The 115,343-nt window shown below is 38.1% G+C and carries 100 protein-coding genes and 1 pseudogene (2 of these 101 only partly in view); 25 read left to right on the top strand and 76 right to left on the bottom strand.

The genetic code is table 11. The annotated features are described in order from the left end of the window. Positions 1-126, bottom strand: partial view of an MATE family efflux transporter gene (locus PQ456_RS11865; RefSeq protein WP_273612466.1) — the start only. Its footprint begins 1,227 nt before the window's first position; only the first 126 of its 1,353 coding nucleotides appear in the window; the start codon lies at positions 124-126; its stop codon lies off the left edge, out of view. Between the two features lie 364 nt (positions 127-490). After that, a complete protein-coding gene (locus tag PQ456_RS11870; protein ID WP_273612467.1) occupies positions 491-1,816 on the bottom strand; it encodes a hemolysin family protein in 1,326 nt (441 codons plus the stop codon). A gap of 317 nt (positions 1,817-2,133) precedes the next feature. On the opposite strand from PQ456_RS11870, the gene PQ456_RS11875 reads away from it, so the two are divergent. The 3 genes from PQ456_RS11875 to PQ456_RS11885 are packed head-to-tail and all read left to right on the top strand — an operon-like array spanning position 2,134 to position 5,348. Next, the gene (locus PQ456_RS11875; protein WP_373461965.1) at positions 2,134-3,084 is read left to right on the top strand and encodes a carbohydrate ABC transporter permease; all 951 of its coding nucleotides are present in this window, start codon (positions 2,134-2,136) and stop codon (positions 3,082-3,084) included. After that, positions 3,081-3,905 carry a carbohydrate ABC transporter permease gene (locus tag PQ456_RS11880; protein ID WP_273612469.1) on the top strand — a complete coding sequence of 275 codons (825 nt, stop codon included), beginning with the start codon at positions 3,081-3,083 and terminating at the stop codon, positions 3,903-3,905. The genes PQ456_RS11875 and PQ456_RS11880 overlap by 4 nt, the downstream gene beginning before the upstream one ends. Positions 3,906-3,959: 54 nt before the next feature. Then, entirely contained in the window at positions 3,960-5,348 is a 1,389-nt protein-coding gene (locus PQ456_RS11885; protein ID WP_273612470.1) for an ABC transporter substrate-binding protein, read from the top strand. Positions 5,349-5,489: 141 nt separating this feature from the next. Here the strand turns inward: PQ456_RS11885 and PQ456_RS11890 are convergent, their stop codons facing one another. The 3 genes from PQ456_RS11890 to PQ456_RS11900 form a co-directional block, all read right to left on the bottom strand. Continuing rightward, a complete protein-coding gene (locus PQ456_RS11890; RefSeq protein WP_273612471.1) occupies positions 5,490-5,900 on the bottom strand; it encodes a spore coat protein GerQ in 411 nt (136 codons plus the stop codon). 199 nt (positions 5,901-6,099) lie between these two features. Then, positions 6,100-7,071 carry an SDR family NAD(P)-dependent oxidoreductase gene (locus tag PQ456_RS11895; RefSeq protein ID WP_273612472.1) on the bottom strand — a complete coding sequence of 324 codons (972 nt, stop codon included), beginning with the start codon at positions 7,069-7,071 and terminating at the stop codon, positions 6,100-6,102. Between the two features lie 104 nt (positions 7,072-7,175). Then, positions 7,176-7,640, bottom strand: coding sequence for a MerR family transcriptional regulator (locus PQ456_RS11900; protein WP_273612473.1), 465 nt, complete (start codon positions 7,638-7,640; stop codon positions 7,176-7,178). A 250-nt stretch (positions 7,641-7,890) separates the two neighbouring features. On the opposite strand from PQ456_RS11900, the gene PQ456_RS11905 reads away from it, so the two are divergent. Next, complete coding sequence (locus PQ456_RS11905) at positions 7,891-9,084, top strand: LLM class flavin-dependent oxidoreductase (protein ID WP_273612474.1); 1,194 nt, start codon at positions 7,891-7,893, stop codon at positions 9,082-9,084. Between the two features lie 170 nt (positions 9,085-9,254). On the opposite strand, the gene PQ456_RS11910 is transcribed toward PQ456_RS11905, so the two are convergent. From PQ456_RS11910 to PQ456_RS11920, 3 genes are all read right to left on the bottom strand, one after another. Next, positions 9,255-10,001 (bottom strand): SDR family NAD(P)-dependent oxidoreductase, encoded by a 747-nt coding sequence (locus tag PQ456_RS11910; protein WP_273612475.1) that lies wholly within the window; start codon positions 9,999-10,001, stop codon positions 9,255-9,257. Positions 10,002-10,231: 230 nt separating this feature from the next. Continuing rightward, entirely contained in the window at positions 10,232-10,408 is a 177-nt protein-coding gene (locus PQ456_RS11915) for a hypothetical protein (RefSeq protein WP_273612476.1), read from the bottom strand. A gap of 204 nt (positions 10,409-10,612) precedes the next feature. After that, positions 10,613-11,929, bottom strand: a complete 1,317-nt coding sequence (locus PQ456_RS11920) for a WD40/YVTN/BNR-like repeat-containing protein (RefSeq protein ID WP_273612477.1) — start codon at positions 11,927-11,929, stop codon at positions 10,613-10,615. Between the two features lie 248 nt (positions 11,930-12,177). On the opposite strand from PQ456_RS11920, the gene PQ456_RS11925 reads away from it, so the two are divergent. Further along, entirely contained in the window at positions 12,178-13,113 is a 936-nt protein-coding gene (locus tag PQ456_RS11925) for an L-lactate dehydrogenase (RefSeq protein WP_273612478.1), read from the top strand. A gap of 161 nt (positions 13,114-13,274) precedes the next feature. On the opposite strand, the gene PQ456_RS11930 is transcribed toward PQ456_RS11925, so the two are convergent. The 4 genes from PQ456_RS11930 to PQ456_RS11945 form a co-directional block, all read right to left on the bottom strand. Continuing rightward, positions 13,275-14,375 carry a DUF3900 domain-containing protein gene (locus PQ456_RS11930; protein WP_273612479.1) on the bottom strand — a complete coding sequence of 367 codons (1,101 nt, stop codon included), beginning with the start codon at positions 14,373-14,375 and terminating at the stop codon, positions 13,275-13,277. Positions 14,376-14,467: 92 nt separating this feature from the next. Further along, a complete protein-coding gene (locus PQ456_RS11935; protein WP_273612480.1) occupies positions 14,468-15,448 on the bottom strand; it encodes a DMT family transporter in 981 nt (326 codons plus the stop codon). Beyond that, a complete protein-coding gene (locus tag PQ456_RS11940; protein WP_273616308.1) occupies positions 15,445-16,137 on the bottom strand; it encodes a GntR family transcriptional regulator in 693 nt (230 codons plus the stop codon). Before PQ456_RS11940 ends, PQ456_RS11935 begins: the two co-directional genes overlap by 4 nt. Before the next feature lie 151 nt (positions 16,138-16,288). Next, positions 16,289-17,695 (bottom strand): branched-chain amino acid transporter BcaP, encoded by a 1,407-nt coding sequence (locus tag PQ456_RS11945; protein ID WP_273612481.1) that lies wholly within the window; start codon positions 17,693-17,695, stop codon positions 16,289-16,291. A 281-nt stretch (positions 17,696-17,976) separates the two neighbouring features. Here PQ456_RS11945 and PQ456_RS11950 point away from each other — a divergent pair, with 281 nt between their 5' ends. Beyond that, the gene (locus PQ456_RS11950; RefSeq protein WP_273612482.1) at positions 17,977-18,954 is read left to right on the top strand and encodes an arsenic resistance protein; all 978 of its coding nucleotides are present in this window, start codon (positions 17,977-17,979) and stop codon (positions 18,952-18,954) included. Between the two features lie 122 nt (positions 18,955-19,076). Here PQ456_RS11950 and PQ456_RS11955 read toward each other — a convergent pair whose 3' ends face one another. Continuing rightward, positions 19,077-20,021 (bottom strand): tyrosine-type recombinase/integrase, encoded by a 945-nt coding sequence (locus PQ456_RS11955; RefSeq protein ID WP_273612483.1) that lies wholly within the window; start codon positions 20,019-20,021, stop codon positions 19,077-19,079. 249 nt (positions 20,022-20,270) lie between these two features. Between PQ456_RS11955 and PQ456_RS11960 the strand changes: the two genes are divergently transcribed. After that, complete coding sequence (locus PQ456_RS11960) at positions 20,271-21,224, top strand: alpha/beta hydrolase (RefSeq protein ID WP_273612484.1); 954 nt, start codon at positions 20,271-20,273, stop codon at positions 21,222-21,224. Positions 21,225-21,450: 226 nt separating this feature from the next. On the opposite strand, the gene PQ456_RS11965 is transcribed toward PQ456_RS11960, so the two are convergent. The 7 genes from PQ456_RS11965 to PQ456_RS11995 form a co-directional block, all read right to left on the bottom strand. Beyond that, a complete protein-coding gene (locus tag PQ456_RS11965; RefSeq protein WP_273612485.1) occupies positions 21,451-23,037 on the bottom strand; it encodes a hydantoinase/oxoprolinase family protein in 1,587 nt (528 codons plus the stop codon). Then, positions 23,030-24,148, bottom strand: a complete 1,119-nt coding sequence (locus PQ456_RS11970; protein WP_273612486.1) for an S-methyl thiohydantoin desulfurase family protein — start codon at positions 24,146-24,148, stop codon at positions 23,030-23,032. Before PQ456_RS11970 ends, PQ456_RS11965 begins: the two co-directional genes overlap by 8 nt. Positions 24,149-24,181: 33 nt before the next feature. Then, the gene (locus tag PQ456_RS11975) at positions 24,182-25,489 is read right to left on the bottom strand and encodes a purine-cytosine permease family protein (protein WP_273612487.1); all 1,308 of its coding nucleotides are present in this window, start codon (positions 25,487-25,489) and stop codon (positions 24,182-24,184) included. 204 nt (positions 25,490-25,693) lie between these two features. Then, positions 25,694-27,298 carry a PucR family transcriptional regulator gene (locus PQ456_RS11980; protein ID WP_273612488.1) on the bottom strand — a complete coding sequence of 535 codons (1,605 nt, stop codon included), beginning with the start codon at positions 27,296-27,298 and terminating at the stop codon, positions 25,694-25,696. Positions 27,299-27,637: 339 nt separating this feature from the next. Next, positions 27,638-27,997 carry a hypothetical protein gene (locus tag PQ456_RS11985; protein ID WP_273612489.1) on the bottom strand — a complete coding sequence of 120 codons (360 nt, stop codon included), beginning with the start codon at positions 27,995-27,997 and terminating at the stop codon, positions 27,638-27,640. Positions 27,998-28,294: 297 nt separating this feature from the next. Then, a complete protein-coding gene (locus tag PQ456_RS11990; protein ID WP_273612490.1) occupies positions 28,295-28,510 on the bottom strand; it encodes a hypothetical protein in 216 nt (71 codons plus the stop codon). A gap of 371 nt (positions 28,511-28,881) precedes the next feature. Continuing rightward, on the bottom strand, positions 28,882-29,757 hold the full coding sequence (locus PQ456_RS11995; RefSeq protein ID WP_273612491.1) for a LysR family transcriptional regulator: 876 nt from the start codon (positions 29,755-29,757) through the stop codon (positions 28,882-28,884). A 148-nt stretch (positions 29,758-29,905) separates the two neighbouring features. On the opposite strand from PQ456_RS11995, the gene PQ456_RS12000 reads away from it, so the two are divergent. Continuing rightward, positions 29,906-30,928 carry a YeiH family protein gene (locus tag PQ456_RS12000; protein ID WP_017815737.1) on the top strand — a complete coding sequence of 341 codons (1,023 nt, stop codon included), beginning with the start codon at positions 29,906-29,908 and terminating at the stop codon, positions 30,926-30,928. Between the two features lie 27 nt (positions 30,929-30,955). Beyond that, entirely contained in the window at positions 30,956-31,378 is a 423-nt protein-coding gene (locus PQ456_RS12005; protein WP_017815736.1) for a universal stress protein, read from the top strand. A 73-nt stretch (positions 31,379-31,451) separates the two neighbouring features. Here the strand turns inward: PQ456_RS12005 and PQ456_RS12010 are convergent, their stop codons facing one another. Next, the gene (locus tag PQ456_RS12010) at positions 31,452-32,021 is read right to left on the bottom strand and encodes a recombinase family protein (RefSeq protein ID WP_017815735.1); all 570 of its coding nucleotides are present in this window, start codon (positions 32,019-32,021) and stop codon (positions 31,452-31,454) included. 146 nt (positions 32,022-32,167) lie between these two features. On the opposite strand from PQ456_RS12010, the gene PQ456_RS12015 reads away from it, so the two are divergent. The 3 genes from PQ456_RS12015 to PQ456_RS12025 all read left to right on the top strand — a co-directional run bounded on the left by PQ456_RS12015 (position 32,168) and on the right by PQ456_RS12025 (position 37,877). Beyond that, positions 32,168-35,134 (top strand): Tn3 family transposase, encoded by a 2,967-nt coding sequence (locus PQ456_RS12015; RefSeq protein ID WP_273612492.1) that lies wholly within the window; start codon positions 32,168-32,170, stop codon positions 35,132-35,134. A gap of 530 nt (positions 35,135-35,664) precedes the next feature. Beyond that, the gene (locus PQ456_RS12020; RefSeq protein ID WP_273612493.1) at positions 35,665-36,630 is read left to right on the top strand and encodes an AraC family transcriptional regulator; all 966 of its coding nucleotides are present in this window, start codon (positions 35,665-35,667) and stop codon (positions 36,628-36,630) included. A gap of 344 nt (positions 36,631-36,974) precedes the next feature. After that, the gene (locus PQ456_RS12025; protein WP_273612494.1) at positions 36,975-37,877 is read left to right on the top strand and encodes an SDR family oxidoreductase; all 903 of its coding nucleotides are present in this window, start codon (positions 36,975-36,977) and stop codon (positions 37,875-37,877) included. A gap of 112 nt (positions 37,878-37,989) precedes the next feature. Here PQ456_RS12025 and PQ456_RS12030 read toward each other — a convergent pair whose 3' ends face one another. From PQ456_RS12030 to fba, 9 genes are all read right to left on the bottom strand, one after another. Beyond that, the gene (locus PQ456_RS12030; RefSeq protein ID WP_273616309.1) at positions 37,990-39,501 is read right to left on the bottom strand and encodes a right-handed parallel beta-helix repeat-containing protein; all 1,512 of its coding nucleotides are present in this window, start codon (positions 39,499-39,501) and stop codon (positions 37,990-37,992) included. Positions 39,502-39,651: 150 nt separating this feature from the next. Then, entirely contained in the window at positions 39,652-40,608 is a 957-nt protein-coding gene (locus PQ456_RS12035) for a carbohydrate kinase family protein (RefSeq protein ID WP_273612495.1), read from the bottom strand. Between the two features lie 2 nt (positions 40,609-40,610). Beyond that, positions 40,611-41,912, bottom strand: a complete 1,302-nt coding sequence (gene melA, locus PQ456_RS12040; protein ID WP_273612496.1) for an alpha-galactosidase — start codon at positions 41,910-41,912, stop codon at positions 40,611-40,613. 42 nt (positions 41,913-41,954) lie between these two features. Then, positions 41,955-42,779 carry a carbohydrate ABC transporter permease gene (locus PQ456_RS12045; RefSeq protein WP_273612497.1) on the bottom strand — a complete coding sequence of 275 codons (825 nt, stop codon included), beginning with the start codon at positions 42,777-42,779 and terminating at the stop codon, positions 41,955-41,957. 15 nt (positions 42,780-42,794) lie between these two features. After that, a complete protein-coding gene (locus tag PQ456_RS12050) occupies positions 42,795-43,733 on the bottom strand; it encodes a carbohydrate ABC transporter permease (protein ID WP_273612498.1) in 939 nt (312 codons plus the stop codon). 16 nt (positions 43,734-43,749) lie between these two features. Next, entirely contained in the window at positions 43,750-45,027 is a 1,278-nt protein-coding gene (locus PQ456_RS12055; RefSeq protein WP_273612499.1) for an ABC transporter substrate-binding protein, read from the bottom strand. Between the two features lie 146 nt (positions 45,028-45,173). Beyond that, the gene (locus PQ456_RS12060) at positions 45,174-45,953 is read right to left on the bottom strand and encodes a DeoR/GlpR family DNA-binding transcription regulator (protein WP_273612500.1); all 780 of its coding nucleotides are present in this window, start codon (positions 45,951-45,953) and stop codon (positions 45,174-45,176) included. 118 nt (positions 45,954-46,071) lie between these two features. Next, complete coding sequence (locus PQ456_RS12065) at positions 46,072-47,004, bottom strand: 1-phosphofructokinase family hexose kinase (RefSeq protein WP_273612501.1); 933 nt, start codon at positions 47,002-47,004, stop codon at positions 46,072-46,074. Further along, entirely contained in the window at positions 47,001-47,867 is an 867-nt protein-coding gene (gene fba, locus PQ456_RS12070; RefSeq protein WP_273612502.1) for a class II fructose-1,6-bisphosphate aldolase, read from the bottom strand. The genes PQ456_RS12065 and fba overlap by 4 nt, the downstream gene beginning before the upstream one ends. A gap of 281 nt (positions 47,868-48,148) precedes the next feature. Between fba and PQ456_RS12075 the strand changes: the two genes are divergently transcribed. Next, positions 48,149-49,192 (top strand): SIS domain-containing protein, encoded by a 1,044-nt coding sequence (locus PQ456_RS12075; protein ID WP_273612503.1) that lies wholly within the window; start codon positions 48,149-48,151, stop codon positions 49,190-49,192. A gap of 116 nt (positions 49,193-49,308) precedes the next feature. Here the strand turns inward: PQ456_RS12075 and PQ456_RS12080 are convergent, their stop codons facing one another. Further along, entirely contained in the window at positions 49,309-50,049 is a 741-nt protein-coding gene (locus tag PQ456_RS12080) for a sulfite exporter TauE/SafE family protein (RefSeq protein WP_273612504.1), read from the bottom strand. 372 nt (positions 50,050-50,421) lie between these two features. Between PQ456_RS12080 and PQ456_RS12085 the strand changes: the two genes are divergently transcribed. Together PQ456_RS12085 and PQ456_RS12090 are read left to right on the top strand one after the other, a co-directional pair. Further along, entirely contained in the window at positions 50,422-51,339 is a 918-nt protein-coding gene (locus tag PQ456_RS12085) for a helix-turn-helix transcriptional regulator (protein WP_273612505.1), read from the top strand. 77 nt (positions 51,340-51,416) lie between these two features. Beyond that, a complete protein-coding gene (locus PQ456_RS12090) occupies positions 51,417-51,932 on the top strand; it encodes a DinB family protein (RefSeq protein ID WP_273612506.1) in 516 nt (171 codons plus the stop codon). A 341-nt stretch (positions 51,933-52,273) separates the two neighbouring features. Here the strand turns inward: PQ456_RS12090 and PQ456_RS12095 are convergent, their stop codons facing one another. From PQ456_RS12095 to PQ456_RS12105, 3 genes are all read right to left on the bottom strand, one after another. After that, positions 52,274-53,146, bottom strand: coding sequence for an amidohydrolase family protein (locus PQ456_RS12095; RefSeq protein WP_273612507.1), 873 nt, complete (start codon positions 53,144-53,146; stop codon positions 52,274-52,276). 14 nt (positions 53,147-53,160) lie between these two features. Next, a complete protein-coding gene (locus PQ456_RS12100; RefSeq protein ID WP_273612508.1) occupies positions 53,161-56,289 on the bottom strand; it encodes a GNAT family N-acetyltransferase in 3,129 nt (1,042 codons plus the stop codon). 226 nt (positions 56,290-56,515) lie between these two features. Then, complete coding sequence (locus tag PQ456_RS12105) at positions 56,516-58,564, bottom strand: beta-galactosidase (RefSeq protein WP_273612509.1); 2,049 nt, start codon at positions 58,562-58,564, stop codon at positions 56,516-56,518. Between the two features lie 174 nt (positions 58,565-58,738). Here PQ456_RS12105 and PQ456_RS12110 point away from each other — a divergent pair, with 174 nt between their 5' ends. Continuing rightward, positions 58,739-59,584: an AraC family transcriptional regulator gene (locus PQ456_RS12110; protein ID WP_273612510.1), complete on the top strand. Its 846-nt coding sequence runs from the start codon at positions 58,739-58,741 to the stop codon at positions 59,582-59,584. 124 nt (positions 59,585-59,708) lie between these two features. Here the strand turns inward: PQ456_RS12110 and PQ456_RS12115 are convergent, their stop codons facing one another. The 13 genes from PQ456_RS12115 to PQ456_RS12175 all read right to left on the bottom strand — a co-directional run bounded on the left by PQ456_RS12115 (position 59,709) and on the right by PQ456_RS12175 (position 74,973). Next, positions 59,709-60,200 carry a hypothetical protein gene (locus tag PQ456_RS12115; RefSeq protein ID WP_273612511.1) on the bottom strand — a complete coding sequence of 164 codons (492 nt, stop codon included), beginning with the start codon at positions 60,198-60,200 and terminating at the stop codon, positions 59,709-59,711. 542 nt (positions 60,201-60,742) lie between these two features. Further along, the gene (locus PQ456_RS12120; protein ID WP_273612512.1) at positions 60,743-61,480 is read right to left on the bottom strand and encodes a hypothetical protein; all 738 of its coding nucleotides are present in this window, start codon (positions 61,478-61,480) and stop codon (positions 60,743-60,745) included. Positions 61,481-61,589: 109 nt separating this feature from the next. Then, a complete protein-coding gene (locus tag PQ456_RS12125; protein WP_273612513.1) occupies positions 61,590-64,703 on the bottom strand; it encodes an efflux RND transporter permease subunit in 3,114 nt (1,037 codons plus the stop codon). Further along, positions 64,696-66,264, bottom strand: coding sequence for an efflux RND transporter periplasmic adaptor subunit (locus tag PQ456_RS12130; protein WP_273612514.1), 1,569 nt, complete (start codon positions 66,262-66,264; stop codon positions 64,696-64,698). Before PQ456_RS12130 ends, PQ456_RS12125 begins: the two co-directional genes overlap by 8 nt. 180 nt (positions 66,265-66,444) lie before the next feature. Next, on the bottom strand, positions 66,445-67,098 hold the full coding sequence (locus tag PQ456_RS12135) for a response regulator (protein WP_273612515.1): 654 nt from the start codon (positions 67,096-67,098) through the stop codon (positions 66,445-66,447). Continuing rightward, a complete protein-coding gene (locus PQ456_RS12140) occupies positions 67,088-68,281 on the bottom strand; it encodes a sensor histidine kinase (RefSeq protein WP_273612516.1) in 1,194 nt (397 codons plus the stop codon). The genes PQ456_RS12135 and PQ456_RS12140 overlap by 11 nt, the downstream gene beginning before the upstream one ends. A gap of 106 nt (positions 68,282-68,387) precedes the next feature. Continuing rightward, entirely contained in the window at positions 68,388-69,314 is a 927-nt protein-coding gene (locus tag PQ456_RS12145; protein WP_273612517.1) for an aromatic alcohol reductase, read from the bottom strand. Positions 69,315-69,449: 135 nt separating this feature from the next. Further along, complete coding sequence (locus PQ456_RS12150) at positions 69,450-69,965, bottom strand: hypothetical protein (RefSeq protein ID WP_273612518.1); 516 nt, start codon at positions 69,963-69,965, stop codon at positions 69,450-69,452. Between the two features lie 332 nt (positions 69,966-70,297). Then, a complete protein-coding gene (locus PQ456_RS12155; protein ID WP_273612519.1) occupies positions 70,298-71,128 on the bottom strand; it encodes a S66 peptidase family protein in 831 nt (276 codons plus the stop codon). A gap of 35 nt (positions 71,129-71,163) precedes the next feature. Beyond that, complete coding sequence (locus PQ456_RS12160; RefSeq protein ID WP_273612520.1) at positions 71,164-71,667, bottom strand: GNAT family N-acetyltransferase; 504 nt, start codon at positions 71,665-71,667, stop codon at positions 71,164-71,166. After that, on the bottom strand, positions 71,664-72,008 hold the full coding sequence (locus tag PQ456_RS12165; protein ID WP_273612521.1) for a hypothetical protein: 345 nt from the start codon (positions 72,006-72,008) through the stop codon (positions 71,664-71,666). The genes PQ456_RS12160 and PQ456_RS12165 overlap by 4 nt, the downstream gene beginning before the upstream one ends. Before the next feature lie 178 nt (positions 72,009-72,186). Then, positions 72,187-73,149, bottom strand: coding sequence for an AEC family transporter (locus tag PQ456_RS12170; protein ID WP_273612522.1), 963 nt, complete (start codon positions 73,147-73,149; stop codon positions 72,187-72,189). Between the two features lie 108 nt (positions 73,150-73,257). After that, positions 73,258-74,973, bottom strand: coding sequence for an NAD-dependent malic enzyme (locus tag PQ456_RS12175; protein ID WP_273612523.1), 1,716 nt, complete (start codon positions 74,971-74,973; stop codon positions 73,258-73,260). 359 nt (positions 74,974-75,332) lie between these two features. Between PQ456_RS12175 and PQ456_RS12180 the strand changes: the two genes are divergently transcribed. Then, positions 75,333-76,211 (top strand): LysR family transcriptional regulator, encoded by an 879-nt coding sequence (locus tag PQ456_RS12180; RefSeq protein WP_273612524.1) that lies wholly within the window; start codon positions 75,333-75,335, stop codon positions 76,209-76,211. A gap of 99 nt (positions 76,212-76,310) precedes the next feature. Here PQ456_RS12180 and PQ456_RS12185 read toward each other — a convergent pair whose 3' ends face one another. After that, positions 76,311-77,231 carry an NAD(P)/FAD-dependent oxidoreductase gene (locus PQ456_RS12185; protein WP_273612525.1) on the bottom strand — a complete coding sequence of 307 codons (921 nt, stop codon included), beginning with the start codon at positions 77,229-77,231 and terminating at the stop codon, positions 76,311-76,313. A 120-nt stretch (positions 77,232-77,351) separates the two neighbouring features. Further along, complete coding sequence (locus tag PQ456_RS12190) at positions 77,352-77,480, bottom strand: hypothetical protein (protein ID WP_273612526.1); 129 nt, start codon at positions 77,478-77,480, stop codon at positions 77,352-77,354. Positions 77,481-77,983: 503 nt separating this feature from the next. On the opposite strand from PQ456_RS12190, the pseudogene PQ456_RS12195 reads away from it, so the two are divergent. Further along, positions 77,984-79,699: pseudogene (locus PQ456_RS12195) on the top strand (alpha-amylase family glycosyl hydrolase); the annotation flags it as partial. 163 nt (positions 79,700-79,862) lie between these two features. Here PQ456_RS12195 and PQ456_RS12200 read toward each other — a convergent pair. The 6 genes from PQ456_RS12200 to PQ456_RS12225 form a co-directional block, all read right to left on the bottom strand. Continuing rightward, on the bottom strand, positions 79,863-80,492 hold the full coding sequence (locus PQ456_RS12200; protein WP_273612527.1) for a flavin reductase family protein: 630 nt from the start codon (positions 80,490-80,492) through the stop codon (positions 79,863-79,865). Between the two features lie 338 nt (positions 80,493-80,830). Continuing rightward, the gene (dhaK, locus tag PQ456_RS12205; protein ID WP_273612528.1) at positions 80,831-82,570 is read right to left on the bottom strand and encodes a dihydroxyacetone kinase subunit DhaK; all 1,740 of its coding nucleotides are present in this window, start codon (positions 82,568-82,570) and stop codon (positions 80,831-80,833) included. A gap of 138 nt (positions 82,571-82,708) precedes the next feature. Next, entirely contained in the window at positions 82,709-83,488 is a 780-nt protein-coding gene (locus PQ456_RS12210) for a hypothetical protein (protein ID WP_273612529.1), read from the bottom strand. A gap of 93 nt (positions 83,489-83,581) precedes the next feature. After that, a complete protein-coding gene (locus tag PQ456_RS12215; RefSeq protein ID WP_273612530.1) occupies positions 83,582-84,109 on the bottom strand; it encodes an SMI1/KNR4 family protein in 528 nt (175 codons plus the stop codon). Between the two features lie 29 nt (positions 84,110-84,138). Then, on the bottom strand, positions 84,139-84,627 hold the full coding sequence (locus PQ456_RS12220) for a hypothetical protein (protein ID WP_273612531.1): 489 nt from the start codon (positions 84,625-84,627) through the stop codon (positions 84,139-84,141). Positions 84,628-84,658: 31 nt separating this feature from the next. Further along, complete coding sequence (locus PQ456_RS12225; protein WP_273612532.1) at positions 84,659-85,231, bottom strand: hypothetical protein; 573 nt, start codon at positions 85,229-85,231, stop codon at positions 84,659-84,661. A 206-nt stretch (positions 85,232-85,437) separates the two neighbouring features. Between PQ456_RS12225 and PQ456_RS12230 the strand changes: the two genes are divergently transcribed. Then, positions 85,438-85,914 (top strand): DUF5301 domain-containing protein, encoded by a 477-nt coding sequence (locus tag PQ456_RS12230; protein ID WP_273612533.1) that lies wholly within the window; start codon positions 85,438-85,440, stop codon positions 85,912-85,914. 76 nt (positions 85,915-85,990) lie between these two features. Here PQ456_RS12230 and PQ456_RS12235 read toward each other — a convergent pair whose 3' ends face one another. The 6 genes from PQ456_RS12235 to PQ456_RS12260 form a co-directional block, all read right to left on the bottom strand. Further along, on the bottom strand, positions 85,991-87,985 hold the full coding sequence (locus tag PQ456_RS12235) for a stalk domain-containing protein (RefSeq protein ID WP_273612534.1): 1,995 nt from the start codon (positions 87,983-87,985) through the stop codon (positions 85,991-85,993). Between the two features lie 321 nt (positions 87,986-88,306). Next, complete coding sequence (locus tag PQ456_RS12240; RefSeq protein WP_273612535.1) at positions 88,307-88,945, bottom strand: NAD(P)-dependent oxidoreductase; 639 nt, start codon at positions 88,943-88,945, stop codon at positions 88,307-88,309. 55 nt (positions 88,946-89,000) lie between these two features. Next, the gene (locus PQ456_RS12245) at positions 89,001-89,735 is read right to left on the bottom strand and encodes a DUF7832 domain-containing protein (RefSeq protein ID WP_273612536.1); all 735 of its coding nucleotides are present in this window, start codon (positions 89,733-89,735) and stop codon (positions 89,001-89,003) included. A gap of 218 nt (positions 89,736-89,953) precedes the next feature. Continuing rightward, positions 89,954-91,366, bottom strand: coding sequence for a radical SAM protein (locus PQ456_RS12250; protein WP_204823946.1), 1,413 nt, complete (start codon positions 91,364-91,366; stop codon positions 89,954-89,956). Between the two features lie 163 nt (positions 91,367-91,529). Continuing rightward, positions 91,530-92,339: a prolipoprotein diacylglyceryl transferase gene (locus PQ456_RS12255; protein ID WP_273612537.1), complete on the bottom strand. Its 810-nt coding sequence runs from the start codon at positions 92,337-92,339 to the stop codon at positions 91,530-91,532. Between the two features lie 12 nt (positions 92,340-92,351). Further along, a complete protein-coding gene (locus PQ456_RS12260; protein ID WP_273612538.1) occupies positions 92,352-92,624 on the bottom strand; it encodes a hypothetical protein in 273 nt (90 codons plus the stop codon). A gap of 221 nt (positions 92,625-92,845) precedes the next feature. Between PQ456_RS12260 and PQ456_RS12265 the strand changes: the two genes are divergently transcribed. Both PQ456_RS12265 and PQ456_RS12270 read left to right on the top strand, forming a co-directional pair. Then, positions 92,846-93,664, top strand: a complete 819-nt coding sequence (locus tag PQ456_RS12265; RefSeq protein WP_273612539.1) for an SDR family NAD(P)-dependent oxidoreductase — start codon at positions 92,846-92,848, stop codon at positions 93,662-93,664. Between the two features lie 163 nt (positions 93,665-93,827). Beyond that, positions 93,828-94,724 carry a hypothetical protein gene (locus PQ456_RS12270; RefSeq protein WP_273612540.1) on the top strand — a complete coding sequence of 299 codons (897 nt, stop codon included), beginning with the start codon at positions 93,828-93,830 and terminating at the stop codon, positions 94,722-94,724. 97 nt (positions 94,725-94,821) lie between these two features. Here the strand turns inward: PQ456_RS12270 and PQ456_RS12275 are convergent, their stop codons facing one another. The 3 genes from PQ456_RS12275 to PQ456_RS12285 all read right to left on the bottom strand — a co-directional run bounded on the left by PQ456_RS12275 (position 94,822) and on the right by PQ456_RS12285 (position 98,301). Continuing rightward, positions 94,822-95,049, bottom strand: a complete 228-nt coding sequence (locus PQ456_RS12275; RefSeq protein WP_273612541.1) for a DUF896 domain-containing protein — start codon at positions 95,047-95,049, stop codon at positions 94,822-94,824. A gap of 590 nt (positions 95,050-95,639) precedes the next feature. Further along, positions 95,640-96,851 carry an ABC transporter permease gene (locus PQ456_RS12280; RefSeq protein ID WP_273612542.1) on the bottom strand — a complete coding sequence of 404 codons (1,212 nt, stop codon included), beginning with the start codon at positions 96,849-96,851 and terminating at the stop codon, positions 95,640-95,642. Position 96,852: 1 nt separating this feature from the next. Beyond that, entirely contained in the window at positions 96,853-98,301 is a 1,449-nt protein-coding gene (locus tag PQ456_RS12285) for an HlyD family secretion protein (protein WP_273612543.1), read from the bottom strand. A 292-nt stretch (positions 98,302-98,593) separates the two neighbouring features. Here PQ456_RS12285 and PQ456_RS12290 point away from each other — a divergent pair, with 292 nt between their 5' ends. Then, positions 98,594-99,481, top strand: coding sequence for a LysR family transcriptional regulator (locus PQ456_RS12290; protein ID WP_273612544.1), 888 nt, complete (start codon positions 98,594-98,596; stop codon positions 99,479-99,481). 62 nt (positions 99,482-99,543) lie between these two features. Here PQ456_RS12290 and PQ456_RS12295 read toward each other — a convergent pair whose 3' ends face one another. Continuing rightward, complete coding sequence (locus tag PQ456_RS12295; RefSeq protein ID WP_273612545.1) at positions 99,544-100,479, bottom strand: class I SAM-dependent methyltransferase; 936 nt, start codon at positions 100,477-100,479, stop codon at positions 99,544-99,546. 110 nt (positions 100,480-100,589) lie between these two features. Next, entirely contained in the window at positions 100,590-101,147 is a 558-nt protein-coding gene (locus tag PQ456_RS12300; RefSeq protein ID WP_273612546.1) for a CGNR zinc finger domain-containing protein, read from the bottom strand. A gap of 157 nt (positions 101,148-101,304) precedes the next feature. Between PQ456_RS12300 and PQ456_RS12305 the strand changes: the two genes are divergently transcribed. Next, positions 101,305-101,796 (top strand): DinB family protein, encoded by a 492-nt coding sequence (locus PQ456_RS12305; RefSeq protein ID WP_273612547.1) that lies wholly within the window; start codon positions 101,305-101,307, stop codon positions 101,794-101,796. Positions 101,797-101,912: 116 nt separating this feature from the next. On the opposite strand, the gene PQ456_RS12310 is transcribed toward PQ456_RS12305, so the two are convergent. From PQ456_RS12310 to PQ456_RS12320, 3 genes are all read right to left on the bottom strand, one after another. Further along, positions 101,913-102,383 carry a C40 family peptidase gene (locus tag PQ456_RS12310; RefSeq protein WP_273612548.1) on the bottom strand — a complete coding sequence of 157 codons (471 nt, stop codon included), beginning with the start codon at positions 102,381-102,383 and terminating at the stop codon, positions 101,913-101,915. 313 nt (positions 102,384-102,696) lie between these two features. Beyond that, the gene (locus PQ456_RS12315; protein ID WP_273612549.1) at positions 102,697-104,925 is read right to left on the bottom strand and encodes a heavy metal translocating P-type ATPase; all 2,229 of its coding nucleotides are present in this window, start codon (positions 104,923-104,925) and stop codon (positions 102,697-102,699) included. Continuing rightward, entirely contained in the window at positions 104,915-105,304 is a 390-nt protein-coding gene (locus tag PQ456_RS12320; RefSeq protein WP_420540612.1) for an ArsR/SmtB family transcription factor, read from the bottom strand. Before PQ456_RS12320 ends, PQ456_RS12315 begins: the two co-directional genes overlap by 11 nt. Positions 105,305-105,602: 298 nt before the next feature. Between PQ456_RS12320 and PQ456_RS12325 the strand changes: the two genes are divergently transcribed. Next, a complete protein-coding gene (locus tag PQ456_RS12325) occupies positions 105,603-105,914 on the top strand; it encodes an ArsR/SmtB family transcription factor (protein WP_273616311.1) in 312 nt (103 codons plus the stop codon). Positions 105,915-106,058: 144 nt separating this feature from the next. Here the strand turns inward: PQ456_RS12325 and PQ456_RS12330 are convergent, their stop codons facing one another. Together PQ456_RS12330 and PQ456_RS12335 are read right to left on the bottom strand one after the other, a co-directional pair. Continuing rightward, positions 106,059-107,069 carry a cation diffusion facilitator family transporter gene (locus PQ456_RS12330; RefSeq protein WP_273612550.1) on the bottom strand — a complete coding sequence of 337 codons (1,011 nt, stop codon included), beginning with the start codon at positions 107,067-107,069 and terminating at the stop codon, positions 106,059-106,061. 142 nt (positions 107,070-107,211) lie between these two features. Beyond that, positions 107,212-108,078: a LysR family transcriptional regulator gene (locus PQ456_RS12335; protein ID WP_273612551.1), complete on the bottom strand. Its 867-nt coding sequence runs from the start codon at positions 108,076-108,078 to the stop codon at positions 107,212-107,214. Positions 108,079-108,248: 170 nt separating this feature from the next. Between PQ456_RS12335 and PQ456_RS12340 the strand changes: the two genes are divergently transcribed. Then, positions 108,249-108,989, top strand: a complete 741-nt coding sequence (locus PQ456_RS12340; RefSeq protein ID WP_273612552.1) for an SDR family NAD(P)-dependent oxidoreductase — start codon at positions 108,249-108,251, stop codon at positions 108,987-108,989. Positions 108,990-109,038: 49 nt separating this feature from the next. Here the strand turns inward: PQ456_RS12340 and PQ456_RS12345 are convergent, their stop codons facing one another. The 5 genes from PQ456_RS12345 to PQ456_RS12365 form a co-directional block, all read right to left on the bottom strand. After that, positions 109,039-109,905, bottom strand: coding sequence for an alpha/beta fold hydrolase (locus PQ456_RS12345; protein WP_273612553.1), 867 nt, complete (start codon positions 109,903-109,905; stop codon positions 109,039-109,041). A 204-nt stretch (positions 109,906-110,109) separates the two neighbouring features. Next, positions 110,110-111,933, bottom strand: coding sequence for a thiol reductant ABC exporter subunit CydC (gene cydC, locus PQ456_RS12350; RefSeq protein WP_273612554.1), 1,824 nt, complete (start codon positions 111,931-111,933; stop codon positions 110,110-110,112). After that, positions 111,930-113,681 carry a thiol reductant ABC exporter subunit CydD gene (gene cydD, locus PQ456_RS12355; protein ID WP_273612555.1) on the bottom strand — a complete coding sequence of 584 codons (1,752 nt, stop codon included), beginning with the start codon at positions 113,679-113,681 and terminating at the stop codon, positions 111,930-111,932. Before cydD ends, cydC begins: the two co-directional genes overlap by 4 nt. A gap of 2 nt (positions 113,682-113,683) precedes the next feature. Next, positions 113,684-114,700, bottom strand: a complete 1,017-nt coding sequence (cydB, locus tag PQ456_RS12360; RefSeq protein WP_273612556.1) for a cytochrome d ubiquinol oxidase subunit II — start codon at positions 114,698-114,700, stop codon at positions 113,684-113,686. Beyond that, on the bottom strand, positions 114,687-115,343 hold the 3' portion of the coding sequence (locus PQ456_RS12365; protein ID WP_273612557.1) for a cytochrome ubiquinol oxidase subunit I. 756 nt of this gene lie beyond the right edge of the window; only the last 657 of its 1,413 coding nucleotides appear in the window; its start codon lies beyond the right edge, outside the window; its stop codon occupies positions 114,687-114,689. The genes cydB and PQ456_RS12365 overlap by 14 nt, the downstream gene beginning before the upstream one ends.

Raw genomic sequence — 115,343 nt, forward strand, 5'->3', positions numbered from 1 at the left:
AAAATACGCATTTAAAATCGAATAGATTACACTCATCGACATTCCTAACATCATCGGCACAGCAAAATGAGCTACAGACTTTGCAATAGGCGCTTCTTCAAAGTAATACAGATTTTTGGCATCCATATCAATCACTACTTTCTTTTATTATTTATTAACAAATAGACGGTTCGCTACAACCTTATGCATAGCTCAATAGCTACAAGGCAGAAGAGAGATTATTTATCTAATTATACCTAACACCGTTAGATTATATCTTACAGTGTTAGATGATATCATCTATATCGGCATCTGTAAAGAAAAAACTTACACTGTTAGATAAAAAGAATTAAAGTATATTTTTTATCTGCAAAAACTACCTTTATAGCCTCCGAATATAAAAAAAGACATAAACGAAAATGCTCGCTTATGTCTTTGAGATGTATATGTAATAAAAGAGCAAATGACTGATCACTTCAGTCATTTGCTCTTTGTTTTACTTGCAAGATGTTCAGGCTCCTGCCTGATTATGAGTTGTTGCGAATTGCGTAATGACTAATTTCACCCTTGAAATACGCTTCTGTTCGGTCTCTTCGATCACAAACAGATGTCCTTCATGTGCCACACTTTGCCCGGTTTGCGGAGGTAAAGACTCCACTCGGGAATACAGCCAACCACCAATGGTATCGTATTCTGTCGAATCCAAATCCAATGAGAACCGTGTGTTGATCTCCTCAATTAACATCATTCCATCAATGGAGTAAGTCATATCATCAATAGGCTCTACAGCTGGACGCTCATGGTCAAATTCATCCTGAATTTCGCCGACGATTTCTTCCATAATGTCTTCAAGAGTTACTAGACCCGCTGTACCACCATATTCATCAATCAAAATTGCAATCTGTGTTTTACCACGTTGCATGAGCTTCATCAGTTCACTAATTTTGATTGATTCAGGTACAGCTATAATGGGACGGATCAATTTGGCTGAATCTACACTTTGATAACGCATCAAATCTTTAATATGCACAAATCCGACAATATGATCTTTGTCGCCATCGCATACAGGATAACGAGTACGCATTCCTTCAAAAGCCAGTTCCAAATTTTCTTCTTTGGAACCATGTAGACTCAGACAGATCATTTCTGTACGTGGGATCATGATCTCATGGGCGGTTGTATCAGCAAATTCGAATATATTATCAACCAGCGCCAGTTCGGTATTATCGATCAGTCCGCTCTTGTTGCTTTCCTTCATAAGTATACGTATTTCCTCTTCTGTGTGAGCGGAATCTTCTTCAGAGACCGGAGCAATACCAAACATTTTGAGTAAAGCGTTCGCCATGCCGTTCAACACCCAGATAAAGGGATACATGATTTTATGGAATAAGAGCATCGGTGCTGCTGTCCATAAGCTCACGACTTCCGCTTTGCGAATCGCCAGAGACTTCGGAGCAAGCTCTCCAAGTACAATATGCAATACCGTGATTACAACAAAAGCAATCACAATAGAGACAGTGTGTACAGCTACATCATTATTCCAGCCAAATGCCGTAAATATAGGTCTGATCAGGTCAGCAATTGCTGGTTCACCAATCCACCCCAATCCAAGCGATGCCAGTGTAATCCCTAACTGACAAGCAGAAAGGTAAGCATCCAGATTGTTTACGATCGTTTGCGCAAAGCGCGCTCTTTTACTACCACCATCGACTAATGTTTCTAATCGACTACTGCGAATTTTAACCATTGCGAATTCAGCCGATACAAAAAATCCATTGAGCATCACCAGAAATGCCACCAAAACTAAATTAAGTAAACTGGGTAAGGGGTCAGTCAAGTGTATATCCCGTACTGTCAAATTGATAGACAGTTACGGGTTCACCTCCTTCGTATATTTGTTTTTTGAATTTGCCGCCACATCACATGCACCGTCATTTTCCCAAGTGTCCTCACTCCCTTCTTTTAGTTATGTATGATTATACATGTTCCTTACTTTATTATATCGTCTCAAACCCTCCCGTCAAATGCTCTATTCATCCGATTACAAATCTTTTACATAGATAATCATTTCTCTTAACATCCTGTATTTATACTGAACCACGTAGCAAGATGATCAAAAAGGAAGCAAATGATGAAAGTGAGGTAAGTGTTAACTTGGATAAAACGTCAGTATTTTCAACGAAACGTTCGATTCGGAAAACTCGTTCTATCGTGCGTTATCCCCGTCAGACCCGCCGTTACAGTGAATATATACTTGCAGCTTTGTTCCTAGCTCCTTCTATATTACTGTTTGGTATATTTCTTTTTTATCCACTGATCAAATCGGTGTATCTCAGTCTTCATTCCACTACACCACGTGGAGATGTTGCCAAATTTGTAGGGTTTAAAAACTTTACAAATTTATTTACTTCCGATACATTTCTTAGCAGTTTGTGGGTAACTACTCAATTTATGTTGTTTACGGTACCGACAACATTGATCCTAGCATTGATCTTAGCTGCATTTTGTCGAAGTCGTATAAAAGGTAGTCGTATCTTCCGCTTTATTTTTGCTCTACCTCTCGCTATATCGGTAAGTACTGGTTCAGTGATCTGGATGGTTCTTTTTCATCCTACGCTTGGAACGTTAAATTATTTTCTGAGTGTTGCGGGATTACCAACGATTAACTGGTTAACCGATCCGAATTGGGCGTTGATCTCAATCTCTATAATGACGATCTGGATGAATCTAGGCTTCTTATTTATCCTTCTACTCGGTGGTATGGAAGGTGTACCTGAAGATATTTATGAAAGTGCACGTATGGACGGAGCAAGCCCTATTCGTACTTTTGTTCAGCTTACTTTACCACTCATCTCGCCTACCATTTTCTTTGCTAGTGTGACGTCGATGATTGGTGCCTTTCAGGCGTTTGGACAGATTAATATTCTAACTAAAGGTGGACCCATGAACAGTACCAACGTCATTGTCTACAATCTGTATCAAGATGCTTTTATGAATTTCCGCTTTGGGACAGGGAGTGCTCAAGCATTGGTATTATTCGTTATGATCTTGATTTTAACTCTGATTCAATTCAAATTCGGTGAAAAGAAGGTGCATTACCAATGAAACAAGGTCTAATGCGCACAGGAATGGCTTATTTCTTTATGATTGTAGCTGCGGTGCTTATTCTTTTACCTTTTTGGATTGCCGTTTCCAATTCATTTATGACTGAATCTGAATCAGCTACATATCCGCCGCGCTTTTTGCCATCAGGTATCAATATCGATAACTTTATAACGGTAATGAACAATATTCCGATTATTCGCTTTATTGTAAATAGCTTTTTGACGAGCAGTATCATTACGGTCGGAAATTTGATTACTTCCTGTATGGCTGCTTACGCATTTGCATTTCTACGATTTCCGGGTCGTAAAATTTTGTTTGGTCTATTTATGGCTACAATGATGATCCCGTGGGAAGTGACTGTAATTCCCAACTATCTGACGGTTCGTAGCTGGGGCTGGTTAGATTCCTATCAAGGATTAACGGTTCCTTTTCTAGCGACTGCTTTTGGTACATTTCTAATGCGTCAGTTCTTCCTACAATTGCCCAAAGAATTAATGGAAGCTGCTCGTATTGATGGTTGTGGTCATATTCGTATTTTTGCTTCACTGGCTGTGCCTTTATCAATGCCAGGGCTAGCTACACTGGGTATCTATTCTTTCCTAAATCATTGGAATATGTATCTGTGGCCACTACTGATTACGAATAGTGAAAGTATGCGTACAGTACAGATCGGTATTAGCATGTTGCAATTTGCCGATGTTACTGCGTGGAATGTCGTTATGGCTGGTATTGTGTTGGTGATGCTCCCTTCTCTTGTTCTTCTTGCTGTAGGTCTGGGTCGCCTTGTAGGCGGTCTAACAGCAGGTGCACTGAAGGGCTAACTCATAGATTATCTATTCAAAATTTTGTCAACCAAAAGGAGAATACGAAAAGAAATGAAAATCAATCGTTCGCGTCAAACATGGAGTTTGCTTAGTTTATGCCTATTTTTATTCCTGGCAGCTTGTGGTGGAGGTCAAAGTACAACAGGTTCTACAGCATCTACAGGTACAACTGCTGATGCAGCTAGCGAGACTTCTTCCGGTCCTGTAAAAATAGTCTGGTGGCATTCGATGAGTGGCGATTTGAATAAAGTAGTTGATGAGTTAGTTAAAAAGTTCAATGATTCTCAAAAAGATGTTCAAGTCGAAGCTATTTTCCAAGGGGATTATGATGCAAGTATCAACAAATTCAAAACATCGATGGGATCAGGTAGCGGCCCTACAATGATTCAAACGTATGATGTAGGTACACGTTATATGATCGATTCTCAAGCGATCACACCAATGCAACAATTTATCGATGCAGATAAATTTGATACTTCTCAATTCGAACCGAATATTTTGAAATATTATACATTTGATAATCAGTTGTACTCTATGCCTTTTAACACATCTAATCCGATTTTCTACTATAACAAAGATGCTTTCAAAAAAGCAGGTCTAGATCCAGAAAATCCTCCTAAAACATTAGATGAATGGGAAAAAGCAGCTAAAGCTTTAACCAAAGATGGACAAACAGGAATGTCATTGCCGATCTACGGATGGTTAATGGAGCAAATGTTTGCAAGCCAGGATGCAACATTATTAAATAATGATAATGGTCGTACAGCACTTGCAACTGAATCTCAATTAGGTACTGAGCCTGGTGTGAAATTTTTAACATGGTGGAAAAAGTTAATTGATGAGAAATATATGCTCAATCTAGGTCGTAAAACAGATGATACGAAAAAAGCATTTGCTGCGGGTCAGGTTGCCGTAACGATGGATAGTACAGCTTCTCTTCGTGGATTAATTAGCTCGACAGAAGGTAAATTTGAAGTGGGAACAGCTCCATTGCCTAAAGTATCTTCTAGTGATATCGGTAAAGGTGGCGTGGTTATCGGTGGTGCAAGTCTTTGGATTATGAATGATAAGCCCGCAGCAGAACAACAAGCGGCTTGGAAATTTATCAAGTTCTTAGCAGAACCAGAACAACAAGCTTACTGGCATGTAAATACAGGCTACTTCCCTATTACCAAAGCTGCTTATAATGAAGATTTGGTCAAAGAAAACATGAAGAAATATCCTCAATTCGAGACTGCTGTAGATCAATTGCACAATACCAAAATCGATCCAGCGACTCAAGGTGCTGTAATGGGTATTTTCACAGAAGCACGTCAATTAACAGAGACAGCGATTGAAGAAGCTCTTAACGGTTCCAAAGAACCTCAAGCTGCTCTAAGTGATGCAGCAGCGCAAATCACACAGAAATTGAAAGATTATAACGATAGCGTTAATCCTTAAATTACAGCTTGTCTGTTAACAAAGAATGATAAGTAGATATAAAGCGACAAATAGATAAAAAGCGCCAGTTCAACGGTTGGATTCAACCACTGAACTGGCGCTTCTTTTATAATAAATACAGTTTATGTTATTCAGCTACGATTACATACGTGTCGATGGTGCATGGATAGAAGGATTCTGTCCGGAAATATGGGTATACGCACCATTCGGTTCTGTAAATACGGCATAATCCAGTGAAGTCAACGGCAATACATGCCGAAGCCCTGTATTCAGATCACGGATAACAATATGATCTTCTCCAGTAGCCTCTAATAGACCTCGATAATCACTATGGATAACCTCACGACTAGGAATCATATAGAACATTCCGTTTTTACCAAGATTATTTTGTAATTTCTGATGCAATGACAAATCAGTAGTACGAGTATTTAAACGATTAGGTTCACGATAAGTTGGTAGTGTTGGATTGTTCATTTGAGTCGGAATAGGTTCCATGCCAGCAAAGCTGTGCTCAGTTCGATAAGCGACCGGACGATAAGGTTGAGTCAACATGATTACATTCCTCCCAATTTTAGAAAATTGTTAGACATGCTAACTCTTAATATTACCCTTTTATGTATAGCTCCAATCGTTTATTTCGCTTGATGGCATTATATTATGTTTGGATAGACATCGAAAAAAGGTATATCTCTGCAACCACCTCAGCGATATACCTCCTTCTATACTTCTATTATTTTTGTTTACATTTATATTATGAAATTGATGCTCCGGTTAGTTTAACCGATAAGTCCCACAGACGTTTGGCTTGTTCAGGATCAACTGCATATTCTTTGACACCGACAGAAGGTACACCTTCGACAGCTGGTTCAGCAATATCGCAATCTTCACAGTATACGCCGCCTTTGCCTTCTAACTGAGGAGAAGTCGCTGCCCATAGTTGAGTCGCCGCGCCTTGTTCTGGCGTTTTGAAAGCGGAGTTGATTGCATTTCCATCTTCATCGATCCATTTCAAAGCTACCATTTCTTCTTTAGGCAAATGACGTTGTAATGGTGTTAAGATTCCGCCTGGATGAACAGAAAAAGCACGTACTCCCTGCTCGCTACCACGTCGATCCAATTCAACTGCAAATAGTGCATTAGCTGTTTTGGCTTGTCCATAAGCTTCGAATTTCTGATAATTTCCATCGAAGTTAATATTGTCCCAACGGATTGGAGAAATATGATGTCCTGCGGATGAAGTCGCTACGACTCTTGCTCCTTCACCTGCTGTAAGTGCAGACCAGATCAAATTAATCAATGTAAAGTGTCCCAAATGATTTGTTGCAAATTGTAATTCCCATCCCGGGCCTACTCTAGTCTCGGGGCAAGCCATTACACCTGCATTTAGAATAGCTAGATCAATACTGCGTCCACTCTCAACAAGGCGACCTGCAAATGCACGTACACTCTCCAGATCAGACAGATCAAGCTCATCTACTTCTACATATTCTAATCCTTTCAAGGCTTCTCGTGCTACATCAGGGCGACGAGCGGGAACGATAACGTGAGCACCTGCTTGTACAAGCGCACGTGTTGTCTCAAGTCCCAGACCCGAATATCCACCTGTTACTAGAGCTACTTTACCTGTAAGATCGATTCCTTGTAATACCTCACTAGCTGTACTGTCATGTCCAAATCCAGAATTGATGTTGTGTTGTGGTGTTTGCGTATAAGCATGTTCCATATTATTTCTCTCCTTTTCATTGGAATACTATTACTGTACAATCTAGAGTTCACTCTAGGTCAAGCCCGATTTTTTCGAAAATATCATTTGATTCGTAACGCCTATTACTGACATAATTTATCATTGTCTGTGTTTGTAGAAGTCAAAGATTTATTTTCCCACGTCTGTTCTGGTTCATTACGATTCAAATAGTTCTCATACACATTCGTTTTAAGTGTAATGACTTCCAAGCAGTCATTTAAATGTTCCATCTGACTCACTACACGCTGTTGATGTTCTTTCAAAATATCCAAGCGTTCATGCTCATTGCCAGGGCCTGTACGTACAAGCTCAGCAAAACGACGAATCTGAGCAATCGGCATACCTGACGCACGCAGTCGTGTACAAATATATAACCATTCTACATCTACTTCACTATAACGTCTCCGTCCGCCTTCATCTCTTGCAATGCGTGTAGATAGTAATAACCCTTCTCGTTCATAAAATCGAAGAGAATGTACACTCAATCCTGAACGTTCTGCTACTTCTCCGATACTTAACTTATTTTGCTGTTGGATATCAGTACTCATCGTTAGATCTCCTTTATTATGCTATAGATAAAATGCTACTCAATTTGCCGAATACTTTGATTTCTATCTTAACGCAAGCGACACTCTTTCACCACTACACGTACATATAATATGACCCAAAATGATTTGACACACTATAACGGAAATGCTAGTATCATTTATACCAAGTATGCTTGTCGGATTAGTTTATTAATTGCCATGACAAATGATACATTTAAAATATAGATGATTTTTTAAAGGAGATATTACTATGTCAACATCTGATCATATTCAACGGGATGAAGTAGAATTTGGCTGGTTTTTACCTACAATGGGAGATGGAACACGTTTTGGACAAGAATCGGAGCGTCCTCCCACTCTTGACTATTTAACAAATGTTGCTCAGACGGCTGAAAAAGCAGGATTTGAATTTGCTTTGATTCCTACAGGTGGTGCTTGTCTGGATTCATGGGTAGTTGGATCAGCGATTATCGGTGCAACGACTACCCTCAAACCTCTTGTGGCTCTTCGCCCGGGGTTGATCGCTCCTGTATTAGCCGCACGTATGGCAGCAGGGCTAGATAACTTATCCGGTGGACGAGCACGTATTAATATCGTAACTGGCAGTTCTCCTGATGATCTAGAAGAATTAGGCGATCCACTTGCTCGTGCTCATGATGAGAAATATGCCCGTACTCGTGAATATGTGCATATTATGAAAAGTGTGTGGGAACAAGCTGCTGGTCTTTCTTCAACAGAGTTTGGCAGTAATAATCATTCTTCTGTATCCAATCACAAAGTGGATTTCAAAGGAGAATACTATGAATTAAAAGGCGGTACAAGCCGTCCGGCTACTGTTCAAAAGCCGACACTTCCGATCTACTTCGGCGGTAGTTCTGCAATGGCAAAATCTGTCGGTGCAGCATATTCAGATGTATTTCTAATGTGGGGCGAACCTCTTGAAATGATTCGAGAGCAAGTCGAAGAACTCAAGCAAGCTCAAGCAGACTATGCGCAAGAACATGGCGAAGTGCGCCCTCTTCGTATCGGTATGCGTGCTCAAGTTCTGGTTCGTGATACTGAAGAAGAAGCATGGCAAGCTGCACGTGATCTGATCAAAGATATCGATCCAGAAACGATTGAACGTGCCAAAGCTTCCTTTAGTCAGACAGGTGCTACAGGTCAGACACGTCAAAATCAGATTCGCGATGCAGCCGCTCAAAATGACTTTGTAGTTGGACCTAATCTTTGGGCAGGATTATCGAACCTTCGTTCAGGTGGAGCTTTGATGTTTGTTGGTACACCAGATCAAGTCTCAGATCGTCTGATCGAATATGCAGAGATTGGCATTACTTCTTTTATTCTATCCAGCTACCCTCATTTAGAAGAAGCACAGATTTTTGGTGAAAGCACATTGCCATTATTTAAAGAAAAATGGAGTAAGCGCCTAGTGACTTCTAATTAATAGCAAGTGATCATTCTATTGGAATTGGGCTTGAGTTATATTTGAAGCTAAATTTATATATGCTTACCAATAGATACACTACGATACAAATTCAACAGATTGCATGTATATACAAAAAAAGAGGTGCGACTATATCGCATCTCTTTTTGTTATGTGCATTATACTATGTTCTACTCTACATAGATCATTTTGCGTGTCATTCCACCATCTACAATTAATTCTGCACCTGTAATAAAAGAATTTTCTGGATCGGTCAAAAATAAACAGGTTCTTGCAACATCTTGAGGTGTACCTACACGTCCAGCAGGATGTTGCTCATGATCTTCTTTCTTCAAAGCACTATAATCGCCTGTCTCAATCCAACCAGGGCTAATCGCGTTAACAGTAATATGATCAGGGCCAAGCGATACAGACAAAGCATGCGTAATCGCTGTAATACCGCCTTTAGAAGCAGCATAAGCTTCAGAGTGAGGCTCAGACATATGAGCACGTGTTGAGGAAATATTGACGATCGAACCACCTTCATGATCACGCATCACTTTAGCGGCTTCACGTGATACCAGAAAGCATGCTCTTACATTGGTATTCATCACATCGTCCCACTCATCTAGACTTAATTCATAAGGAGATTTCCAGCGGGATACCCCGGCATTGTTGATTACTATATCTATCTGTCCGGTCGTATTTACAATTTCTTGAATCGTATCGATTACATCTTGTTCACGACGTACATCACAAGGTAGAAAATGAGCCTGTCCACCACTTTCACGAATAGTCGCGGCAGCTGAAGCACCTTCTGGCTCTAACGTATCTGTTAAAAATACGGTAGCTCCTTCTGCGGCATAACTTTCGGCTACAGCTTTACCGATTCCTTTGGCTGCACCGGTTACGATAACTGTTTTAGAAGCATATTTCATAATGTATCCCCTTTGGAGTTCGTCTATAAGTACAATGGTTCTATACTGCTTATTTCAACGATTAAGAGCATTACGAAACATACCTGTCTAGCTCATATGTAATCTGGTAGTCTAAAAATCAACAAAGGAACACACTTCTTATCCATCTGTGAAGTGTGTTCCTTTATGAAGTGCCGGTATATAATCCTTTGGAATGTCTAGTCTGACCTATAAATAGGCTTGCTGATCGATTATGCATAATATGCTTGTAAAAGCTCCTGAGTATCATCTTTAGCGGCATCCAATACACCTTGATCTGCCCAACATGCTTTGCAAGCTTCTTCTTCACGACATTCATTAGCATCTAGACAAGTGTAGCAAAGGTTCATGTAAAAGTTAGTAAGATTCTCATTAGTATTGTTTCTCATCTTAATCATCTCCTTGTTTTTTCTACATCCCAAGCATAACTGATTTAAAAGCATATTAATGTGATTTATTTCACAATCAACAAAGAATTTTAAATTATTTTTTGATGTTCTAAAAAGAAGCTATTGTGATATACAAAAGATCGATGACACAACCCCATATTGGCGTACGTCATCGATCTTTTTTACTTATCTGCTGTTATTTTTTTATAGTACATGCCATGTTTTGCCACCGTCTGTCGTCTGCATTAATAAAGAACGTCGTTCTTCATTTTTGGCAACTAATAACCAGCCTACATCCGCAGAGAAAAATTGCAATTTAACCAATTCAGGATATTTATTCAATGTGTTCTGCAATGTGTTATTGATAGGTAAAGCTTTCCACGTTTTGCCTTGATTAGCTGTACGGTACACGATGCCGTTGACTACAGACCAACCGATTTTATCATTTAAAAAAGTAGGTCCCATCGATTGATTGACTCCGGTCTGCGCTTGTAAAGCAAATGGAGCAAAGTTCCATGTCTTCCCTGCATCATGAGTAAAGTATCCGTTATAACTAGTCTGACTATCTTTCACACAACCAATATTCATCCAGCCTGCTGTTTTGCTATCACCAAAAAATTGAGGTTTGCCTGTGGTGAAAGAATGACAAGCTGGCAATTTTTTATTTTTATCAAAGTCTGGCCCTGTTTTCCAGGTTTTGCCCCCATTACTTGTAATATATAAATGAGGTGTACCATGTTGTTCCAGAGTTACAAATCCATTGTTACGATCCCGAAAAGACATTCCTACAAGCTTACCTAATTGCGGGATCGCTTGAGCGGTTGAACCTTCAGTTACAAATACGCCTGTGTTTTGCATAATTTTTTTCCATGTGTTACCACCATCGGTAGTGGTATATAATGCTTTTTCTTGCATATCTGCTGAATCTTTTGATGAATCCAAAGAAGTCATTACCCAACCATTGCTACTATCAATAAAATAAATGCCCAATACAGTAGCTTCATCATTTAATGTAGCAAAGTTCCAATTTTGCCCGCCATCGGTAGTATGTAGAATCAATGTTTCTCCTACACCTGACGCATTGCGAATCACCCAGCCGTTATTTTGATTCAGGAAAAAGATATCTTTGCCATACGTAGGTGGTTCTGAAAAAGTGACCGTTTGTGCAGGAGATACATTATCCCATGTGTCTCCACTATCCTGTGTAACATATATACGTAATTCGTTACGGGTTACACCCCACGCAAGCCCTGCACTAGCACTTAGTAGTTGAAAGTCTGTCAGTCTTGTCTGAATCTTATATCCTCTTTCAGCAGAAGATCCCCCCTGCTTCGTATCGGATGTTGCTGTATGGTTAAGGGTAAGTGTCTGCCCCTGATCTTCAGTTTGCATTTTTTTGAGTTCTTGAGTTGATGCTTTGTCTGCTGCTGGATCATAATCACTTGTAGAAGATTGACAAGCACTAAGTACAAACACAAGTGTAATCCATATGAAAAGCGCTTTGCGCATAGTTAACTTCATTCCTTCGCTCCTTCCGCACTTACATAAAGCTATCGTATTTCGATTATTCATGACCCTTATAAGAGTAAACTAAAATGAACATAGGTTGTTTACAGAAAAGTTACAAGCGATTACAGATTTCGCTGTTTTAGCAGGGTTTTCAGCGACTTTGTGCATTTGCTGATGTGTGATCCTTTTTACATTGGTCGCGCTTTCCGTTACAATAGTAGCGAATCTGTAACAAAGATCAATTAAGGAGATGATAAAAAATGACAGTATCTGAATCTGTATCCAAGCCCCACCGTGTCGTTGTTATTGGCACAGGAGCCGTAGGCTCCACAACCGCTTACACCCTTCTACTCCACAAGAGAATGTCTGAACTCGTCTTTATTGATGCGAATCACAACAAAGCTCTTGGCGAAGCACTCGATATGAACCACGGACTCCCATTTGTCGGCGGCGTCAAACTATGGGCAGGTGATTATTCGGATTGCAAAGACGCAGATATTATCATTATCGCTGCCGGTTCAAATCAACGTCCAGGCGAAACCCGGATTGATTTGTTAAATCGGAACTCAGCCATCTTCGAAGAGATTATTTCGAATATTACGAAATATAATAATAGTGGTATTCTACTGATCGCTACTAATCCAGTAGATATACTCAGTTATGTATCCTGGAAAAAAAGCGGCTGGCCATCTAATCGAGTGATTGGTTCCGGTACATTACTCGATAGCGCACGCTTCCGTTATTTAATTGGTAAAGAAAAAGGTATTGATCCTCGTAGTATTCATGCTCATATTATTGGTGAACATGGTGATTCCGAGTTGCCAGTATGGAGTCTGTCTAATATTGCAGGAGCTCCACTGGATTTTGAAGAAGACAAACAAAACGAAATTTTTGAAAATACAAAAAATGCCGCTTACGAAATTATCAATGCTAAAGGCTCTACATCGTATGCAATAGCACTCGCACTAGACCGCATTGTAGCCGCTATTTTGCAAAATGAACACGCTGTATTGAATGTATCTTCTCTGCTTGAAGATTATCATGGAATCTCTGATGTATATCTCGGTGTACCTGCTATTGTCGGTCGAGATGGTATTCAGGCAAAACTACCGATTCCTATGAATGAGCATGAAGAACAATTACTACGTGATTCTGCGAAAAAACTGAAAGATCAGATTGCACAGCTAGATATTTAAGTCGTATATAGATAACTATAGACTATCTTCTATTCATATGACAAATCTCTAATTCATCTATATCTATAGAATGACTTCTCAGTATAAAAAAAGTGGATTTAGGTGTAAAACCCTGAATCCACTTTTTTTGATTGTATACATCAAATTTCGCTGTTATCTGATCAATAAGGAATATCATCATCACGTTCAGGTGCTTCATTGGCGCGATCTACTAATCGTCTAGCGACCACTTCAAAAGGCTCCGGCTGTAACAGTTCGACCGGGGAGAATCCTTTATCAAATGTAAACGCATCGCCTTCAATCACCATTGCATAATGATCACCTAATTTGGCAATATGCAGTCGGTATCCGTAATCAGCTAGTAGTCCACGAATACTGGTATCCCCTAGCTTCATTTTGATCTCAATCTCTGGCTTGATCTCTACGATGCGCTCTGCCGCTTCGATCACATGTTGAGGTTCCCATTTTTCTTGAATATCTCGCTTTTCACTGGCTGCCCATAGTTCTAGATCATGCTCTTCTTGCTGACGTTCCAGGTTAGTCGCATCCGGCCACTTTTCTTCTACATAAGTCTGTACATAATCCATCACACGTTCATTTACAATCTCAGGAATCGATTGCTCATACGTAATATATTTCAAAAAGTCTTCAAAGTACCGCGCATGGGACGATTGATGAATTTTGAGCTCCCATTCTTCAATCATGCCTTCTTCTGGCATATGAGGGTATTGGATCGATTTCATATTCCGAGCACTGATCGCCATTTCCACTTCGCTAATCAGACTACGTTCATCAGAGATACGTGCAATCCGCTGTTCAAAATCACATTTCATTACAAAAATAAAGGGATCGTCAAAATGGGTATCCAGCTTTGCTTGTGTAATAATCAATGCTCCTCCACGTACAGAACTTGTTTCCAGATAGCTACGTACCAGATCGTCGCAAGCATTTTTGAAATCTTCTTTGTTATCAACAGCTCTAAGGCGAGTAAATAAATTGAAGTTGGGATTACTGGTCAATTCATGTCCCGGTTCTACTAAAAATGTACCTATTTTGGTAGGCGGTTGTTCTGTGCCTGGATTTTTTTCTACTTTGCGCTTAGCGGTACGAGTAAATTCAGCATGAAGAAACTTTTTGATTTCACTTTCTTCATACTCATCGTCATCTAATGTCTGATAATGTTTATAGTTTTTGTTCGTCTGCCCTTCTTTGCCTTCAACTTGCAGTACAAAAAAAGATAAAAATTGAATATCAAATCGCATAATAAACTCCTTTAATATCGCTCAATTATTCGTATAATGATCAGTGACAATAATCTGATCATGACCGAATTGTAGATTATATCCGAAAAACATTACATCACCGATTGATTAGATTTTCGCTTACGAGTGATACCTGGTTCACGAATCGATAACCATGCGTTAACGCCCATGCCACCGATCACCAGTATCAATCCTACCCACATTCCTATAGAGGATAGCATTACACCCAGAAGCAACCATTCTCCCAGTAAAGTGAATACGACTTCTAACGCTTGGGTTGCTTCTACAGTCGCTAGACGAGCAGGATGGTGTCTTACTTGATCGGTAGCCCCGAAGAACAACACGGTAGCTACAACGCCGGAGAATAGCGCTACTAGAAATGTCTGTCCTGTCTGTGCAGTAGAAGGCAGTCCCGAGTGCATATAACCAATCCAAGCCAAAATGATCCATACGGGAAGACTAGCAATACTCATTCCCAGTGTCCGCTGAAAAGCATCCAATCGTCCATCACAGACTTCCATCATTTTACGATTGCCTAACGGATAAGCAAAAGCAGCAATAGTGATAAGGACAATGCCTTGCCAGCTAGCGCCTTCTGTATGTTGTCTAATTTGCTCCCATTGCATTAATGCGATTCCTGTCAAAATAATTAACGCCGCTAACATCCCTGCTCTCGGTATCTTACCCCGTTCTTTGATCGGGCCTTCAGGTGTATACCGGATAAATAAAAATAATGGCGACATAATCATACCCGCAACAATCGTCATTTCAAAAGCCGCTGCGGTTAACCAACCTGGTGAATAGATAGCCGCCGCACATAGCGGTGCATAAAATAAACCAAAACCAATAATACTCCATATCAACCACTGGATAGGAGATTTCTTCATTTCAAGCCATAACGATTGTAGATTACCACGTAAAATAACCAGTATAGCCAGTAAAGGGATCATAAAAAAGTAACGAAGCGATGCACTCCATAACCAGCTTCCTCCACTAACCTCCATCGATCGATTCAGCACAAATGTAAAAGCAAAAAAGAATGCCGCCGCGACACCAATCAGAACAGCTTTCATCGTTCACCTTGATCGGTAGCAGATTGGGCATGATCAGCCGAAGAAGCTAACCAGTTACCCAGACTCATCCAATTCTGTTCTATTCGTTCTGCAGTTAATAGACTGTCTTTTGCTTCACAAGCTTCTATAATCAATCGATGGTCTTCGGGGGAATGCGTATGATCAATACTGCTGAATTTGGCGTATTCTAATCGTCTAATCTTTGGCATAACCCGGCTTAATGCGGCTATAATCTCGGGATTATGGGCTTGTTGTACGAATACATCATGAAATTGATCATCTGCTTGAATAGCAGCAGAAGCGTTCTGCTGTTGAAGAGCAATAATCAACTCTTGATTGAACTGTTTTAGCATATCATAATGTGAGGTATCCAAGTAAGGAATAGATAAGCGTGCCGCCAAACTATGTAATACTGCCGCCACTGTAAAAGCATGTACTGCTGATTGTTCATATAAAGGAGCAACCCGCGTAACAGCTCCTGGAAAAGACTCGATTAACCCTTCATCCTCCAATCGTTTGAGTGCTTCACGTACCGGAGTACGGCTTACCCCGAATTGCTCTGCTAATTCTGTATCGTTTAATTTCTGCTCGGGCAATAATTCTAAAGTGACAATGCCTTGTTTGAGCGTATCGTAGACTTGATCACGTAGCGTCGGTCGACTTATTTTTTGTATAAGATTATTTTTCATAAAACCAATATATTGCATATTGAATATAATCTCAATACTTTTAGCCTTATCTGTTGATCAATATCCTGCAATATAAGCAAAAAATCCTCCAAACTGCGATATCGACCACAGTTCAGAGGATTTTGTTTAGAATTACAATACTATTATAGGATTAACGATTTTTGCGGTTTGGATTCAGTAGACTATGATTACGTCCATATGCGAAGTAAATCAATAATCCAACAAACAACCAGATAAAGAATACGATCCAAGTCAATGGTGCAAGGCGAGTCATTAAGTATACACAACCTAGCGCACTAATGATTGGAATCCAAGGAACCAATGGCACGCGGAATCCTTTTTTCAGATTAGGATGATTACGACGAAGCACAATAATCCCTAGACTTACTACAGCAAAAGCAAACAATGTACCGATATTGGTCAATTCAGCTAGATCCCCCAATGGGATAAAACCAGCGAAGATAGCGATAATGATACTTGCAATCCATGTTCCTTTAGCTGGCGTCTGCCCTTTGCCACTAATTTTCGAAAAGACTGGAGACAATAGTCCATCACGAGACATCGAGTACAATAGACGACTTTGTCCATACATCATAACAAGCAATACCGTAGTGATCCCTGTAATCGCTCCGAGAGACACAATCCAAGCGAGACCATTCAAGTTCACAAATTCAAAAGCAAATGCGACAGGATCACTAACATTCAACATTTGGTAAGGTACAATCCCTGTCAAAATTAACGAAACAATAATATACAATACAGTACAGATTGCTAACGAAGCAATAATACCGATCGGTAAGTCACGTTGTGGGCGCTTAACTTCCTCTGCCGCTGTAGATACGGCATCAAATCCGATATAAGCAAAAAATACTGTTGCTGCCCCTGTGGTTACGCCTGCCATACCGAAAGGCAAGAATGGGTGCCAGTTCTCAGGTTGTACATAAAATACACCTACACCAATAAAGATCAATACAACGATCAATTTGATAGCAACCATAATTCCATTTGCACGCGCTGCTTCTTTCACTCCGCGTGTTAACAAGAATGCGATAATCAGTGTAATCGCCGAAGCAATCACATCAAAGTACGTCCCTTTTTCCGGACTAAACGCACTGGTCAGCGCATGTGGGAGTTCTAATCCAAATCCTGATAGTAGACTCTGGAAGTATCCAGACCATCCACTAGCTACCGCCGCACTCGCGAAGCCGTATTCCAGAATCAAGTCCCATCCTAGAATCCAAGCAATCACTTCGCCGAAAGCTGTATAACTGTATGTATACGCACTTCCTGAAGCCGGTACAGTTGAAGCAAATTCAGAATAACATAATGCTGCAAACGCACAGATAATACCTGCTAATAGGAAAGATAGTACCAATCCAGGACCTGCATACTTAGCAGCAGCCACCCCTGTTAATACGAAAATCCCTGTTCCAATAATAGCCCCAACTCCGAGCGTCGTTAGATCAAGAGCACCTAATACTCTTTTAAGCCCTTTTTCTTCCGATTCTGCTATAGGTTTACGTCTGAATAAAGAAGTCTGTTCTTTATTACTATTCATACACAAAATCCTTTCACTGTGAGGTATTATGACATTTTTTTATAATATTAAAGGACACCTATAAAAAACTACATAATACTACACTGTGATGCGTTGAATTAATAAATTTATTTACGAATAATCAATAAATTATGAGATAAAAGCTTTCATTGGCTCCAATTTGGTAAAAAGTTTATCCTTTTTTCATGATAAACTATGAAAAATGATCTATTGATCCATCTAACATACAAATAACATCCTCATATATCAAAGTATTGAATAGTAAAGGAGTTATGCAATCTATGATTACACGAGAACAATTGGAGCAATATCAGATTTGGATTTATATCGTTGTGTTAAGTATAGCTGCTATATTAGGATTAAGCGCTCCTACTCTAATGTCTGTATTAGATCATCAGATCTTAATTTCTATAGTAATTGCTATCTTAATGTTTGGTATGTTTACCCAAATCCCTTTTTTACAGCTAAAGCAGTCTTTTGGTAATCGACGTTTTATAATGGCTTTGTTAGTCGCTAATTATATTGCTGTACCGATTGTCGTCTGGGGATTATCTCAGTTATTACCACAGCAAGCGCCTATATTATTAGGAGTATATCTAGTGCTCCTCACGCCATGTATTGATTATGTTATTGTTTTTACGCATCTAGGACGTGGAAATGAAAAAGCAATCTTACTAGCCACCCCTATTCTTTTTATAACTCAAATGATGTTATTACCATTGTATTTGTGGCTATTTATGGGGAAGCAAGCAGCCGACATAGTGAATCCTGCTCCTTTTATTGAATCTTTTCTTATGATTATCGTATTGCCACTTATACTCGCGATTGGTATTCAACTTTTAGTCAGAAAGGTAGCTTCACGTGGTCAATGGTTAGTAGAAGGATCAGCATGGATACCTGTTCCATTTATGGCGTTCACTCTATTTATAATAGTATCGTCTCAAATAAGTAAGTTATCGATGTATGGTCATATTATTATTTATGTGATTCCGATCTATATCGCTTTTCTATGTCTGATGCCCTGGATAACAAAATGGATTGTGAGATGGTTTCAGTTAGATATTGCCTCCGGACGAGCTGTTATTTTTAGTGCAGGCACACGTAATTCTTTGGTTGTTCTTCCGCTTGCTTTATCTTTGCCGGATCAATGGAGCACTATAGTGGCTGCTATTATTGTGACCCAGACGATGGTGGAGCTGGTTGGTGAACTGATTTATATTCGTATCATTCCTCAATTGGTCTTGCGTGATAGAGCATAAAGGGATTTGGCTATCTATACGATGAATGAGAATAGTTATAATGTATGATCTTATTAGGTTGAAATATATGTACAAAAAATAAGGATAGATCGACAGTAACTGTAATCGATCTATCCTTATTTTTATTTTATTTCGAAAGGAAGCTGTACATCCAATTTGGAGATTGCTTCTTCTTTCTCTCGATTACTAACATGCGTATAAATAGTCGTCGTCTGGATCGAAGAGTGACCTAGCAATTCTTGCACAGTGCGTAAGTCGGTACCTTGACGTAACAACATAGTGGCAAAGGAATGTCGTAATTTATGACTGGAATACGGAAGCCGTTGTTCAGGTTCGATATGACTTTGAAAACGATCAAATGTATCAGTAGCGATCTGCTGAATATTGCGAATCGATAATCGTGTCCCTTTTTGCGAAATAAATAGAGCCGTCTCTCCATCTCTCCATGGGGCTAATCGTTCTTCGATTGCTTGGTTGAGGATAGTAGCTACTGCATTTGGAACAGGTAACGTACGCCATTTACGTCCTTTTCCTAATACTTGCAAAGTTCCCCGTTCAGGATTGTAATCGTTAAGATTCAGACCATGCACTTCGCCTACCCGTAAGCCCATATAAGCCATAAACAAAAAGATGGTCAAATTCCGAGTCCGATATTTCCCTTCTACGGATTGCATAAATTCAGTGATCTTGCTCTCATCCAAGTAAACCGGAGCTTTGTTATGTTCTGTTTTAGCTTTTTTGATCCCAAATGCAGGGTTATGTTCAGCCATTTCAAGTTCTATTAATGCTTTGAAAAAGCAACTGACTGCGGCATGCTTACGGTTTCTTGTAGAATCACTTACCCCACGTGTACGTGCACTACTGAGAAAAGAAAGTACATGTCTTTTTTTCATCTCATCCAGCGGTTTATTCCGAATAGCATGAGAATGGAGAAATTCGTACACATCGCTCAAATAAGACTTCTGTGTATAACGGGTGTAACCTGCATCTTTCATCCAATCGGTAAAAGCTTCAATCTCTTCATGATATATAAAATCCTCTTCTTCAGAGTCATAATAATTAGCCATCAGACCAAAGTCATCCTTTCCTATACAAGCTTGCTTTCTTCTATTATACAACAGCCTAATAACGGTGTTGCTATTTCTCTATCGGAAATAAAAATACAGAAAAGTGCAGATAATAGCGTTTGAACGTTTCAAAACGGGTAAAATAGAGTATAACTTATATAGAAACAAACAGCGTAAAATTTTATTTTGCAAAATTAATTCAGATACGATTTTAAACAAAATACTTATTTATAAAAAGGAGATTCTACGATGACCGAATTCAAAAAAGTTTATCTTGAACCTGCTGCTCAAAAATTTGCAGATGACAATTCTAAGCCTCCATTTCTACCTGACTTGGGTCCAGAAAAAGGTCGCGAAACTGTAGATGAAGTGCAATCTGGTGAAGTGTACAAACCAGAAGTAGATATTGAAGAACTGTCTATTGCAGGCGGCCCATCTGGAGAAGTATCGGTTCGTATTTTACGTCCTAAAAATGCTCCTGAAACGTTGCCTGTCTTAGTCTATATTCATGGTGCAGGTTGGGTATTCGGTAATTCTCATACTCATGATCGTCTAAGTCGTGAACTGGCAACAGGTGCTGAATTAGCTGTTGTATTCGTTAATTATAGCCTTTCTCCTGAGCATAAATACCCTACAGCGATTGAAGAAATCTATGCTGTTGTGGAATGGATTGCTAAAGAAGGTTCGACTAAAGGTCTGGATGCGTCCAAACTATATGTAGGTGGCGATAGTGTTGGTGGTAACATGACTGCGGCGATTACATTAATGTCTAAAGAGCGCAGCGGCCCTACTATCCAAAAACAATTGTTATTCTATCCGGTAACAGATGCTTCTTTTGACACTGAATCGTATCAGCAATTTGCAGAAGGTTACTTCTTGCAACGCGATGGTATGAAATGGTTCTGGGATCAATACACTACAGATCCTAACGAACGTGCTCAAATTACAGCCTCCCCTCTTCGTGCAACAACAGAACAATTGAGTGGTCTACCAGAAGCATTGGTAATCACAGGTGAAGCTGATGTACTGCGTGATGAAGGCGAAGCTTATGCTAATAAATTGCGTGAAGCTGGCGTACCTGTTACAGCTGTTCGTTTCCAGGGAATTATCCATGACTTTGTTATGCTGAATGTATTAGCAGATACTAATGCTAAAAAAGGTGCTATCAAATTAGCAACTACATTCTTGCGCGAAGGACTCTAAGACTATTCTTTTCGAAAAATATAAATAAAGAGAGACTTTCTTTTAAAAGAAAGTCTCTCTTTTCTTTGTAGAATGTGATGCAAATACATATGCTTAATATAGATAGACATTTAATGTTTAACATTGATAGTTTTAGATTATTTTCTATAGTTTACATAACAATTATTATGTTAATTAAATATAGAAATATGAATCATACTGATCCAATCTGATACGATCATTCAATTTACAAAGTGTTCATCATTTTTTTCATTTGACCTGCTGCTTTGGCTTTAATTCGTACAAACTCTGAAGTTACATACGCCATAGGTAATTCTTCCAAATCAATTAATTCCACAGTATCTGGATCAGCTCCTGCTATAATCGCTTTTTGAATAGCTTCTTGCTTGGCTTCTTCTAGCACATCTTGACGATGACGTCCTGCCATAGAAAACATTTTATCAATATCACCACTGACTTGCGCTATTGCCGCTCCAAGCGCATTGGCACAACCGGAATGTTCAGGACGAATCACTTCAGAAGCTCCATCCATTTCTCCAGGGATCAGAATAGCTCCACCACCCACTAGAACAACAGGCATATCATGCGCACTTGTTTTGATCTGGTCAACCGCGATCTGAATTTTATTATTAATGCTATCTATCGCTTGTTGCCATACTTGCTCAGGGATCTGGGCTAACCGAGTACGATCACAATCAGGATGGTCTATCTTTGCCTTTCCTGAAGCTAACAAACAATCTGTTGCAGTTAACGTATCCCCACCAAAAGCGATACTTTCACGTACAATATGATAACCCACACTATCTGGTCCTACAGTAATACCATTTTCAGTCTGACGAACAATACTTCCTCCTCCAATACCAATTGAAATAATATCAGGCATTCGAAAGTTCGTTCGTACTCCACCTATAGATACCGCTACACTTGATTCGCGCGGGAATCCATTAACTAATATACCGATGTCTGTGGTTGTACCTCCAATATCACAAATAATACACTCTTTTAATCCACTTAATTCTGCTGCTCCGCGAATACTATTGGTTGGGCCGGAACCAATCGTTAAAATAGGATACTTTTTAGCATATTCTAACGTCATCAATGTACCGTCATTTTGAGCAAAAAAGATTTGTGCTTCTATCCCATAACGTTTTAACGCCATTTCTAAACCATTGGATACCGCAGAAGCCACTTGTACTAATGCCGCATTCAATGCAGCTGAATTTTCACGCTCTAACAATCCTAGACTACCGATCTCGGAAGATAAAGTAACTGGAAAATTAGCACCTAATATTTCATAAGCCCATTCTGCAAATTGCTTTTCAAATCCAGACAATACGGGTGAAAAGATCGAAGTCACCGCAATTGACTCAATCCCTTTGGCTTCAATATCATACAGTACTTGCTCACACTCAGCACGATCCAATGTGGTCTGAGCCAACGGACGACCATTAGACTCACAACCACCATGAATATAATAGTACGTATCTCCAGCGGCATCTCGTAACGATTGATCCCATGTGAACATCGGTTCGACAGATGTCCCAGCAGGCAAGCAAATACGTACACAAGCGATTTTGGCTAAACGATTGCGTTCGATAATCGCATTGGTTGCATGAGTCGTCCCTAGCATAACAGAAGATATTCGACTAGCTGGAATATCAGCTTCTTGTAATATACGTTCTAACGCTTCATAGATTCCTGATTCTACATCTGAACTGGTAGGTGCTTTTACTTTTGCAATTACTTGATGATGTTCATCCAAAATAACAGCATCTGTATTGGTACCCCCAACATCAATCCCAATTTTATACATGTTGTGTACCTCGTCTCTGTTGAATGATCTCAACGGGTTCATAATCGGTATCATAACCAAAGTAACGGGGACCCCATACTTCTAATGCTTCAGGAGTACGCATAATATCCGGTGTCGGGATGGCTAGACAGATCACCCGAAAGCCATATTTAATACTTTCAGTGGTGATAGGCATTCCTGTTTCTTGATCTAGGAACGTAATTAAGTCAGGTACCATTGCTATAGCTTGACCATCTACTGTTGCAAATAAATTTTCATTTTGAAAATCTACTTTTAACTCTTTTTCTTCATATTCTCCCAAACCCGCAACTAATGCTTTCCCCCGTACAAATCCATCCGTAGATTGACGTTCAATATCTGTCACTTTACCGCGAAATACAACGATTGCTTCTCCATAGATCGAGTTACGTGTTACTTCTTGAATCGCTTCTATAGGATTACGTTTGGTTTTTTGAGCATGACGAATAGATTGACCAAGTGCCATACATAAAGTCATCGTGCCATGAATAGCTGTTCTTTTGACATCTGCTCCTGTCATCATATATTCAGCTACATGGGCTGCACCACCCATACGTACAGCAATACCACGCGAAATATGTTCTAACATATAATTATCTAACGTCTCTAACAGTACCCGATCACCACGTTCATTGTGTAATACCATCGGAGTACCACTAATACCATAGATATGGAATGTTTCCATTTGCAATTCAGGAAAAGCACGTCCCATACCATCTCCATCCACTAAAGGAATGCCTGCTTTGGATGCCACTACAAATGGAACTGTTGAATTTAATCCTCCACACTCAATAGGCATTGTTGCATAAGCGCTAATCCCTGTTTGTTTTTCTAACATACGCATTGACTTGAGCGCTTCGTCTCCATTCGGAATCTTTTCCATCATGATTGTTGGAGCGCCCATCATAGCGGTTGGAATCACCCATGCTGCATCAGGAACCTCTGTAACATCTATCATCTGAATCGGGCCATTGTCACGAATACATTTCTGAACCATTAACTTGCCCAGATAAGGATCGCCACCACCACCAGTTCCCAGTAACGCTGCTCCAATAGCCAAATCTTCTATATCTTCTTCATCTATCCATCTCATATGCAGTAAAACCTCCTTAGATGTATATACGGATTACTCGCTTTTGCTAAAAGTGATTACCTTTTGGGGAACCTTAACTTTCATTCCTATATAATAAAATAGAGAGCTCACTATAATAGAAGTCAATGCTTGTACACCCCAGGTAATCAATAGACCTGAGGCAAATCCAATGATCCATGCAAAAATAGCTATCCAATTAATCTTTTCGCAATATTCTGGCAATGTACCTTTTGCACGACTAGCATCCAATTCACTGCGATAACGTTTGAGTATAAAATAATCAATCGCCATAATCCCTGCAATCGGTGGAATAGCCACGCCTAAAATAGTCAGAAATGTAATAAATTTATCCAAGATACCCATAATTGAAAGAACGGTACCTATCACCCCTAAGATCAATGTAAGTACACCGCGATTCATTTGTACTTTGAAAATAGTACTTAAAAAATTGGTGATTCCGAGTGATGAAGAGTATAAATTAATATCATTAATTTTGATTGTAGCAAAAGCAACAATCGCTCCACCCATCAGACCAGTTAATTGCATAACAATTGCCATCACATCTGAACTTCCGATAGCATGTGCCATTAATACGGCAATCAGATTGACTCCTAGTTCGCCCAAAAATGTACCTATCACCGTAATCCAGATTACATCTTTAGTGGATTTAGCAAATCTAGTCATATCAGGTGTGGTTACACATCCAACAATAAATCCACCTGCTACCATCGTGGTCGCTGCTCCAATTGTTAATAAAGGGCCGGGAGGCTCCATCGTTGCTAATGTAGCTAATGAATGATTTTTGAGTACTTGATATACTCCGATCCCCATAACAATTAGAAAAAGAGGAACTGTAATTTTGGCAGTCCATGTAATCCATTTGAACCCGAAATATACGAGTAAAGTAGTCGCTAATCCTGTAATAATAGAAGCTATTACAAAACCAAGCTTACCTCCGGTAACGGCGTCTATTCCTTCTGCAAAAACAGAATTCTGTACACCAAACCAACCTGTTAAAGAGATAGCAAATACTAATCCAATAATGCTTGATCCATAACGTCCAAACCCTGACCATCGTGCCAATAAGCTTGTCGACATACCCTCTTTTGCACCCGCAATTCCGAGAACACAAGCAACCACTTGCAAAATAATGCTACCGAACATCGTTGCTAAAAAAGCATCCCATAACGTCATTCCATAACCTAATGCCGCTCCAAGCAGAAATTGTGAGATACATGTGAGTGCTCCGATCCGAACCAACAAAATGCTAAACATAGATTGGCGTTGATCCTGGGGCACACGGGATAATGAGTAATCATCTATTGCTTCACTTTGACTCATATTGAAACCCCCTTTATCCGGTAACTTCCGGGTATTCTCATATCTTAATGTATTCATTCTCTATTGCGAATAATGAGGTTCACCAAAATAATGCTTATTTTATTGTTCAACTGACCAATTTGACACATTAATGACAAAAAAACTACCACAATAGCGGTAGTTTTTATAATTTATTTCTTTTATTTATAGTTAAATCATCTGTTGTTACATTTTATAAAGTAAGATAGCGAGCTCAAATTGTAGGCGATATGGATTCTCAAAAGGATTTACTTGTAAAATTTCTATAATACGTTGTTTTCGATAGTTTAGCGTATTACGATGAATATGCAAAATATCTGGTAATTCTTGTTGGTCAGGATAAAATAAAAAGTATTCCAATGTAATCAAAAAATCAGCGTTTACTTTACAATCATATTCCACCAAAGGTTCTAATAGACGTGTTAGTGAATCGAACATATTCTGTATATTTTCAGAACGTATCAAAGTGAATAAAGGCAAATAAGGAGCATATAGTATATACGGTAACGCTGGCATTTTTTCTTTAAAATGCAAAATATGCCGTAATTCTTTGTACAAAGACACTCCTTCTTCCAAAATACTTTTTTGTGCTTGATGATAGGCTATATAAAGAGGAACCGAACTTGATTGACGCCATTTCTGAAATAACTGATAGTATTGTTCTTGAAATTGCTTGTGATCTGTACATCGAGGTAATAGCAAAATACACTGATATCCGTCAGGAATAATCATCACATCATGTTGTTTAGAAGAAGCGCAATTACGTTCTATTTCATATATAAGCATATGGTGATCTGCATGATCGACAGCAGCGACTACAGCAATACCACCCATTTGTGATAGATCATATCCTGTTTCTTTGCTATTTTTTTCGAGATGTCCCGGAGAAATATCTTGTCCATTTAACCAGTTAATAATCATCGTCTGCTGATAGTTTTTGGTCACATTTTGAATAGCTTCTTCTTGTGAGAAATATAAAGCTAGACTAACTGCTACAGAATGATACAGCATCTCTTTGAAAGGTGGTAATCTTTCCTGGCTTAACACACATAAATAACCATATACTTTATGAGTTGAATAAATCGTTTCTACGATATGAGTATACTGTTCTGTTTCGGAAAGTACAAAAGAATTGGAAGAATGGACTGATTGTTGTTGGCGGGCAAAAGCTGATTCTAGCGCAGATTGAAGTTCTTTTTCGCTATAAAATAAATCTGTGTGATAACTCGCTAATTGTTTGAAATTATTATCAAGTAACAGCAGAGAGTCATCTAAAATTTCACCGATATTGTAAATAATCGTATGATAATCGAATTGGAGTGCTAACCATTCAGTCAAACGATTTTGAATTTCGAGCATTTGTTTAATTTCTTGTGAACGATTTTTTTGAATTTCTTGAACAACAGGAGAAATAATATCAATATAAGGTACATCACGAGGAATCTCGATAATAGGAATTTGTAGTTCATCAGCACGTTGAAGCACTTTTTCAGAGAGCTCTCTATAATGTAATCCTGGATAGCAAAGCGCTAGCGCAGACGCATGAGTATGCTTCATTTTCTCTAATAAAGCAAGCTGCAATTGTTCATCATCTTTAATATGATAAAAAGCAGTAATAATAAGTTCATTTCCTTTAAACCATTCTTCAGCATCTGGTATTTCAAGCACAGTGACATGTTCAATAGGATTACGTATACCGCTTTGCCCGGCAATTATTGTTGCACGAGTTAAAGCTCCTACAGTCATCGCTTCTTCTACTGTAATATGACTCACAACAATCACCTCTTTCATAACAACTTCCCTTTATCATTAAGCTTGTGGTCTATTATATGATGTTATCGCAAAAATAGGCATGGTAATTCTCTCCATTTCGGTAGTGAAGTATAAAGAATTTATTTATAAATATAGATATTGTACATATGGATATGATACGTATTGATTTGTTATTTTAAAATAAACTTGTATATATTATGTTAATTAATAACGTAAATACGAATTTTATATTTTTTTATAAATTAACATAATAATAATTATGTAAACTATTAATCACAAAAAAAGAGAATGTTTATATTTCACATTCTCCTACTACATTATAAATGAAATTTTGTGGTCGCATGTTATATTTACTACTTACTTCCCACCGGCTTGACGAGAATTGTAAAATTCTACTGCTTTTTGAATCAACTGTTGCATCGAACCGAAAGAAGTACTTTCTTTCACCTGGTTATCTAGTTGACCTTGCGGTACTTCTTTTACTTTATCTGCCGAATCTGTAGGAGATCCAACGCCTGCTTTTTGCAACAGTTCTCCAATCGATTGAAATGGAGTATGTTTTTGCATAAATTCAGGAGTAAGTAATTTGTCCAATGGAAGTTTTTGTACAATTTGATCTAATGGTAAATTTTTAGCTATTTCCATCAAACCACCTGGTGTTTTCGCTTTTTCAATCATTCCTTTAAGATCGCCCATTCCACCTAAATTAAATCCCATAATTATATCCTCCTTTAAAAATATCATTTGATTAGCTTTTACAGCTAGATTGTATACATGTATAAAAACAGACAATAATGAAGTATGTCTTCTTGCTTATTACCCTAATCTATAGCTTGTGATTGATGAATCATATGAAGTGCAGTAATATGTAAAATAGCAACATCCATATTAGTTTACGTATTATTTATTATGTAAACTAATATACAAAAAACAAAAGCTAATAGAGACAGCTAAATAAATAACGTTTATGTGTATAGGATTTCGCATTTCCTGTTATTCATTTAGTTGTAATGATTATATAATTTCCAAAACGCGCTCCCATGAGTTCAAATACTCCAATTCTTCTTCTACTCGTTGCTTTTCTTCCGAATCCATATCTTCTTGATTACTGAACTCTTCTACCTCTGCAAATTCATTATTCATCAAAGGGGTAAATAACCAGATGATTTTATCCGATATCTCTTGTTGTTGATCGTTATATTGATTCTCTGCATTATAGATATGACTCATTGTCTATCCATCTCCTTCTGCACACTTTATATTTATGTCGACACAAAACAACATTCTTATAAGAAGATCCAGCAAAATAGTTTTTTCTTTTTTATATCATAATACAATCCCCTCTTTTCCAAATCGGCTCAGAGGATGAATTATGAACTACAAAATATCATCCTCTAGATGGAGTTAATTTTTGCAATCTTCTTTGTGGGGTAGCGTCAGGAAAATGCGGATTTACAACGCTAAGATCACTCCCAAGATTAATAACCCGATTTTAACAACGATACGTGGAGGATTGGTATTTATTTTATCTGACATTGGATGAACTTGTTCCACGTTGATAGGGCTTGCTTTTCACCTCGTTATTCACAATTGACTGGATTTCATTCTATAACTAAGGATTCAATAAATATCTCGATTGCTTTTGTATAAAATTCAACTCTTGGAGTTATAAGTGAAAAATTTCGTGAGATTGGAAACCCATTTATATCAAGTAACTTCACTTTACCAAGTTCTAGTTCGTTTTTTATTGACGCGTGTGAGAGTATAGAAATTCCTAGACCAGCTTCAATAGATTCCTTAATAACTTGCGTACTCCCAAATGTCATATACTTCTTCGGAGAAAACCCCAATTGTTTAAATCCCTTTTCTTGCATTTCTCTCGTTCCAGAACCTTCTTCACGAACTAACCAAGTCTCTAGGTTTAATAACAAGGGGTCTATTTCCTTTTGTTCTGCTAAATGGTGATTTGAAGGGACTGTAATTGATAACTCGTCAAAAGAAAATGGTATAACCTTTATATTTTCATTATTAGCCTCTCCTTCGATTATCCCAACATCTACCTCGTGTTTCTTTATTAAATCTATAATTTCATTAGAATTTTTTATAGTAATGATTGGATTTAATAATGGATAGGATTTAAGCAAACTGGCAATTTTATGAGGAAGAATGTATTCTCCGAAAGTATAACTTGCACCAATAGAAAGAGGACCACTTGCAGTATGTTTTAAATCATCAATGAGTCTTTCCATTCGAGTATAGAGACCTAAGATGTCCTTGGCGTGATGAAATACTATTTCTCCAGCCTTGCTAAGTCGAACATATTTGTTTGTCCTCTCTAACAATTTTATCCCCATGTTTTTTTCTAACGTTTGTATATAATTGCTGACTGCTGGTTGTGTCATATGGAGAAGTTCAGCTGCTCGAGTAAAGTTCTTTTGTTCTGCAACTGTAGTAAATACAAGTAAAGATTGATCCATTATGAGTCTTCCTCCTTAGAATAAAATGGGGTCTAAGAAACTTCAATGATAAGTAATTTTATATTACAGCTATAATTATAATCTATTTTACTTATTATCAAAACAAATATACTCTTAATACAAGGAAGCAAATATAGGAGTTGTTAAAATGAATACATCATTAGCAAAACATAAAAAATCATCCTCGAGAGGACTTTGGTTCGGTGGTGTTGGATTTACCTTTATTATTGCATTAGTTGGTTTTGGATTATCACAAATACCCGGGTTAGATCATGTTGGTCAGCTCGCCTGTGCAATCATCATTGCAGTAGTTTATCGACAAATTTGGGGATATCCTGAGAAATTCCGTACTGGAATCCAATTCTCTGCCAAAAGGTTGTTAAGGCTTGCTATTATCCTTTTTGGGTTAAAACTAAACATTGATGTTGTTTTTCATCAAGGGTTAGGTTTGCTTGCAAGAGATGTTGGAACCATCGTTTTTTCAATCCTTCTTACAATGTTGCTTGCAAAACTATTCAAAGCGAATTCTTCCTTATCCTTGTTATTAGGAATTGGAACAGGGGTGTGTGGCGCTGCTGCAATTGCAGCCGTTTCACCCATTTTGAAAGCAAAGGATGAAGATACTGCTATTGGGGCAGGTATAATTGCTTTAGTTGGTACCATTTTCGCCATAACATACACTATCTTACGTCCGTTTCTCCCTTTGACAGACCTTCAATACGGTGTTTGGTCAGGTGTAGGTCTACACGAAATTGCTCATGTTGCCTTAGCAGGAGCGCCTGCTGGTCCAGATGCACTTGCTATTGCTTTGTTAGCGAAACTAGGTCGTGTTTTCTTACTCGTTCCACTTAGTTTTATTCTTATGTACTGGATGAAACGAAAAAATAAAGTTGAATCAGATTCTGATGCTAAAATTGAATTTCCATGGTTTCTCATAGGTTTTATTATCATGAGCTTATTTGGAAGTTATGTCCTTGGTCATTTGATTACCGTCCCAACTAGTGTCATGAATAGCATCTCTTTCTTCACTTCCTTTATCCTAACTATGGCTATGATTGGATTAGGTTTAAATGTTAGTCTAAAAGACCTTAGAACGAAAGCGTTAAGACCACTTCTAGCAATGGCTATTACATCTGTTTTGTTATCTGTTATCACATACTTCACAATGTAATTAATTGTAAATCAGGAGGTTTCTTAAATGAATAAAATATTATTTCCTACTGATGGTTCGGCTTATTCTGAACATGCCGCAAGAATGACAGGGGAGTTCTTGGAAGCTTGGCCAAATGCAACAGGTGTTGTGCTTTACGTCACGGTTAAAGAAAATTACGCCTATGATTTTGCAACTGAAGCAGTGGATCGATACGAAAAAGAACTTAGTAAACATATTGAAAAGAAAATTATGGAAGGAGTCCTTCAACCTTGGAAGGATCGTCTTGAATATAATCATCAAATAAGTCACCAAAGTCAAACCATTTGTCATGTTGCCCAAACAGAGGAAGTAGATCTTATTATATTGGGTAGTCATGGAAGAGGTGTTTTTGATCGAGTATTGGTGGGCAGTGTTGCTCAAGGGGTGTTACACCGGTCCGAAATTCCTGTCTTGATTGTTAAGAAGTAATTCTTCAAATTAAGGGCTTACCATAAGGTAAAGCCCTTAATACTCCTATAATCCTTTAATTCTTTAATCCTTTTCATGTTTCAGATAATTTTCTATATAAAGAAGCTCTAGATACATTTGTAATTTCACAAATTTGATTTACAGTCATTCCTCCTTCTTTATATAGTTTAACTGCATAATTCATACCTGCGTGATTTTTATGATATTTCTTTAATCGACCTTTAAACTTTCCTTCTTTCTTTGCTAGCTCAATCCCTTCACGCTGACGCATACGAATAAGATCTCGCTCTAATTGGTTAACGCCAGCCATTACCGTAATTAAGAATTGGCTGTATGGATTATCTTCTGATAAATCTAACCATGTATCCTTGAGTGATTTTAAGTTTGCCATTTTACTGCGTATTAAATCAATCATTTCAAATAAATTCTGCGTACTTCGAGTGATCCGAGTTAAGTCTGTAACATAAATAATGTCACCTTCCTGTAAATCCTCTAACATTTTTTGAAGTTGCTCACGATCCTTTGTTGCTCCAGAAACTTTTTCTTCAAAAATGATATCCATTCCGATTTCGTTCAATTGCTGAAATTGCCTTGAAGGATTCTGGCTAGTTGAACTGACACGTATATAACCGATTTTTCGCATCATACCACCTCGTTTTTGATACAAGTCTTATGAGACACTCCCTACTATGATTTTATCTGTCTACTACACTTGTATCAATAGAGTACACTCTATTGATATATAATTGAACTAATAAATTGAAAAATACAGAAATGGGATGATACTGAATGAAAATTGCGAGAGGTAGAGAATTGCTTACACCGGAACAGAGACAGTCTTTTATGCAAATCCCTGAAGATGAATGGATATTGGGGACCTACTTCACTTTTTCCAAACGTGATTTAGAAATAGTTAATAAGCGAAGGAGGGAAGAAAACCGTTTAGGGTTTGCCGTTCAATTAGCTGTTCTTCGGTATCCCGGTTGGCCATACACTCATATCAAAAGCATCCCAGATTCGGTCATACAATATATATCGAAACAGATTGGTGCTAGTCCATCCTCGCTTGGTCATTATCCTCAAAGGGAAAATACACTTTGGGATCATTTGAAAGAAATTCGAAGTGAATACGACTTTGTAACTTTTACCCTGAGTGAATATCGAATGACATTTAAGTACCTTCATCAATTAGCTTTGGAAAATGGTGATCCCATTCATCTACTGCATGAATGCATAGATTTTCTAAGAAAAAACAAAATTATACTGCCTGCTATCACTACACTTGAAAGAATGGTGTGGGAAGCAAGGGCGATGGCTGAAAAGAAGCTATTTAATACAGTTAGTAAATCTCTTACAAATGAGCAAAAAGAAAAGCTTGAAGAGATTATTACTTCGCAGCATCCATCTGAATCTAATAAAACGATATTGGGTTGGTTAAAGGAACCACCGGGTCATCCTTCACCCGAAACATTTCTAAAAGTAATAGAACGACTCGAATATATACGAGGAATGGAATTGGAAACGGTACAAATTAGTCATTTGCACCGCAACCGCCTGTTGCAGCTGTCTCGCTTAGGTTCAAGATACGAGCCGTATGCATTCCGTGACTTTCAAGAAAATAAACGTTATTCGATATTAACCGTCTATTTATTACAACTTACTCAGGAGCTAACGGATAAAGCGTTTGAAATTCATGATAGGCAAATACTTAGTTTGTTATCAAAAGGTCGTAAGGCTCAAGAGGAAATCCAGAAACAAAATGGTAAAAAGATAAATGAGAAAGTTATACACTTTACGAACATCGGACAAGCATTAATTAAAGCAAAAGAGGAAAAATTAGATGTTTTTAAGGTTTTAGAATCGGTTATTGAATGGAATACCTTTGTCTCTTCAGTAGAAGAGGCTCAGGAGCTTGCACGTCCTGCCGACTATGATTATTTGGACTTACTGCAAAAACGGTTTTATTCACTAAGAAAATATACGCCAACGCTATTAAGAGTATTGGAATTTCATTCTACAAAAGCAAATGAGCCACTTTTACAGGCTGTTGAGATTATCCGAGGAATGAACGAATCCGGAAAGCGAAAAGTGCCTGACGACTCACCTGTGGATTTTATTTCAAAACGATGGAAAAAGCATTTATACGAGGATGATGGTACAACAATTAATCGTCATTACTATGAAATGGCTGTTTTAACAGAACTTCGGGAGCATGTTCGGGCAGGAGATGTTTCCATTGTGGGCAGCAGACAATATAGGGATTTTGAGGAATATTTGTTTTCGGAAGATACATGGAATCAATCGAAGGGGAATACGAGATTATCAGTTAGTTTATCATTTGAAGATTATATAACAGAGAGAACTAGAAGCCTTAATGAAAGGTTAAAGTGGTTAGCTGCCAATTTCAACAAGCTAGATGGAGTTTCTCTTGAAAAAGGAAAACTGTCACTTGCACGCTTAGAAAAAGATGTTCCAGAAGAAGCAAAAAAATTTAGCGCAAGCCTCTATCAGATACTACCAAGAATAAAGTTAACTGATTTACTCATGGATGTGGCTCATATAACAGGATTTCATGAGCAATTCACTCATGCTTCCAATAATCGAAAACCAGATAAGGAAGAAACAATCATTATCATGGCTGCCCTTTTAGGAATGGGTATGAATATTGGCTTGAGCAAGATGGCCGAGGCCACACCCGGACTTACATATAAGCAACTAGCCAATGTATCTCAATGGCGTATGTATGAAGATGCAATGAATAAAGCCCAAGCCATATTAGTAAATTTCCATCATAAATTACAGTTGTCCTCCAATTGGGGCGACGGTACAACATCCTCATCAGATGGTATGAGAATGCAGCTAGGTGTTTCATCACTTCATGCAGATGCAAACCCACATTACGGGACTGGAAAAGGAGCCACCATCTACCGTTTTACTAGTGATCAATTCTCTTCTTACTACACAAAGATTATTCATACAAATTCAAGGGATGCGATTCATGTTTTGGATGGATTGTTGCACCATGAGACGGATCTAAATATAGAAGAGCATTATACAGACACGGCCGGTTACACAGACCAAATATTCGGACTGACTCATTTATTAGGATTTAAATTTGCTCCTAGAATAAGAGATTTATCAGACTCAAAATTATTTACAATAGATAAAGCAAGTGAATATCCAAAATTAGAAGCCATTTTACGTGGACAAATAAATACAAAGGTCATTAAAGAAAATTATGAGGATGTTTTGCGATTAGCTCATTCTATAAGAGAGGGAACAGTTTCAGCATCCCTTATTATGGGGAAACTAGGTTCCTATTCAAGACAAAACAGCTTGGCTTCGGCCTTACGTGAGATGGGCCGAATAGAAAAAACGATCTTTATTTTGAATTATATATCGGATGAATCATTAAGAAGAAAAATACAAAGAGGATTGAATAAAGGAGAAGCCATGAATGGATTAGCAAGAGCTATTTTCTTCGGAAAACAAGGTGAGCTTAGGGAACGGACTATACAACATCAATTGCAAAGGGCCAGTGCCTTAAACATAATCATTAATGCCATCAGTATATGGAATACCTTACACCTAACAAAAGCAGTTGAATATCAAAAACAGGCTAGTAGTTTTAATGAAGAATTATTGCACCATATGTCGCCTCTAGGTTGGGAACATATTAATTTGCTAGGAGAATACCATTTTAATTCCGAGAAAATGGTCTCGTTAGATTCTTTAAGACCATTGAAATTTTCTTAACGTTGTTAAAAATGGGGGAATCGTCTCGAAAATGTGCTTAGCGTTGTAAATCCGCATTTTCCTGACGCTACCCCTTTGTGAAGATGATCCTAACAAGAGACAATGAATTGGATTGAAATTAGTCGTCTGTAAAATGTAAAAATAGCTTGGATTATTAGTTTACATAATGATAATTATGGAGTCTTGCAAATTTGTAGAGTTTTCGAGCATTTCACATATGGGATTTAATGTTAAATAAAACGAAAAAATCACACGATTTAACACACAATAGTGGTCGACTGGATTACTTTTAATAGATTCTAACAAAAACAGCGTATAATTTATATTATACGCTGTTTTTTTAAGGGCTATATTATACGATATTACCCCATAAATCATAGGTTTATATCGTTCGCAAACATTGTGCTTTTCGATCTCCATATCATTTTAAATACAAAAAAATACACATCACTTTAAGAGTATGTATAATAAAGGGTACCACTATATAATAGAATTCGGAATACGCTATACGTAAGGAGTTGAAGATTGATATGAAAATAAAAGACCCAGATACATCTGTTGTATCTTCAGATCTACATACCCATGCACTGGATATAGAAACTTCCAAATTAGCACATATAATCTCTACTCTTGCACCGCATGAGGGAACAGTAGATTTAAGCAAACATATCCCTGGACTGCATGTCAGTCGTTACTCTTATATCACTCCAGATACAATCAAAACCTTTTTTTCAACTTCTCTGATTATTGTTGCTCAAGGAGCCAAAGCGATTACGATAGAAAATAATATATTCTCTTTCGGCAAATCACATATGATCTTGCTACCAATCGCGTTACCATTAGATATACAGATTACAGAGACTAGTCTTTCTCACCCTTATTTGGGCATTAAATTAGAATTGGATCCGCAGAAATTGAGTGAACTGGTATTGAAATTGCGTCCAGTGGGGCTTTCTCCAGTACGTCAACAAACGAAAGGGCATATCGCAGATACTGATGTCAGTATGATAAATGCCGCTATTCGCTTATTAGAATGTCTGCAAAATGAAGAAGATCGTACAACCATTGCACCATTGATCTTAGAGGAAATTATGATACGCGTATTACGCAGTCCTATTGGAGTATCTATTGCTGAAACAGGCTTTGGCGAGGTCGAAGTGCAACGAATTGCTAAAGTGATAGATTGGCTTCGAGAGCACTTTTCACAACCGATAAAAGTTGCTGAATTAGCAGAACTAGCTCATATGAGCCCTTCTTCCTTTCATGTACATTTCAAATCTGTGACTTCAATGAGTCCGTTACAATACCAAAAAACATTGCGATTGCATGAAGCAAGACGTCTTATGTTAGCCAATGCATTAGATGCAAATACCGCATGTCGATTGGTCGGCTACATAAGCGATTCGCAATTTAGCCGGGATTATAGTCGATTTTTTGGAAATCCACCAAGTCGAGACATAGCAAAATTACGACAGAACCCACAAATGGTAGAATGACTTAGTATCTTAACGAATTAACAAATGAACCGCTTAATAGTATAAACCTAATAAGCAGAAATACTTTCGCAACTCATTTATAAAGATAGAAAATAATAATTGCTACTTTTAACGCTCATAGTGTAATAACTGTGAGCATTTTTGTGTCGCCAAAGAAATAGATGGATAGATAATAGTTGTGAAAGGATTATTTGTAGAAATAGGCAAAAAGTGAAATGGAATAGACAATGATCGCCATAACGCAAAAGCTATACTAAATGTAATCTTGTATCAACAAGAAAATAGTATAGAGATAGCGGATGATTAGGGTCATTATTCTATCTCATTTTAGGAGGAAATTAATTATGCGTATTTTTGTAACAGGTGCAACTGGATTTATCGGATCAGCTATCGTGCAGGAATTAATCGAAGCCGGACATGAAGTACTTGGTCTTGCTCGTTCAGATGAATCGGCAACCAAACTTATCGAATGGGGAGCTACAGTACAACGTGGTTCTTTAACAGATTTGGAAAGTCTACGACAAGGTGTAGCTGCAACAGATGGTGTGATTCATGCTGCATTTATTCATGACTTTTCAGATGTGACCTCTGCCGGAGAAATAGATCGGCTTGCAATTGAAACGATGGGTAATGAACTGGCTGGAACCAATCGACCATTTGTAGTCACATCGGTGATCGGACACCTTGCATCTAATGAGCTCGCTACTGAACATTCTTCTCCAGATCAACATTCGATGACCAAACATCGCTCTGCTTCTGAACAATTAGCTTTATCACTGTCTGCACAAGGTGTACGGGTATCTGTAATTAGACTTCCACCGTCAGTTCATGGTGAGGGAGATAATGACGGGTTTATTCCTACTTTAATTCGTATCGCTCAAAGTAAAGGAGTATCTGCTTATATCGAAGAAGGTCATAATCATTGGCCTGCGGTTCATCGTTTGGATGCCGTACATTTGTATCGCTTAGCTCTCGAAAAAGCTACAGCCGGTTCTATGTTACATGCTGTTGGAGAAGAAGGGATTTTATTAAAAGATATCGCGACAATGATTGGTCAACATCTAGAATTACCTGTTATCAGTATCCCTCTTACTGAAGCAAAAGCACATTTTGGCTGGTTGGCTCATTTCACTTCTATTGATATTCCCGCTTCAAGTCAAATGACGCAACAGCAACTGGATTGGACACCTATACACTCTACACTTCTTGCAGACCTAGATAGAGACATTTATTTTAAAACAAAATAATAGTGTGAAAAAGATATAATCATTATTAAAAAAAGCGACTATCCGAATATATTCTTTATATCGGATAGTCGCTTTTTTGCTATTGATACATCATAGGTACTAGGTATACTAATTACTCATCGGCTCCAATATTCACTGCACTACCCGATACTCGATTTTGCCCATCAATATCAGCAGTTCCGATAATCGCTGTATCCGTTGATCCTTTATCTACAGCAGGTGAAGTTGTCTGAATATGATAATTATCTGCACTTACATCTACAAACTTAGGATCTGCGAAGATGGAATGAGCATCATTACCTGATCCTGACTTGTAAGCCGCAAATCCATTGTACTCTTTGTTTTTCCAAATCCAAAATGTAGAATCACTACTACCTGAAGCAAAGTACAAATTGTATTCAACTACGTTGCCTGAATTTTTGGTATATGGATTTGTGATCAAAGCATTCGAAGAACCAGCTACCATAATATTGTTTTTGATAACGTTATTAGAAGTATCGTATTGTACTAATAATTGTCCATTATCGTCACCTAAGGTATCGTTTTTGTACAGCGTGTTATTCACGATTTTGGAGTTAGTGGTTGAACCACGACCTGTATCATATCCACCCATCGCAATACCTGTTAAGCGGTTTTTGTAGACCATATTGCTACGAACTGTAATGTTGTCAGTTGCTTTGCCTGCATGCTCAGAAGCAATTTCGATACCGATATCGTTATTGTAACTGTAGTTACGCTCAATGATTGTATCTTTTCCACCATCTACATAAATACCATCTGCAGAATTGGTATTATTCGGTACAGGGCCATAAGATACATTATTATTAGACGTAATATTATACACTTTATTACCTTGAATCAATCCATTACGAGCTTGATCGTAAGCAACGGTTGGAGACTTGCCTTCGAATCCAATCACATCAATCCCAATGTTGTCGGCATCATGGATCGTATTATTGAGGATTGAAAATGTATCTACATTCCCGTTTACAACTAATGCTTCACTTGTACCCAATACTAAATTATACAATTCATTTCCGCTAATTGTTAGATTATTGATGGAAGCTGGAGCTTGGGTTCCATAGACAGCGATACCATGAGCATCCCGTCCTAACCAGATGTCTCCACTTGATGTAGATGTAGGTGTAGCTGTACTTTTGATATCATGGATCTTATTATTAAGGATCTTAATATTGCTTCCTTTGCCATGAACATAGATACCAATTGGTAGCAAATCTTTAGTCGCTGTTTTATAATTGCTAAGTTCTAACCCTTGAATAGTAATGTAATCGGCATTTTGAATATCAATTAATCCTTCTAATCCTGTAACACTTAATCCCGTTCCATCAATGATAGGTTTTTCAGAAGCATAGTTGCTAAACGTGATCGCTCCTGTAGAAGAGCCTGATTTGGTAATTTTCAGCTTCTGATTATAGGTACCTCCACGAATATAAACAGTACTTCCCGCTGTAGCTACATCCGCGGCGTGTTGTAGTGTTTTCCATGGAGCATTCAATGTTCCTGCATTAGAATCACTACCACTGGTGGATACATAATATTGCGTTTCTGCAGCTACCGCTTGAGAAGTATTCCACTGAATACCTGTGGTTACTAACAACACCATACTTGCGCCTAGCACTACTTTTTTGATGGACTTGAACACTTCATCATCAGCTCCTCTGAAATAGTGAATTGCGATACATTAACGTTGTTGCTTACCCCTTGTATAGCAGCATAAGTATTACAAGCTCACCCCCTTTAAAAAATAAACGCATTAAGAATGACTCATCTGTATATGGTCTATCTGCTGTAAAGTAGGTAAAGCGCCTGTACCACCTACGCCTTGAGTAGATAAAGCACCACAAGCATTGGCAAATTCTAACAAAGTGGCTCTTCGATAGCCTTGCAAATATCCATAAATGATCCCGGCATTGAAACAGTCTCCTGCTCCTGTCGTATCAATAGGCGTTACCGGATAAGAGCGAATCGTAATTGGTTGCTTGGTTGCATCAACAAGTAACGAACCTTGAGAACCTAATTTTACGATCATATCACCCATAAGATCAGGTAATTGCGTAATAACCTCTTCAATATGTGACGTATTATAAATATGCAGTATCTCTTCTTCACTTGGAATAAACAAGTTAGTGTATGTTAACAATTGCTCAATTCCTGAACGATCCCATAGATTACGAATATCCCAACCAGTATCAAAAGAAGTGCTTACGCTTAGTCGATGTGCCTGTGCAAACAATATTGACCAATGTTCTCTCATCTGATCTTGTAGATAGTAGGAACCGAAGTGTAGATGGTCAGCCTCACGAAGTAATGATTCTGTTACCATATCAGGTGTAACACACGGAATACTTCCCGGATAGGTGACAAGACCCCGATCCGATGAAGTGGAAAATGATAATGTGACTCCTGTTTTGATATCGGAACGTATGTGAATATGGTCTGTATTTACACCCATTCGCTGTAATTCTTGTATACAAAACTCTCCAAAATAATCTGCTCCCACTACACTTACAAATTTCACTTCAACGCCCAGACTAACAAGTGCACAAGCCGTAATGGCTGAAGATGACCCCAAAACGATTTCGAATTGATTGGCTACCTTTTCTCGATTCCATTCGGGTACAATATCTTCTCCAGTTAGAATCATATCGACATTCAATTCACCAACGACAACAATACTAGCAACAGGTGTATGTGATGCTTGAGTATTCATCATTATTTCATATTCGGGATAAATTCCCGTTCCACTTCATATAATTCATCGAACATATTGCTGATTTCTTCAAGTGAACATACGGCTGCTGTTAATGGATCAGACATCAATGCATGACGTGCCATTTCTTTATCATTACCGAGTACAGCACCTACAGCTAGTTCAAAAAATGCCATATTCGAGCGACACAGCGCAGCTAGATGTTCTGGTAGACTACCGAACTGACAAGGGTTAATTCCATTACCATCAATCATACAAGCTACTTCGACCACACCATTTTGCGGTAAATTATGAATAAGCCCTTGATTAGGTACATTACCATAGATCACTTTAGGTTCGTTTTTTAGCATCGCTTCTATAATAACTGCGGCATACTCATTACTATTTTTCAATTCGATAGGTAAAGTACCTTCTAATTGTTGTAAAATGCGCTCATCGTTTTCTTTTCTCCAAATAGGCCAGTTGTCTGCATAAAATCCTGTTGCACCGTTATACCCTGTATTACAATGCTGATCTATTAACTCCTGACGTTTACGATAATAAGGAATATATTCAGAAAAGTGTCCGCTAGATTCCGATACAAAAGCACCTAAATACTTCATTGCGTCTAAGCGCACAGGATCTTGACGCAGTAGCTCTTCGTCTTTTATTTTTTCCAGTAATACAGGGTACAAGTCTTCACCTTTATGCTTAAGTTCAACGAACCATGACATATGATTAATGCCACCTGCTCGCCATTCTAATTCGTTGTAAGGTACACCTGCATACTCTGCTAATTGACTGGATGTGTTCTGAATCGAGTGACACAGACCGACTACCGGAAGTTCTGTAATCCGTGAAGTCAGTAAGGTGACTGCTGACATTGGATTCGTATAATTCAAAATGGTAGCATGAGGAGCAAGGTCTTCAATATCTCTTACAATGTCAATCCAGCTTGGGAGCGTCCGCAACGTTTTGAACAAACCGCCTGGTCCAAGCGTATCTCCTATACACTGATTTACATTGTATTTAAGAGGAATCTCATACTCATACCTTACATTTTGCAGTCCACCGACTTCAATCTGATTAATAACAAATTGAGAGCCGCCAATGACTTCACGTCGATCTGTAGAAGCGATAACTTTCCAACGATTGCCTGTCATTTCGATCAACTTTTCGACCATACGACGAGCAATATCTAGACGCTTTGCATCAAGATCGACTAAAGCGATCGTGCCTCCATCGATTCCTTCAATTTTTAGAATATCTGTAGTGATATCTTGTGTAAAAGCACTACCTGCACCAATAATAGATATTTTTGTCATTATAATTCTTCCTCTCTGCATGTTTATGATGATGGAATATTGTTATTTCATACCTGTCATGGTTAAGCCTTTGATAAATTGCTTTTGGAAAATAAGAAAAACAATCATGACAGGTAAAGTAATTAAGACAGCAGCAGACATCACAACATTGTAATTGACCACATGAGTTCCGTTAAAATACACAAGTGCCAGAGGTACAGTCATATGGTCGGTATCATTCAGTACGATTAACGGCCATAGATAATTGTTCCACGCATTCATAAATGTAAAGATACCAAGCGCTGATAGCATCGGCAAAATAAGAGGAGCAATAATTCGAATCATCAATCGTAATTCACCAGCCCCATCTATTCGCGCAGCATCTAGCAAGTCTTGCGGGATATCTTCAATAAACTGTTTGGCTAAGAACACTCCATAAGAACTAACGAGATTAGGCAAAATAATAGCGGCTAAATGATCAATCAATCCAAGTCTTGCAGTGATCAGATATGTGGGAATCATAATCACTTGAAAAGGAATCATCATGGTTGCCAGAATCAATACAAATAAAATGCGTTTACCTTTAAATTGATGCTTAGCAAAAACGTAACCTGCAAGTGCACTTGTAAATAGTGTAATAATGGTGATAATAACTGCTGAAATAGCACTATTCCACATCCATTTTACAAAGGGAGCATCTTCAAAAACAGTGAAATATCCTTCTAATGTCGGATGAGTTGGAAAGAAACTTCCCTGACCTGACATGATATCCATATTGCTTTTGAAAGAAGATACTACCATCCATAGATAAGGAACCATCATTGCCACCGCTGTCACGATTAGAAACACCAATACGATCGAATCCAACCATGGACTTTTTCGTTGCATCTGTATCTCCCCCTCTTATTGTTCCCAGCTAGCACGTCCTAATCGGAACTGAATTAACGTTACGATTAAAATGATGATCAGGAATATCGTTGCCATTGCAGAAGCATAGCCCATATTGGAATTGGAAAAAGCTTGATCGTAAATATTAAGCGCTAAGACCCTTGTTTCGTTAAACGGTTCTCCTTTGGTCATAATCTGGAATTGTGGGAATGCTTGAAAATATGAAATCACTGTAGTGATCGTTACAAATAACATAGTTCTACGCAATAATGGCAACGTCACAAAAAAGAACAAGTGCCAGCGATTAGCTCCATCCAGAATAGCCGCTTCATAATACATATCAGCAATAGACTCTCTGCCTGCTATAAATAGTACAATATTATAGCCAATATCTGCCCAGAGCGTCATCATAATAACGGATAACAAGGCATACTTGGGATCACTTAACCAGTGAACAGGAGCAATATGTAGCTGACCGAGAATGACGTTGAACAATCCACTGTCATAATTCAAAATAGTTGTCCAAACAATAGCTGTTCCCGCTAGTGGAGCAATAGCTGGTAAAAAGAACAAGGTACGAAACAAATTTTTAAGCCATTGTATTCGTATTGCATAGATCGCACTTGCAATAATCAATGTAATCACAATATTGCTGATCACAGTAATACCAACGAACTTAAAAGTGACCCAGAGCGATTTTAGAAAGACTGCATCTTGAAGTAACAATGTATAATTTTTCATTCCTGTAAAAACAGCATGATTACTGAGCGGACTATAATCATAAAAAGATAACAACAAACTCCAAGCAATCGGTAGAAAAGCAAATACTCCAAAAAGAAGCAGAATCGGGGCTAGAGCAATACGCACAAACCATTTCTCATTTTGATATGAACGAGTGGTTCCTTTATCGAATGTTCTTTTACTGGTATTTCCAGCTTCGATACTTTTATTCATTCGCTATTCACCTCGACTACTTGTGTTGGTCTTGACTTGAATTGATAGATTGTTCTATATTACTTAGACCCGTTTCGACGGTGATCTGTCCGCTTACAATCAACTGAAAGTTATCATTAATCTGTTTGAAAAAATAATCTCGATCTGCAACAGGGCCAATCCATTGACCATACTTCAAAATATCAAGCGGTGCTTTCATGTACGGATTTTCCTTCAGAAATTTAGGGTTATTTGCGACTTCTTTTTTGGGAGGTACTGTAAATGTACTTATATTCCATTGAAGCAGATTTTCATTTTCACTTAGGAATTGAATAAAATTCAAAGCTTGCTTCTGTATTTCACTTTTACTGGCTACTACTACACCCCAACCTGATTCTGCTGCAAAATAAGGATTCTCATTCGTAAATGAAGGAACAGGGACATATTCAAAGTCTTTCACCTTATAGTTATCCAGTCCAGAAGCAACCGTCCAAGGCCCACGATAGGTCATAGCAGAATTGCCACGGAAAAAGTAGTCAGAACTATCCAATTGACCGCCAAAAACAGAAAGATCAGTCACTTTATCTACACTAACTAAAGAAGTAAGCGCATTCATTGCTTGGATAGCTTCTGGAGTTTGAAAGCTTACATGGTTATCTGTTCCCCAGTACTTTCCATTCTGCTGCAAAATCATAGAAAGAAAGGTAAACGTAATATTGTCTAAAGAAATAAAATCAAATCCTTTGATTTGGATACCGTTATCATTACGTACTGTTAATATTTTGGCATTTTCGACTAAATCGTCCCATGTTTTGGGTGGGTACTCTAGCCCTTTGTTTTTGAACATTTCAGGATGGATTAACATACCTCCGTTTTCGAGGTTGTATTCAAGTGGTAAGCCATACAACTTTCCATTGTATTGATAAGCTCCTAATGGTGCAGGATAATACTCTTTGCTGATCTTATCGATATTAGGAACTTCGGTCAGTGCTCCATTTTTACTATACTCAGGAACCCATGTACCAAACATCTCAGCTACGTCAGGAGGATTTTGTGCAGAAAAAGAAGCTTTAAGTTTTTGATTATACACATCATAAGGAAAAGTCTGAAAATCAATTTCGATATCGGGGTGTTTGGCTTCATAGGCTTGGATCAGCTTGTGATATGCATCATTCATTGCACTTTCTTGATGTGCCCAAAATACGATTTTAGTTTTACCAGAAGAGCCTACATTTTTAGAATTTGATGCACATCCTGCTAGCATCACTGTAATCAAGACTAGTAAGATGAGATAGTTCAAAACCTTAGTAAGCATATCAATGAATTCCCCCTTTCAAATTCAGTAGTCTTACATGCTCTATTGCTATTACATATAACGTATAGACCAAAGTTGGATATTCGATATAAACAACCTTGTCTATACGTATAAACAGCTATATCATCAGATAGATATCTCGATCATTAGACTAATTGCAGTTGAACATGTTCTTTGTCACATAATTGCTGTAACCAGGAGTCAGCATGTACATTAGTGATAATGCCGGTCACTTCTTTTAAAGGCATAATCGTAAATAAAGCTGTTTTTTCAAGTTTACTTTGGTCGAATACCGCATACACTTCACTAGAACGTTCACTTAATTGCTGAGCAATCCGTACTTCTAATTCAGAATGCATCGTAAATCCTCGTTCAGATGCGACACCATCTACACCCAGGAACATTTTGCTCAAATTGATCTTCTGAATAACACTTTCAGCTAAAGGACCGATTAATTCATAACTTTGTGAGCGCATTACGCCACCAGTTAGAACCACTTGAATCCCTTCTGCATCTGCCAATTCAAAAGCAATATTGACGGCATTGGTAACCACAGTAATATTTTTATGATGCTTTAATGCCATCGCTATCAAAAAAGTAGTTGTACCACCTGTAAGTCCAATAACATCACCATCAACGACTAATGCAGCAGCAGCTTCCGCAATTTTTTGCTTATCTGGTTGCTGAGCCAACTGTTTATCGACAAATGGAACTTCATCCTGACTGATTTTGCTTCCACCTTCGTAGACGGCTCCACCAATGGTACGAATAAGCTGTCCTTCTTTCTCCATGAGGTCGAGATCACGTCTAGCTGTAGCTTCAGAGCAACCAATAACTCCAGTGATTTCTTGAACAGATATTTTGCCATTCTTTTTGATCATATCCATAATTTTTGTACGTCGTAATTCACTTTTAGAATACTCCATTTCTGCAATCTCCTTTGATTGTTATGAGCATTATTAATATAATTTTGCTCTTTTTAATCATTTTGTATGATTACAGAATGAATTGCAAGCATCTATTATAGGATAATTTTGTTCACCTTTATAAGGGAATGACCTGAACAGCAGATTCTAACTCCAGGTAAGTCGCATAATCCATATCGCCTGCTTTTTCAGATAATGCATTTGCAGTGGCAACAGCAGAAGCTAACTTTAACTGTTGTATAGGTTCATACTGTTTTGATGTTGCAAATGCCATCCCTGCTACAAAAGCATCACCGCACCCCACCGTATTGATGGCTTGAATAGATGGAGATATCACTTGATACACTTGCTTATTGATAATCGCAATAGACCCCTGACTTCCTCGGGTAATGCAAACTTTCTCTATACCACGATCAATTAGAAGCCAAGCGGCGTCAATGTATTGTTGATCTGTAGTCAGCAAAGTATTGGTCCATTGCTCTAACTCTTGTTGATTCGGTTTGATAAAATAAGGCTTAGCTTGGATCGAATCTGTAAAAGCAGCTCCACTTGTATCCAAAAAAGCATGTCCGCCTGCCTGCTGTACAATTTCGATGAGTTCAGCATATCCATTCGTCGCCACTCCTTGAGGCAAGCTTCCTGAAAAAACAATAATCGTAGACATCTGTGCAAGTTGCTGTATTTTCTGTTTGATAGCTATCCATTGCGATGAAGAAATGATAAGCCCCGGTTCTAACAATTCAGTAGAAGCATGTTGATTGGATTCATCAATAATATTGAGACATATTCTAGATTCACCCGATGTCATAACAAAATCTGTGCTTATTTTTCGTGTTTGTAGCAAATGGTCTATCTGTTGCCCATTGTCTCCTCCTATACAACCAGAAGCAATCACTTCGCCACCTAATAATTTGATAATTTTTGCTACGTTATTTCCTTTACCACCTGGTTCTGTGAGTACACGTCTAACCCGATTGACCTGATGTGTAGCAAATGAATCCATATAATAGGTTTTATCTACTGCTGCATTTAAGGTCACCGTAGTAATCATTGTAAAACGCCTGCTTTACCTGCCGATCCGCATAGTCCAATTTTTTGCATTGCTAATTGTTTAACCGCTTCTTTAGCAGGAATCATATATTTACGTGGATCATTTTCGGAAGGATTCTCGTCAAAAATTTGTTTAATCGCATCTGAGAAAGCGATACGTAATTCAGTAGCTACATTCATTTTGGACATGCCTAGAGCAACCGCTCGCTTCACTTGTTCTGCTGGAATACCTGAACCTCCGTGAAGTACCAGTGGAATATCGACCAATGCTGCAATTTTCTCGATTCGTTCAAAATCAATATGAGGATCGCCTTTGTAAATACCATGAGCTGTTCCGATCGCAGGTGCTAATGTGAGTACTCCTGTTTGTTTTACAAATTGTAGACATTCTTCAGGATCTGCTAATAAAGCATCTTGTTCATCGACAACGATATCGTCTTCTACCCCTCCTACTTTGCCAAGCTCTGCTTCTACATTCACACCAGCAGCATTTGCTATTTCCATAACTTTACTAGTGATGGCTACATTATCTTCATAAGGATGCATTGAAGCATCAATCATGACCGAGGTATAACCTGCCCGTATACATTCAATAATAAGATTGAACTCTGTACAATGATCCAAATGAAGTGCAATTGGAATAGAAGATTGATTCGCAGCAACTGTAGCTGCTTCGACTAGATACTTCGCACCTAAATGACGAACAGTACCTACTGTCGATTGGATAATAAGTGGAGATTCCATTTCTGTAGCAGCATCTACAACAGCCTGTAGCATTTCCAAAGTATGTACATTGAAAGCAGCTACAGCATAGTGATGTTCTCTTGCCTTTTGGAGCATGACAGTTGATGAAATAATTGGCATATTAGCATCTCCTTAATGATTGAATAAATCATTTAAATTGATTCTTTAGATCATTTTTTAATTATGATACTCTTAATTAATGATCAAAACAATCTTTTTTTATTTATTTTTACAAATTTATTTATTTTTCGATTAAAAAAGCATAATGAATATCACAATAATCAAATTTTGATTTAATAAATCATAAATATGATTGAAAAAATCAAATTAAAGAAATATACTATATATGAAGTCCGCTCGTAATGATTATCTTGCAAAATATACTATATGGAGGTCAATTCATGAACTTAACGTATCAGGAAGTGAAAAAGCAATATACAGCCCTACATCAGACATTCAATTATATGTTAGAACATCGTCAAGCTATCCAAGACTTACTGGAACAACTTCATCCTACTTCTATTACCTTTGTAGGTTGCGGTTCTAGTTACTGTTTAAGTGAATCGGCTGCTTTTTCTACTCGTTTGTATACCAATATGCTTGCATCCGCATTAGCAGGGGGCGATCTCATGCTAAATGCAAAGCGATATGCTCCCCTTTTGGCAAATACATTATTGGTTGCTCCATCACGTTCAGGTAGTACAAGCGAAATTATAGAAGCTATTCAACGTGTACGTAAACAACAACCTCTTGCCGTTCTTTCTATATCCTGTGTATCCAGTTCTCCTTTATCTACAGAAGCTGATTTATCGTTAGAATTACCATGGGCGTTTGATCATAGTGTATGCCAGACTCGTACAGTGACGAATTTGTATGTAGCTAATCTATTGATTAATGCTTTTTGGAGTAATAACGAAAAATTAATTGAGGATATTCAAAGTGCCATTCAAATGGGCGAATCTTATATGGAAAAAGTAGAAGCTTCGATTCGAGAAGTGGCTGATTTCGCATGGAAACGTGTCATTTTATTAGCAGATGGTGAATTACAAGGATTAGCTAATGAAGGTGCAATTGCTATCACTGAAATTGCTCAAGCAGAAGCTCATGCTTTTCACTTATTAGATGTTCGCCATGGTCCAATGGTAACTATTGATCAAGATACTTTGGTGATTGCAGCACTAACTGGAGAAGGCACATCGTATCAACACAATCTTATTCAAGATATCCATGCTCGTGGAGCACGAATTATTGCGTTAGCAGATCACTCCAATCGGATTCCAGACGCATCGGTAAATCTAGGCATTGTTTTAGAACAACCTTTGCATCCAGCAGCTCAAGGGATTCCTTTTATTTTCATCCCACAAATAGTAGCATTAGCCAGTGCAGAGCGTCAGAATATCAATCCTGATCAACCGGATGGATTGGAAGCATGGGTCAAGTTGTAAAGATCGATTTTTGATAGCTATAATGCCTTATATACAATAAAATCAAAAAGAGAACAGTCCTTTATAAGGATCTGTTCTCTTTTTGATTTTACTATTTTGCATGTAGTTTATTTATTTCATATCACACCCAGACCTGCTAATAACGTCCAAATTCCCGATAAAATGATCAAACCCAGTGAATACTTTTTAAATTTCTGTTCGTTCAAATACTTAACGGCTTTGACCCCTATCCATGTACCAATTAGCATCACCGGTAACATCCAACCTAGATATAGGCTCATCTCCTGATCGATCAATCCACTATATACAAAGGTAATAATCGTCACTCCGTTTAATATCACACCGACTAATGCTAAATTCGCTCGAAACATCTGCTTGGACATGCCTTGATTAGACAACATCAATGCCATCGGAGGCCCACTCACAGATATGCTTCCACTTAGTAATCCGCTGATAGCTCCTGCTAAGACATAAGCGACTTTTTCATTAGCAATCGGAATAATTCGTCCACTCATCAAAAATACAGCAAATAAAGTGATCAGTATACCTGTTATAATTTTAAGAGTACTTCCACTAATAATAAGCAGAAACAACGTTCCAACCGGAGCCATAACCACACTTGCAATAATCAATAATCCTATTTTACGTATATTGGTATCCTTATAGACAGAGCACAAAACCAACAAGCAAATCAGCATACTTAATATGACAATCATCGGTACGACACGCTGAATCGGTAGCAATAAACTAAGTAACGGCAACGCAATTAAAGCAAATCCAAAACTTGTTAATCCTTGCACAAAGCTTGCAATAAGGATAATCCCTGCCCCGATCAATAAAGCATTTATAGTAATCATGTATACTCCTTTATAACAACTAGATTCTACAGGTTCACCACTCACTTTTTTGATAATGATGATCCCTAAATACATAACGATAATATGAACTGTTTTTTCTTTTGAAATATCAGTTTTTCATTTGCTGTAACTGTTGCAATGCTTCAGTAGCAGATTGTTGAACAGCAGGATTATGATGCAACGTATATGATTATACAACTTACTCATATTATACCGCTTATAGTATGCATGTTTACTTTTTTAAAATCTAACTGTCCTTTGTCTAAATCCACCAACATCTTTGATTATATTCTAAGGTATACTGTTATAGATTAATGAATAAATCAACTCACTATGATCCAAATAAATCATAACAATAGGCGGGATAATGCTATGAAATTAGAGCGATTGATTGCGATGATCTACAAATTGCTTAATCATGAAGTGCTATCTGCTTCTGTCTTGGCTGAGCAGTTTCAAGTGTCACAACGAACGATTTATCGGGATATTGATGTACTCTGTGCGGCTGGATTGCCGATTGTATCGTATCAAGGAAGTAGTGGTGGATATGGGATTATAGATGGATATAAAATGGACAAAAGTCTGCTTGGTGCATATGATATCGATTCATTAATTACTGTACTCACCAGCCTTTCTACTGTCTTTCAAGATGAACGTGCGCAAAGTACAATTGAACGTCTACAGACCATTGCACCTGAACATCACAATTCTAATCTAGCAATCAATTTCGATACATACCGAACAGAACCTCATGCTCTTCTTTATCTACGTCAAGGGATTACAGATACTAAAGTAGTCCATTTTGATTATATTAACGCCAATAATGAACATACGCATCGGAAAATCGAACCGCTCTGGCTTCATTTCAAATATAGTACATGGTATGTACATGGATTTTGCCAGAATAAACAGGATTATCGGGAATTTCGCTTATCTCGAATGATGAATGTACAGTTAACGACCGAAGATTTTCATCCTCATCCATCTACTCCACAGAACATTCTACAGACTGAGCCAGAATGGGAAAAGCAATTAAAAGAAATTGTAATTCGAGTAGCCCCTCAATCTTTAGCAGAAGCTCTGGATCAATTTCAGCAAGCAGACAAAACATTTCAGTCTGATGGAAGTATGATCATGCGTATTCCTATCTATAAACCTCTTGAAGCCAAATGGTTATGGTCGATTTTGCTTAGCTTTGGGAGTGGTGCTGAAGTGTTAGAACCTGCCGAGTTACGAGTCATATTAAAACAACAACTTGAACAAGCGCTCCACCTTTATAAAGAAGTATGACACACTGTTGTCATACTTCTTTGGCTATGATGAGAACTGTAATACCATTTATTATCTTTCCAAAGGAGCTGTTATTGATGTCTAATCATCCTGTAGAAATGTTCAAGTACCACATCTGGGCAAGTCGTATTATTATGGAAAGAATCCAAGAACTTCCTGACTCTGTACTACACCAAGAGGTGAATAGCTCTTTCCCAACAATAGCGCATGCGTTAAGTCATATGTATGCAGTGGATCGAATGTTTTATCAAGTTTTACAAGGTGAAGAAATGCCGGAAGCCTTACAAGAATGTATGGCTTTGAATCAGACCACACTGACTTCTATCGATGAGTATATCACTCGTTTTGCAGTATTAACTGATCAGTACCAAAAATGGCTACAAAATGGAATAGATTTAGAACAATCTCTTCTACTGAACAATCCTTATGTCGGCCCAAGACAGACGCGCTTAGCAGAAATCGTACTCCATGTAGTAAACCACGGAACATATCATCGAGGAAATATTTCTACTATGCTTCGTCAATTAGGTCATGCTTCTGTAATGAATGATTATCTATTATTCTGGTATCAGGAATCGGCATCATCTATCTAATGATCGAAAGGAACATGATACATTGAATAACATTGACCATCTTCTCACTATACATTCCAGAATAGAATTAAGAGCATGGTTGCACCAAATTCAGAAATTTATCATTAATACCAAAGCAAACAAAATGTATGGTCAATGGCATGATCATGTACGATTATGCGATGAACACGATTCGTTATAAATAATAATCTATATGTATACATGAGATAGAAACAGAAATCTGACATAATTAAAACGTGTACTTCGATGCCAGACATTGACATCGAGTACACGTTTTCGGTTACCTATTGATAAGAACAATACTAACTTACAACTTCTTGTTATGTTACAAGATAGTTGGACTAGATCGATTGCGATTCTATCCAACTTTTTAATTTAGGAAAGACTTGAAGCGCATTATGATAAAATACATTTTCCCACTGGGCTTCAGGTATTAAATTTTTGATAAAAGCAATATAAGCATCTAAAGGTACTAACGGCCAATCGGTTCCAAATACCAGTCGATCATACTTCTCTGCGAATACGATAGCTCGCTTAAAATGATCAACATACGTTTGTTCACCCATTAGACGATATACTTTGGAGCTATCACCAACGATCCAACCGGATAGATCAGCATATAGATTCGGATTTTTTTCAAGCAAAGCTGCTGTATCCATCACCCACGGATCACCTAGATGACATAACATAAAAGTAATATCCCGATGCTTGAGAAACGTTTCTTCCATTGATAAAGGATGAGAGTATTTGAGTAGCCCATGATCTGAATAAGTCAGTCCACCATGAATAACGATAGGAAGCTGATACTTGCGAGCAAGCTCATACACCGGAGCATAGATAGCGTCACCTACATTATAATGATAATATCCAGCATATAACTTGATGCCGACCACATGATCCCATTGTAAAGATTGCTCGACGGCTTCTAATTGCCCTTCTTCATGGAGAGTCACTGGATTAATACCTATACATGTAAAAAGATTATCAGGCATATGTCCCTTCAAATCCAACAACATCGGATTTTGTGCGGCAGTATCAGGGAAACCTCCAGCAGACGTTTCGGTGACTCCCATACCGACAGCTGCTACTACTTCGGAACGTGCAAATTCGTCCAATAGCCCTTTTTCAGTATAATCAATAGATGCTAATGACTTAGCAGTATCGTAAAAAGAGTCAATTTCAGAAAAATGGATATGTGCATCGATGATTTTCATGGTGTACTCCCTTCTTAATCCTCTGTTACAGTGTTGAAATCGAATTGAATATTAAACAGATCCGTTAACGTTGAATCTGGAATATCCATATCCGAAATCATGTAAAACTGTGGTTTACCCCATACCTGTTGCTGATGATTAGCAAAGATTTTCTGAATAACGACAGATGCGATCAGATGTGTATTTACAAAAACAGCGCAAGTCTCATTATCTGGATGATCGACAACGATTAATTGCGACTTCCGTTCATGAGAACCAAAGCGAATGACTTTATCTTTCACTTCGGTTTCATATTGAACTCTACCCGCTTTATAGGTGATATTTTCTTTTGCTGTATTTGTAACATATGCTTTAGCATCTGTGATCTCTTCGCTCACTTTGTAAAAGCTAAAATGATTCGCTCCAAATGGTGCTAACGTTGTTCCTGTTTGTTGATCAAGCTTAATAAAGTGACAAAGCACTGGAACACCCGGAAGCGTGACATAATACTGCTGAATCGATAATCCTTTTAACTTGACATTGTTCTCAATATCAATAGTAATACAGATGCCTGACCATGTATTTCCTAGATTATCTTTAATTTCTGTAAATTCTACAGACCGTTTTTCTTCCAATAATGTTCGCTGCGATAGACCATGCACTTCTAATGAAATACCGCCAATCCACGGATTCCACCATGATCTAGCTACTGGTTGTGGAAATGAAGAATCTAACCATTCTAATCCATCAGATTTAAGTGAAAATAAAGTCGGTGCAAAAGATTGACTGGCTTGAAATTCTAACACACCGTTACGCACCGTATGAATATCTCCATGTTCTGTTGAAATCACTTCTTGAATAATTGCCTGTTCAGATACTGGAAATACCAAACGCTTCTCTTCCAATACATACGAGTCCATATCCAGTTGTAATGTAAGTACATCTATTGTAGAAGATGTTTGTAGAGGAAGTTGCACCTGAAAATCATGTGATTCTAAGGTTTTGGATAATTCATATTGAGTCTGTTCCACACTACCCAACTGAGATGAAATCGAGAGTGTTCCATCTAATATTGCATTTTTGTGCTCTATAATCTGTACATCTACTGATTGCTGGACGAACGGATTGCCTTGATTTAATTTACATTCAAGAGGTGCTGCAGTCGTTGTTAGATTGTGATCTGAACTATTCTGTACCGCAAATTTTCTGAAATCTTGCCAATCATTCCATGTACCGATAGCGAACAGAAGTGCAGGTGTTTCGACTTTATCTCCTGCATTGCTTAAAGACAATGGATGTTCTAATCCATACAGCCAATGATCGGTCGTTAATCTTATATCTTTTGACCATATTACACCGTACGTTGAATCAGAAGTATAGGAAAACAACCAATTTTCTGTAATATCGCTAGCTTGCCAGTAATCTATTGCAGAAGCATCTGAACTTTTAGCTGTGTCAATATACTGATTACGGTAAGGAATAATACTATTTTCTAACGGGAAACGGAAATGCTCTTTCAAAAATAGCGGCTCACTACGTTCCTGCTCATGTTGATTCTCTATAGTGTAGTAACGGCTTATTACACCGTTCGCATACAATGTAACGATCGTTGTTAAAACAACCCCCATATGGTCTACATCGTACCTTGCTTCCATGATCATAGCATCTTCATGACGGAACGTGACTTGAGACGCACGATTTTTTTGAAATTCATTTTTATAAGGCAGTCCAAACTTAGGATAAAATAGACGAGCAGCTTCTTCTGTACCTTCATAGATCGTAAAATTATTATTGATTTTATTTAAATATACGCTGTATTTACCATTGGCTATCACCCAATCTTTAGCAGTCTCGCCTCCGAATGCGGATTGTATACCTGGAAATACAAGACTTATGTGTTGCTCCAGTATGCGACTCTCTTCAGTACATTCTGGCTGTGTATAGATTGGAATAGCGTGATGCCAGATCCCATATTGAAGTAATGTGGTTGTAAGTGTAACACAGCGACGTGATCGAGCAGGTACTTCAATAGCTACCCTAGTATCTTGAAATGACAAAATATTATCGTTAGGGCATTGCAGGTAATAGGTAATTTGTTGATCGTACTCATTTTCTACTGTTAATTCTAGTGCGACCTCTTCCCCTACTATTAACGAACGGTGAGGAGCTTTTACTTTTAAGCGTACCGGGAACTTAGGTTCAACACCACTTTTGAATATAGCAGATTGCCCGTTAATGATTAATTCTGCTTCTACAACAGGATGTGTCTGAAACGGATCTTGCTCTTCTTCAATCGGCTTAATCTGAAAATGCCCTTCAATCGTAGCTTGTGATTCTACTATTCTGGATTCTTGCAATTCAAAAGCAATATCATCATTAGCAATAGACTTAATCTGAAGCGATAATGGCTTACCTGTTTTGTTAATCACTTCATAGACGATTGGATAATCGGTTCCAAATGGCAATTGATGAGCAACAGGAATCGTAGCCTGAATCAGATAATCATTCGTTTCAATCAATCGTAGACCACGACCGGTTCGTTCATATTCCATTTTGAGTTGTAGATCATCTTTAATCCACTGATATGTGAAATAATCAAACCCGTATTCCTGTCGTCCATCAGGTTCGGTTACAATCTCACGCGTGCTATCGGTATACCAGTCAATCTGTTCAAAATAAGACTGTACTGCTGGTGTCTGTAACACTGCTGGAATCAAATTAATAAGATGTGTTGTATCGTCACGTCGTTCCCAGAAAAATCCTGCTTTTTTATACGTAGGTACAGCTTTGATATTACCCGGCCAAGTGTATAAATCCAATCTTGGCCAACCTCGTTGCAATGTTTCTTCGACTGCTCGTAATACTAATCTTTTTCCAATTTTATATCCATGATAATCTGGACGTACATTCAGTAATGGAATATAAAGTGCTCCTGTGTCTTCTTTATAATGAGAAAAGCTACAGTATCCAACCACTTCATCGTCTTTTACAGCTAGAAAAACATCAATATGTGTATGATTATGGTGCTCTTTCAAAATCATTTCTTCGGTCTGGACCGTATTATCACCGCCCCAACTCTCATGACTGGCATTCCACATCTCTGCAATCGATGCAGCAAAACGTGGCTCGTAGGTTACAATTTGAATAGTATCCATTTGGGTCATTGTCGTGGCTCCTCTTATGTAGATAGAATATCTATATTGGTGTACCTAATTATGCAAGTAAGATGCAATTGTCGCTCCTTTCTATCGTATTGTCTCTTATCATACTATGTGTTTGAACGATAATCAAAGTGTAACAACCATTATGTGTATATCGCGAAAAGGAACAGATATCCTAAGTAAAAAAACCTCCTTAATTAGCAGGAGGTTTTCTATCTATCTTATATCATTATTGTAAAATCATCACACCATAAGCCGGTATCGTCGTTGTTCCTTCAATTAAAGTATCTATTAACACATCTGTACGTTGTTGTTTGATCTGAATAGAAGCCTCTTGATCGCTATAATTGAGCAAAAAGATGTATTGGTGTTGCTCATTCTGACGAATCCCTATCTCCACCTGTTCCGGCACTTCTAACCAGTCAGCTACAGGGGAGGATATCTCTAAGATCGACAATAATTCATCGACAACATCTTCATGAAAAGCTGCCCCATAATATAACACTTTACCTTTGCCGTATAGTCGCTGTGTTAATGCAGGAGCATCTTCATAGTAAGATGATGTATAGGTCGCCAATACTTCTACATCGTCTTCATTTACTTGTAAAATATCGTTAAATAACTCCGCTACTTGCGCCATATGATGATTGTTATGTTGCCAGCGAAGTCCTGGCACTTGAGCATTACCTGTAATCGAAGTGAAATCCGCTACAGAAATTCCGCATAAGGAAGCGACAGGGCCCGGCATAGGCGCCATTCGGCAATGACCGGATAACTCTTTGTATCCTGTGCGTGCACCCAAAATTAGTGTTCCACCTGCTTCTACATACTGAGTCAATAAAGTCGCTGTCTGCTCAGACATAATTGCGGCATGCGGATAAATAAGCACTTTATATTGTTGTAATTCTGCCAGTGTCTGCTTACGCAAATAGATAATATCTGTTGGGATATGCTGATATTGAAGTTGCTTGAACCATGCGTTGATACTTTTGCCTGTTAAAGGGCCATGCCATATATCGTATTCGCCATCCCAATCGTTATCATAATCTTTGACGATAGCTATATCTGCTTGATAAGTTGTACCTGCAATCTTGTCACCGATCGCCACAAATTCTTGCCCTACTTGAGATGCTTCTTGAATACGACGGTTCGGTTGATTATGGTAATCATTTAAGCCATGCCAGTAGATTTCTGTACCAAATGTAGCCGTTCGCCAGCGGAAATACATTACCAGATCAGCGCCATGTAATACCGATTGGTATGTCCATAATCTTAATTGCCCCGGACGTGGAGCAGGCATATTCATTCGATTCACCCATCCACCTGGCCCGGCTTGCTGTTCCATAATACAGAAATTGTTAGAGATATTACGGACAACGCTCAGATTCTGACTCCATTTACGATCCAACAATGGCTTAGGTTCATCACTGCCAAAGATGGTTGAAAATTGCGGATATGAATCATAGGAGAAAAAGTCGAGCATTTCTTCTGTTAACGCATGACTATCTAAATGTCCAAACAGACCATTCGTTGTAATCCAATGATGAGGAGCGATCTCTCTTAAAATGTCTGCTTGAATACGAGCAAAAGCGATAGTATTGTCAGAAATAAATCGTTTCTCATCTAACACCAGATGCGGATTAGGAGAATGTGCTGTAGTAAGACGTGGCAAATACACTTGATTCCAATCTGTGTAAGTCTGACTCCAGAATACAGTCCCCCATGCTTGGTTAAGCGCTTCCAAAGTATGGTAACGTTCTTGTACCCATTGACGGAAAGCAATATGGTCAGCTTCTGCATAGAATTCACTGACTTCACAATTCAGTTCATTATCAATCTGCCACCCGATAATAGCTGGATGATCTTTAAAATGATTTGCCATTTGGCGCGTAATATTTGCACATAGTTCCTGATATTTAGGGCTACTATAATTGTAATGTCTCCGCATACCATGCTGATATGTAACACCTTCGATCGTTGCATTCAATACTTCAGGATATTTCTGTGTTAACCATGCTGGTGGTGTAGCAGTAGGTGTTCCCATAATCACTTTCAGACCATATTGGTGTGCTAAGTCTAATACACGGTCAAACAGATCAAAGTCATATACTCCCTCTTGCGGTTCAAAAATACTCCAAGCAAATTCACCAATTCGAATATGAGACAAATTCATATCTTTCATACGTTTAAAGTCATCTTCCCAGAGCGAATCAGACCATTGTTCAGGATAATAACATACTCCTAATTGTAAAGAATCAAGTTGAATCGATTTGTTCATGACAATCACCTCTAATGTTTGGATATCTTTATTTTAAAGCGATGTCATATTTACGTATATAACGAGTAATTATCCTGATAACAATATTTTGCGATGAACATTTCAATATATAGTTGGTATTGCTATAAAATGGACTGTAGTATAGTATAAATTTCATCTGAAAGGAGTACTGAGATGAGAGAACATATTTTCTTCCCTAATCCGTCATTTGCACATTATAGTTGTTATCCAGATTTTATAGGAGGTTATCAGAACCATTCTTCTCATATCGTTGATCGTCCGGCGAACAGTAGTGATTTCAAATTAAATCGATTGTATAACCTACACTTTATTTTGAAAGGAAAAGGTTATGTATATAGTCAGGGAACCAGATATGAGCTGAGTGCCGGTCATGGATTCTTATATGGCCCCGAGTTAGCAGAACGTTATGAAGCAGATTCTTATGATCCATGGGATATCCGTTGGATTCACTTTTCCGCTTCTGGTCTGGAATCGTTATTAGGTAAACGAGGAATTAGCGAAGTATGGTTATTTGAACTACACTCTATGCAGACATTGAATATATGTATGGAAGAGCTGTTAGCTTTAGGTCGTAACTTTGATCTCAAGCAAGAGATACGCGCTTCTACTGTACTTTATGAGATGTTATTACATATTACCAAAGATGCAGTATCTCTTCATTTGCCCAAAGATCCTGCCCTACCGGGTATTCATGCAGCCGCTAATTATATGCGTGAGCACTGTACAGAACCATTATCGATCAAAGAGATCGCTCAATTTACAGGATACAGCGTACCTTATTTTACGCGTAAATTTCACCAGTCTATGGGAGTAACACCAACTGCTTATTTACTGGAATCACGTATTTTATATGCGAAAAAGCTTCTTCTTTCTACCAACAAAACTATTCAAAATATCGCCTTAGATTCAGGATTTTCGCAAAGTAGCTACTTTATTCACTGCTTCAAAAAAGTCGTTGCTATGACACCAGAACAATTCAGAGTAAGTTGGGATTCTTGATAGATCATTAGTATTAAATTCAATCTAAACAATGATTCTAGAATGAATTATTTTCCTTTATATTCTTTTCTCAATAGGTTTACTTGATTCATCACCATCATTTTTTTACTATGATTCTCCTTTGTTATGTATGAGATGTGACGACATGGTATTTATTAGATGCTTGATGCGCTAGTATACGCTTAGTTTTTTCAGAAAATCTCACAATCAATTCTTTATCTTGTTGCTTGCCAATGATCGACTCAATCTGTCCTAGACCAAATTTAACATGATGGATTGTATCTCCAACTTTAATAGCATCGACCCACTCATTCAATGCTACAGTAGAGTCAGCTGTATCTATAAGTAATGAGGAGACTACGGGAGGAAATAAATTAGGGTCACTATAATACTCTAGTTCATCTCCCTGTACATAACCATGGAGTTGAGAAGCTATGTCAATCATTAATGATATTACAGTAGAATCAGCTCCACATAAAGTTAACCTTCCTTGTTCAAATATAAAAGGCAAACCTTTCAAAAGATGATTTACTTTGATTAACTCTTTTTCAGTAATCGGATTAGATTTGCTATCCATCCATTGTTCTGTTTTAGAAATATGAAGATCATAACTCATTGTCATAACTCCTTTGCGTAATGTATCTCTTATTTTGGGCATTTACGTTTTATGTATATTGAAAAAGTTCATAGATTTTTAAACAGATAAATATAATAAATTGGCTTATAATAAATCGCTTATGTGTAACTCTTCCATAATTTTTATACCAACGAATTGATATACTGGTCATAATCAAGCTAAATAGAGGACCTCCCAAAGCTGCTGTAAACATGATGGCAACAACACCTGGATGAATATGATAATCAGCTATATATTGATCAACATCAGTAAACCATTCATACAACACATTAACTAGTAGAAGGCTAAAATAGTAATAATTATATAAACATAATGCAACATATATTATGTACTTTAGTATCCGAATACATTCATATTTCATTGTTCACCTATTTTCTGTATAGATTGTATATTCATGTTCTATGATTACTTATTATACAATACAAAAAATTGTTAGATCACTATAATTATCCCATATAAATCTAAAAAAGACGCTGAATTCTTCCAGCATCTCTTTTAGTTCCATATGTTATCACACATTTTCAATGCAATTCGTCTCGTCTTTGTTCTGTAACTCCCACAGGATCAAGCATAATGATCGGATATTGTTCTATACAGTGAAGCAATGTCTTCACCAGTGTACATCGTTCTGTGGTGTTCATTATTTCCTGTTCTACCTGTTGTATTTCAAGCCATTTATTGCGTTTGGTATCTATAGTTGCATTATCACCATGCACCCTTATTTTTGAATGATACAGATTGTGTTGAATATCTAATGCTCGGGATAATGTAAGACTATTGGACTGCTTGATCTGTTGGCGCAAATAATCTGTGTTCCATCCTAATAGATTAACACTATCTAGCTCATATAACACAGTATTCATGATTTCTAGAAGTAAAGCACTCAACTTATATTCCAGTCGTTGATAAGCATAATAAATTGTGGAATTATGCCATTTATTTTTGTCGATCATACTGTTCTGAGATACATGCGGATAAACAAGCATCATATGTTGCATATAGTTTTGTATATAAACGTTTATTTTTTGCTCTGGTGCGATTTGTTGATCGGCATAATTGTAGAAAATAAGATTATTAATGTCCTGACCGATTGTATCCAAAACCAAGCAATACGCATGATCTTTACTTTTCAACTGATTAGCAAAATCGGCTTCTGTTAAACGACATATCTGCATGATATCTTGTGCTGAAGTATCTTCATATCCCTTGGTAACAAACAATAATTTGATTTGTTCAATCATCGGATAGGTGTTATTCATCCAGTACCTCCTTGGCACAATGACATAGATAGCAACAACATACATCGTTATTACTATCTACGTATAATAACTTTGCTTGGAGAAGCGATTATAATAACGAACTACTTCATTACATTGGTTGTTGATGTTTGGCTAACCGTTTGTTTTTACGTGCTAACTTGGAAGTCATCCGTTTATCGGTATATCGTGCCATAACCATATACAGTGAAGGTACAACAAATAATGTTAAGACCGTTGAGAATACCAGGCCGAAAATAATAACTACACCTAATGGACGGAATAACAGTTCACCCACTGTAGCAATTGGAATCATCCCTACTATAGCTGTTAATGATGTCAAAATAATCGGGCGAAAACGTGCGGATGCTGCCAGAATAATCGCTTCCGTTAATTCCATGCCTTCATGTCTGGCATCTTCTATAAATTCGATCAATACGATACCGTTACGCACCACAATCCCTGCCAGTGCAATAATCCCCATCACCGCCATAAATCCAATCGGCGTCTGAGTGACAAATAGTCCTAACACTCCACCTGCGGCCGCTAAATATACAGTTGTCATAATAATAAACGGAATCAATAACGAATAGAATTGCATCGTAATCAGGATAAAGATAATAAATACAGCGACTAAAAATAATGCACCCAAATCTGTAAACGTATCTGTCTGGCTGGATGTTTCTCCGCCAACTTCCCATGCATATCCTTCTGGAAGCTGAATTTGCTCAAGCTTAGGTCTAATATCTTGCATCGCTTCTGTTGCTGTAGGTCCACTGAGTTCTGCTTCTATTGTATTCACACGCTTGAGATCATAATGGTTGATCTGTTGAATTGAAAATACAGGCTTGATATCGACAATTTGAGATAATGGAATCTGTATACCAGCCGCATTGGTGATATTCACCTGTTGCAATAATGTATTTGGACTGCTGTTACGTGAATCTTTGATATATAACTTGACATCGATTAAATCACTACCATTATCAAAATCACCTACACTAAATCCGCTACCCATCATCAGCAATGTTTGAGTTAAATTTTTGTATGTGACTTGATAGCGATCCATCGCTTGTTTGTTGACAGCAAAATCTAATGTATAACTATCATTTCCGGTACTATCTGTAATCCCATACGTACCCGGAGACTCTGAAATAATCTGCTTGATCTGATCGCTCAGATGACGTAGTTCTGGTAATTGATCACCTGTTACACGGATCGAGATAGGCTTTCCGACTGGAATCCCAAGCGCAGCACCTTTTACAGAGATTTGAGTACCAGGATATTCTGTTTTTAATGATTGTGACCATAGCTCTACTATAGAATCGACATTCATACCATGTTTTCCTGTAACCAAAATCTGACCGGAATTTGCTCCACTTCCAGATTCAGAAGTACTATTAAATAGCTTGGGAGCTGCTCCGCCTACAGCATAAGCTAACTTATCAATATCAGGTTGCTTTTTCACCCAACTAGCAATATTTTCTGTAACTCGATTAGTTTCTGCCAGTGATGTTCCTGAAGGCAAGTTAACATCAACAGAAATTTGCGGTTCTTCTGATGTTCCGAACAGCTCTACAGGTGTTGCCAAAACAAGGCTATACACTGCTGTACTGATCACTAACCCTGTTAAAGCAACGATCAATGGACGTTTGAGTATACCTGGCATTAAACGGAAAGCATATCCATTTGTTAATTTCTGAATTTGTTTTCCTAATAGACCTGCTGGCTTATCAATATGACGTTTGCCTTTTTCAATTTGTCTATTTTCATACCATTCTCGGAAAATAGGAATAATCGTTAATGACATAATCATCGAAGCTAGCATACATAATGAAATAATCACTGGAATCGGTCGGATAAACGAACCCATATCCCCGGGTAACAACATTAACGGCACAAAAGCAGCAATCGTAGCAAGTGTTGCTGTAATAATCGAAATGGCTACTTCTTTGGTCCCCCGTACAGAAGCTTCTTTGGGATTTTCTCCAAGTGTGGATAGCCTTCGCTCGATATTATCATTAACTACTACAGCATCATCCACCAGAATCCCTAATACAATAATAAGACCCACAATAGTGATCTGGTTCAATGTGATGCCTGCTTGCGGTAATACAATTAAGGCTAGCGCAATAGAGATTGGAATCGAAAGAGCTACAAAACCTGCTGTCAGTAAATTCATGCCTAACGTACAGATCAGAATAACAGCAATAATAGCGATAGCCATTTCTCGTATCAAATCGTTAAAGATTCGTTGTACTTCATCATTTTGCGCAAATAAAGAATCTATTTTTAGATTAGAAGGTAATGTTTTTTCTAAAGAAGCTATTTTAGTAGATAACGCTTTATTCATATTGATAACATCTGAACCGGCTTGACTACTAATATCCATCGTGATAGATGGTACTCCATTGTAGTAACTCAGATAAGATGCGGTAGTAGGAACCATTTTCACATCTGCTACATCTTTGAGATAGACAGGAATACCAGCTTCTGTCTGAGCGATCAGAATATCATTTATCGTCTGAAAGTCGTCTGATTTATCGACTTTGAGCTGATACGTACGATTCTCATACGTAAGATTTCCGACAGGTATGCGGTCATTTTCAGATTGAATCGCTTGCATTACCGTCTCCCAGGTAATATTGTATTGCTTTAACTTAGTAGTATCTGCTTCAATACTGATCTCCTGCTGAGGTAGACCTTTGATAGATACTTCAGTAATTCCTGGAATAGCACGAATTTGCTTGCTCCATGTGTTCATCAGATCATTTAGAGCATAGATATCTTCTTTGGTTTTGCCATAGATAGCAAAAGACTGTACAAAGCTTTGTGCCAGATTATCGTTGACGATCGGCACATCTGCATCAGCAGGTAAGCTCGACTGAGCATCTTCTACTTTACGTCTAATTTCATTCCATACACTTTCTGCATCTGCTTTATCTTCCGCTTGCACAACAATCGTAGAGATGCCGTTGCCTGACGTAGATGATATTGTTTTGAGATCAGTCACTTCTTTGATCTTTTGCTCTAACACTTCGGTAACTGTCTGTTCCATCAGTTCTGGTGAAGCACCGGCATATGTTGTAGTGATTACCGCAGTTTTGACGACAACATCAGGTTGTAATTGTCGTGGTAATCCTAGACCGGAATAGACACCATACGCAATCAACAATACAAAAAATAATAGCGTAACTTTACGTTTTTTGATAAAAAATTCAATCATGTGCAGTTACCTCTTGTTGATTCTTTGTAGTACTTTGATTTGTCTTAGCCGTAGAACTATTGGCTGGGGTAGCAAGAGCATCTCCATTGAACAAACGGTCTGCCCCTTGTACAACGACTTGATCTCCGACTTGAAGCCCGCTTTTAATCAAATATTGATTGTTATACGATTCACCTATAGTGACAAACGTCTGAACCGCTTTGCCTTTATTATTTCTAAATACATAAGGTTTATCTCCTGTACTAATGACTGCTTCTACAGGTAATAAGATTCCTTTTTGAGTAGTTGCCTGGCGGGAAGCTTTGATCACTTGACCGGGCTTCCAATCTTGCTTCGGATTGCTGACAGTCACTTCCGCATTGATAGAACCTGTACTTTCATTGGTTTGTGGATACAATTTGGTTACTTTACCTGTACGCACATCATCATACAGGCTGACGCTCACTTGTTGCCCTACTTTCCACTGATTGATTTCACTATCAGCGATTGGAAGTAGAACTTTTAAGCGTGTTGTTTCTCCAATTACAAAGGGATCAGATGAACCACCCATTGCTCCGCCACCGCTTGAACCTGCACTGACCGTTTGACCTACCGATACATTTTTTTCTAAAATCACTCCAGATGCTTGGGCTTTGAGTGTTGTATACGATAGGCTCAATACGATTTTATTTTTGGCGATAACGGCTTGATCGTAACTTGCTTGCGACTTTTGTATGTTTGCTTGAGATTGTGCAATACCTGCTTCAGCTTGAGCTACACCGGCTTTGGCTTGTTCTATCGTTGCCTGTGCATTCGCAATGCCTGTCTGCGCTTCTTTCACTGTCGATGCTGCACTGGCACGCTCTGAAGCACTTGCACCTTCTATGATTAAAGAAAGCTTGGCTTGAGCATCTTTGAGACTATCGGTCGCATCTGCTAGTGCGGTTTGTGCTTGCTCATTTTCTTGTTGCGTTAGCAATCCATTACTAGCTAGTGTCTGCGAACGAGTTGCTTCTGCTTTTGCCTGATTGTATGCAGTTTGTGCTTTGTTTACTGCATTTTGCGCTTGTGCTTTTTCTTGTGAGCGTGCTCCAGACAGCACACTTTGTTGACTCACACGAGCACTTTCAATTTTCGCTTGAGCACTTTCTAGTTGCGCGTTAGCCGAAGAGACAGTAGCTAATGAATTTTGTTTGGCTGCTTGAGCATCTTTTAAAGAAGCATTTGCACTGGACAGATCTGCTTGAGCAGCAGCGACTGACTGATTCGCATCTGCTAACGACAGTTGTAGATCAGCGGTATCCAGAGTAGCTAATACCGTGCCTTTATTGACTTGCTGTCCAATTTCTCCTTTTACAGCAGTGACTGTTCCAGCCGTTCGGAAAGTAACAGGCGTTTCGTTATACGCTGTTAATGTGCCGGATAGATCGTAATTTACATCTAACGCTTGTTGCTTAATTGTTGTAAATGTGACATTGTTGCTTGTTGTCTGCACAGCAGCAGTCGATGGTTCTGTCGAGCAAGCTGTTAGGCTAACCATCAGCAAGAGCGCTATCACAATGGAAGAACGTTTTGGGTTCATAGATCATATTCCTTTCTTATCTCTATCCAATATAGTGTTCTTTTCTCTGCTTTGATCCTACCAAAGCTTGCGCTCTAGCGAATCGTCCATCTGTACATCCAGCTATTGCCCTTTCGGGCATGTACGCAAAAAAAAGAACACACCACTATAATTATGTGATGTGTTCTTTATGTTGTTTGGCTAGATATGCACTAATCCTTGTTCTACTGCTATCGCAACAGCTTGTGCTCTTGAATCTACACCTAGTTTATTATAAATATTAGTCAGATGTGCTTTGACGGTTCGTTCGGCTATCCCCATATCAAAAGCAATTTCTTTACTCCGATGCCCGTACGCTGCTGCTTGTAGCACAATTTTTTCTTTTTCTGATAAAGAAGGAAACGAATTAGAAGTACTCTGTTTCTTCGGCGTCGCCTGACGCTTGGCTTGAAAAACGATCTCCATAATCTCGGGTTGTAATAATGTCTCGCCTCGAATAGCGGAATCGAGTGTACGAAATAAATGCTCACGTTTGGTATCTTTGAGCAAATAACCTTTTGCTCCTATGGTAAGTCCTTTGATCATAAGATCGTCTTCATTGTAGGTAGTCAGGATAACGATAGGGATAGAGCTGTGTTGTTCTTGTAATTTTTCTATCGCTTCGATCCCATTCATAACAGGCATATTAAGATCCATCAAAATAATATCAGGCTTGAGTTCTTCTATCCGCTGTAGAGCCACTTGACCATTTTCCGCTTCGCCTATCACCTGATACTCTTCGCTTGTCTCCAAAATAAGCTTAAGCCCTTCTCTTACTACAAAGTGATCATCGACTATCAATACGTTATGTTTCATTATATTCTCCTGCTCTCCAGGGAATCTTCAGATGAATTGAAGTTCCTTGAGGAATACGGTTAGTAATCGTTAGTGTTCCATGTATAATACGTGTCCGTTCTTGCATACCGATCAGCCCATAATGCCCGCTTAGCTTACCAATCTGGCGAGTATCAAATCCTTTACCATTATCACAGATATCAATAATCAGATCATATGGATTACTGCCAATCGTTAACTCCACTTGTGTCGCCTGAGCATGCTTAATAATATTGGTTAAACATTCGCGTATAATCTGAATACTATGTTCATGAATAAGCTGTGATACCTCTATAGGTGCTACAATCTTATACTCTATCGGTATACCTGTAGATTCAATAAAATGTTGTATTTCTGTTTCAACAGATTCAGTAAAATCAATCTGTAGCCCCGTATGGACACGCAAATCATCAATAGCATTACGGGCTTCTGCTAATGTATGACGGGCACCATTCATAGATAAATGAACGATTTCATGCGCCCTTTTGATATTATTTACTGACAAATGAGCATCGACTGCTTCTAATTGCATGACCAGACCCGCTAAGCCCTGTGCCAGTGTATCATGCAAATCTCTTGCCATCCGCTGACGCTCATTCGCTACGGTTAATTCTTCTACTTGATAATGAGCAATTTCTAATTCGTTCAAAAAATGCTGTGTCCGCAAGCGCGCTGAAAATTGGCGTAAAGTTAATCGAATAATTCCAGCCACCATGATATTCATCAATGTAAATAAACAGATAAACAGGATACTAATATAGACGGAATCAATATACCACATATAAGAAATACATATAATATAACTAATAATAACAAATGATATGATCTTTACTTTGGAGTAAGGGGAATACAACATCTGTCCAATCATAATCGGATAAAGTCCGATCATCACCAAATAATAACCGGAAGTCATAAAATAAGCAGCTATGATTAAAATACCACTTTGTAATATAAAATAGACCCATGTCCTTTTCTCAATAAACCGCGAGAAATGCCAATTTAAAAATATAAAACAAAAAATACTTATATTACTAATAATGATATGAAGAACACGATTATGATTCAATACTTCTAATAATGTGATCCCTATATGTGCAATAATAATCCATATCATGACAGGTTTACGCAATTCTCTAGCAATCTCAATCAAATGCTGCTTTTGCATAATGCCCTCCTTTCACAAGCTTCTTATAGTATATCAGTTGCTTGTAAAAGGATATTGTACTTTCGGGCATGTACGTTTCAAAATATAGCAATAAAACGGTTAAAGCTTAACTTGCTGATTCTTTCGAAAAACGAATATGATTTGTAAGGATTTGCTTAGCAGATGTCCACTGTATGCCAGAATAGCGATTATTATTAATCTGTTCTAGCTTTCCTAATCCACTGAACATACCATGAACATACTGCATACCTTGCCAGGCAGGATATAGATCGTCGGTTGACTTCGAGCAGGTACGTGCAATCTTAATCAATGTCTCTAAAAAGTTACGGCTTCCTGCTTTGAACAAACGGAAGCGCTGACCGGTTAGCGAGCTCATCAACACAGCTAATTGACGTGCACTGATCTGATCTCCTGCAATATAGACAAAGCGTGGAGTATGATCATCCAGAGCAATTTTGGCTGTAAAGGTAGCGACATTGTCTTTGGTGGTAAAATCCATCGGTTGATCGGCATCGTCCCAATACAGGATTCGTTTGTGAGAAAACAAAACAATCGGCGCCATACCGGTTAGCATATCTGCAAATGCTCCATTTAAAACCGATGTTGCTGTGATCGGAGCCTGATCCAGTATTTTCATAAAGTCACGACGTAACTCTAAATTGCGATTCGATCCTACAGGCAATTTGGTATAATCCATAGAATAATCAGAAGGAATAAAGCGAGGAACACCTGCTGCTACAGCCGCTTCTAATAATAAAGTCTGCGTTTCTATAATTACTTCATCCAATCCACTAAGAGCTGACACTACACAAGATACATCGAGACATGCTTCTTTCATTTCAGTAGCGTTATGATAATCGACTTCTACAATGTGTATTCCTAGCTGTTCTAACGGGACTATTTTGTCTAAAGGTGTGCCCCGACGGATCAAAGCTCGTACAGTTGCTCCTTCATCGACAAGTGCTCTAGCAATTCGTCCTCCTAGATCACCTGTACTGCCTGCAATTAGAACGGTTTTGTGTTGTGATATCAATGAGATGTCCTCCTTTTAATCTAGGTCTACATTCTACGACTCTATTATCTATAACACCAAATCGCTTAAATGATGCACTACAAAAAAAGCTTATGCAGATATATAGCATAAGCTTGAACGTATAAACGATTCTATTTAACTATTCCATTCATCTCCAGAAAAGCGTTCTGTAGCTCTAGCATGTTCTTGCTTGGCTTGTTCACTAAGACGATAACGAATTTCTTGAAGCATAATCGACATGATTTCTCTGCGTTCTCCCAGATCAATCAATGCTTTGCGTAATCCGTCTCGTACCATCCCTTGTTGTTCACCTTGCTGATAACTGGCTAGCGCATTCGCACCTTTTTCTATTTCTAATTGCAAATCTTTAACATACGAAGTAATGAGCAATAACGATTCTTCGTATACGTCGCTAGAAAATCCTTTGAGCGGAGAACGAATAAACCGCTCCTGTACTTGATCTTGAACATTAACCATCACAAAAGCGGGATTACTCAACAGCAATTGCATACTTTGCATTTGTAAATCTTCAGGCATCCGATCAATTAGAATTGCTTCATTTTGTTCTAACAACTGTTTTAAGCAATAATTCAGTTCGGCATCACCTTCTGGTAATTTCTCTACTTGGTTTTTTCTCACGAAATAGATCATTGTTGTCTCCTTTAGGTTACTGAATACGTTTACTAAAATAGCTAAACAAAGTATATCGTTGTTAACATCATTATGAACAAGAGTCTTAGTAAGAAGATACGCAATATTTTAAGTATTTTTTTATAACTTAACCATTTTAAGTACATTGTTAGCATGTTCCACTCAAAAATAGACTCTTATTTACAATAATCGGCTTAAAACAAAGAAAATGTTATGTATAAATGCGAATATTAGACAAATTATGCACTAAGACCTATAACGAAAAAGACGAAAAAGAACAAAGAAATTTCATTTTTCCTTGTTCTTGCCACATTCAGGACGATTGTTACATTTTAACTAATAATAATACACTTGCTATCACTATTATGACCGATTCCTTTGGATTTTACGATAGGAATAGGATGCTGTGCAGTCAGTTGTAACAGATATTGCTGAATCTGATGCCATTCATGGTGTTGTTCTATTTCGGTAAATGTACCTAACAGTATCCCCGAACAGCTAGCAAACACACCGATTTGATGTAGCTGATCCAGCATAGAGATTATGCGTGCTGCACGTCCACTCCATGATTCTAACAAAATAACTTTACCCGATACATCTGGAAAATAAGGAGTACCGACCAATTTCAAAAAGCAACGAATATTGCCTCCAATCACATCACCATTCAGATGTTCACCTTGTATAAAGTCAAAATCAAATTGATATAAATCTGAACCACCTTCAAAAAAGGTACGATAAAATTGTTGCCGTTGCTCTGCTCCATGTTCTTTGATTATATTCATGATCTGATAATGGTACGTCTGAATCTGTGATTGTTGTACGATTGCATTTAAGACTACTGTTAGATCACTCATGCCAAAAAACGCGGTTTGAGCTGTGCGGATCTGTGCATAGTTTAGATACGGAAGTATTCCATTCGCCAGATCGCCACCTGAAATATCAAAAATCGCTTTGATTTGTGGATCAGCAAATAACCGATTCAATTCGTTTGCTTTTTCTTGTGCCGTATGAGCATCAATTAATGTTCTAGCTTCTACCACTTGAAGCCCCCATTGTTGTAAATGCCCGATCAGTTCATTAATCTGTACTCGCCGATCCTGTGAAATAGGGTCTGAACAAGCAATAAGTGCTACTGTATCTCCTGATTTCAGTTGCAGTGTCATTTATGTATTGCTCCTCTCTGTTGAGTGTGATCATCTTACGAATTCGCTGTAACGGATAACTGATAAAACTTTTTGTCCACTTGCATTACTGGAAAAGAAGCAGGTAGTTGGGTTACTTCTATTTCTTGAAAGCCATTTTTTTCATAAAATCGATGAGCGGCTATAAATTGTAGAGTTGTGCCTAAATATATATGCGTCAATTGCTGTTGGGTTGCCCACGAGACGGCTTGTTGTAGCAATAATGTAGCTGTATTCCACACTTTTCCTCGATAGTCAGAATGGACAAACATCTTGCGAAGAGCGACCTGTTGATTCCCTATATCTAACAAAGCAATCGTACCCACTACTTGATCATCATCACAAGCCACCCAGAAGTTACCGTTCCCTTTTTGATAAAAAGATTGAATGGATAATAGGTCTGGCTGATCTTCCTTAGTAATCGGTATATTGTATTCTTGTTGCTGAATATGGAGAATAAGTTGTACTACTTGCTCTTGATCACTGTCTGCGTAATTTCGAATACTTAGCGATGAATTCATTGGCGATACTCCTTTAGGAAAGAATTCCATGTCTTTTTGGAAAAAGGCTTATATAACAACGTCTCAAACTCATTATATAGTTCTTCATTCATACGTAGAACTATAGCTTTTTTAGCAATTTTAGCACAGGGTTGTGAAAAATAGTTTGGACTGCCTAACTTTCTTCGGACAGGAATATTAAATTGCAACAGATCCGCTAAATCATTCCAGCCTTCCCAGCTCCATCTAGCTTTGCGTTTCCAATCTATCGCATATAATATGTAATCAGATGTAGAGTTATTTTGTTTTTCGATCATAATCCATGTAGCAGGAATGATTTTTTGAGCTTGTCGTTGATTCATATTTGCTCCCTCACAATATCATTTCGTTATTGTTCTATTTTCATATGAATAATCTATAAATTCAACATTCAATTATCAATATGCAAAACAAAAAGCCATTCACCGGAAATCTTTCAGCGAACGACTTTGATTTAAAATTTATTTTAAAATTAAAATGTATGATCTAAAAAAACACATTTTACAATAAAATCGAGATTAAGATAGGTAAAGAAATTAAGGATAAAACGGAACTAATAACAAAAGAAGAAGCTGTTTCGACTTCCAGCGTTTCAAAGCGAGACGCAATCATTGCGGCGACTGCTGATCCAGGGAAAGATACCAACAATACAGCCATCGTAATATCTGTTGAAGATAATCCAAATGCTAAAGCCAATACATACGTTAAAATAGGCAATCCGACTACTTTTAATACCGAAATACTGATAGCATTCGCACTAAATTGAATACGATTCAGACCAATAGTTACACCAATTGCAAATAATGCCGCACCAGATGTAATACTACCAATTTGATCAAGTGAACTTTGCAGCAATTCAGGAGAATGGAATCCAAACATCGTAAGCACAACCCCTAATAAAGGAACACAGGCGAGCGGCTCTCTAAGACCATGTAAAATCGAATGAACAGTCAGTTTGAGCAAGTTTTCAGGATGTCCATCTTTTTGCCCTGCTTGTGTTTTTTTACCTACAGAACTGACAATGGTTGCGATTGGATCAAGTAACGCATTAACAACAATACCTGTAATCGCAATCGGAATAGCAACTTCAGCAGCTCCAAACAAACTTCCAAGTACAGGTATACCCATAAAAGCGAAAGAAGGTTGAGTCGCATTTAAGGAGAAAATAGATGATCTATTTAAATCTTTTTTGAACACAAGTCTTAGGATTAACAGCAAAATTACATAAAACCCGATAATTCCTAAAAACATTGTGATAAAAAAAGGCCATTTATCGATTAACGTTTGTTTACTTGTTGTAGTAATTCCGATAAAAAGGTGAGCAGGTAGTGCAAATTTGGTCACTAATGTATTTAAACCTTTGGACGATGCGGAATTGAATACTTTAAAATGACCGCCCAAAAATCCAAGAATAATAACAAAGAAAATAGGTATTAAAATAATAAAAATATGACCGACTGACATGTTGTAGGACCTCCATTATATTTTCAAATCTACCCTGTAAAGGGCAGACTGCCTATCTGCTATAGATAGACAATCTGAGAGTGATGCGATTTAGTAATAAAGCGTTATTTAGCTTAATGGCGTCATCTCTGTAGATTTAACGGTTCTATATACGGGATGCCACATTGCGTCTTTGACAGCTTGTTCGATATCGGTTGGAGTATTTTGTGCAACACCATCTTGAATAGCGGCTTTGGCAACAGCTACAGCAACATTAAATGATACTGCTTGTAAATTTTTTACTCTAGGTAATAGTGGAGCTCCTAGATCTGAAGAGTCTACAGCATGAGCAACAGCATCGGCTGCCGCTGTAAACATTCCTTTGGTGAATACATTAGCTTTGGCAACAATCGCTCCAAGACCAAGTCCAGGGAATACAAAAGCATTGTTGGATTGACCAAATTCAAATGTGGTTCCTTGATATTCGATAGGTTCAAACGGGCTACCAGTAGCGATCAATGCTTTGCCATCTGTCCATTTGATCAAGTCAGCCGGTACAGCTTCAGCAAGTGATGTTGGGTTAGACATTGGCATAATCATTGGACGTTCTACATGTTTAGCCATTTCTTTGATGATCTCTTCTGTAAAGGCACCTGTTACGCCAGAAGTACCGATCATAATAGTAGGTTTTACTTGTTTAACGACTTCCAAAAGACTTACTTTGCCATTCTCATCTGTTGCCCAATCTGCAATTTCAGACATTTGGCGAAGATATGGTTTTTGGAAAGCAAACACATTTTCTGTTTCTTCAGTAAGTAGACCACGATAATCGTATGCCCAGAAGCGATCTTCTGCTTCTTCTTCTGACAATCCTTCTTTCATCATCGCATCTCGAATCTGATCGGCATTCCCAATTCCAGCCGCGCCCGGTCCAAATACAAGTACGCGTTGATCTTTCAGTGATGTACCGCTAACTTGTAGACCGGACATCACAGCTGCAAGTGTTACTGCGCCTGTACCTTGAATATCATCGTTGAATGTCAAAATTTGATCGCCGTATTTTTCAATGATATTACGTGCATTTACATTTCCAAGATCTTCCCAGTGCAATAATGCGTTAGGGAATAATTTCATCGCTGTTTGTACATAACGATCTACGAACTCATCGTATTTGTCACCGCGAACTCTTTCATGACGATTACCGATATATAATGGATCATTCAATAATTTCTGATTGTTCGTTCCGGCATCAAGTACAACTGCAAGTACACGACTAGGATCAATACCTACAGCAGCAGTATATACTGCTAATTTACCAATAGCGATATTAATACCACCTACACCCCAGTCACCAATCCCTAGAATACTTTCAGAGTCGGTAGCTACGATCAGGTCGATATCTCCAGGTTGTACGCCTGTATTACGGAAAGCTTCTTCAATCCCGTCCATATTATCGATTGAAAGATACACACCGCCTGGTTTGTGGTATTGCTGACTATATTCTTGAATCGCTTGTCCTACTGTTGGTGTATATACAATTGGAAGAAATTCACTCAGGTGCTCGCTTAGTAAGCGATAGTATAAAACAACATTGCGATTATATAAATCATTTAACATTGTATTTTTGCGAAGGTTATTCGGTTCAGTACAGATCTGGTCATATACACGATTAACTTGTTCTTCAATCGTTAAGATCATAGGAGGCAAAATTCCGTTCAGTTCCAAATCTGTTCTTTCTTCTGCTGTAAAAGCGACCCCTTTATTCAAAATAGGGTTAGCTAAAATTTCTTTTCCTTTAAGAATCGTTTTAATAGAGCCGTCATTATCCAAATAAAATGCGTTCATGTTCAATTCCTTCTTTCGTAATATTGTCATATATGTGTTTTTTCTGTGTCTAAATAGTGATTACCTTATTAATAATAGTATCATATTGACATATTGTAAAGGTCATTTTCTATGATAAATAATTTAATCATTGTTAAAAACTATGATAAATCTATTTATTACATATTTAATATAAATTTTCAGAAAAATTATACATCCATAAATACGTTTTCATTGTTGTCTATTATGATAAAAATGATATATTATGTACATAATCAATAATAATGGTAGAATGATTTATCATAGTTAAAAACAATGATAAAAAGAAAAATAAATCTATTATTTTACCGTTAATCATAAGATTTAAGAAAGGAATACTTATGGAAATTAGACAACTTGAATATTTTGTAGCTGTTTGTGAGGAATTACATTTTACCAAAGCCGCAGAACGATTGGGGATTACTCAACCTACACTCAGTATACAAATTCGAACAATGGAAGAAGAAGTAGGTACACTCCTTTTTGATCGGATCGGCAAAAAGATTACTCTTACTGAAGCAGGATTTATTTTATTACGTCAGGCACGAAGTATTTTATTAAAGTTACAAGATGCTTTCGATGAGATTAATGGATTACGCGAATATACAGGCGGGAATCTGGTCGTAGGGGTAATGGCAGCAGAGTTGGATTATCGAATTACACCGATCTTGATTGATTTTCATCATCAATTTCCTAATATTCATCTTAAAATCTCTTCTGCGATTGAGGTAGCAGAGATGGTTATCAATAATGTAGTCGATATTGGTATTACATTAATTGAATTTACAGATCCTAGATTAGTTACAACCCCACTATATACAGAAGAATTTGTTCTGGTTGTCTCCGAGAATCATGAACTGGCGGATCAAGAGTCGATTTCACTTGCCGCTTTACCTTCTATTCCATTGGTACTTTATCCTAAAGGGTTCAAAGGACGGGAATTAATCGAGCGTCATTGCAAAGAACATGGATTGAACTTAAATATTATTATAGAGACTTCTACAGCTTCTTCATTGTATGGCTTTGTCAAATCGAATGTAGCGGCATGTATTCAGCCTTATTCATTATCCGCTTCTCTTAATGATCCAACATTGCGTCTGATTAAAATAGCAGATTTCCCGCCTACCCGTCAGATTGGTATTATGCATCGTACGGATAAGTATCTTGGTGTAGCAGCTTTAGAATTTATGAAGATGATCGAGAAGCATTTGAAAATGTAACGATACAGCAAAAAAGAAGGATAAGCATATAAAAAGCTTATCCTTCTTTTACTTTCCTCTATATTGACTATCATCTACTGTTCCTTAATGATTCCTTTTTTAAAGCATCACTTTACTTTTCCATGCTTTCTCTAATAACTCACTGTTGATACTTATTGCCGCCATCGAACCCATTGACGCAGCAGCGACCACCTGATATTTACGTGAAGCCGAATCTCCTGCACTGTAGACACCAGCGATATTGGTTTTACCAAACTCATCTACAATGACCATTCCGGTATCTGCTAGTTCGCATCCTAACATCTGAGGCACCTCCGATCCTGCTTCTAATTCAGGTGCAAAAAATATTCCTGTACACGAAAGTGATGTACCATCTTCAAATACAATCTGCTTGACCATACCTGTGTCTGATTGTATTTGCTGAATCGGGGACGTTACTATCGAGATATGACGTTGTTCCAACTCTTCTTTCTCTTCTTCACTCCAATCCTCTGTTCCATGGGTACAAATCGTGAACTGGTCTGTCCATCCAGAGATTGTTTTGGCAAGATGCAGTGCCATCCCTCCGCTTACGATTAAAGCTAAAGGCTGATCTCGCAATTCCCAACCATCGCAATACGGACAGACGAATGCGCTTTTACCATAGACTTCTTGTAGACCAGCAATAGCAAGAGGACGATCTTTCATTCCAGTAGCAAATAGTATCTTTTTGCCTCTGTATGTATTGCCTTGTATCGTTGTCATCTCGAAATCTCTATCTTGACCTGTTGCGCGGATAACCGTATCTTTTACAAACTGTACTGAAGGATAGACACTAATCTGTTCTCTGGCTATATGGCGAAATGTAGCAGGCGTAACTCCATCTCTGGTTAAAAATCCATGCGACTCTTTAGTCACTCGATTACGTGGAAGTTCTTCATCAATCACCAGCACCTTTTTTCGCGCTCTTCCCAAAACAAGAGCTGCATTCAATCCCGCAGGTCCGCCGCCAACAATAATTACATCTACTAATTGTTCCATATTCATAAGCTCCTTTATCATTGGTTTTAAGGTAAATTTCTATATTGTTATATGTTCGCTTATCTATCTAGCATTTTAAGCGTAGAGATTTTATTTGAATAAGTCGGTGTAAATTCTACATTATTGGACAAATTGAGCAATCCAAGCTGGCATCGATATCCCTTGCGGGTTCCAACCTAGTAGATGACGAGCATGTATAGCCACAGCACTGCCAATATAACCAGTGACACCTGTTATAAAAATGTTCATTTAGCTTACCCCTCATTTCTAATAAAAAGGTTATTTATAATCAGAGACTTTAAAGATTTATATTATCTCTAATTATTATAAAAAAATGAATAGAACTACGTGTGAAAGCTTATCTTTAAGCTATATAATCTTTTGTTTTTCAATTAGAGATTTTATTTATCTATAATATACTTAATACATTTTATAAGTCAAGTCATGATCGGTTTTGTGCTTTTTATCAGATGAATAAATGTGGATCACCAGCATTTTACTAGGTCATTTTATACTACTATTTTAAAATACATATTCTTCTATTATTTTATATAAATGCCTATTTCTTTTTTGTAAGCGCTATCTTATAATAAGTTGCGTAAACGTTTGCACAAAATATATGTACAGGAGGAATGGTTATATTGGCATCGGGTAAACCGCATTTTAAAAAGATTATTTTGATTTTATTCGGGGTATTACTTTTATTTCCTTTGCTGTTCAGTGGTTCGTATACCACTACTCATGCAGCAGACAATTCAGTGACTGTGTATTACAAAAAAGGGTTCACTACGCCTTATATTCATTATCGTCAAGCAGATGGCAATTGGACTACCGCTCCAGGTACTAAAATGGCTGATTCTGAAGTTAGTGGTTATACCAAAATTACTGTTAATATCGGTTCAGCTACACAATTAGAAGCTGTATTCAACAACGGTAACGGAACTTGGGACAATAACAATTCCAAAAATTACTTATTCAATCCGGGTACATCCACGTTTACACCTAATTCGAGCAATACAGTAGGTACGATTACGACAGGTGCACCAAGTGGAACAACCACACCTACCAATCCTACACCGACTCCAGATAATTTTGGCCCGGTGGATTGGAGTAAACGTAGTATTTACTTTATTATGACAGATCGATTCAGCGATGGAGACACGACTAACAATAATTATGGTGGCTTCGCTTCTAACAAAAGTAATCCTTCGCAATGGCATGGTGGAGATTTTCAGGGGATTATTAACAACCTCGACTATATCAAAAATCTTGGATTTACCGCAATCTGGATCACTCCTGTAACGATGCAAAAAAGTGTAAATGCGTATCATGGTTATCATACGTATGATTTCTATTCCGTCGATGGTCATTTAGGAACTATGGCTAAATTTCAGGAATTGGTGAAAACAGCACATAGCAAAAACATCGCAGTCATGCTAGATGTTGTTGTCAATCATACTGGAGATTTCCGTCCTACCAATGGAACAGCCAAAGCTCCTTTTGATAATCCAGATTGGTATCATAATGCTGGAGATATTACACAAAACGATTACAATACTAATAATCAGTCTCGTATTGAAAATGGCGATGTTGCTAGCCTAGATGATCTCAAACAAGAAAATACAGCAGTGGCTACAGAATTGAAAAACTGGGGTAAATGGATTATCGCTCAATCTGGTGTAGATGGTCTACGTGTCGATACAGCAAAACATGTACCGAAATGGTTTTTGAAAGATTTCGATACGGCAGTTAATACATTTACTATCGGTGAAGTATTTAACGGTGATCCTGCTTATGTCGCTGATTATTCTAATTATTCCGATGCAGTGCTTGATTTCCCTATGTACTATACGATCCAAAATGTGTTTGGACATGACGGTTCAATGAACCAGATCAAAGATCGTTATAGCCAAGACTATCGTTACAAAAATACTAATTTCAATGGAACTTTTTTAGACAATCATGATGTCAAACGTTTCTTAAATGATGCTTCTGGTAAGCCCGGCAATGCATCAGACAAATGGCCACAATTGAAAGCGGCACTTGGATTTATGCTGACTTCTCGTGGTATTCCAATTGTGTATCAAGGAACAGAACAAGGATTTAGTGGCGGAGATGATCCTGCCAATCGTGAGGATATGACATTTAACACTAATAATGAGCTGTACAAATATATTGCGAAATTGAACGCTATTCGTAATAGTCACCCTGCGCTACAAAATGGTACTCAAAAAGAAAAATGGGTCGATACCAATTTCTACGGATTCCAACGTTCTAATAGTGGTGACGAAGCCGTTGTATTAATCAACAACTCATGGGAAAGCCAAACACGTACTATTCCGAACTTGGATAACTTCTCTAATGGTACAGTGTTACGTAATCAAATGGGTACTGATTCTGTAACTGTTAATGGTGGTTCGATCACTATCACACTAGCTCCAAAAGAAGTGAAGATTTTAACAAAATAACATCATCATACAAGTAAAATGATTATTCTGTAAAATACCCCAAAGCAGTCTGATTTCTGCAAAAGCTATCAGATGACTTTGGGGCTATACATATGAGTCTATACGAGGATCTACTTTTAAAAGCTATGGATACGTGAAAGCTACAGGTATGCCTATAATGCTTTTAACCTTTTTGATTGTATTGAGCCATAAAAGGTTCTGCTAATCGAGAAGGTTGTAACTTGGCACTTAGTCCAAAAAATTCACAGTAATTCATAATCAACGGATGCCACTTTTCAGGATCAATATAATCTTGATCAGGATGAAGTAAAATACTTTCTTCTACATGCACGCGTATCATCCGTAGTTCTATTGCCGCGATTGTACCTGTTTCGCTAAAAGGAGAAATTTGCTCTACACTAGCTTCTAATTGAATCGGACACTCTTGCACCAATGGCGCTTGGACAAGATCTGCTGGAATAGCGGTTAGCCCTGCACATTCAAATTTATGAGGTTCATAGTGATAGCCCATAGTAGCTTTATATACAGGAACGTCTTCTTTTCCAGTCGTTAACGCTAATCGATCAACATGGTTGACTAACTGAGCAGAAGGAAGATTAAGTACGCAACTTTTCTCTCTAATTAGATTCTGTACCGTCTGTGATTGATAGCTCATTCCTAACATACAAGATTGATTAACCCACCATGCCGAAGACATCGGTGCTAGATTAGGAGAACCATCTGGATTTATCGTACTAATAAGAACTACAGGCGTTCCAAAATAAAATACTTTAGGGTGTACAATTTTGTGCATACGTCACTTCCTTTATAGAATTAGTGGATCACAGGAACGATACATAAGATCAGGTGATATGCTTATTATAAAAGAAGTACCTACGCAAAACTTTCGATGTATTGCGCTCTTATTCGAATCTTTTACTCCTTATGTAGTACATGATCTAGTAAGATATCATCAATACTGGACAACAAATCATAAAAATAACTCAAGAAACAATCTGTATATATCACAGACTATTTCTTGAGTATTTATGGGATGTAATCTATTTTTATCATAAATGCTTCATATGATATCTTTTGACATTACAGCTGAATCCACCACTCGTCCATACGACCAGCCAATTCACTGTACATTTACGAATGTAGACTTTGAGCTAGCTCTGTAAAAATAACACCAAGTGCATGTGCACCTGCATCAGGGTAGCCAATACTACGCTCACCTACTGCGCCTGCTCGTCCCATACGTGCCACAATATTTTTTGTGCTTTCTGCCCCTTGCACTGCGGCTTCTGCACCTTTTGTTAGAGCGGTATGCAAGTCATCTCCTGCTTGTGCACTGGCTGTCCATGAATCTGCACAAGGCACAAGCGCATCAATTAACGTTTTATCACCGACAACAGCTCCACGTCCAAATGAACGTTCACCTGTCGCCTGAATCCCTTTCACCGCAGCTTGCATCATGTCTGCAAATTCTGCTACAGTGATCTCTTTCTTATCTCCAACACTTTTGCCTGCCGCCCGGAAAGCTGAACCCCAGATTGGACCTGATGCTCCACCGCAAGCTTCCATAATGACCAGTGAGGAATGATCTAGAAAACGACCGATTGTCAGATCATCTTCTGCTAGAATTATACTCCATTCATGTTTGAGTTCACGGAATCCTTTAGCAATACTCATCCCGAAGTCACCATCACCTGCATGAGAATCCAGATCACAGAAAGGAACTTCATTTTCGATAATGATCTCACTCATTTTGTCTACAAGATAGATCATATTATTCAAGGTAAGTGTATTGCCTTGCAGTTGTGCATAACTTGGATCTGTCTGTACTTGATAAGATACCGGCTCATCTGGAACGTCTTCTACTGCCGCCGCTTCATAATGAACAGGTGCTACAGCACCGGATACTTTAAAAGCAGGGGTATCACTTTCTTGAGAAAGTAATGTTTTGAGTTCTTCGTCTAATTTCATAATCGTCACTGAAATACCATCCATATCAATACTGGTCATATAATTACCGACAAATTCACGATTGATCTGGATACGACGATTAGACAATTCACGTGTGACCGCATGGTTGAACAGATATAACTCTTGTAAAGGAGTTCCTCCAAATCCATTGATCAGTAAAGCGATCTCATCTGCATGTCCATCTTCTATTTTCATATCTCGCATCAGATCATCAACCATACGCTTAGCAAGTGTATCTGCTGATGCCATCTCTTCGCGCTTGATACCTGGCTCGCCATGAATCCCCACGCCGTACTCGATCTCATTGTCACCTAATTCAAATGTAGGGCTACCTTTGGCTGGAACGGTGCAAGAGGTTAATGCAAATCCGATACTGCGTACATTAGCAGCTGCTTTTTCTGCAACAGCTTTGACACCTGCTAGATCGCGTCCTTCTTCTGCCGCCGCACCTGCAATCTTATGCACCAGAACAGTACCCGCTACTCCGCGTCGTCCTACTGTATACAGGCTATCTTCGACAGCAATATCATCTTCCACCCGTACATAATCGACTTTGATCCCATCTTCTTCACATAAATAAGCGGCATTTTTAAAATTCATCATATCGCCGCTATAGTTTTTGATAATCATTAACGTACCTTTTTCACCGGCAGTTGCTTTGATTGCTTGATATACTTGAATCTGAGAAGGAGAAGCGAAAATATCTCCGCATACAGCTGCATCTAGCATGCCTTTCCCTATGTATCCTGCATGAGCCGGTTCATGTCCGCTACCTCCACCACTGATCAAAGATACTTTTTGCGGATTGAGCTGTTTCTTTTTAATGACTTTATATTTTGAAATGAGCTCAAGTTCAGGGTGCGCCAGCACCATATCTTCTGCTTTATTCATTACTTTTTTCATATATTTGTCCTCCTTGTCTTTCTATTGTTCAGTGTAGCTTCTTATGTATCATTACCCTAAACCTTACATTTCAAAAAAAGCTATACAGATCACTGACTCTGCATAGCTTTTTATATACATCACAAACATAGTATTCGATTATTTAAATAATCGCTGAAATAATGATTTTTTGGCAAGTTCAGGAGTACCGATCAAAGTACCGCTTAACCAGAAAGAACCCTTTACAATATTCCCTACCTCGATAGGTTGTAATAGTAACTGTTCATCTGTCACCATATCTATTGTTCCACCTAATGTTTCGATCAATGACCAGTTGAAAAATTCACCTGTTATTGTATTTTGCATCCGTTTTGTTTCTAATACATTGCCTGTAAACATAGCTGTAGCTTGCGCCACTTCACTATCTCCAAAAAGCCCTGTCGGAATAAAAGATTGAGCGGCAAACTTCACTTCTCCATCTTGTTTTGCAAAATAATCTTCTTCATTCTGATAAACGTTCAACTCATGGGTAAAAGCCGCCAGTTGGATATGTAGAAGTTGGGGTAACACGATATCAGGATACAGATTACTATTCGGTAGATCAAATACAAAAGGATATAAACCCGATTGTTCTATCGTTCCTTCTGGCTCTGCCCACGCATGTAAAGCTCCATCCAAAATACTGTCTGGACGATTTACCGATGCATTTAATAAAGTATACATATTGGATTTGCCGCTAAAATGAGGGTTCATTCCTATACATTCATTTTTCTTATTTACCTGTACCCATAATTCACTACCACTTATATCTTTCAATGCAAAATAATAACCATCTTTTACTTGGATTCGATTGTTCTCTGTACAAGCCAGTTGAATCGCTTCATCAAATTCTTGCTCATTTGAAACGTTAAATCCGATCGATGTCATATGATTAACCATTGTGTTGTCTCCCTACTTTCTCAAAAAATTCTATCTTTATACTGACACATATAAAGATAGGGCAACAGGGCGAAAGTATTACGAACTGTTAGCTTAATTGGTTTCTTCCTCTTGCAGGGCGATCTCTACGAATTTAAAAAAATCACTAGCTTCGACAGAACGATATTCCCAATCATGCCAGAAATATAACACTTGCCCTATCGTACCTTCTTCTGTCGGATCTGTATCTATACACAAATAATCGCCTCCACCATTACTAGCAATCGGAATCCATTTGGAATTCCATGCTAACGGTTGGACACCTGGCTGTGCATCTACTTCCCAATCTTCAGGATCAAATTCTTCTTGCAAGAAAGTCCAATTTTCAATGATTTCGTGTATAGGAGATAAAGTAAGATTTCGCACAAAACATGTCGTTTCTATCTGTTGTTGTTGACCATTATGTATACAATAAAAAGCTTTAATTTGTTCAGGAATCACTACACCAAGAGCATCTTCCAACCCGGCGATGTCTTGATCTGTAGCCCCAGACTGTAAATGAAGTTTAGTTTCAAATTGATGATCATCGACTGATCCTTTCGCAATAATCTGCTCCCATAATTTTCGCGCTTGAGTCTCCATACTATTCTCCTTGTCTATTAGTTGATAGATTATCTTTGCCATTCTTCTGGTACATATAACCATAAAGCAGGTTCAAGACATGGTTTATAATTTGCAGTTTGTCTAAAGTCATACATAATGTAATCTTTGATTTGTGTGTTGATATTTTTACTATATTCAGACTGATTTTTGAAAGAGAGCTTATCCAGCTCTGTCGTTGGAATTTCATGAAGAGGTAACATGGTTTCGCTAAACCACCCATTTCGATATTTGCTCCTCGGTCCTCCCATATGATGAGAACAATTCTTTTGCTGGAGTGCATCCGCTGAATTAGAATAACACCACCATGTCACAGCATACACAACAATATTATGTGTAGTTAGTTCTTCTATAAAGTCGCTCACATCGGGCAATGCTGTGATGCAGTCTATATATCCTGTACCAACAGGTTCAACTTTATACTTTTCTAATAAGTCATTCAATACGGGTTGTATCGTTGCTTGATTGTATTGCAATTGGTGCAGGTATTCTAATGACATTTCAGTTCTCCGATCTCTAATAAAGGATGAGTTAGTTAGAGGTAAAGTGATATTGTATATATTTTTGAGCTAATTCTTGATCTGTTATAGTATCTAACCAATCTGAACGTAACCAAAGAGGAATCTGAATAATACGTTGCAAAGCATGTACAGCTTGTTCGCAGTCTGTGATGGATAGAAGTTGATTTAGGGCATCAATATATTCACGACCAACAAGTTCTGCAAGAATACTAATATCGGCTTCTTTATCTTCTAATCCATAATCTTCTCTTACTCCATCAGAACACCATATCTGAGCAGTACTTTCAGATCCATTAACAAATATATTCATTTCAAATACATCGTCATCAAAGTATCCGATCGCAAGTACAGGAAATGGTAGACTGCTCGATAATTCTTCTGCGAAAGAACTAACTTCTCCCCATGCAAAAAAATCATTCAGTACTGAAATCCATCCTTTTTTATATTCTCCGACAACATATATATTTTTTGAAGAATGCCCCATTATTTCTTGATCACGATAAGGATTCACTTCCTGTAAAGCTTTTAAAACTTCTTCCAATTGATCTGTCTGAATATGTATATTAGCAAAATGTGTCCCCATGTTCTACCTCCAAATTTAAGATGATGTAGCTAAATAAATACGATCTAACTCATTATAATAACTTTACTTATCAAATTGAAGTGTAGGTATCTCTTCAAACCATTGTACTGTATCACCGATATTATGATTGCATTCGTTTACAAAATAATACATTTTATAGTAGACTAAAAAGCTGATGTTGCTATTATGTAAGAAAGGAGAAACAGATGAAGAAATGGGAAAAGTATTTGTTCTTGTCGATTGTAACAGCTCTGATCGTTATCCCTTTAATTGTATATATAGCTAATCGTAATCATACGTTTACAGAATTAGTAACCGAACGAATGACAGCTAGCGAACCTGTTGTATCCCTCTCTCTTACAAAATCATCAAGTGAGAAGCAGATAAAAATCAAAGATCCTGCTCAGATTCATCAGATTATGGATAACTTATCTACAACGGAATTAGTCAAAGTCCAGTCACCCCATCTACAAGGGAGCTATTCTTATTATATTCATCTTAAAGTCGGAGATAACTGGCATAGTCGGGCACGGTACGGTCTTATTTTGTATAGTAACAATTATATCAGTATTTATGATTTTGAACGCAACGATAAATATAACGGATTAACCTATCAAATAAAGTCTCCTTATTCTATACAACAGATTGATCATTTGTATGCAGCTCTATCCCATAATACATAAGAAAAAAACAAGCCAACACGAGATTAAATCTAATGTGTTGGCTTGTTTTTATATCGAACCTATATACTTCTCTTATTTAAATACTAAATATTTCATATACAACGCCATCACCAATACCTAGCATATTCAGATAATTTTCACCGATATAAGACCAGATTTCGATCGTGTGTCCATTATCTTTAGTGACTGTCTTTTTATCAGGATTTCCCCAGGATAATAATACTTGTCTGCTAGTCATTCCCTCCACAACTTCAGCATTAATAATGCGATTCCATGTTGCTTGTGACCAGTTGTATTTACTACGAATATCGTAATTAAAAAATTGTTCTGTATCTGATAATAGGCTTGTAATCTCTGCACCAGTTAATCGGTCAGATAAATACTCTTTACCTTTACGGTCGCCAAATTGGATCACAAATCGCGTTCTATTATAAACATCTTTTTCTGCGTTAATATCTTTGATCGTTACTTTGCTAAATCGCTCACCAGCTTTATGATAATAATTTACCCAGTACGACTTACCAAGTAGTCTTGTTAAATTGCCAATCTCTTCTTGTTTGATTAACTTTAAAGTTTTATCTGATTGAATCGTAATCGTTGAACCATTTACTTGTATCAGGGCTTGTTGATATTTCGTATCCCAATTCACTTTAGCGTCTCTGGAAATGCTTGATAATAAGGTGGCTGGAAATACAGTCTGATTTCCAGAAGTTTGAACTTTACCTTTCATCTTCACTGCTTGATTGTTAACTTGAGCAACTGCACTATTTTTATTTAATACTATGCTAGTAGTTCCCCAGTTAACTTTGAATTGATTGCCATCAACTAGAATCGTACTACCCATCGCTTTGAATACAGTCTGTAAAGGTAGATAGACTGAACCATCGATCATTACTGCACCTGTTAAAGCTTCTTCTGTTGTTCCATTTAACGGAGATTGAGCTGTTAATGTATCTGTTGTTAAAGTAATCGTAGCATTCCCAATCGCTTTTACTTTGATCGTACCATCGCTTAATATTTCCGCAATAGGAGACGGAGCTACACTCAATTCATTGGCACTAGCCGGACGAGTATTTATAGATCCGTTAGAATACACTTCTTGAATCTGTGCATTTATTTTATCTCCTATTGAAGCGTTGGTTTTGGATAAAATCAATTTCAACTCGCTAATAGATGGTGCTTGAAGTGGAGTTACTGTTTTGTTAGCATCTTCTACCCAATCGCCATTTTTGGTTTGAGCATAAATTCCGTTAGGTGAATAGACCACTTTCGCAATATTGGCGAGTTCGCTGATCTGTTGAGGGGCAAAGCCATTAGAACGACTATACGACCATACTGATCCATCTTTTTTCACTACCAGTAATGAACGTTTAGATCCTTGCCATTCTATAGATGTTGCATCATTTGCAATGACTTGAGGCGCATCACCAGATAACAGATCAAGCAAAGTCACGCTACCATCACTACGTAGAACAGCTATTGCTATTTCATCTTGTTTTATCGATACAGCATCAGGATAAGATCCAATTTTACGACCTAGACCATTTTGATAATTGTTATAATATAAAATATCTCCAGATTGCTTGAGTATGGCATACGAATCATTAAATGCATCAAGTAACTTCACGCTGTTCGGTAAAGTATCTGGTTTGCCTGATCCGATCATATCCACTTTGCCATCTTTATGTAATACAATTCCATTGCCTGAGATTTGAGCAACATTGTTCATTCCTGCAATCACTTCGATTTGTTGAGTGATACCATCCCATCCCATGGCTTGTCCACTTGTCGTCCAACCATAATATTGATGATTCGATCCTACGCTAATCCCTTCAAATTGATATTCAGAATGCCAGGGTCCTTTCATAGACATCGCCCACATTGAACCATCAGATAATAAGTAATGATCTTTATCAATAACGCTTACAATCTGAAGATTCGAATGATTTGTTTCTGCTGCTGATACCTTTAATATAGGAGGAAACAATGGTGCATTACTCCCCAAAGATATTCCTACTACTAGCGTTGATGATATTACCCATTTAGCCAATGAAATCTTTTTCTCAAGCATGTTATAACCCCTTTTTCTATGTATTTGATGTGTTGTATAAAGCCTATATCTAATGTAAGCCCTCCTTTATATCGGCATATCAGTGAATAATTTGTAATTTTGCTTGAAATACATACGCTATATTTTATTTGACAAAGGGGTTGAGATGTTTAGAATTTTCTTTTTTATGATTTTGATGTTGTTATTTTGAATTTTTCATATGTTGAAATTTTAATTTTAGTGATAGTATGGTTATAGAAATATGAAATATTTGTTGCCGCTTCCCCCTCTATTTTGGGCACAAAAAAAGGACCAAAATATGATCCTTTTCGTTGTTGCTTATTATTCGGTTACAAAAACACCTTGTTGATGGTATACAGAAGTATGCAGTTGATCAATCATAAAATCAGCTAGATTAGCACGAGATAGCTTTTTCTTACTGGAAGTGCCTTTATTGATATGTGGCTCATGGATATAAGTTCCTGTTTTCGCTCCTGATGTTAGAATCGGAGGTTGAACTGATATCCAGTCCAGCCCACTGTTGGCTAGAAAAGCTTCTTTTTCTCGGTGGTCTGCGATTAAGTTCTTCATCGCTAGTGGGACAATATATTTGTATAATGCTCCTAATTGAGACGATTCTTTGCGAACACCTATAAAGGAAACATGAATAAATTTGCTGATCTGATTGGCTTGAGCTGCTTTGATAATGTTTTTGGTCGCTTCAGTAAGTACAGGATCTCTTTGAAAAGGAGTCTTCGCTCCTAAAGCTGAGAAAACAGCGTCATATGGATGTGCTTTCATGACCCGATCAATATCATCATAATGGGATAAGTCCCCTTTTTCGATGATCAGCTTAGGATCACTAATAGTTAGTTTTTCCGGATGACGTACCAATGCAGTGACTTGATGCCCATGCTCTAACGACTGCTTCACCAGTTCAAGACCTGTTTTGCCTGTGGCTCCAAAAATGATAATATTCATTGATCTCACTCCTTTAGAATGGTATTTATTTTTAGGTTTTTCTTTTGTGAATTTTTCATATATTGAAATTTTTAAATTTACTGTATCGTTGGTTGATAACAGGTTCTAATTTCTTATAATTCTCTAAAGAATCCTGCACATGGTATTCACTAGGTAACGAACCAGCCAAACAATCGATATAATCTCCTAAATATAGATTATCATCTTTATTTAGATATTGACGTGCAAATGCATTTCCTTCTTCTGATAGATCATTTGAACTAAGTGAACCATCAAGATGTTCCTCAAAAAAATGCGCACCGCTCATTTCACCCTGCTTTACTAGATTTATACTTGCTTGATATTGATCTACAATTTTCTGAGTCAGTAGATTATTTATTATAAGCCAAGTGACAAACATTCCAGTATGTATATAAGCTTGGAAAGGCAATAATGTTTTGGGATAGTCCCCATCATAGTGCCATTTCGCTTTGTCATATACATAAGCTTTTTCTCTTCTACTTAAATTAGCATATTTTATATCTGTATCTTGTAAAATTTTCATATCTTGTTTTGTAAATCCTTCTTTTATTAGCTGTTCAATCAATTCGTCTACACAAACTTGTGCTTCTTTAAAATCCTTATACTGTTCAATGTTTTCTCTCTTTGTTCTTATTCGTTCAAGCATACGTCCTTTTACAATATAGAGAATACTTTGATAAGACAATCTTTCTAATCTCAAATGCATATATTGTATCGATTTCTCACCACTTTTAGTCAGAAAATTTTCGAGTTCTGTTTTATATTCCATGAGCTCATTCACTCCATAATACCTTTTTGTATAGCATACTCTTTTTTATTTATTTTTGATATCTACACCCTTCTCTTCTACTTCGCTATCACTATTTCCAAATAAAAAACCTAGACTCACTACCAGTGCCATACACACTCATAGTAACTCTAGGTTTTCCCATCAATAGTATAACGGACCTTTTTGAGCAATGATCATAGTTCTAATTACAAATCATATTAATCCCAAGCTGTAGCAATCTCTTGTTTTCGTTCTTCTAACAGCTTTTCTTTATCATCACGATAAAATAGATTGTACGTATCAAAAGGGATAATGCGCCCATCTGGATGGACAATATGCACACATGATTTTTTGACAGACCGAACATCAAAGTTATAAGCATCTAAAAACTGCATAATAATAACGCGAAATACATTATCATAGTTAATTTCTTTCGGCACTGCTGCAAGAGGTAGACAGCATAACAGACTTTTGAGCGATAGTGCCGAAGAAATCGGTGAGTGACCCGTCGATAACAGCTCAAATAATTTACCACGAATCACCGGATCTTGTTCAAATACAATCGTATTGCTATCCCCTTCTAACAAGATTGAAGGCTCAATCATACGTGTTAATGGTAACACTTCACGTCCTAATTTGAGTGCATAGCCCATTGCTAGACAATCAGGATGACAAGGAACCGGTAAAATATCATCTTCTTGAAATACTTCTGATTGATCGATAATCATTTGTCTGACTTCACTTACGGTTAAGCGATCTGTCGCTGGATCATATCCTTCTAAGCGCCCTGCTGCTTGAATCGGTTGAATAGTGACACCACGAACAGCTTTTTGTTTGAGTCCATATTGAATAATTTTACCGATTTCTGTATCGTTTAATCCTTTTTTTAGCGTCACTACCAGAGTGGTCGATAAATTATATTTATTTAGATGACGAATCGCATCTTCTCGTATACGCCTAAGATCAGCACCACGTAGTTCTTTCAATACATCAGCTTCAAAGCTATCAAATTGCAAGTAGATTTCAAAGCCTGGCATATACGAAGCTAATCGCTTGGTGAACTCACGATCTTGCGCAATCCGAATCCCATTTGTATTGAGCATAATATGTTGAATTGGACGGCTTTTGCACATATCTAAAATTTCAAAAAATTGTGGATGCGTTGTCGGCTCTCCTCCACTAATCTGTACGATATCCGGTTCGCCTTCATTTTCTACAATCCGATCTAACATAAATGCAATCTGTTCTAGCGAACGATAAGAAGTACGATGAGGTGAAGATTCAGCAAAGCAAATAGGGCATTGCAGATTACAATGATCGGTAATCTCTAGTAAAGTAAGACAGCTATGTTGCTCATGATCCGGGCATAACCCGCAATCATAAGGACAACCGTACTTAATCGGTGTGTTCCAGACTAAAGGCATTTCTGAAGGCTTAATAAATTCTCGTGTGCGATGATAATACTCTACATCTGTAGAAATAAGTACTTTTTCAGGCCCATGTACAAGGCAACGCTTGAGCATATATATTCGTCCATCTTCTTCAATAATTTTGGCTTCGACTTTGCGGTAACAAGTCGTACAGATACTATTCGTCAATTCATGATATAGATACGGTCGATTTTTAGGCATAATATATCGCTCCTTTTATGGTAGAGATCCTAAAATATATTGACGTAACAGGTATATAGCATTGTCTGATAGGTTGGTTGTAATCATAATATGTAGAGCTTAGTAGAATATAAGTGTAAGGATAATGATTAATTTGCTTTCAATATATTGATCAAATATTCGACTATATTGCTTTTACCTGATGAGAATTATTTCTACGTTTGCCCCAGATCAGCCAGCTATAATAAATTAATCCAGCCACACAAGCTAACTGAATATTATTATGTCCCCAATAAGGATGCAAAGTAGGCTTGATATATTCAATTACAAATCGAAATAACAGATAACTTGCCATAAACCACTGGAACATTCGACCGGATACATAGGAAGTGTACGATGTGGATGTCTGACCTTCAGACGATAATACAGATAACAGACGACTTTGACGATATAACGGAATCAAGCAGACTGCCAGTACAATTAGAAAAGCAATCTCATATAATTGAGTCGGATGACGCATAACTCCATCACCAAAATTTACACCTGTTATCCATGTTGTTGCTATCCCATACGTATGATCATCCAATCCGGTCAAAAAGCATCCTATTCGCCCTAGCGCCAGACCAAGTATTAGCGGATAGACAAAATCGTCTCCTGTAGAGCTTTTCCAACCGATCCAGCGCTTGGTCAATTCTACACCGATCAGCCCTCCTAACAATCCTCCGACAATCGTTTTTCCACCCCACAACAAGTGAAACTGACGTAATTGTTCCCAGGTTGCTACTGGATTTTCGAACCAGAATAATAACTTAGCACCTAACGCCGCTCCGAGAATCGTACCTGCTAATATTTGCAGACTCATCAGCTTGGACATTTCACTAGGTCGACGTGTCCACAAATAGAGACGAAATCCTAAAAAGTAACCTAACGATTCAAACAACACATGGGGATGAATACGCCATGACCCTAAATAAAAATAGACAGGAAACTCCATTCAAGCACTCCTTTAGTAAGAATAGATCATCGCTCCACAGATCGCTGCTAACAGTAAAGCTAATGCTCCCACAATCGCCAGTAAAGCTACAACAATTTGCCAAAATGTATTTTTAGGTTGAGGTTGTTGAGGTTCTACAGTGCTTGCGGTAGCAGGGTTATTGCAATACGCACGACAGGTCTGCATCTCAGGGTTATAACATTCATCACATAATGGCTTTCCACACCTTGTACATTGATGAACCGCTGCACGATCTGGATGATTCATACAATGAAATTCTTCCATTTGAGCACCTCCCTTGTAATTTATTTCTATTGTAAGCGTTGATACTTAATTGAGCCATCAAAAACCTTATAGACTCGCTAGATTTCTAATTTTTATTGATTTGGTGTAGTATTAGTATGTATTTAGCTTCTATATAAATGATTCATTCCTAACAAAATGATTGCCGATACGGTTGATAGGGTAAAATGGTAATGAGACTATTTCAAGGAGGAACCATCGTTATGTCTATTTCACTTAAAAAATTAAAAGATCAAGTTATCGTTATTACAGGTGCTTCAAGTAAAGTTGGTATTGCTACAGCTAAAATGGCAGCAGCTAAAGGCGCAAAAGTTCTACTTACTTCTAAAAATGAAGATGCGCTCCTCCAGTTAGCTACAGAACTTCGTGCTAAAGGATATCCAGCAACATGGGTTCCCGCAGATATTGGAAGAGAAGAAGATGTTCACAAGATTGCCGATGCCGCTATTCGTACATTTGGACGTTTTGATACTTGGGTGAACAGCTCTGATGTCTCTTTACTTGGCGATTCTACAGAAGCGACTCAAGACGATATCAAGCGTATGTTCAATATGAATTATCGCGGAATTATTTATAGTTCGAAGATTGCTATCAATCATTTCAAAGAACGTGGCGTTCCTGGCGCATTGATCAATATGAGTGCTGTCTGGAGTGATCGTGGTACAGTGATCCCTGTTCCTTCTTCCGCTTCTAATTTTTCTGTAAAAGAATGGACAGATAATCTAAGAGCAGAGGTTGCTAAAGATAAAGTTCCTGTATCTATTACGCTTCTTCATCCGGGCAAAGCAGTAACTCCATATAACGAAACGATGAAAAAACATAAAGTTATGGTCTATCCAGCAGGTTCTGTTGCTGAAAATATTATCTATGCCGCTCAAAATCCTAAAGAAGATATTCCTGTGTATGTAAAAGAAAGCAAACACCCTATTTTATCTTCTCTTGCTGTTGCAGGTCTTGGTGTTATTGTCTATGCTTCGATCAAACAAAAAGACCAACCATACCAATCCAAAGATCAAGTGTAATCGATACTTACTGTTTTCTATAAAGTGTAATACCAGTACTTATGTTATTCAAAAAAGACGATCTTCTGTGTATAGAAGATCGTCTTTTTATATTGAAGTGACTCTATAAAATAGCTATAGTAAATGTAATATACAGCTCATTTGAAGTAGAAAGGATTATACAATGACTACGAATAACAACAAATTGTACAAACAAAAATTAAAAATATTGAAAAAGTTATATCATTACCAAAACAGTGATTATGATGCTACACGTCAGGTCATTATTTATCGTGAAGAAGCAGTAACACCAGATGAACGTGAACGATTGCAACAAGATCACTGGAAAATTAACGAGATTATATCGATCGATCATAATACGCTTATTGAATCTATTAGAGTCTGGGGACAAGATGAACAGTTATCGCTAGAACGTGCTAGCGCTGAATTTATAGCGGCTGTAGGTGGCAGTTACCCTCGTGGAATGACAACTTTACATAGTACACTTTTTGCAAAAACCGTACCTGAGCATGATTATCAACCAGCACGTCGCCTGATAGCATGTGGAGTGTGTGGATTTTCAACTTCCAATGCAACACCGCATGATGGACATTGGAGTAATATTGCTTCTATACGGAACTCGTTGTATCAAGGTAGACTGTACCATTCCGTAATCGGTGTTTATACCGATCTACAAGAAAGGCTCACCTTACCTGCTGTCTCGCCTACAGAAGAAGATATCAATGTTTTTCGCAATCTACTACATCATTTGGATCAAGCCCATGAAGATGAGACTCCGGGTTCATATGAGAAGCGTCTTACTGCTGCCAAATTAATCAAAGGAAATGCAGGCACAAGGCGAGATATTTTACAAACGTTAGCAATCGCAGGGATTCTACCTAATTCACAGATATCACTTGACCCGTTAACATGGACTTCATTTGAAGATATGGTAGATCCAGAGGTGAATCTCAACAATACCAAAGGTCGTTCCGATATGGAGATGCCCTGGGCAGCTTGGGAAGGCAAATTAAGAGTCAATTGGGATCAAGCACGTCTATTATTCGGAGCGTATTTATAAAAAGAATAAATACAGAAAAAAACCTGCCACTCTCTAAAGTAGGCAGGTTCTTTTGTTAACCAGTAGAATATTTATTATAAATAAAGCCAATCATATCTTATTGATGTTTACCTTGTTCTTTTTCCATGCGAATTTTATCGGGTGTAACATCATTTCCTAATTCATCCACAACAGTCAAACCTGAGAAAGTACTCAGTACCTGTCCACGGATTTCGCTTAAATATTCTTTACGCAAGACTTGCTGTTCCGCTTTCTCTTCAGCAGTCAGACCTTCTTCACGCTGTTTTTTAGCCAATTCATTAATACGATTCAAACTTACTATCATTTGTACTCTCTCCTTTCACTTCCTTGTTCCTATTATACACAAACACATGTGATTAGCGAAATTGTATATCTATTGGAAGTATCTGATTCTCTTGATATTAACAATAACCTTTTATCTTAATATTAAGATAAATATAATATACTATATATTTGTTGCTAATACAAGTTTTTGCTTAGAAATTCTTAAGGATCACATAAGAACACATACAAAAGCTGATCAAGATACCGCTTATACATACAATCGTGTTGAAGTATTTCTGATTTTTATGATCTTTGTAAACGTTAAACTGTTTTTGATTACTGTAGAACGCTAAATAATTGATTCCTAGCCATAACAAACCCCAACATAATAGGCATATATACCATATAAAATCCAATAAGATTGGCAAAAGCCTGTATAGCTATCACTCTCCATATTACCAACCTGGGATACTTTCTGGTTGCACTCTGTTCTAACATATTATTATTCTCCTTTGTATTTCCCAAACAAAAAAAACACGCGCTACCCTGTTAAGGATGGCGCGTGCTTCGCGTTTGGTCATATTGAATTTTTCTTATTCTACCATGTCTATATTTATGGGGCAAATACTATCAGTATTTTGATTCTACAGTTGTCTGCTCTACTTGGATAACTTCCCCTGCTTGTTGTTCAGACTTTTTGAACGCTAATGGATAAGCAATAAGGGCAATCAATAAGCTAATCAATCCTATCAAGCTAAGTGCCAATATATCTTGCACAATAGCGGACATGCCCTGACCTTTTAAAGTAATGGCTCGTACTGCATCCAGATAATAAGTTAACGGTAACGCTTTGGCAACCATTTGCAAAAACGTAGGCATCGCTTCTAACGGCCATGTATAACCAGATAACATAAAGGAAGGTACAGCGATCAGCATCAATGTCTGGGTAGCATCAACTTTGGTACGTGAGAACAGACTGAACAAAAATCCTAATCCACATAAGGCTAGATTAAAAGCAATCGAAATGAGAAGAAAAGGCAACAACTGTCCTTTGAATGGAATATGAAATGCAAATGCCGCTATGCTGAATACTGTGATCACATTGACCATTCCTGCTAGAAAATAAGGTGTAAGCTTAGCAATCGCAAGTCTCCACGGGGTATGTCGCCAGTGGTAAAACCGACTCCATGTGCCAAGCTCTTTATCTCTTGTACATGATAAAGCAATACCTAACAATAAACATTGCTGAAGCGCTGTAGAGATAACACCGATTGGCATAAATAATTTGTAATTATACACCGGATTGTATAATACACGTGAACGAAAAGGAATCGTGCTAAAAACAGAATTGGCTTGATTGCTATTCATTCCTTTTTGCTCCAATGCTTTCATTGATGCCCCTGCACTCACACTACTAATGACCTGATTCGCAATTCGACTAGCGCTGTTGGAGTACATTAGATTACTACCATCAATCACTGTCAGTATCGGAACATTTTCACCATGCTTGAGTGACGCTGAAAAGTCATTAGGTATAATCAAGCCTACTTTAAATTGTCCCTCTTCGACTTGCTGGACAATATCATCTTGATTCCAGCTTTGCTTGGTAACCGCAAAGGTATCGGTAGCATCGAACGCTTGAATAATTTGCCGGCTTAATTGCGAATTGTCGCCATCATAGACAACGATCGGAATCTCTGTAATCCGTTCATGTGAATATAAAAATCCAAATAATACAGAATATAAAATCGGTGTAATTAATAAAATAATAATCAGCTTTTTGTCTTTAAGCATCAATCCCAATTCTTCGCGGAATACTTTTCCTATCGTAAACCGTTCCATATTACTGAACTCCTTTACCATGGAAAATAACCGTCGAACCTGTAGGTACTGTAGCAGGCAGATTGAGCAATTCTACTTTGACTCCGAATGAACGGATATCTGTATCACCAGAAGTTTGACTTGGTTTTTGAATCGCAAAGTCAGCCGCGGCATCAATGACACTTACTTTTCCTTTAACGACTGTATTTCCAGAAAGTAAAGTCACTTGAACAGGATCACCTACTCGAAGTCCATTCAGATCGGTTTCGGTTACGTAAAATTTCGCCCAGCGCTGGCTAGTAGTCTCCAGTGCATAGACCGGGAAGCCTGCACTTGCCATTTCACCAACATTTAATGACTTGGATTGTATTACTCCATCGACAGAAGCACGCAATACGGTATAGCTAAAATACGTTTGAGCTTCTTGCAAAGCGGCTTTCGCCTGACTCACTTGTGAACGGGCTGCTTTGACTTTGGATTTGGCTTGGGTGAGTGTAGCTGTTGCTTGCTCGATAGCGCCTTGGGCTTGAGCAACAGCACCTTGAGCTTGGGCTACAGCGCCTTGAGCTTGATCAATGCCTGCTGTTGCCGCTTTGACTCCTTCTTGTTGCAAAGCTACTTGCCCTTGTCCGGCTTTCGCTTCTTTTATACTTGCTAATGCTTGTTCATATTGCGCTTGCGCCGCCGCAATCTCTTGTGGACGACTTCCTTTTTGTACTAATTGGAGCTGTTGGACTGCCGCGTCATATTTCGCCTGTGCTTGTTTTTGTTCAATAGTGGCTTGATCGAGTGCGGCTTCGGTAGCTAACCCGTTGGTATGTAATTGCTGCACACGTTTGAGACTTTTATTCACAGTTGCTAGTGCTTCTTTGGTTATTTGCATATTCACTTTCGCTTGTTGAATCTCTTCAGGTCTGGCTCCACTTTTGAGCGCTTCCCATTTGGCTTTAGCGGCTTTGGCAGCAGCTTCAGCTTCTTGCAGTTTGCTAGAAGCGGTATTCGCTGTCACATCCACTGTCATTTCGCCCTGACTTTTTTTCACCTGTGCAGCATTCACTGCGGCTTGGGCTTCGGTCACACTTGCACTCGCTTGTACTTTGCCTGCTTGCGCCTGAGTTACTCCAGCTTGAGCTTGTTCAACACCAGCTTGGGCTTGAGCTACATTAGCATTCGCTGTCTCAACCGCAGCTTGAGCTTGCGCTACTTTATTCTGCAATTCTTTACTTTCAAGACGAGCAATAATCTGCCCTTTTTTCACTTGCTGTCCTTCTTGTACTAACAATTGATCCACTCTACCAGCTACTTTGAAGCTAGCATTAATGACATCTGATTCGACATAAGCAGTTGGTGTAGAAGTCGATGCTTCTGCATTTAATAAATGACCTTGTTTTCCCCATGTAAACACCGCATAAAAGCAAAGCAAGATTGCGATCACAATCACACTGTATATGGCGTATTTTTTAAATTTCATGTAAGACTCCTCCTATAGAATGTAGTCGTAAAATAAGGTTAACTCGTAAATAAACCAACCTGTGTACGCATAGGTTGGTTAGGATTATTCGCTTGTATGGGGATCTAGATTCCAACGAATAACGAAAAGAATAGCTATGTAGTCTCAATATAACATATACTTGTAGTACACTATATCTACCATAAGTAGACTTGTATAATCTTTTAGTTCACTTAAAATTAAGCTAATGATCATCAACTATTATTATTAACAATCATCAACAATATGGAAGCGGAAAATGAGAGGATTACATATGAATATAGAGCAAATGGAATATATTATTGAAGTAGCTAAATGCGGATCATTAACCAAAGCCGCTGAAAATTGTCATATTACAGTAACCGGAGTCAGTCGTGCGATCTCTTTATTTGAACAAGAAATCGGTATGCGAATATTTATACGTTCTCGCTCGGGAACTACTGTGACTCCTGAAGGACAAAGCATCATTACCAAAGCCAGTCGAATTCTCAAGCAAATCGAAGAACTCAAATCAGAAGCGCAAAGTTATCGGGAAATGAATAATGCCAAATTACGCATTTCTACGATTCCCGGACCGATCTCTTTATTAATAGATGTAATCACTGAACTCAAAAAAGAATTTCCAAATAGCCGGATAGAAATCAAAGAAAATAGTACAGATGCTGTAATTGATGATGTGGAGCATGAACGTAGTGATATCGGCTTTTTTCTTTTAAAAGAACATCATTTACCTACTACATCAGATCTGATATTTGAGCCGTTAATGAAAGATAATATGGTGCTGGGTGTTAGTGTACACAGTCCTCTCTCCAACCAATCATCAGTTACTTTGCAAGATTTGAAAGACTATCCGTTTGTACTATATAACGATCCATATATTATCGCTTTTGTTAACACGTTAGATAAGCCGGATATTTTATTTCAAAGTAATAATGTAGAAGCTATTCTCAAAGCCGTCAAAGAAGATATAGCAGTAACAATTGGTACCGATTATTCGTTTCGCGGGTATACGATGTCTCAAAATCGAGGGATTGTCACAATACCTTTTGAAATATCAGCGGAAGACCCTTCTTATCTATGGTCTGTCACCTCACGTAATAATACGGCGTCTGAAGCAGAGCAACTGTTTGTCAAAAGAGTCAAAAATCTATTACTCCTTTAAGTAGATACGCTGCAATACAAAAAGAATGATCCCTTTATTAATGAAGGATCATTCTTTTAAAGTTATGATTGAGCGGATATATTTGCTGGGATTTCCATCGTATACATGCTGCGATCTTGCAGTCGTATCAATACTTTGCCAAAACGTCCGCCTTCTTGAATCGATACAATACCTGAAGGATATTGTTGATCTAAATAATCGGAGATCACTTGCTTGGCATCTGCACGTATATTAACCTGATGTAAATGAAGTATCATCATCACATGTTGTAACGCATCGTGCTTGGACATTTCAACTGTTTTCATTTCATGCGTAACAATTGACTCGTATGCATACCCTTTTAAATATAACAAATGAAGTAAATACCCCATATCTGAACCATGATGTTGTATCGGTTGGTTATCTTCACTGACAAGCGGTAACACTTCATTCACCAGACTGTTTTCTCTTGGCCCCGCAGTTGAACTAATATAACAGAATTGACTAGCACATTGTAGTACTTTCTCTACACTTGGCCAATCATAGATGACTGGACACATCGAGACAAATACTAGATCAAAAGCTTGATTCCACCCTTTAGCTGTAACATCAATATCTTGAAATTCTTCTGGCACAATCGTAACTTTACCTGAAGCCATACGATCTGCATTTTCTTGTAACAATTGTTGTAAAGGAACACAAGGTTCAACCGATGTGACCATTCCACCTCGCTGTGCAAACGGAATCGAAAATCCACCAGATGCTGCTCCAATATCAAGAATAGAAGCATTTTCAAATGGAACGCCTTGTCCTTGAATCCAATTTAGGATTCGTGTAGTTCTTTGTTGACCTTCTGCCGAGAATACGTCTTTGTTAAATGAGACTGCTTTGGTATCAAATGAATGAGCAGGGTCTATGCCTGATGCTTTCATTTGTTTCACCGCTGTAAACGAATCATTCGCCCATGCTTGCTCCCATACTAACGGATGAAATAAATCATTTGATATATCGTTTGTCATGGTATCCCTCTTTCATTATTCAAAGTCTATTAAAGATATATAATATCTATAATGTATGTAATCTATGCTTTTGTCAATGATTATAATGATTTCAATGTAAAAATATGACTTTATTTGGATTTTTGGGAGCCTTTTTTAGCGCGGAATCGTCTAACTTTCATTAAATTCCCACATGTTTTATCTTCACAATAACGCTTGGTACGACTACGTGTATCATCATAAAAGACCCAGCGACAGTCTGGATTATCACAGATACGAATACGATGAATATCTTGATCTAGCACAGTATGCACGAAATCCGATACAATATCAGCCATCACGCTATTCCAATCCCCAGTTAACGGTACATAGGCTAACTGTCTGCTTCCATCACTATTATTCCACTGTCTAATCACAGGAACTTGTGCCATAATCTTATTCAATTGATCCCAGTTGATCTGGTCTGCTGACGAACCGTTGGCAAGCGCTATTGCATAATCATGCAGTAATTTTCGCAGTGAGTGTAATGACTGTAACTCGCTTGTTGATGCCGGAACAGATGCTGTTAATTTCCAATCCTCTACAAAACGTTGTTGCCATGAAGTCAGTACCAAGCGATCTTCATGCTTACCACTTTCTCGAAAATCATGCCAATCGCTGTTGATAAAATCTGTCCATAAAGTATCCATTGACCTGTACTCCTTTTGCCTTTTTCTTGATGTTTGATAATTAGTAACGATCTTTATCATAAAAAGATGGTTACATTGCTTTGTTTTGTGGTATATGTATTGTAACGCTTTAGTATATCATTAGCCAGTTACATCTACTGGCAATTAGGAGGATCTTATGACGAATACGAACATGTTAGATCTACTTCTTTTGCAGAAAAAAGATATTTGGGAACACGAAGATTGGATTGTGCCTTTATCTGTAGCGTTAGAAGGTCTTACAAGTGAACAAGCCGCATGGATTCCACCTGGTGGCGGCAATAGTATCTGGCAATTGGTACATCATATGAATTATTACAATCATGAATTATTATGTCATATGCAAAATATTGACCCAGGCCCTCGTGCCGAAAATAACAATAAAACTTTTGAGTATCATGATAGTGCAGACCATGAAGAACAATGGCAACAAGCTCTTCAAGAGATCAGACGACTTGCCAGAGCGATTGAGTTAGAACTTGCCAAATGGGATGAAATAAAATTACAGGAGATTCGCCCTGCTGGCGATCAGACGTGGGGACAAGCTATTGCGCGTTGGCTTCCTCATGATGCTTATCATGCCGGTCAAATTGTACTTATCCGCAGATTGCAAGGAAGCTGGAGAATCTAATCATAGACAAAATAAAAATCCCTTATGATGACCAAGGGATTTGGAATATTCACAGCTTATGTGATAAATATACGTATAACGTTCAAAAGGATTGCGATCATAATCGCGGTCTTTTTTTATTTTTCTTCCATCATACTTTGATATGCCCATTGACTTACAACATGTCTTGCCGTTACATAACGATTTTGGAAATAAGCTTCAGACAGACTGCTGATCGTTACACCATGACTTGTTGAAGCATGTGCAAAATTTCTACCATCTACCATAACGCCTACATGAGATATTCCACGTCCACTTGTATTAAAGAAAACAAGATCACCAGCACTTAAATTACTTTTTGATACGTATGTACCCATTTTCGCTTGCACACTAGCTGTGCGCGGTAATTCTATGTCGAATTTATTAAAAACGTAGCGTGTAAAACCGGAACAATCGAATCCGTTGGTTGTTGTACCTCCCCAAACGTAAGGTGTTCCCATTACACCGCTGACGGCTTGATCAAGATTAGATGTGCTAGCAAAAGTATTTGTTGGCTGAGCTGAGAAAATGATTGCAGCGCCAAGTAGCGATAATACGACTTTCTTCACTAAAAAAATTCTCCCTTCGATGCCTATAGAGTAAATCAATTTGGAATTCAAATTTGAAACTCGGCAAATATTAATATTTTGTAACTATTGACCACTTTAAGGCATAAGGATGTATCTTGTCAAACTTTATAACAAACTTTTTTGCTTGTTTTTCGCTAAAAATGTGTATATTTCGTGATTTTCGCCAGTTTTTAAGGTGACAGTCTTACAATAAAAAAGATGACAATAGTAAATTTATTGTCATCAATTATTTTACAAAAAACTGTTTCAAAACCAAAAAGCCTTCATCTAACTTCGAAGGCTCCTGTTCTTTTTACTTACTTTTGAGTACTCTTAAACTGTTTAAAATCACTAATAATGCTGCCCCTGTATCACTTAATACAGCTACCCATAATGTAAGCCAACCGGGAAAAATAAATAATAAAGCGATACATTTGATCGTTATCGAAAACCAAATATTTTGTTTGATAATACGTAACGTCTGACGACTTAGATTAATTGCATAAGGTAATTTTTCTAAATGATCTGCCATCAGTACGATATCCGCCGTCTCAATCGCTGTATCTGCTCCTGCTCCGCCCATCGCTATACCGATATCGGCTGTTGCGAGTGCAGGCGCATCATTGATTCCATCGCCTACCATCGCTACTTTTTTACCTGTCTGTTGCCAGCTTTTGATATAGTTCATTTTATCGGCGGGTAGCAAATGAGCAAAATATTGATCTACTCCTGTTGCATTAGCCACTTGATGAGCAATACGTTCATGATCTCCTGTTAACATTACCGTTGATTCGATTCCTGCTGATTTTAATTGTTGCAATGTCTCTGACGCTGTAGAGCGAACTTGATCAGCAACAGTAATAATACCTAGAATACGTTCGATAGAACCGACAACCATAATAGATACACCTTTATCATGAAGCTGTTGCATTTGCTCTGTAATATACTGTACTGGCGCGCCTATCTCTTCTAACCATCCGTAATGTCCTACATAATACGTCTGATGATCTATACAAGCTTGTACACCTTTTCCTGCTATAGTCTGTACAGAAGTTACAGGTAATTGCGGAATATGATGTTGTTCTGCATACGATGTAATCGCTAGAGCAATAGGATGAGACGATTGCTGTTCGATCGAACTGGCAATACTCCATAACTCCGCTTCTGTAACGGCTACAGGATACGTGTTCACTACATGAGGTCTGCCTTCTGTTAATGTGCCTGTTTTGTCCAGGGCTATCATCTGCAAACCTGCTATCGCTTCCAACGCAGAGCCACCTTTAATTAACACTCCCTGCTTGGCTGCAACTCCTATCGCTGATACAATCGCAACCGGGGTTGAGATTACTAATGCACAAGGACATGCAATCACTAACAATTCCAATCCGCGATAAAACCATTCTGACCAACTGGCATTCCATACTAAAGGTGGCACAACAGACACAATAATCGCTAATCCAAAAACGATCGGTGTATATCTATTGGCAAATCGATCTACCAGTGCTTGTAGTGGAGATTTGTTAGCTTGTGCTTCTTCAACCATATGAATCATACGCGCTACTACAGTATCTTTGACCGTAGTGGTCACCTGAATCGTTAACAATCCTTCTTCATTTAATGTACCTGCATATACAATATCTCCATTTTGCTTGATTACCGGCTGTGATTCTCCTGTAATCGGTGCTTGATTTACATGCGACTCTCCTGTAGTAACAATTCCGTCTAAAGGAATTTTGTCGCCTGCTTTGACGATAATGGTCTCACCGATCGCTATATCGTCTACAGAACGTTGGATCATCTTCTCCCCTTGCATGATCCATACAGACGCAGGAACCAGATTTAGTAATCCTTTGACAGAATGACGGGTACGCTCCAATGACATCTGCTGCAACGTGTTTCCTAGTGCAAACAAAAAGACCACTGTTGCCCCTTCGCCCCACTGTCCAATACATACAGCACCTATCGCGGCTACAGACATTAATACGTTCATATCAAGTGATCCACTTTTGATTGCAAAAAAAGCACTTTTAACCGGTTTGTATCCACCGATCACAAGAACAGCACCATATAATATCGTTGCAATCATCGGTAAAACCGATAACCATGTACAGATAAAAGCAATAATTAGCAATCCTCCAGATAATAATGTAGGTAGCCAACTTTGCCAAAATGTAGGCTGATTCGATATCTGATCTTCTGCTGTAGGAGCTATACCAAAGCCTACTCGCTTCACTTCACGCATAATTCGATCAGGTTCAGTAGTCGCTGCAATATTCATTTTGCCTGTAGAGAAATGAACTTGAACCGATTGCACGCCTTTTAATTTTTTAAGACTTTTCTCAATCGTCATTGCACAAGAAGGACAATCCATACCTTGAATAGCATATTCAGTAGACGGTATTCCATTTACCGCTAGAAAAGAAGGAGGAGATGCACTGAGAGATACAGTATCATTAGTACGCTCTTGATCTGTAGCACTGATCTTGCTTGAACACGTAGAAGCTGTAGAACAACATGACTTGGTTTCTTCTTTATGCTCCATGCTCTACACCGCCCTGTGTAGGAAGCAATGTTTCATTTTGTTCACAGCAAGCTACTTTAGATTCAACTTCTTCTAAGGCTTCGTCGAACATAGTCAATAATAATTTGATTTTTTGATTTGCTAGCTGATAATAGACGTATTTTCCTTCTTGTCGCCCTGTAATAATGCCGCATCCTTTAAGGCAAGATAAATGTTGAGAAATATTCGATTGATTTCCCTTAATAGCATTTACAATTTGGCTTACTGTTTTTTCTTCTTCCAATAAGCAATCTAGTATTTGCAGACGTGTTTTATCTGAAAATCCACGTATAAATTTGGTGCGAGTATCTAGCGATGTTTTGGTTTCGATACAATTGTTATTTTCCATTTTAGTTTCCATTATTGTACATCCTTTCGTTATCATATTAGTATACACTGATACGTTATATATTAGTATAGACTAATACGTTTGATAATAGAAGGTTATTTTTTTGTGATGCGCTCTATTTTTCACCTTTCTTCTTACTCTGCAATTGATTATAAATATTATGCTATTCGTAATCTCAACGATCTTTGGTATACTAGATGTACGAAAAAGATTCTATACAACTTTATTACTTCGTGTTAGGAAGGTGAGCATATTGGAGTCGGATGCTATTATAGACGAGTGTAACCATAGCAGTGAAGCTTCACAACAGATGCTTGCACAAATAAAAGATGAGCTTATTGACGGTACAACTGCTGTCGATATGGCTGAATTGTTCAAAGCATTAGGAGATCCAACACGCATTAGATTAATCTATGCTCTGTCGCAAAAAGAGTTATGTGTTCATGATCTGTGCAGTGTATTAGATATGACTCAGTCTGCTATTTCGCATCAATTGCGTTATTTACGTAATATGCGTATTGTGAAGCGACGCAAAGTCGGTAAAACGGTTTTTTATTCGTTAGATGATTATCATGTAGAAGAAATTTTTCTACAGACCCATGAACATTTAACCCATAAATAAAAGCAATTTGATGTATACACAAGCTAATGTAAGCGACTGAAATAGAAGTGTTGATATTTCGACTTACTTTATAGCTTCCGATTATCACTATACAAAAAGGGATCTACACCATGACAGTGTAGATCCCTTTTTGATGTTCATCGGCTATTGATGCGCAATATTACACTGAATACCCGGTGTATCCATCTGGATAGTAATATGCTTAATTTCATAATCTTCTTTAATTAATTTCTGTGCTTGCTGCATAACGACACTATGATAAGCCTGATCTTCAGTAACGATATGACAGCTTAACAGTATAATATCCGAAGATAACGCCCATACATGCAGATCATGTACTTCTACAACATGGTCTATACGAAGCAAAGACTGTTCTAACTCATCGGTGTTGATAGTAACAGGTGTACCTTCCATTAGAATATGGATCGAATCGCGGGTCACACGATATGCACTAAGCACTACCAATACTGCTACAATTACACTTGCAATCGGATCGGCTAGATTCCAACCAAAGAACATAATTAACAAAGCGGCAACAATCGCCCCGACTGAACCCAGTAGATCTCCTAACACATGTAGAAAAGCACTACGTATATTCAAGTTTTCCGAAGTATCGCCTTTCATTAATATAAATGCCGCTGCGATATTAACCAGCAATCCAATAACAGCAATCGTTAACATTCCCCCACTCATAACCCCTGGAGGATTCGCAAAGCGTTGAAAAGCTTCCCAGAAAATATAAATAGAAATCACTGACAAAGCTAGACCGTTAATAAAAGCAGCTAAGACTTCGAATCGTTTGTAACCGAACGTTTTGGATTTACTGGCTTGTTTCTGACCCCATGTCATCGCTAGATAACTCAGTCCAAGAGCTGCTGCATCACTAAGCATATGCCCTGCATCCGATAACAAAGCAAGACTGTTGGTCATAAGTCCACCGATAACTTCGACGATCATATAACTTGCAATCAGAAAGAACGATAATTTCAACGCATTTTTGTTAGCACCATGTCCATGCGAGTGTGAATGTCCGTGTCCATGGGAATGCCCATGACTGTGCGAATGACTATGCTTTTTCCCTTTAGAATGTTGATGATCTTCATGATCGTGGTCGCATGCAGTATGTTCTTCATGGGTATGACTTTTACTACTCATTGACCTGCACCTCTATTCTTTATTAATAGATATTATATTGATTAAAATAACATATGAGCACTTATTCATATATTATAGTTTACCTACATCTAATCTGCAAGTTCTGCAAAGTGAATAGGATAACATTTCACTAAATCATCAATTAATGTTCACTATGGGTTAGCAGATTGATAAATGCAGATAACGTTATAGAAGGCGGATTCTGCTTCGAAACCACAAATTGAATACGCGCTTGTTGCAACGGTATTGGTAACGTATGACTATGAAGTTGAGCATAAGAACGAACGATCCGCTCCGGCAATAAAGATATACCTAGTCCGTCAGTGACTCCACGAATAATAGCTTCTACTGTATCTACTTCTATTACACGAGGTAGTTGTTGAAGGGAATGACTTTTACTCTTAGTGTGATACCACTCTTCTAAACATTTTCGATACGGACAATCAGGAAATGTATTAACGATTAACCGTTGTTGGAGTAATTCTGATTCGGTATGAATATGACCAGCAGATACAATAACTAATTGTTCATTGTATTCAAAGACCGATTGAATATCTTGATGATGGTATTGACTGCTAATAAAAGCTCCATCCAACTTATGATTAACAACTTGATTCATTAGTTCAATCTGTCCATGCGTTTGAATAGATACGTCTACATCCCTATTTTCTTTATAATAAGCAAGTAACCACTGCGGTAATCTGGAAGCCGCTACAGTCGGTGTCGCTCCTAATTGTAATTGATATGACGGCAGCTTTACTTTCAAAACGCGAGTAGCTTCATCTAATAAATCTACAATCTGATCTGCATAGCTCCACAATTGTTGCCCTGCTTCTGTAATCGTTATGCCTTTATTACTACGATCGAATAGAGATTGACCCAGTTCTTTTTCCAACTTCTGAATACGTAATGTAACATTCGACTGTACATATCCCATTTTCAGTGCCGCTTTGGAAATAGATTGCTCTTGAGCTACAATCCGAAAAATACGCAAATCACTACTTTCCAAACCCATTGCCACCTTTCTTTACTATTTCTCTTATATGTATAACACAGTTCATTTGGATATCATTATTTTTAATACCCAATATCATTTCTAACTATTATACAGACCTTTTATCTTCTTTTACACTATACAAAGAAATAACAAACGAGTATAAAGCTGAAGGAGCGCTAAACATGGACTGGATTGACAAAGTCGTCATCGTCACAGGCGGAGGCACAGGAATAGGACAAGCAACGTGCTTACAACTTGCTGAAAAAGGAGCAAAAGTAGTTATCAATTACTCCCGTTCACAGCTACAAGCAGAAGAAACCGCTCTACAGATTACACAAAATGGTGGACAAGCTATCACGATTCAAGCCGATGTATCTAGGCAACATCAAGTACAAGATATGATTACAGAAGTCATCCATACGTATGGTAGAATCGATGGCTTGGTGAATAACGCCAGTATAACCAGACAACTGCCTTTTGCTGATTTGGAACAGATCACTGATGATATCTGGGATGAGCTATACAATATTAATGTCAAAGGAATGTTTTATTGTGCTCAAGCGGTAGCCCCATGGATGAAAAAGGCACATCAAGGATCTATTATCAATCTAGGTAGTATTGCAGGCAGTACAGGCTACGGTTCTTCGCTTCCTTATGCTGTCTCCAAAGGTGCTGTTCATACGTTAACCAAATCGTTAGCAAGAGCACTTTCTCCACATATACGCGTTAATTGCATTATTCCGGGTGCAGTAGATACACGGTGGTGGACTGGAAATGAAGACAAAATGAAACGTTTGACAACACAGTTATTGTTAGAACGAATATCAACGCCTGCTGATATCGCTTCATTAATCTGTGCTATTTTACAACAAGAATCAATGACCGGTCAGCTAGTGACTGTCGATAACGGGCAAACGTTATAAGTTGTCTATATAAAAGATTTCTGTTTATTTAAGTATGATTTGCAAAACGTTATCTAAAAAATTGTATCAATCGATTGCCTACTTCTGCTGGCTTATCATGCTGTATCCAGTGTGTTGCATCGTCATAATGATGAATTTCTGTATTTGGTACCCATTCTGGTAGTGGGTCAGCAAGGTCTTTAGATAAATGTGGATCAAGATCGCCAAATAAAATAAGTACAGGTTGCTCAATTTTGTGCATCTGTGCTTTTTTGGTTTCTGTTGAACGGCGGAACATGGCCCGGTAATAATTAATAGCCGCACTAAGTGTTTCTTTTTGCTCAAAAGCTTTGAGATACACTTGCACTTCTTGATCGGAAAAAGGCTCTTTCGGTTCTTTTTTGAAAATAGTTCGTAACATATGATTGTTATCTCGTGCTAGAGTTTTCTCAGGCAACTTGGGAATTTGGAAAAAGAACATATACCAGCTTCTACGCAGTTGCGGCAATGTACGCAATCCTGTCTGCAAACGCTCGGGATGAAGCATATTGAGTATCGCCAAACGGCGCACCCGATGCGGATACATCATTGTAAAATACCACGAGATATTACCACCCCAATCATGCCCTGTCAGAAACACTTGCTCTTCGCCTAAATGCTCAATTAATCCATTAACATCTGCACATAATGTATCAATACTATAATGATCGACACCTTCTGGCTTGGAAGAAAGATTGTATCCACGCAGATCAGGAGCTACCACCCGATACCCCGCTTCTATTAACATTGGAATCTGTTCTTTCCATGTATACCAGAAATCCGGGAATCCGTGCAATAACATAACCGTAGGACCTTCTCCACCGATCACATAATGCAATTTCACTCCATTTACTTCAGCAAATCGATGTTCGATAACATTTTCTACTTGATGAGTCATATCTAATTTGCCTCCTTAGCGGTATATATTACTGTGATGTTTGCTAATATATCTTTTTCAACATATCTCTTTAAGCATTACCCAATAATGAGACACATTCTACAATACATAACAAAAAGACTGTTTACCGAATAGATCAGTAGACAGCCTTTTTGCTTTTTATTATGCTGCATCATCATTTAAAAACGTTATATCTTACTTATATTATGTGTATACTTTCTCTAGTGTACGTTGTCGCCACTGTGGATGATCTAATTGATATAATCTGCGATAACGCTCAGAAGAATCAATTAAGTGTTCATGAGTCCCTTGCATCGCAATCTTTCCTTGATCCATAAATATAATATGATCCATTTGCTGTACTTCAAGCAGATGATGGGTAACCCAGATCAATGTTTTGCCCTGTAAGCTTTGCAGTATCGTATGAATAAGTTCACGTTCGGTACGTGGATCTAGACCGACTGTAGGCTCATCCAGAATCACAATCGGCGTATTTTGCAACAATACACGTGCGAGAGCAATACGCTGACGTTCTCCTCCTGAGAATCGCTGACCGGCTTCACGCATTGGAGTCTGATCTCCTTCTGGTAAAGAAGCAATCAGCTCGCTTAATTGTGCTTGCTCTATCACCTGTCTGACTTCCTCTTCTGTCGCTGTTGGACGACCAAGACGAATATTATTTAGTAGGCTGGTATCAAAGAGATAAGGTTTCTGATTCAGTACAGATACTTGTTCTGTAATCTGATCGCCCCACTCTGCTATCGTTTTACCTTGAATATAAATCTGCCCTTGCTGCGGAAGATAAGCACCCTGTATTAATTTAAGCAAGGTCGACTTACCTGCGCCACTGCGCCCGATAATAGCTATTTTTTGACCGGACTTTACTTCTATACTTATATTGTTGACTGCATACTCATTTGGCTCATGATAACTATAACAAATCTCTTTTAATGTAATAGCAGGTGGTCTAGTAGCTTTCTCAATAAAGAATTGATCATCATTGGAAAAATCATTGATGCTAGCAAGATCCGTGAAGTTTTGAGAAGATTGAGCATGTTCTTTATTGGGATAACCTGTTGATTGTTCGAGCTGTGTTAGACGTTGAAGTGATTCTTGATATACAGGAATACGCTGAACTGCATCAGTCACAGGGATAAACGCATCTGCAAGTGGAATAACGACTAGAATAAAAGCAGCTAATAATGTCGCATCCATTCCATTTTCTCCTACTTGCGACGTTGCCCAAATTGCCATCTGTGCGACAATCAATCCGATAACTGTCTGAGTAATTAGACCGATATAACGTTTGTGACGGCTTAATTTACGTTCATATACCGCTGCCTGACTTTCACTCTCTTCATACTGATTCACAAATTCACTTGCTCGTCCACTAATCATCAGATCGCTTAGTCCAAGTACAGCATCGGTTAAGTGACGGTAGAGCGCAGATTGATTACTTTTAAGTCTTTTCTGAAATGTACGTGTCATCAGAAGCGAAAAGATCGGTACAATCACAATCAGAATCAAAATATACACAGCAATCAACATTGCAAAAGACATATCAAACCAACCGAGCGCACAGACAACCGCTCCATACATAATCAGTGCAGTAATACCTGGAAAAATAGTACGCACATACATATTTTGCAGAGATTCGATATCGTCAGACATCATGCCTAATAGATCGCCTGTCTGATGACGTGACTTCAGTTGTAATGCTTGAGGCTCCAACGTTCGATATAGACGCACTCTCATTTTGGATAATACACGGAGTACCGCATCATGAGCTTGCAAACGTTCTACATAGCGCAACACCGATCTGCCTATCCCAAATGCGCGTACTCCTACAATCGGTACATATAACATCAGTATATTTTCTGGACGTAAGGCTGCTTTGGAAATTAAAAATCCTGATGTAAAAGTCAACATCCCTGCTGACAGTAGCGTCAATGCGCCAATAGCAATAATACCTGCAAATCGAAACGCATGAACACGCATATAAGACATTACCCATCCTTGACTGCTCATGCGCTCTCCCCCCATTGACTATCAATCAGACGACAATAAGCACCTTGACGTGCTAGTAATTGTTCATGAGTACCTTGCTCTACAATCTGTCCATGTTCTAACACAATAATCCAATCCATATCTACCATCCAGTGCATGCGATGAGTAGCTAGAATCACAAATCGATTATTAAAAAGCTCTAACATAGTCTGCTTTAATTCATACTCTGTTTCTATATCTAAATGTGCTGTCGGCTCATCTAATAACATAATCTGCCGTTGCCCTAACAAAGCTCGTGCAAGCGCAACGCGTTGTTCTTGACCTCCACTGAGTGTACGTCCAGCTCCTCCAACCGGTTCTTCGATACCTTGAGGCAATTGGCTGACCAGATCATATAATCCTGTATCACGAATGACTTGCCATAATTGCTCATCGGTTGCTTCAGGTTCATACAATCTAAGATTATCTGCTAATGTGCCACTGAATAGATAAGGATGCTGTGGAATATATGTCGTTTGTTGACGCCAGACATTAGAATTGAGCGGATAACTTTCTCCTAGACTATCCTTCCATAGGACTTCTCCTTGTGTAGGTGTAAGAAACCCACTTAATACATCGATCAGTGTTGATTTGCCTGCTCCACTTTCACCAATAATACCGATTTTGCAATAACCTCCAATACGAAGATTAAGCTGTTCAAGAGAGTAGTTACTTTCTGCATCATGCTGTACAGAAAGCTGATTCAATACCATCTGACTGGAAGCTGACCATACAGGCTTAGAACGATACGTATCGCTATTATTCTTTGCATCTACCGTACCGATCGTGGTAGAGGTATGGATAATACGCTGAATATCTTCACCAGCTTCTTTGCCATCCATCGTGGCATGATAATCCGCTCCTAATGAACGAATAGGCACAAAAAATTCAGGTGCAAGTATCAAAATCGTTAACGCCGGTTCTAAAATAATAGTGCCATGGACAAGGCGAAGCCCCAGACTCACCGCTACACAAGCAACAGATAACATCGTAAAGAAATCCAGAGCAAATGAAGATAAAAAAGCAACACGCATCGAAGAAATCGTTGCTTTACGATAACGTTCACTGGTACGTCCTATCGTTTCTTCATGCGCACGACTCCGACCGAGAAAGCGTAAAGTCTCAAGTCCTCTTAATGAATCAACAAAATGATTAGATAATACGCGATATGTTGCCCATTGCTTATCCATTTGTTTTTGCGCAGCCAAGCCAAGTAAAATCATAAAAATAATCAATAACGGAAATACAGCTCCCAGAATCAGTGCCGAGATCCAATCTAACTTTAAAATAAAAATCCCAATCAATAGCGGAGTGAGACTATTAGACATCATACGCGGAATAATCAGTTCCAGATATGTTCTATACTTGGATACACCTTCACGCACAAGTGTTACAAGATTACCTGTCCCCTGCCCTATTGCAAATGTAGGTCCAAGTTCAAATAATTGATCCATCATCAGCTTGCGCATACTTCTGCCTGTCCGCTCTGCGAAATCATACGCTATTTTTTGCATGATTACTGATAATAATTGTCGAACAACCAGAGCACCTACGAATCCGAAGACATGACCAAGCTGACGATGAAGAGAATCCCCGGTAAATAAACCGGAGACCGCTTCTGCCAACCATAACGACTGCATAATAATAACGATTGTCTGCACGAATGTGAATAGACCTGTTAATGCCATAATCGGTTTGATGCCTTGTAGTTGGATTAGCCCTTTACCCATGATTAATACTCCAAATGTGTTTTTTCGTGTAGACGTTTGTGAAACACAAAATATGTCCAGATTTGATAACCAAGTACAAACGGTAATAATGTACATGCTACGATTGTCATTACTTTTAACGAATAATGCCCGGAAGCTGTATTGTATAAAGTCAGATCATACATGGCTCCTAGCGAACTGACCATTACACGCGGGAACAAGCCGATAAAAACAGAAGCAATCGATAAAATAATCAATCCGCCTGTCATACCGAACGCCCATCCTTCGCGTTTTTGTTTCATAAAGTATCCTGCAAGTATAAATACAATCACACCTACGACTGCTATAGCGATTAGAATCGGACCGCGTACAGTAAAAACATCTGTGTATACAGAGGTCAAAATCGCAAGTAAGACCAACAATCCAGCAAGTGGAATCAGCAATTTACCTGCCATTACACTTGCTCTTACTCGAATATCGCCTGTAGTGCGTAGTGCAGCGAACATTAAACCATGAACGATACAGAGCATAACCGTTGTTACACCTGCTACAAGAGAGTAGGGATTAATGATATCTCCAAACCCTGCATGCATCTCCATATCTGCTCCTATTGGTAATCCTTTAAGCATCGTTGCAAAAGCTACGCCGAATAACAAAGGCGGTAACAAACTACCGAAAAAGATACACATATCCCACGTTTTGCTCCATGTAGAATGACCGACTTTACCACGAAATTCAAAAGCAACACCACGAGCGATCAAAGCCAGCAATAAGGCTACAAAAGGAAGATAAAAGCCGCTAAACATTGTCGCATACCAGTTCGGAAATGCCGCGAACATCGCTCCGCCTGCTGTAATTAACCATACTTCATTACCATCCCAGAAAGGCCCAATTGAGTTAATTAGCATACGACGTTCCATATCATTACGAGCTAACAACTGTGTAGACATACCAATCCCAAAATCAAAACCTTCTAAAAAGAAAAAACCAACAAACAATACAGCGATCAATACAAACCATACTTCATTAAGAGATAGCATGTTTCAACTCCTCCATTTCAAACGGATCATTGGAATGATCGTCATGGGAATGCTCATCACCCGGGCCTTTTTTTATTTCACGAACAAATAAAATCACTGTGATTGCTCCAAGAACGGTATAGACCAGAGTAAACGTAATCGTCGAAAATAACACAGAACCTGCGGATACACTTGGTGATACACTATCTGCGGTAGTCATGAGTCCAAATACTGTCCATGGTTGACGACCGACTTCTGTCATAATCCAACCGGATGTATTGCCGATAAAAGGTAACGCAATCCCATACATCATCGCATACCAATACCATTTCGGTGCTTGCTCTACTTTGCGTCGGAACATTAGATACACACCATAAGCAGATAGAGCGATCATTAACATGCCGCTAGCCACCATAATACGGAAACTCCAAAATGTTGTTTTGACAGGTGGTATGTAATTGCCTTCGCCATATTTTTGCTCATACTGAGCTTGAAGTTCTTTCATCCCTGTCACAGAACCTGTGAATTTGCCATACGATAGATAACTGAGTAATCCTTTAAGTGGAAAGTTAATCTCGAATGTATTTTGTTGCATCTTGGTATCAATTCCACCTACTAACATCCAGGGTGCTTTTTCAGCAGTAGTGTTCCATACCCCTTCAGC

Source organism: Paenibacillus kyungheensis (assembly GCF_028606985.1).
Lineage (GTDB): Bacteria > Bacillota > Bacilli > Paenibacillales > Paenibacillaceae > Saccharibacillus > Saccharibacillus kyungheensis.

What these genes read in the sequence shown, in the direction of transcription:
- PQ456_RS12010 (WP_017815735.1), bottom strand. Translation starts at nt 32,021, where the DNA reads ATGCGAAAAATCGGTTATATACGTGTCAGTTCAACTAGCCAGAATCCT.
- PQ456_RS11960 (WP_273612484.1), top strand. Translation starts at nt 20,271, where the DNA reads ATGACCGAATTCAAAAAAGTTTATCTTGAACCTGCTGCTCAAAAATTT.
- PQ456_RS12030 (WP_273616309.1), bottom strand. Translation starts at nt 39,501, where the DNA reads ATGGTGTTGTTAGTAACCACAGGTATTCAGTGGAATACTTCTCAAGCG.
- PQ456_RS12180 (WP_273612524.1), top strand. Translation starts at nt 75,333, where the DNA reads ATGGAAATTAGACAACTTGAATATTTTGTAGCTGTTTGTGAGGAATTA.
- PQ456_RS12175 (WP_273612523.1), bottom strand. Translation starts at nt 74,973, where the DNA reads ATGAACGCATTTTATTTGGATAATGACGGCTCTATTAAAACGATTCTT.
- PQ456_RS12105 (WP_273612509.1), bottom strand. Translation starts at nt 58,564, where the DNA reads ATGAACAAATCGATTCAACTTGATTCTTTACAATTAGGAGTATGTTAT.
- PQ456_RS12245 (WP_273612536.1), bottom strand. Translation starts at nt 89,735, where the DNA reads ATGGAATATAAAACAGAACTCGAAAATTTTCTGACTAAAAGTGGTGAG.
- PQ456_RS12080 (WP_273612504.1), bottom strand. Translation starts at nt 50,049, where the DNA reads ATGATTACTATAAATGCTTTATTGATCGGGGCAGGGATTATCCTTATT.
- PQ456_RS12270 (WP_273612540.1), top strand. Translation starts at nt 93,828, where the DNA reads ATGACTACGAATAACAACAAATTGTACAAACAAAAATTAAAAATATTG.
- PQ456_RS11925 (WP_273612478.1), top strand. Translation starts at nt 12,178, where the DNA reads ATGACAGTATCTGAATCTGTATCCAAGCCCCACCGTGTCGTTGTTATT.
- PQ456_RS12295 (WP_273612545.1), bottom strand. Translation starts at nt 100,479, where the DNA reads ATGACAAACGATATATCAAATGATTTATTTCATCCGTTAGTATGGGAG.
- PQ456_RS12035 (WP_273612495.1), bottom strand. Translation starts at nt 40,608, where the DNA reads ATGAATACTCAAGCATCACATACACCTGTTGCTAGTATTGTTGTCGTT.
- PQ456_RS12345 (WP_273612553.1), bottom strand. Translation starts at nt 109,905, where the DNA reads ATGACTCATCAAGTAGAAAATGTTATCGAACATCGATTTGCTGAAGTA.
- PQ456_RS12240 (WP_273612535.1), bottom strand. Translation starts at nt 88,945, where the DNA reads ATGAATATTATCATTTTTGGAGCCACAGGCAAAACAGGTCTTGAACTG.
- PQ456_RS12280 (WP_273612542.1), bottom strand. Translation starts at nt 96,851, where the DNA reads ATGGAACGGTTTACGATAGGAAAAGTATTCCGCGAAGAATTGGGATTG.
- PQ456_RS11885 (WP_273612470.1), top strand. Translation starts at nt 3,960, where the DNA reads ATGAAAATCAATCGTTCGCGTCAAACATGGAGTTTGCTTAGTTTATGC.
- PQ456_RS12110 (WP_273612510.1), top strand. Translation starts at nt 58,739, where the DNA reads ATGAGAGAACATATTTTCTTCCCTAATCCGTCATTTGCACATTATAGT.
- PQ456_RS12130 (WP_273612514.1), bottom strand. Translation starts at nt 66,264, where the DNA reads ATGAACCCAAAACGTTCTTCCATTGTGATAGCGCTCTTGCTGATGGTT.
- PQ456_RS11980 (WP_273612488.1), bottom strand. Translation starts at nt 27,298, where the DNA reads ATGAAAGAGGTGATTGTTGTGAGTCATATTACAGTAGAAGAAGCGATG.
- PQ456_RS11920 (WP_273612477.1), bottom strand. Translation starts at nt 11,929, where the DNA reads ATGAAGTTAACTATGCGCAAAGCGCTTTTCATATGGATTACACTTGTG.
- PQ456_RS12165 (WP_273612521.1), bottom strand. Translation starts at nt 72,008, where the DNA reads ATGAATCAACGACAAGCTCAAAAAATCATTCCTGCTACATGGATTATG.
- PQ456_RS12315 (WP_273612549.1), bottom strand. Translation starts at nt 104,925, where the DNA reads ATGGAGCATAAAGAAGAAACCAAGTCATGTTGTTCTACAGCTTCTACG.
- PQ456_RS11985 (WP_273612489.1), bottom strand. Translation starts at nt 27,997, where the DNA reads ATGGGATTTAATTTAGGTGGAATGGGCGATCTTAAAGGAATGATTGAA.
- PQ456_RS12260 (WP_273612538.1), bottom strand. Translation starts at nt 92,624, where the DNA reads ATGGAAGAATTTCATTGTATGAATCATCCAGATCGTGCAGCGGTTCAT.
- PQ456_RS11945 (WP_273612481.1), bottom strand. Translation starts at nt 17,695, where the DNA reads ATGAATAGTAATAAAGAACAGACTTCTTTATTCAGACGTAAACCTATA.
- PQ456_RS11975 (WP_273612487.1), bottom strand. Translation starts at nt 25,489, where the DNA reads ATGAGTCAAAGTGAAGCAATAGATGATTACTCATTATCCCGTGTGCCC.
- PQ456_RS12250 (WP_204823946.1), bottom strand. Translation starts at nt 91,366, where the DNA reads ATGCCTAAAAATCGACCGTATCTATATCATGAATTGACGAATAGTATC.
- PQ456_RS12300 (WP_273612546.1), bottom strand. Translation starts at nt 101,147, where the DNA reads ATGGATACTTTATGGACAGATTTTATCAACAGCGATTGGCATGATTTT.
- PQ456_RS12155 (WP_273612519.1), bottom strand. Translation starts at nt 71,128, where the DNA reads ATGACACTGCAACTGAAATCAGGAGATACAGTAGCACTTATTGCTTGT.
- PQ456_RS12190 (WP_273612526.1), bottom strand. Translation starts at nt 77,480, where the DNA reads ATGAACATTTTTATAACAGGTGTCACTGGTTATATTGGCAGTGCTGTG.
- PQ456_RS12100 (WP_273612508.1), bottom strand. Translation starts at nt 56,289, where the DNA reads ATGACCCAAATGGATACTATTCAAATTGTAACCTACGAGCCACGTTTT.
- PQ456_RS12340 (WP_273612552.1), top strand. Translation starts at nt 108,249, where the DNA reads ATGGACTGGATTGACAAAGTCGTCATCGTCACAGGCGGAGGCACAGGA.
- PQ456_RS12320 (WP_420540612.1), bottom strand. Translation starts at nt 105,304, where the DNA reads ATGGAAACTAAAATGGAAAATAACAATTGTATCGAAACCAAAACATCG.
- PQ456_RS11965 (WP_273612485.1), bottom strand. Translation starts at nt 23,037, where the DNA reads ATGTATAAAATTGGGATTGATGTTGGGGGTACCAATACAGATGCTGTT.
- PQ456_RS12115 (WP_273612511.1), bottom strand. Translation starts at nt 60,200, where the DNA reads ATGAGTTATGATCTTCATATTTCTAAAACAGAACAATGGATGGATAGC.
- PQ456_RS12045 (WP_273612497.1), bottom strand. Translation starts at nt 42,779, where the DNA reads ATGCAACGAAAAAGTCCATGGTTGGATTCGATCGTATTGGTGTTTCTA.
- PQ456_RS12255 (WP_273612537.1), bottom strand. Translation starts at nt 92,339, where the DNA reads ATGGAGTTTCCTGTCTATTTTTATTTAGGGTCATGGCGTATTCATCCC.
- PQ456_RS12200 (WP_273612527.1), bottom strand. Translation starts at nt 80,492, where the DNA reads ATGCACAAAATTGTACACCCTAAAGTATTTTATTTTGGAACGCCTGTA.
- PQ456_RS12095 (WP_273612507.1), bottom strand. Translation starts at nt 53,146, where the DNA reads ATGAAAATCATCGATGCACATATCCATTTTTCTGAAATTGACTCTTTT.
- PQ456_RS12305 (WP_273612547.1), top strand. Translation starts at nt 101,305, where the DNA reads ATGACGAATACGAACATGTTAGATCTACTTCTTTTGCAGAAAAAAGAT.
- PQ456_RS11910 (WP_273612475.1), bottom strand. Translation starts at nt 10,001, where the DNA reads ATGAAATATGCTTCTAAAACAGTTATCGTAACCGGTGCAGCCAAAGGA.
- PQ456_RS12135 (WP_273612515.1), bottom strand. Translation starts at nt 67,098, where the DNA reads ATGAAACATAACGTATTGATAGTCGATGATCACTTTGTAGTAAGAGAA.
- PQ456_RS12000 (WP_017815737.1), top strand. Translation starts at nt 29,906, where the DNA reads ATGAATACATCATTAGCAAAACATAAAAAATCATCCTCGAGAGGACTT.
- PQ456_RS11905 (WP_273612474.1), top strand. Translation starts at nt 7,891, where the DNA reads ATGTCAACATCTGATCATATTCAACGGGATGAAGTAGAATTTGGCTGG.
- PQ456_RS11995 (WP_273612491.1), bottom strand. Translation starts at nt 29,757, where the DNA reads ATGGATCAATCTTTACTTGTATTTACTACAGTTGCAGAACAAAAGAAC.
- melA (WP_273612496.1), bottom strand. Translation starts at nt 41,912, where the DNA reads ATGACAAAAATATCTATTATTGGTGCAGGTAGTGCTTTTACACAAGAT.
- PQ456_RS12025 (WP_273612494.1), top strand. Translation starts at nt 36,975, where the DNA reads ATGCGTATTTTTGTAACAGGTGCAACTGGATTTATCGGATCAGCTATC.
- PQ456_RS11880 (WP_273612469.1), top strand. Translation starts at nt 3,081, where the DNA reads ATGAAACAAGGTCTAATGCGCACAGGAATGGCTTATTTCTTTATGATT.
- PQ456_RS12005 (WP_017815736.1), top strand. Translation starts at nt 30,956, where the DNA reads ATGAATAAAATATTATTTCCTACTGATGGTTCGGCTTATTCTGAACAT.
- PQ456_RS12020 (WP_273612493.1), top strand. Translation starts at nt 35,665, where the DNA reads ATGAAAATAAAAGACCCAGATACATCTGTTGTATCTTCAGATCTACAT.
- PQ456_RS11990 (WP_273612490.1), bottom strand. Translation starts at nt 28,510, where the DNA reads ATGAGTCATATCTATAATGCAGAGAATCAATATAACGATCAACAACAA.
- PQ456_RS12015 (WP_273612492.1), top strand. Translation starts at nt 32,168, where the DNA reads ATGAAAATTGCGAGAGGTAGAGAATTGCTTACACCGGAACAGAGACAG.
- PQ456_RS11930 (WP_273612479.1), bottom strand. Translation starts at nt 14,375, where the DNA reads ATGCGATTTGATATTCAATTTTTATCTTTTTTTGTACTGCAAGTTGAA.
- PQ456_RS12215 (WP_273612530.1), bottom strand. Translation starts at nt 84,109, where the DNA reads ATGGAGACTCAAGCGCGAAAATTATGGGAGCAGATTATTGCGAAAGGA.
- PQ456_RS12290 (WP_273612544.1), top strand. Translation starts at nt 98,594, where the DNA reads ATGAATATAGAGCAAATGGAATATATTATTGAAGTAGCTAAATGCGGA.
- PQ456_RS12055 (WP_273612499.1), bottom strand. Translation starts at nt 45,027, where the DNA reads ATGCTTACTAAGGTTTTGAACTATCTCATCTTACTAGTCTTGATTACA.
- PQ456_RS12225 (WP_273612532.1), bottom strand. Translation starts at nt 85,231, where the DNA reads ATGGGGACACATTTTGCTAATATACATATTCAGACAGATCAATTGGAA.
- PQ456_RS11950 (WP_273612482.1), top strand. Translation starts at nt 17,977, where the DNA reads ATGATTACACGAGAACAATTGGAGCAATATCAGATTTGGATTTATATC.
- cydD (WP_273612555.1), bottom strand. Translation starts at nt 113,681, where the DNA reads ATGGGTAAAGGGCTAATCCAACTACAAGGCATCAAACCGATTATGGCA.
- PQ456_RS11890 (WP_273612471.1), bottom strand. Translation starts at nt 5,900, where the DNA reads ATGTTGACTCAACCTTATCGTCCGGTCGCTTATCGAACTGAGCACAGC.
- cydC (WP_273612554.1), bottom strand. Translation starts at nt 111,933, where the DNA reads ATGAGCAGTCAAGGATGGGTAATGTCTTATATGCGTGTTCATGCGTTT.
- PQ456_RS12265 (WP_273612539.1), top strand. Translation starts at nt 92,846, where the DNA reads ATGTCTATTTCACTTAAAAAATTAAAAGATCAAGTTATCGTTATTACA.
- PQ456_RS12090 (WP_273612506.1), top strand. Translation starts at nt 51,417, where the DNA reads ATGTCTAATCATCCTGTAGAAATGTTCAAGTACCACATCTGGGCAAGT.
- PQ456_RS12325 (WP_273616311.1), top strand. Translation starts at nt 105,603, where the DNA reads ATGCTTGCACAAATAAAAGATGAGCTTATTGACGGTACAACTGCTGTC.
- PQ456_RS12275 (WP_273612541.1), bottom strand. Translation starts at nt 95,049, where the DNA reads ATGATAGTAAGTTTGAATCGTATTAATGAATTGGCTAAAAAACAGCGT.
- PQ456_RS11935 (WP_273612480.1), bottom strand. Translation starts at nt 15,448, where the DNA reads ATGAAAGCTGTTCTGATTGGTGTCGCGGCGGCATTCTTTTTTGCTTTT.
- cydB (WP_273612556.1), bottom strand. Translation starts at nt 114,700, where the DNA reads ATGCTATCTCTTAATGAAGTATGGTTTGTATTGATCGCTGTATTGTTT.
- PQ456_RS12060 (WP_273612500.1), bottom strand. Translation starts at nt 45,953, where the DNA reads ATGGAGTATTCTAAAAGTGAATTACGACGTACAAAAATTATGGATATG.
- PQ456_RS11955 (WP_273612483.1), bottom strand. Translation starts at nt 20,021, where the DNA reads ATGGCTAATTATTATGACTCTGAAGAAGAGGATTTTATATATCATGAA.
- PQ456_RS11895 (WP_273612472.1), bottom strand. Translation starts at nt 7,071, where the DNA reads ATGGAACATGCTTATACGCAAACACCACAACACAACATCAATTCTGGA.
- PQ456_RS12075 (WP_273612503.1), top strand. Translation starts at nt 48,149, where the DNA reads ATGAACTTAACGTATCAGGAAGTGAAAAAGCAATATACAGCCCTACAT.
- PQ456_RS12140 (WP_273612516.1), bottom strand. Translation starts at nt 68,281, where the DNA reads ATGCAAAAGCAGCATTTGATTGAGATTGCTAGAGAATTGCGTAAACCT.
- PQ456_RS12125 (WP_273612513.1), bottom strand. Translation starts at nt 64,703, where the DNA reads ATGATTGAATTTTTTATCAAAAAACGTAAAGTTACGCTATTATTTTTT.
- PQ456_RS11970 (WP_273612486.1), bottom strand. Translation starts at nt 24,148, where the DNA reads ATGAGATGGATAGATGAAGAAGATATAGAAGATTTGGCTATTGGAGCA.
- PQ456_RS12185 (WP_273612525.1), bottom strand. Translation starts at nt 77,231, where the DNA reads ATGGAACAATTAGTAGATGTAATTATTGTTGGCGGCGGACCTGCGGGA.
- PQ456_RS12170 (WP_273612522.1), bottom strand. Translation starts at nt 73,149, where the DNA reads ATGTCAGTCGGTCATATTTTTATTATTTTAATACCTATTTTCTTTGTT.
- PQ456_RS12330 (WP_273612550.1), bottom strand. Translation starts at nt 107,069, where the DNA reads ATGAGTAGTAAAAGTCATACCCATGAAGAACATACTGCATGCGACCAC.
- PQ456_RS12285 (WP_273612543.1), bottom strand. Translation starts at nt 98,301, where the DNA reads ATGAAATTTAAAAAATACGCCATATACAGTGTGATTGTGATCGCAATC.
- PQ456_RS12085 (WP_273612505.1), top strand. Translation starts at nt 50,422, where the DNA reads ATGAAATTAGAGCGATTGATTGCGATGATCTACAAATTGCTTAATCAT.
- PQ456_RS12235 (WP_273612534.1), bottom strand. Translation starts at nt 87,985, where the DNA reads ATGCTTGAGAAAAAGATTTCATTGGCTAAATGGGTAATATCATCAACG.
- PQ456_RS11900 (WP_273612473.1), bottom strand. Translation starts at nt 7,640, where the DNA reads ATGAGTACTGATATCCAACAGCAAAATAAGTTAAGTATCGGAGAAGTA.
- PQ456_RS12160 (WP_273612520.1), bottom strand. Translation starts at nt 71,667, where the DNA reads ATGAATTCATCGCTAAGTATTCGAAATTACGCAGACAGTGATCAAGAG.
- PQ456_RS12220 (WP_273612531.1), bottom strand. Translation starts at nt 84,627, where the DNA reads ATGTCATTAGAATACCTGCACCAATTGCAATACAATCAAGCAACGATA.
- PQ456_RS12120 (WP_273612512.1), bottom strand. Translation starts at nt 61,480, where the DNA reads ATGAATAACACCTATCCGATGATTGAACAAATCAAATTATTGTTTGTT.
- PQ456_RS11940 (WP_273616308.1), bottom strand. Translation starts at nt 16,137, where the DNA reads ATGAAAAATAATCTTATACAAAAAATAAGTCGACCGACGCTACGTGAT.
- PQ456_RS12230 (WP_273612533.1), top strand. Translation starts at nt 85,438, where the DNA reads ATGAAGAAATGGGAAAAGTATTTGTTCTTGTCGATTGTAACAGCTCTG.
- PQ456_RS12050 (WP_273612498.1), bottom strand. Translation starts at nt 43,733, where the DNA reads ATGAATAAAAGTATCGAAGCTGGAAATACCAGTAAAAGAACATTCGAT.
- PQ456_RS12210 (WP_273612529.1), bottom strand. Translation starts at nt 83,488, where the DNA reads ATGGTTAATCATATGACATCGATCGGATTTAACGTTTCAAATGAGCAA.
- fba (WP_273612502.1), bottom strand. Translation starts at nt 47,867, where the DNA reads ATGCCAATTATTTCATCAACTGTCATGCTCCAAAAGGCAAGAGAACAT.
- PQ456_RS12150 (WP_273612518.1), bottom strand. Translation starts at nt 69,965, where the DNA reads ATGATCTATTTCGTGAGAAAAAACCAAGTAGAGAAATTACCAGAAGGT.
- dhaK (WP_273612528.1), bottom strand. Translation starts at nt 82,570, where the DNA reads ATGAAAAAAGTAATGAATAAAGCAGAAGATATGGTGCTGGCGCACCCT.
- PQ456_RS12065 (WP_273612501.1), bottom strand. Translation starts at nt 47,004, where the DNA reads ATGATTACTACGGTGACCTTAAATGCAGCAGTAGATAAAACCTATTAT.
- PQ456_RS11915 (WP_273612476.1), bottom strand. Translation starts at nt 10,408, where the DNA reads ATGAGAAACAATACTAATGAGAATCTTACTAACTTTTACATGAACCTT.